This window comes from Pseudomonas sp. S2_F03, from assembly GCF_054668335.1.
Genome location: NZ_CP162759.1, coordinates 6,082,359 through 6,197,701, shown reverse-complemented (window position 1 = coordinate 6,197,701; position 115,343 = coordinate 6,082,359). Strand labels below are relative to the sequence as shown.

The window sequence follows — 115,343 nt, the reverse complement described above, 5'->3', positions numbered from 1 at the left end:
TAATGTCAGGCGGGTGGGGCTGATGTTGTGACCACCAGACCCCATAGGGTTTCAAAAAATTTTGCGCAAAAAAATAGATAATCCACGGCATAAACGCTTGAGTGAAAAATCAATTTATTTGTTTTTTCCGGTGTTCATGGCGCTCCAGCATGGGTTGGGTACTGAGTCCGTGAGCCAGGATACTCAAGGCTACCAAGGACAGCGTCATGTCGGTGCATACCGTCGCGGTTGATTGCCCTAACCCATGGTTCAAGGCGTAGAACAGGTAGTACAGGCTGCCGATTCCGCGTATGCCGAACCAGCCGATCAACAGCCTTTGTCGCCAGTCGAGTAGCGGCCCCCATGGTATGACGGCAACACACAGCGGCCGGATCAGGCAAAACAAAACCGCCCCGATCGGCAGTGCGCGCCAGTCCCAGTGTGCAATCAGTACGACACCGAGCAGGGTCACCAGAAACACTTCCATGGCCCGTTCCACCAGGCTGCCGAAGGCGAGCATGTCACCCATCATGATGCCCGCCGCAACCTGCGTGTCTTCGAGGTGCTCGGTATCGCCATGTACGGCATGCTGCGGCTCGACGTTCTGATGACCGACCACAGGCTGGACCAGATGTTCGGCGGGCACTTCATCATGACGGGTGGTGTTGACCTCTTCCTGACGAAGGCCATGGCCGGCGGCAAACACTGACAAAAACCCATAGGCATGGATCGACTCGGCCCCGACATACGCCAGGGCGATCAGGGCCAGGGCCAGGTAGTCATTGGGGGACAGCGTGCTGTCATCGTTGCGGATTCGCAGCAACAACGTCAGGCGTCCGATGCCGCGCCCCATCCAGTATCCGCTGAGCACGCCGGCCGGCACCGCCCACAACACGCTTCGCAATAACCAGTCCCCCAGCCAGCCGGGTTGACTGTCATGTTGCAACAAGAGCAGGCCAAGAATGACGAAGGGGAAGGCGATCCCGTCGTTGAGCCCGGCTTCGCCCGACAGACCGAAACGTACGGGGTCGTCATCCCGGGCATCGTTGACTTGCACGAGGCTGGCCAGTACCGGGTCGGTCGGTGCGAGAATCGAACCGATCAATACCGACGCGCCCCAGGACAATGCAAACCCGTAATGCAACAGCAGGCACACGCCGGCAATGGTCAACACCATGACCGGCGCCGCCAGCCCCACCGCAATCCGCCAGTTTTTATCCTTGAACGGCAAGCGTAATTTCAGTCCGCAGACAAACAACGAGAACAGCACCGCGACTTCCGTCAGGTGCTCCATCCAGTTGGCTGCGTCATCGGTGTTCAGCTTCAACAAACCCAAGGCGCCTGGTCCAATGACAGCGCCCAGCACCAGGCACACCGCCGACGTGGTCACTGGCATCCATCGCAGGTACGAGGAGGTCAGTGCCAACGTCAACAGCACGACACCCAACACCGCGACCCACAGGATGAAACTCATGGTTTGCTACTCGCCAGGCAGGTGTCGCGATGGTTCGTGCATGACTCTTCAGCGGCCCGTGATGTGGGCTTACAAGTATTGAGGGGGAAATTTGGCAGGGGTTCATTTTTTCTGGCGAAACCACACCCTGTAGCAGCTGGCGCAGCCTGCGTCCGGCTGCGCAGCAGTCGTGTTTGTGGCGTCTGCTTCGCAGCCGGACGCAGGCTGCGCCAGCTGCTACAAAGGGAATAGTCGTTGTTGCTAGGCCTTGTGGTTACGCAAACTGCGCTCCATCCGCGCAATGCCTTCTTCGAGCAACGCGCGCGGGCAGCCGAAGTTCAGGCGCACGAATTGCCGGGCGTCATCGCCAAAATCCAGGCCCGGGCTCAAGCCGACCTTGGCCTGTTCCAGGAAGAACTGCTGCGGGTTGTCCAACCCCAGCGCCGAGCAGTCGAGCCACGCCAGGTAGGTGCTTTGCGGCACATTCATGGTGATACCCGGCAGGCGGGTGCGAACGGCGTCGACCAGGTAATCGCGGTTGCTTTGCAGGTAAGCGCTCAGTTCCGTCAGCCATGGCCCGGCTTCGCTGTACGCGACGCGGGTGGCTTCCAGGCCCAGCGGGTTGACGCTGTCGACCATGCCGCAACGGGCGTGGTTGACCTGCTCACGCAGGGCGCGATCCTGAATGATCATGAACGAAGTTTTCAGGCCGGCAATGTTGTAGGCCTTGCTCGCCGACATCAGCGTGATCGTGCGCCGGGCGATGTCCGCGCTCAGGGTCGCCATCGGTACGTGCTTGCGCCCGTCAAAGCACAGCTCGGCGTGAATCTCGTCAGAGATGATCCACGCGCCCTGTTCCAGGCAGATGTCGGCAATTGCTTGCAGTTCGTCCCGTGGAAAGGCTTTGCCCAGCGGGTTGTGCGGATTGCTCAGCAGCAGCGCGCCGCCACCTTGCAGCGACTGGCTCAGGGTGTCGAGCGGTGTGGTGTAGGTGCCGTCGGCCTGCTCATTGAAATTCAGCTCGACCTTGTTCAGGCCCCAATGGCCCGGTGCGTGGCGCAGTGGCGGATAGTTGGGAACCTGCACCACGACGTTTTGTTGCGGCTGGACCAGCGCTTTGAGGGCCATGTTGAAGCCCGACTCGACGCCCGGCAGAAAGATCAGCTCTTGCGGCTCGATGCGCCAGGCGTATTTGTTCCAGAGGTCGGCGACGATGGCTTCGCGCAAGTTGTCCGGGGCCACGCTGTAGCCGACCATCGGGTGTTCCAGGCGTTTTTGCAGGGCCTGGATGATCATCGGCGGTGCGGCGAAATCCATGTCGGCCACCCACATCGGCAACACATCGGCCGGGTAGCGGCTCCATTTGGTGCTACCGGTGTTATGGCGGTCGAACACCTGATCAAAATCGAAAGTCATGCGCGGTCTCGTAACGGCGGATTAATCATGCCGGCCATGATAAGCGCCAAATCTTGTGGGAGCGAGCCTGCTCGCGAAAGCCCGCAGTAAAACCCTGTGGGAGCGGGCTTGCCCGCGATTGCTTCGGCACCGTCAACATTTATATCGGCTGACCCACCGCCATCGCGGGCAAGCCCGCTCCCACAAGGATCGTGCCGACGGGTACAGAGGCCGACAACTGGCCGACGGTCGGTTTTCACACCGATTGCCAATGCGCGGACTACAGTTTGAAGTGTCGGCAGTCCGTCTGCCGCCACCGTGATTGATTGAAAAGTCCGGCAAAGCACCGGATTTCCACCTGATCAGGAGTGCACGATGGACCTCAGCCGTCGTCAGTTCTTCAAGGTCGCCGGCATCGGCCTTGCAGGCTCTAGCCTGGGGGCGTTGGGCATGGCCCCGACGCCTGCCTTTGCCGAACAGGTGCGTCACTTCAAGCTCACCCACACTCATGAAACCCGCAACACCTGTCCGTATTGCTCGGTTGGTTGCGGGTTGATCATGTACAGCCTGGGCGATGACGCGAAGAACGTCGCACAAAATATCATCCACATCGAAGGTGACGCCGACCACCCGGTCAACCGCGGCACCCTTTGCCCCAAAGGCGCTGGCCTGCTGGATTTCATTCACAGCCCCGGTCGGCTGCAATACCCGCAGGTACGCAAGCCCGGCAGCAGCGAGTGGACGCGCATCTCCTGGGATGAAGCGCTGGATCGCGTCGCCGACCTGATGAAGACCGATCGTGATGCCAACTTCATCGAGAAGAATGCCCAGGGCCAAACAGTGAACCGCTGGCTGACCACCGGTTTCCTCGCGGCATCGGCGGCGTCCAACGAAGCGGGCTACATCACCCACAAGGTCATTCGCAGTCTCGGCATGCTGGGGTTTGATAACCAGGCGCGTGTCTGACACGGCCCGACGGTGGCAAGTCTTGCCCCGACGTACGGCCGTGGTGCCATGACCAATACCTGGACCGATATCGCCAACGCGAATCTGGTTCTGGTGATGGGCGGCAACGCAGCAGAAGCGCACCCGTGCGGTTTCAAATGGGTGACAGAAGCCAAGGCGCACAACAAGGCGCGGCTGATCGTGGTCGACCCGCGATTTACCCGCACGGCCTCGGTGGCCGACTATTACGCGCCGATTCGCACCGGCACCGACATCGCGTTCATGGGCGGTCTGATCAATTACCTGCTGACCGAAGACAAGATCCAGCACGAGTACGTGCGCAACTACACGGACGTGTCGTTCATCGTCAAAGCCGGGTATGGCTTCGAGGACGGGATTTTCAGCGGTTACGACGTGGCCAAGCGCAGCTACACCGATAAGTCCGGCTGGGGCTACGAGCTCGGTGAGGACGGCTTCGTCAAAGTCGACCCGACCCTGCAAGACCCGCGCTGCGTCTATCAACTGATGAAGCAGCACTACAGCCGCTACAACATCGATCTGGCGAGCCAGATTTGCGGAATGCCGGTCGATGCCATGCAGAAAATCTGGGAGGAGATCGCCACTTGCTCGGTACCGGGCAAGACCATGACGATTCTTTACGCCTTGGGCTGGACCCAGCATTCGATCGGCTCGCAGATCATCCGCAGCGCGGCGATGGTGCAATTGCTGTTGGGCAACGTCGGTATGCCGGGCGGCGGCGTGAATGCCTTGCGCGGGCACTCCAACATCCAGGGCCTGACCGACCTCGGCTTGCTGTCCAACTCACTGCCGGGTTACCTGACGCTGCCGGGCGATGCCGAACAGGATTACGCGGCGTACATCACCAAACGCACGCAAAAACCGCTGCGGCCTGGGCAACTGTCCTATTGGCAGAACTACAGCAAGTTCCACGTCAGCCTGATGAAAGCCTGGTACGGCGCCAATGCCACGGTGGAGAACAATTGGGCGTACGAGTACCTGCCGAAGCTGGACATCCCCAACTACGACATCCTTAAAGTGTTCGACTTGATGGGGCAGGGCAAGGTCAATGGCTACTTTTGCCAAGGCTTCAATCCGATTGCGGCGTTACCCGACAAGAACCGGGTGATGGCGGCGCTGGCCAAATTGAAATGGCTGGTGGTGATGGACCCACTGTCCACCGAAACCTCGGAGTTCTGGCGCAACGTCGGGCCGTACAACGATGTGAAAAGTGCCGACATCCAGACCGAAGTGATTCGCCTGCCCACCACCTGTTTCGCCGAGGAGGACGGCTCGCTGGTCAACAGCAGCCGCTGGCTGCAATGGCACTGGAAAGGCGCGGACGGTCCGGGCGAAGCGCAAACCGATATCCGGATCATGGCCGAGCTGTTCCTGCGTCTGCGCCAGCGCTATCAGGCGAAGGGCGGCGCATATCCCGATCCGATCCTCAAGCTGTCGTGGCAGTACAAGATTGCCGACGAACCCACACCGGAAGAACTGGCCAAGGAAATCAACGGTTACGCCGCCACCGATTTCACCGATGCCACGGGCGCGGCGATCAAGGGCAATGCGCAACTGGCCGCGTTCAGCCAGCTCAAGGACGACGGCAGCACGGCGTCTGGCTGCTGGATTTTCTGTGGCAGCTGGACCGAAACCGGCAACCAGATGGCCCGGCGCGATAACAGCGATCCGTTTGGCATGCATCAGCACCAAGGCTGGGCCTGGGCCTGGCCGGCGAACCGACGGATTCTTTACAACCGTGCTTCGGCCGATCCGCAAGGCAAGCCGTGGGATCCGAAAAAACGCCTGGTGTGGTGGAACGGCAAAGTGTGGGGCGGCACCGATGTGCCCGACTACAAGGCCGACGTGCCACCGGAAGCGGGGATGAGCCCGTTCATCATGAACCCCGAAGGCGTGGCCCGGTTCTTCGCCGTCGACAAAATGAACGAAGGCCCGTTCCCAGAGCACTACGAGCCGTTCGAGACGCCCATCGGCATCAACCCGCTGCACCCGCAAAACAAGAAAGCCACCAGTAACCCGGCGGCGCGGATCTTCGATTCGGTGTGGGATACCCTCGGTGTGGCCAAGGACTACCCCTACGCCGCCACCAGCTATCGCTTGACCGAGCATTTCCACTTCTGGAGCAAGCATTGCAAGCTCAACGCCATTGCCCAGCCGGAACAGTTCGTCGAAATCGGTGAAGTGCTGGCGAAGGAGAAGGGCATCGTCGCCGGTGACCGCGTGCGCGTCAGTTCCAAGCGCGGCCACATTGAAGCGGTGGCGGTGGTGACCAAGCGGATTCGTCCGTTGCAGGTCAACAATCAAGTGGTGCACCAGATCGGTATCCCGTTGCACTGGGGGTTTACCGGGCTTACGCGCCACGGTTACCTGACCAACACCCTGGTGCCGTTCCTCGGCGATGGCAACACACAGACCCCGGAATCCAAGTCATTCCTGGTCAACGTGGAGAAAGTCTAAATGGCCAGCCAAGACATCATTGCCCGTTCGGCCACCACGACAGTCCCGCCTTCGGTGCGCAATCAGGAGGAAGTGGCCAAACTGATCGACACCACCAAGTGCATCGGTTGCAAGGCCTGCCAGGTCGCCTGCTCGGAATGGAACGAGCTGCGCGACGATGTCGGGCACAACCTTGGCACTTACGACAATCCGCAGGACCTGAGCGCAGAAACCTGGACCCTGATGCGCTTCACCGAGCATGAAACCGATGCCGGCAACCTTGAGTGGCTGATCCGCAAGGACGGCTGCATGCATTGCGCCGAACCCGGCTGCCTGGCCGCGTGCCCAAGCCCCGGGGCGATCATCAAGCACGCCAATGGCATCGTCGACTTCGACCAGGACCATTGCATCGGCTGCGGCTATTGCATCACCGGCTGCCCGTTCAACATTCCGCGGATCTCGCAAAAGGACCACAAGGCGTACAAGTGCACGCTGTGTTCGGACCGGGTCGAATTCGGCCTGGAACCGGCCTGCGTGAAAACCTGCCCGACCGGGGCGATCGTGTTCGGCACCAAGGAAGACATGAAAGAACACGCCGCCGAGCGCATCGTCGATTTGAAAAGCCGTGGCTTCGAAAATGCCGGTCTGTACGACCCGGCCGGCGTTGGCGGCACCCACGTGATGTATGTGTTGCACCACGCCGACGCGCCGCAGCTGTACGCCGGGCTGGCGAAAGACCCGGCAATCAGTCCGTTGGTGGGATTGTGGAAAGGCGTGAGCAAACCGCTGGGCTTGCTCGCTATGGGCCTGGCGGTGCTGGCCGGGTTCTTCCATTACGTGCGCATCGGGCCGCAGGTGGTGGAAGAGGATGAGCATCCCCCAGGTAAAGACCTGGCGGTGCATGAGGTTGACCCATCGGTTCATACCTATGATCCGCGGCGGGAGGACAGGCCATGAGCAACAAAACGATCCTGCGTTATACCGCCGGCCAGCGCACCAATCACTGGCTGGTCGCGATCCTGTTTTTCATGGCCGCACTGTCCGGGCTGGCGTTGTTTCATCCGGCGCTGTTCTGGCTCAGTAACCTGTTTGGCGGTGGCCCGTGGACGCGCATCCTGCACCCGTTCATGGGCGTGGTGATGTTCGTGCTGTTCCTGGGCCTGGTGATCCGCTTCTGGCGGGCCAACTTTTTTATCCGTAACGACGGCTTGTGGCTCAGGCGGATCGACAAGGTGATTCAAAACGAGGAGGAGGGTGTGCCGCCCATCGGCAAATACAACCCCGGGCAGAAGCTGCTGTTCTGGACCTTGCTCGCCTGCATGTTGGCGCTGCTGTTGACCGGACTGGTGATCTGGCGCGCGTATTTCAGTGCGTACTTTGGCATCACCCTTATTCGTTGGGCGATGTTGCTGCATGCGTTGGCCGGATTTGTACTGGTGCTCAGCATCATCATCCACATCTACGCCGGCATCTGGATCAAGGGCTCGGTCAGCGCCATGGTGCATGGCTGGGTCAGCCGCCCCTGGGCGAAAAAACACCATGAACTCTGGTACCGCGAAGTGACCCGCGACGAACAACCGGACCGGCCCATCAGCAAAAAGGATAAGCCCTTGGCGACGATTCTTGAGCCTGGAGAGATTGAAGCGGCGGCGAGTTCACCGCCGTTTCTGTATAGGCCGCCGCACAACCTGTTCACCTTGCGCGCCTTACGCCTGGAGCGCCTGGCCGAAGGGCATCCACTGGCGGATTACCTGCGGCTGGTGGCCGGTGTGTGTCATGTGCAGCAGCGCTTGATGGACGATCCGCCGGTCACAACACCGCCTGATCCCGAACGAATCAAGGTCTGCCAGGCGCACGGCTTGCCACCGCTTGCCGCCGACAGTCTGGTACGCGAGGGCCATTGGTTGCCGTACCTCGAAGCGTTGCTGCAGCGCTACCAACCACCGCCACAACCCGCCGTCGAAAAAGCCCTGACGACATTGCGCAACACCCGCGACGGGCAACTCAAGGCCTGGGCGGTGGCCTTGGTCAGCGGCCAGTTCACGCTGCTGCCGGCCGCGCTGGTGCCGTTTCTGGAGCTGCGCTGCAAGCGGCCTGGAGTCACTGGTTGCTGAACACGCCGGGGCTGGATCTGAAACCCGGTGACGCCCTCAATCAATGCCCGGCCTGCGGGTCGCCAGCGATGGCGGGGGTGATCCGTCACCGAGGCAAACACAACGGTTTGCGCTATCTGGTGTGCTCGTTGTGCGCCTGTGAATGGCATGTGGTGCGGGTCAAATGCGTGTATTGCGAGCAAAGCAAAGGCCTGGATTACGTCAGCCTCGATGACGACCGCCACGCGGCCAATCAGGCACCGCTGCGTGCCGAAAACCTGCCCAGGTTGTCGCAGCTATTTGAAGTTGCTGTACCTGGAAAACGACGCCGAGGCGGAAGCGCTGTCGGCAGACCTGGCCAGCCTGATGCTCGACATGCGCCTGGAACAGGAAGGCTACTCGCGTCCGGCGCCCAATTTGCTGCTGGCCCCGGGGGGTGACTGAACGCTTCACTTGAGCTCAGCGGCTACACTCAGGCGCGACGGTCAATCGTTTTCGGGAGCGCCTCGATGTCTTCAACGTCCGCCAGCCAAACCTTGCGGCTGTCTTCCATCGACAGTTTGTTGCGTCATCCCGCCTGCCAGCCGCTGGCCGAGCGCTATGGCCGGGACGCGCTGCTGGCGAGCCTGCGGCAATTGCTCGATGACTTGCGCGAACCGGTCCTGACGGGCCAACTCGATGCCCTGGAAATCAGCCCGCAGGTCTTGGCGGGGCGGGCGGGCTGAGCGCTTGGCGCAACAACACCAAAGTCATGTGCGCCGGGTGTTCAACCTGACCGGCACCGTGCTGCACACCAACCTCGGGCGGGCATTGCTGCCTGAAGTCGCCATTGAAGCGGTGCAAATGGCCGCACGCTATCCGCTCAATCTCGAATTTGATCTGAACAGCGGCAAACGCGGTGACCGTGACGACCTGATCGAAGGGTTGATCCGCGAATTGACCGGCGCCGAAGCGGTGACGGTGGTCAACAACAACGCGGCGGCCGTGCTGCTGACGCTCAACAGCCTGGGGGCGCGCAAGGAAGGGATTATTTCCCGGGGCGAACTGATCGAAATCGGCGGTGCGTTCCGCATTCCCGACATCATGGCGCGGGCCGGGGTGCGCTTGCATGAAGTCGGCACCACCAACCGCACCCATGCCCGTGATTACGAAGCCGCCATCGGCCCGCGCAGTGGTCTGGTGATGCGCGTGCATGCGAGCAATTACGCCATCGAAGGATTCACCGCACGGGTGCCGACCGCCGAGCTCGCGCAATTGGCGCACAACCATGGGTTGCCGCTGCTCGAAGACCTCGGCAGCGGCAGCCTGCTGGACCTGACCCGCTGGGGCCTGCCCGCCGAACCGACGGTGCGCCAGGCTATGCTCGATGGCGCAGATATCGTGACCTTCAGTGGCGACAAATTGCTCGGTGGACCGCAGGCCGGGTTGATTGTCGGGCGCAAGGACCTGATCGCCAAGATCAAGAAAAACCCGCTCAAACGTGCGCTGCGCGTCGACAAACTGACCCTGGCCGCGCTCGAAGCGGTGTTGGGTTTGTACCGCGATCCCGAGCGGCTGGCCGAACGTCTGCCGAGCCTGCGGCTGCTGACACGACCCCAAGCCGACATCCTCGCGCAAGCACAACGGCTGCAACCTTCGCTGGCTCAGGTATTGGGTGACGGCTGGAGTGTCAGCGCGATGCCGGCACTGGGCATGATCGGCAGTGGCAGCCAACCGGTGGCGCGCTTGCCGAGCGCTGCGTTATGCCTGCGGCCCAACGTGTCCAAGCGTCTGCGCGGCCGGCAATTGCTGGGGCTGGAAGCTGCGTTGCGTCAGTTGTCTATCCCGGTGCTGGGCCGAATCGACGACGACGCGCTGTGGCTGGACCTGCGCCAACTGGATGACGAAGCGGCTTGGCTGGCGCAACTCGATCAATTGTCAGTCGAGGGGCGGGCAGGGTGATCGTCGGCACGGCAGGGCATATCGATCATGGCAAGACGTCTTTGCTCCAGGCGTTGACCGGGCAGGCCGGCGACCGTCGCCGGGAAGAACGCGAGCGCGGCATGACCATCGACCTCGGCTACCTCTACGCCGCGCTGGAACCGGGCGCCGGGTTGACCGGGTTTATCGACGTGCCCGGTCACGAGCGTTTCACCCACAACATGTTAGCCGGGGCGCAAGGCATTGATCTGGTGCTGCTGGTGGTCGCCGCGGATGACGGGGTGATGCCGCAAACTCGCGAACATCTGGCGATTGTGGAACTGCTGAACATTCCTCGGGCATTGGTAGCAATCACCAAGTGCGACCGGGTCGAACCGGCCAGGGTGTCCATCGTGCGCGGGCAGATCCAGGCGTTGCTGGCATCGGGCCCTTATGCAAACGCGCCGCAGATCGCCCTGTCGAGTGCCACCGGGGAAGGTGTCGAGGCACTGCGCCAGGTTTTGCTCGACGCTCAGCGTGAAGTGCGCCAACGCAGCACCAGCGGCGGTTTTCGCCTGGCGATTGATCGGGCTTTTAGTGTCGCCGGTGCCGGGATCGTGGTGACGGGCACCGCGTTGTCCGGGCACGTGGCGGTGGGCGACACCCTGGTGCTGAGCCCGCAGGGCAAGCCCGTACGCGTGCGCGGTCTGCATGCGCAAAACCAGGCAGCAGACACAGCGATGGCCGGTCAACGCGTCGCACTGAACTTGAGTGCCGAGCGATTGGCACTGGATCAGATCCACCGTGGTCATTGGTTGCTGGCCGAGTGGTTGTATGCGCCGACTCAACGCCTCGACATCGACCTGCGTTTGCTGGCCAGCGAAGCCAAAGCCTTCGAGCATTTTCAGCCGGTGCATGTTCACCTGGGCACTCAGGACGTAACCGGGCGGGTGGCGCTGCTGGAGGGTGCCAGCCTGGTGCCGGGCGGGCGGATATTTGCGCAGGTCTTGTTGAATGCCCCCGTGCACGCAGTCAAGGACGACCCTGTGATACTGCGGGACCAGAGTGCCCAACGCACCCTCGGCGGAGGCCGGGTGCTCGACCCGTTTGCCCCGTCCCGGCACCGTCGCAGCCCCGAACGGCTGGCGCAACTGCAAGCCCTCGACATCGGTGACAATCTGGAAGCGGTCTTGCCGGCGTTGTTGGCCCACAGCGACACGGGCCTCGATCCCCGGCAACTGGAACGTCAATTCAACCGTCCACGCGCGACGTGGCAATTGCCCGATGATGTGCGCCTGATCGAGACCCGCCAAGGTCCATTGCTGTTCAGTTCGGCGCGCTGGGAAGCGTTGAAAGCCCCCTGCTGGAACACCTCGCACGCTTCCATCAATTGGAACCGGACCAGATGGGCCCGGACCGGGATCGCCTGCGTCGGTTTGCCGCCTCCGTGCTGGAGCGCCCGACGTTCATCTGCCTGCTCGACGAATTGCTGGCCGGTGGCGCTATTGTCACCAGCGGTCCGTGGCTGCATTTACCGGCTCATCAAGTGCGCTTGAGCGACGACGACGAAGCCCTGTGGCAGCGCTTGCAGCCGCTGTTCGAGCAGGCCGGTTTCGATCCGCCGTGGGTGCGCCATCTGGGACATGACGAGGCGACCGTGCGCTTGCTGCTACGCAAAATGGCGCGCCTGGGACTGCTGCATCAGGTGGTGCGGGACCTGTTCTACACCGACGCGATGATCCGTCGGTTGGCGGCTATGCTGTTGCAGATGGCCGAGCTTGATCCGGTGATTCAGGTCGCGGCGTTTCGCGATGCAGTGGGCCTGGGGCGCAAGCGCAGCATTCAGATTCTGGAATACTTCGACCGTATTGGCCTGACCCGGCGCATGGGCGACAAACGCCAGATCCGTCCCGACAGTGCGTTAGCCCGAGAACCAGAGCTCCGACAACCAGAGCCCCGACAACCCGAGGACTGATTTCCAGGAAGGCAATCGCGCCCGGTGGCGCGGCCGGGCTTCAAACCCGGTTGGGGACGGCATCCGTTCCCGGGCAGGTTCGACTCCGGCTGCCTTCCGCCAATCTTTGTCTCACAGCGGCCCGAGATTCAGCGGGTACTGGATGACCACGTAAACCCGGTCGATGTCATCGCCCGCCTGGGCGGTATTGGCGCGATGAGACACGTGCGACAGTTGCAGCGACAAGCCCTTGGCCGCCCCGGACTGCACGATGTAGCGCACGTCGATGTCGCGCTCCCAATGACGTCCGCCATCGCCTTGTTGTGGGACATAAGTGCCGGTCTCCGCGTCGAACGGGTTATAGGCGCCGCCCTTGGGCGCGTGGGTGCCGTCGATCTGGCTGCCTTTGACGTACCGCGTCATGAAGGCCAGACCGGGAATGCCATAGGTGCTCAGGTCGAGGTCGTAGCGGGCTTGCCAGGATTGTTCGTGGGCGCCGTTGAAGTCGGCGTACTTGATCGAGTTGGCCAGGTAGATGGAATCGCCACCGACGAAGTCGAACGGGGTGTCACCGTTGACTTTCTGGTAGGCCAGCGTGAAGCCATGGGCATCGACGGTGTACTTGCCCGACAGGCTGAACGCGGTGTTGTCGATGGCGCCGGCCAGTGCCTCGCCCGTGTCCCGCGTGTGGTAGAGATTGGCGTCGACGGACACTCCCGGCTGTTTCAGATGCACATTGGCGTAGTACTGATGCCAGGTGTCGGTCAGTGTTGAAGCATAGAGCGCGCCGCCGACAGGGCTTTGGGTGAACAGGTCGGCACCGGCAAACGAAATGCCTCCGGCGTCGGTGTTAGCCCCGTAACCGGAAAAATTGCCCTTGCCCGAAGCGCTGTCCTGATTCTTGAATGCCGTGAAGTGGCCTGCCTGCAGGTTCATGCCATCAATTTCGCGACTATTGAGCAGAAACCCCGTGGCGTACTCTGGCTGCAGGCGTTTGTCGGCGGTGTCGAACACCGGGGCTTCGACCATCATTTCGCCGAACGCCAAGGTGGTCCTGGAGGCCCTGACTTTCAGCGCGCCGCCACCACTGGAGTAGTTGTCCTCACTGCGCCCATCGCTGCCCACCGGCAGCAATCCGGTGCCGGAATGACCTTTGCCACTGTCGAGCTTCAGCCCCAAAAAAGCGTGGCTATCGAGGCCGAACCCAACGGTACCGGGCGTGAAGCCAGACTCGAAAGCGCCAATGAAGCCTTGCGCCCACTCGGCCTTGTAGCTTTTGCCCGATGGTGAAGGCGACCGGTAGTCACTGTTGAGGTAGAAGTTGCGGCTGAGCACATTCAGCGTTGCCCCCTCCAGAAATCCTTGCGGGTTTTGATCCGACTCATCAGCCCGCGCCGTTGCGACGGTGCCAGCGCACATCAGAGATAAGCAGAAAGCGGCTTTTTTCGAAAAAAACGTCATGGTTCAATGGCCACCTGATAGCGACTCCGCGCGTACGGAGTCGCTATTTTTTGCTTAGTGGGCTTCCGAAGCGCCGAACATGCTCTTGGCGTAGATCAGGCCCAGACCGTAGGCGCCGCCGTTGGCAATCGAGGTTTTTACGGTTTCGTCGTAAGTTTCGCCGCGCGCCCAGTCACGCTGCAATTCAAGCAGGTATTGCAGCGAAGTCATCGGCCGGGCACCGATCTGGATCATGCGTTGCATGGCCATTTCGTGCGCTTCGGTGGTGACGTCACCACAGGCATCGGCGATTACGTACACCTCGAAACCCTGGTCGATGGCCGACAGTGCCGGGCCAACGATGCAAACGGACGTCCAGAGACCGGCGAGGACGATTTTCTGTTTGCCGATTTTGTTGACTTCAACCGCAATGCGCTCGTCTTCCCAGGTGTTCATGCTGGTACGGTCGATCACGTTGTGTTCCGGGAATACCGACTTGATTTCGTCGAAGATCGGGCCTGAAAAGCTCTTCTCGGCCACGGTGGTAAGGATGGTCGAGACCTTGAAACCACGGGCCGCCTTGGCCACCAGCGCGGCGTTGTTGCGCAGGGTCACGGCATCGATCGACTTGGTCGCAAAGGACATCTGCGATTGATGGTCGATCATGATCAGGGTGTGGTCGGTCGGGGTCAGCAGGGTTTTGCCGGGGACTGCTTTTGCAATGGCCATGATGATGTCCTTACGGGTGAGTGAGGAGGCCATGGTCGCGAAGATTCAGGCTCGGATATTGAGTCGATGTGCTGTGTGTGGATTTTTTTTCGAGGTATAGCGATACAGCACGCATTGTTGCCGTCGTACTGTCAAAACTCCGTCTATGCTGCCCTAACCGTTCCCCTACCTTTGCAGCTATCAGCAAGGAGGCATCCATGGTGCCCACACCTCTGTCCGAGAAATCGTTGACCCGCAGCATGCTCGATGTACTGATTCGTGCCGGGTTGATTGTTGTTCTGGTGCTGTTTTGCTTCGAGATATTCCAACCGTTTCGCGACTTGATGCTGTGGTCGGTGATCCTGGCAATCACGCTCTACCCGTTGCAACTGCGACTGATGGGGTCGCGGGGACGCAGCGAGGGGCGTGCTGCAACGATCATTGTGCTGATTGCCATCGCTATTCTGGTGGTACCGGTCTATCTGTTGGGCACTTCGATTGGTTCGTCGGTCGGAAACGTCATCGACCTGGTGAAGGAGGGAACCTTCCAGATCCCGCCGCCGCCCGAGTCGGTCGCGACGTGGCCACTGGTGGGTAAATCGCTCTCGTCGATATGGCTGCAGGCCTCCTATGACCTTCCCGACCTGATAGCGAAGTACCTGCCGCAGATAAAAGGCGTCAGCGTCGGCTTGTTGACCAAGATTGCCGGCGTCGGGGCGGGTTTGCTGATGTTCATTGTCGCCCTGATCATCGCCGGTATTTTCATGGCCCATGGAGAGGCCGGCACCCGCGCCGCGGTAGAGATTGCGTCTCGCGTCAGCGGTCCTGACAAGGGGCCGAAAATCGCCGAACTGTGCACCGCAACCATCCGTGCCGTTGCGCTCGGCGTGGTCGGCATCGCGTTCATTCAGATGCTGCTGGTGGGTATCGGCTTCGTGCTCAAAGGCATCCCGGGCGCAGGTATTCTTGCGATCTTTGTGTTGCTGCTCGGCATCATGCAGTTACCAGCCACGCTGATTACGCTGCCGGTGATTGTCTACGTGATGGCGACCGAGGGGCCCAACACGAGGACCATCATCTTCTCGGTCTTTGTGTTCGTTGCCGGTCTGGTGGACAACGTTCTCAAACCGCTGTTGCTGGGGCGAGGCGTGGATGTGCCAATGCCGGTCGTGTTGATCGGCGCGTTAGGCGGCATGGTCACCAGCGGCATCCTTGGACTGTTCATCGGGCCAGTGGTGCTTGCGGTCGGCTATCAACTATTCTGGCAGTGGGTTCAGGATCGGCCGGAGGACGGAGCAAATCCGTAACCATGAACACGCAGAGTCATGAGCTCCTCGAGCGGGTGTTGACCGCTCATGGGGGGCTCGATCGCTGGAACAGCTTCAGCAAAGTACGCACCACCCTCGTGACAGGTGGTGCGTTATGGGCAAAGAAAGGGCTGACGCAGGACAGCGCGCCACGCCGACGGGACGCTCGTTGCCGAGCGCTCAGCCCCCCGGGAATCCTTTCAAGACCACGAAGAAAATACCCCTTGGGATCCACTGCACCGCGCGTACTTCAATGGTTACGCGCTGTGGTCCTACCTGACGATGCCGTTCTTGTTCACCGTGGCGGCAATCGGCCTCAGCGACATCCGTTACGCGTAATGCCCGTCGCAATGCTCATGTGATCTATCAGCAACGGCGGCCGGAGGAGGCGTTTTGAAACCATTCCTGCCCGGACCGGGTGCGTCAACGTGGAACATGTTGCGCCAAGCGTGTCTGCAACGCCGGGAAGCCGTGCCGCCGACTTTGACGGAACTGGCGGTCGTCCCCGGCATCGCACAGGCGCGTTACTGGCTGGACCGGGATTTCGCTCCGCTCATTCGGGACGTGAATCAGGCCAACCATCGCGAGGCTGAGGCGCTCGCCAGGGCGGGAGTGCCGAATGACGTCCTGCCGGTGGCCAACATGCTGGCGGTTTCCGGCGGTGGTGACGCCGGCACGTTTGCGGCAGGGATCATCGCGGGATGGACGTTGAATGGGACGCGCCCACTGTTCAAAGTGGTCACGGGCATCAGCGCTGGCGCCCTGGTGGCTCCGTTCGCTTTTCTGGGGCCTCAATACGACGACATCATTCTGCGCATCTGCAGCGCCATCGGTCCCAAAGACGTTTTCCATTCGCGCAATGTGCTGACCCGGCTTGCCAGCGACGGCATTGCAGACAGCAAGCCACTGTCGCGGCTCGTCGCCCAGTACGTCACCGCTGACATACTGGCGGCGATTGCGGCGCAATACGCCAATGGACGACTCCTGATGATCGGTACCACCGACCTCGATGCAGGGCGGCCCGTGACCTGGAATATGGGGGCCATCGCCTCCAGTGGAGCACCGGGCGCACTGGACCTGTTTCGCCAGATCCTGATCGCGTCGATGAGCATTCCTGGCGCCGTTTCACCCGTCATGATCGACGTGGAAGTGAACGGTCAACAGTTTCAGGAAATGCACGTGGACGGCGGCGTCATCACGCAGGTATTCCTTTACCCACCCGGCACGGTCATGGCTCTGAACAGCGTGACCGGCGCACGTTTGCGCCATGACCGGAATTTCTATGTGATTCGTAACGGGAAAATGGAGCCCCAGTGGTCCGGGACCAAGCGTCGCACGTTGAGTATCGGCGGTCGTGCCATCAGCGCATTGATCCAGACGCAAGGGATCAGTGACCTGGAACGGATTTACCGAATCGCTCAGCAGGACGGGGCGGACTTCAATCTGGCGTACATCGGCGCCGATTTTCATCACCTGCGCAGTCATCACTTTGATGGCGAATACATGAAGCGTTTATTCGACTACGCCTTTGAACTCAGCGCGAAAGGTTACCCGTGGCATAAATCCCCCAATACCTGAAGAGAATCGCGATCCTTGATGTCCAGTCGGTCATCGCGGAGTTGCCTGTATGAAATTAATACTGTAGTTTTTCATGAAATTATAAAAACATAATTTCATGAGAGCTCGTATGTTCCAGCAGTCCACCCAGCATGTCGCCAGCTATTACGCCCACAGTTGCGCGGATCGCTTGGTCAATCGCCCTGCGCTCAGGGGTGAACAAGACACCGACATCCTGATCATCGGCGCCGGCTTCAGTGGGCTGCACACCGCGTTGCGCCTGGCCTTGGCCGGCAAACGGGTGACCCTGCTGGAAGCCAGTCGAGTGGCGTGGGCGGCCTCCGGGCGCAATGGTGGCCAGGCCATTCTCGGCTGGTCGTGTGACATGCCGCCGCTGGAAGCCGCGTTGGGTTACGAGCGCGCACGCCGGTTGTGGGACGGCATGCGCTGGGCGGCGCAGGAGCTGCGTGAATTACCCGCTCGTCATGGCTTCGATTGTGATTATCGCGCGGGGCATTTGTGGACGTCGGTCATGCCACGGCGTGTCGGGCTGTTGACCGAGTGGCAGCGCGAGGCCAGCCACAAATGGGGCCACCATGGCTTGCGGTTCATCAGCCGTGAACAGTTGCCGCAATGGATCGCCAGCGAGCGCTATCAGGCCGGCCTCTATGATCCCGAGGGCGGTCATCTGAACCCGCTGAAACTGGCCATCGGCCTGGCCACCGCCATCGAAAAGGCGGGCGGCCGCATCCATGAACAAAGCAAAGCATTGAGCTATCAAGAGGAGGGCGGTCGTTACCGGGTGAACACCGAACACGGGACCATTCGGGCAGACGTTCTGGTGCTGGCGTGCAATGCGTATCTGGACCGGCTCGACCCGAAACTGGCCCGTTGCGTATTACCGGTCGGGACTTATCAAGTGGCCACCGCGCCCTTGCCTCCCGAGCAGGCCACCGCGCTGCTGCCGAGCAATGTCTGCGTCACCGATAACCAGTTTGTCCTCGATTATTTCCGGCGCACGCCCGACAACCGCCTGCTGTTCGGCGGCGGCTGCACGTATCTGGGCGGTATGCCAAAGGACATTGCCGGGGCCACGCGTCCCTTCCTGGAACGGGTGTTCCCGCAGCTCAAAGGCGTAGCCCTGGAATTCGCCTGGGGCGGGCACATCGACTTGACCCTGAAACGAACGCCGGACATTGGCCAGTCAGGGAATCGCTACTGGATGCAAGGCTATTCCGGGCATGGCGTGCTGCCGACACTGGCCGCTGCCCGCGCCGTGTCCGACGCGATTCTTGGCCAGGACGATGAATTGTCCTTGTACCAGGGTTTGAACAACGGCAGTTTTCCCGGCGGCAAATACCTGGCTGCGCCGCTGGAAGCCATCGGCAAAGCCTGGTATCGACTGCGCGACAGTATTTGATGAGTCATCAACTGGAAATCCAGGCATGAACAAGCAAGAAGAAATCGCTGCGCTGGCGATCCTTATTCACGATCTGCGCAAGCACAAGAAATACACCTTGAAGGAACTGGCCGACAAAATCGGCCGTTCCGTGGGCTTCCTGTCGCAGGTCGAACGTGGCCTGTCACGGCCCACGGTGGCCGACCTGACGGCAATCAGTGAAACCCTGGGCGTGCCGACGACTTACTTCTACAGCCTGCCAAAACCCAAGGAGTTGCCATGGGTCACCCGGCCGGACGAACGCCGTACGTTGTACTTCGCCAACGGCATTACCGACATTCTGGTTTCGCCAAAGATCCGCGCATCGTTTTCGATGCTCGAAAGTCACCTTGAAGCCGGTGCCAGCAGTGGCGACCGGCATTTGACTGACAGCTCCGAGCAAGGGGGTTACGTGCTCGAAGGCGAGCTGACGCTGTGGTTGGGCGACGATGAGGACCCCGTCAAATTAGTGGCTGGCGACAGCTTTCAGTTCGACAGCCATACCCGTTGCCGCTACGGCAACCTCACCGAGCATCTCACGCGAGTGCTTTGGGTTTACACCTGATGAAAAGACAAGGACCCACAATGATGGATGCTACCTGCTCTGACCTGTTGGCCGAGGTGCGCGCCTTTCGCCAACGCTATCCTGAGGTGCGCTATGTCGACCTGATTTCCCTGGATATTCCAGGGCATTTCTACGGCAAGCGTTATCCGGTGGACATGCTGGAAAAGGTGGCGGCCGGCAGCGCGCTGAAACTGCCGCAGAACTGTGTGCTGTTGGGCGTGCAAGGCGGGTTGTTCAAGATCGGCGATTACTGCTTCAACGACGGCGATCCCGATGCGCTGCGTCGCCTGGTACCCGGCACACTCAAGCCTGTGACCTGGGAAGGCCAACCGCTGGGGCAAATGCTGATTACCTCGGACGGCACGCAAAACCCCATCGTGTTCGAACCGCGCCAGGTATTGGCCCAGGTTCTGGACCGCCTCGCCGGTAAAGGCATTCATCCAGTCGTGGCATTTGAGCTGGAGTTCTACCTGTTCGATAAAAAGCTGCGCGACGGGCTACCGCAGTTTCCCCGCGACGGGCTGACAGACGATGCCGACGATCAACCCAATATGCACATCGAGCGGCTGTCACGTTTTGCCCCGGTACTCGATGAAATGGTCGAGGCATCGCGTGCCCAGGGCATCGACAGCACGGTGATTACCGCCGAGCTCGGGCCGGGGCAGTTCGAGATCAATTTCGGTCACCTGGACGACGGCTTGCGCGCGGCGGACTGGGCCGCCCTGTTTTGCCGCAGCAGCCGCGGTGTTGCCCTCAAGCACGGCTATCGCGCCAGTTTCATGGCCAAACCTTACTTGCAGCACCCGGGTAGCGGCATGCACGTACATGTCAGCCTTTACGATGCGGCCGGCAATAACATCCTGGCGGCCAATGAACAGCGATCGTTGCGTCACGCCGTGGCCGGTTGCCTGGAACTGCTGCCGCATTGCATGCCGGTTTTCGCCCCGAACCAGAATGCCTATCGACGCTTGGGCGGCACGACCAACATCGCCACCCAAGCGAGCTGGGGTTTTGAAGATCGCGATGCGTGCCTGCGCATCCCTGAGTCGGACTCGAAGAACCTGCGCATCGAACATCGTCTGGCAGGCGCCGATGCCAATCCATATCTGGTATTGGCGGCGATTCTGGTGGGCCTGGAACACGGACTGGACGCGGGCAAAGAACCGATCTTGCCGTTGAACGAAGACCGCAACAGTGGCGTCGACTTTCCAAAGGAAATGCTCGAAGCCGTGCGCGCAATGCAGCATCAACCGCAATTGCGTGAAGGTCTGGGGGCTGAGTTCGTGAATGTTTATTGCGAGAACAAACGTCAGGACCATCTGGCGTTCATGCAGGAGATCAGCGCGCGGGAATATCGCTGGTATCTGTAAACGCAGGATGCGGGCAGTCGCTCAATCTCATGATTGGGCAGAAAGAGTAAGGCATAAAAAAACGCCGCCCCTCTCACGAAGGGCGGCGTTTTCTATGGCGTTGCAGCGTTAGGCTTGAACGACCGGAATGTTGGCGTTCGCAGCGACTTCACGGAACTCGGCGATCTGGTCGAAGGACAGGTAGCGGTAGACATCGGCCGCCATGCTGTCGATCTTGCCCGCGTATTCCATGTACTCCTTGACGGTCGGCAGGCGACCCAGGATGGAAGCAACAGACGCCAGCTCGGCCGAAGCCAGGTAGACGTTCGCGCCGTCACCCAGACGGTTCGGGAAGTTACGGGTCGACGTCGACACCACGGTGCTGTTCGGCTCAACGCGGGCCTGGTTACCCATGCACAGCGAGCAACCCGGCATTTCCATGCGTGCGCCGGCCTTGTCGTAGATGCCGTAGTAGCCTTCTTCGGTCAGCTGGTGAGCGTCCATTTTGGTCGGCGGTGACAGCCACAGACGGGTTGGCAATGCTCCATCGACCTGTTCCAGCAACTTGCCGGCAGCGCGGAAGTGACCGATGTTGGTCATGCACGAACCGATGAACACTTCGTCGATCTTCTGACCTTCAGCGGACGACAACAGACGGGCGTCGTCAGGGTCGTTCGGTGCGCACAGGATCGGTTGCGTGATCTGTGCCAGGTCGATCTCGAGGACTTCTGCGTATTCAGCGTCTTTGTCCGCTTGCAGCAGCTCTGGTTTGGCCAGCCAGGCTTCCATCGCTTGAGCACGACGCTCCAGGGTACGGGCGTCGCCGTAGCCTTCGCCGATCATCCAGCGCAGCAGGGTGATGTTGGAGGTCAGGTACTCGGCAATGGCCTTTTCCGGGAGTTTGATCGTGCAGCCGGCGGCGGAACGTTCAGCGGAAGCGTCGGACAGTTCGAACGCTTGCTCCACGGTCAGGTTGTCCAGGCCTTCGATTTCCAGGATGCGGCCGGAGAAGGCGTTGATCTTGCCTTTCTTCTCGACGGTCAGCAGACCGGCCTTAATGGCGTAGTAAGGGATCGAATGAACCAGGTCACGCAGGGTGATGCCCGGTTGCATCTTGCCTTTGAAACGCACCAGGACTGACTCGGGCATATCCAGCGGCATGACGCCGGTGGCGGCGGCGAACGCAATCAATCCAGAGCCCGCCGGGAACGAAATACCGATCGGGAAACGGGTGTGCGAATCGCCACCGGTACCGACGGTGTCCGGCAGCAGCATGCGGTTCAGCCAGCTGTGAATGATGCCGTCGCCCGGTTTGAGCGAAACGCCGCCGCGGTTACGCATGAAATCCGGCAGGGTGTGGTGAGTCGTCACATCCACAGGCTTTGGATAAGCCGCAGTGTGGCAGAAGGACTGCATCACCAGATCCGTCGAGAAGCCCAGGCACGCCAGGTCTTTCAGTTCGTCACGGGTCATTGGACCGGTGGTGTCCTGGGAACCTACGGTGGTCATCTTCGGTTCGCAGTAGGTGCCAGGACGCACACCGGCTACGCCGCAGGCCTTGCCGACCATTTTCTGCGCCAGGGTGTAACCCTTGGTGCTTTCAGCCGGGGCTTCCGGCAGTTTGAACAGGTCGAACGCTGGCAGACCCAGTTCGGCGCGAGCCTTGTCGGTCAGGCCACGGCCGATGATCAGCGGAATACGGCCGCCAGCACGAACTTCGTCCAACAGCACCGGGGTCTTCATTTCGAAGGTGGTCAGGACTTCGTCGGTGCCGTGCTTGCAGACTTTGCCCGCATGCGGGTACAGGTCGATCACGTCGCCCATGTGCATGTTCGACACGTCGAATTCGATTGGCAGGGCGCCGGCGTCTTCCATGGTGTTGTAGAAGATCGGAGCGATTTTGTTGCCGAAGCAGAAGCCACCGCCACGCTTGTTCGGCACGTAAGGTACGTCGTCGCCGAAGAACCACAGCACCGAGTTGGTCGCCGATTTACGCGAGGAACCGGTACCGACCACGTCACCGACGTAGGCGATCGGGAAGCCTTGGCCGCGCATTTCTTCGATCTGCTTCATCGGGCCGGTAACGCCTTGGGCGTCAGGGACGATGCCGTCGCGGGCCATTTTCAGCATGGCCAGGGCATGCAGCGGGACGTCCGGGCGGGACCAGGCATCCGGAGCAGGGGACAGGTCGTCGGTGTTGGTTTCGCCGGTGACCTTGAACACGCGCAGGCTGATCTTGTCGGCCAGGGTCGGGCGGTTCTTGAACCACTCGCCGTCAGCCCAGGACTGCAGCACGCCTTTAGCGTGAACGTTACCGTTCTTGGCGCGCTCAGCGACGTCGTGGAAGGCATCGAACATCAGCAGGGTGTGCTTGAGTTCTTCGGCGGCTACTGGTGCCAGTTCGGCGTCGTCCAGCAGGTTGACCAAAGTGACGATGTTGTAGCCGCCCTGCATGGTGCCGAGCAGTTCAACAGCGCGCTTCTTGTCGATCAGGGGGGATTTGGCTTCGCCTTTGGCGAGGGCGGACAGGAAGCCGGCCTTGACATAGGCCGCTTCGTCCACGCCAGGTGGAACGCGATGGGTGATCAGGTCAACGAGGAAAGCTTCTTCGCCAGCCGGAGGATTCTTCAGCAGCTCGATAAGGCCTGCAGTTTGCTCGGCGTTGAGCGCCAAGGGTGGAAGCCCTTGCTCGGCACGTGCTTGTAATTGTTGTACGTAGGTCTCAAGCACTGGGTTTCTCCTGTCATACCGCGTGTTGTTGAGTGAGCGAACAGCGTGCGCCCGCAAAAATAAAGGCAGGTGCAGTTTTTCGGTTGTCGAGGGTGACCACCCGAAACTATCCAATCAACTGCGCCTGCAAAGGTGTTCTGTCCCGGAATCGGGAAGGCACAGATCTGCATCTGCGCCAATCGGAGGTTTTCGGCAACGGTGGATATTGTCGACACTATCTCGTGATTGAGCCGGAATATAATGATTATCCGCAGGTCAATCAACTACATTGTCGACACATTTGAATTGCCGCCCAAGCCGACACCATAAGGGCAGCGGGCTCAATCGTTCACTTATGACTATTCGCACATCGATTCGACTGATGACAGCCAGCGCTCTGCGCCGCGGTTTCAGGTGGGAGGCTGAGACTTCACGCAGTCGCCTGCGAGGGATACATGCCTTTGGCATTCACGCGACTGCAAATCAGTCAAAAGGAACGAAAAACCGTAAGTCGATATTGATTGGGTTTGTCCCACGCCATTGGACTGCAGGACTTCGAAAAGGCGCTGTCATGAATAGCCAAGAGACTGTCGCAAAATGAAAAGCGCTCCCGGGCCGGGGGCTTTTTAATGGGCGCTGAAAAGTCGATTGAGCCGATTGGGTCGGTGACACGGCAAATGTAACGAGGCGGGCACTCTGCTAGCCGGTGCAACGCGATGATTTTTCCAGTCCTGTTTGTAGGAACTGCCAAGCCATGGAGGGCCGATATCTGGATTAGGGCCGTACAACTTACCGCCGCTTGAACCGATGGATGCGACTGCACCGCCTGCGTCACGAATGCCTGGTACGCCAGGCAGGAGAATAACAATATGAAATTCGTGAAAAGTCTGCTGGCTACGCCACTCATGATGGCGCTGACCATCGATGCACAAGCCTATGTATCCACTCAGGATGCCGCCCGACTGGGCACCAGCCTGACGTTGGTAGGCGCCGAAAAGGCTGGCAATGCCGACGGTTCCATTCCGGCCTACAACGGAGGCCTGACCACCGCCCCGGCCAGCTTCAAAACGGGTGACAGCATGCGCCCGAACCCCTTCGCCGATGAGACACCACTGCTGGTGATCGATGGCAAGAACGTTGATCAGTACAAAAGCATGCTGACGGCTACCACGGTCGCATTGGCCAAGCGCTATCCAAACTTTCGCATCGATGTGTATCCGACCCACCGCACGGCTTCGCTGCCAGAGGCCGTGCTGGAAAACAGCCGCAAGAACGCCACCGGCGCCAAATCCCTCAACGGTGGGATTGCCTTTGAAAACGTATTGCCCGGTGTGCCGTTCCCGATCCCGCAATCGGGCGCCGAGGCGATGTGGAATTTCCTGCTGCGCTACCAGGGCGTCAACATCCATTCCAAGTACGACTCCTGGAGCGTCGACTCGGCAGGTGTGGCAAGCCTGGCGGTCTCCGGCGAGGCATTCGTGTCCTTCCCGATTTACGAGAACATGTCGAAGCCGATCAACAACTCCGACATCTACTACCAGCTGAAACTGGCCTATACCGGACCCGCGCGACGAGCCGGTGAGTCGGTCATGCTCAAGAACGCCACCAACCCGTTGCAACGTCCTGGTCGTGCCTGGCAGTACCTGCCGGCCCAGCGCCGGGTCAAACAGATATCGATCCTGGCCTACGACACACCGAACCCTGGCACCGCCCGCGCGCTCGAGTTGTACGACTGGACGCTGGTGGGCAAGCAAGAAATGATCGTGCCCTACAACACCTACAAACTGACTTATGCCCGGGATGCCAAATCGCTGACCACCCCCAATTACATTTCCCCGGACTTCGTCCGCTGGGAAAAACACCGGGTCTACGTCGTGGAGGGCAACCTCAAGCCCGGTGCAAAGCACATCTACCAAAAACGCCGCTTCTACCTGGATGAAGACACCTGGGCCGCCGTGGCCTCCGATCAGTACAACACCAGTGGCCAGCTCTACCGTGGCTCCTTCGCTTTCCTCAGCCAGAGCTACGACGAGCAAGTCCCGGATGCCACCCCGTTCATGACTTACGACCTGTCGCTTGGCACCTACAACATCAATGGCGTGGTCGGCCCCCATGGCGGTATCCACTACATCGAACCGCTGTCGACGGCGCAGTGGGTGCCGGAGTCCATGGCGGGTGCTGGTATTCGCTAAGCCCCCAGTGATGCAGTACCCGATGTCTTGAGCTAGACGCTGGCGAGGGGTCAAGCTCCCTCGCCACAGGTCATCACCGCTTTTTCGTCGGCATATAAAACGCCAGTCCTTTGCCAAGTCGAAAAAACAGACGGATCTACTGATGTTTCTGGACAGCCGAAGCCGGCGGGACATCCCGTTTTGCCGGTGCGGGTACGCACGAGTTCAATAGCTATATAGCGTGAGCGAGATTCCAATCGCATCTTCGACGTGCTCTGACGAGTAGAATGCCAACGCTACTCAGCACTAATGGGATTTGTGGTGGTCAATAAACCCCGCACGAACGTCAGCGGTCGTACTGCTCGGTGCCGACCAGTTCCGCATCGGTATTTTGACCAAGGACAGTGAAAGCATGCTCATCGCCACATAATCAGCAACCGCCACTACGGGGTTCCGTGAATCGGGACTGGCCGTACGTTTACCCCTCAATCCAATTCGAAGATCTAACGCATGTACCTACGCAAAATTGCAGTTGGGCTGTCGGCCCTTGTTTTGCTTTCCACCGGGGCAGAAGCCCGCAGCCTGCTGGATCTCCTCAAGCCGCCCACCCAGCATCAGGACCCAGTATCCCGCTCGGGTTCGATCAGTCAGAACGCGGCACTGGACCTTTATTCAAACAAACAAAAACAGGCATCGTTCGATGGCTGTGCAGATCTGTTCCCGGCAGCCAAACCAATCAACCTGGCTTCCGTGCCTGCAACAATGAACCCCTTGGCCCTGTGTTCCGACAACTTTGCGGTGCTGTACTCGCAAACCAGCAAGACGCCGCTGGTGGTGGTGGAGCGTCTTAATGCAGCCCAGCTTCAGGATGCAAAAGGGGAGGAGCGCACTAACCAGTTCTATCCAGATCCTCGCATTCCCAAGAGTGGACGGGCAGAGTTGAGTGACTACCGTAGCCAACACCCGGCTGTGGACCGTGGCCATCAATCCCCGGCCGCCGATGCACCGAACCCCAATGCAATGGCTCAATCCTTTGCGCTGTCGAACATGGTGCCGCAAGACCCAACCAACAACCGGAAGATCTGGAGCAAGGTTGAGTCTGATGTCAGGAAGTTTGCCAAGCGAGCCGATGGCAATGTTTTTGTCTTTACCGGCCCGCTCTTTGACCCAGGCCATAGCACCATTGGCGACAACAAGGTCTGGGTACCGACGCGCCTGTTCAAGCTGGTTTACGACGCATCGTCCAAACGGGCCTGGGCCTACATACTCCCCAACGCCGAAACCCGTATTGAGAGGCCGATGGACTATGACGCTTTCGTAAAAAGTACGGGGCTAAAATTACTGGGCAATCTACCCGTCACAGGCTCCGTGGGCCGCACTTGAGGGTTCACATTTAACGGGCGGTGGGGGCGCTTGCTCCCTCGTCACGAGTCACTGCTTTTTTACGCGGGCATACAAACGCCAGTCTTTTGAACTGGAGTGGCGTTCAAAAATTTCGACACGCCTCGCTAGAACCGGGCTTTACTGGAATCAGTTGTGCAGATTGCCGTGTGTTGCTGGCTTCCGAGGTCAAAACTACAGCCGTCGAGGTTGAGGACGAGCCCTTGTCCATATTTCGGTTCCTCCCCATCAGGTTTTTCCCGCTGCTGCTCGCCGGCTGCACCACTACGCACATGCCCCACGACTTCAGCGAGACGATACCCGCCAGCGACTCGGCTTTTGGGCGCTCGATCCTGGCTCAGGCCGCCTCGCATCAGGGACTTTCGGGTTTTCGCTTGCTGCCCAACAGCAGTGAGGCGTTCCGGGCCCGCGCCGAGTTGATCCGCAACGCACAAAAGAGCGTCGATCTGCAGTATTACATCGTGCATAACGGTCTGAGCACCCGGGCCCTGGTGCGTGAAATACTGGCGGCCGCCGATCGTGGCGTGCGTATACGCATATTGCTCGATGACACGGCCAGCGACGGTCAGGAAGAAGTCATCGCTACCCTGGCCGTGCACCCGAACATCTATATCCGTGTCTTCAACCCTTTGCATCTGGGGCGCAGCACTTTTGTGACCCGAACCATGGGCCGTCTGCTTAATCTTTCGCAGCAGCACCGGCGCATGCACAACAAGCTGTGGCTAGCTGACAACAGCGCCGGCATCGTTGGCGGACGCAACCTGGGGGATGAATATTTCGACGCCAAGCCCGATCTCAACTTCACCGACATGGACCTGCTTTGCATCGGTCCGGTCGCCCAGCAGTTGGGGCACAGCTTCGATCAATACTGGAATAGCAGCCTGAGCCATCCCATCAGTGACTTCCAGCTCAACAAGCCAACGCCCGAAGACTTGCTCGAGAGCCGCCAACGCCTGGAACAATCGCTCGACAGCACACGGATCGAAAACAAGGCCCTGTACGAGCACCTCATGACCTACCGGACGCACCCGCAACTCGATCATTGGCGCAAGGAGCTGATCTGGGCCCATGGCAAAGCGATGTGGGACGCCCCGAGCAAGGTGCTGGCCGATGACGAACCGGCCCGCGCGCTAATGATGGCCACGCAACTTCGACCTGATCTGGATAGCATCGACAAGGAGCTGATCTTGATCTCGGCCTATTTCGTTCCCCAGGAGTCGGGCATGCGCTACCTCCTTGGTCGTGCCGAGGCCGGGGCTGATGTACGCCTGTTGACCAACTCACTGGAAGCCACTGATGTGCCAGCCGTGCACGGCGGCTATGCGCCTTACCGCAAAACCCTGCTCGAACACGGCGTGAAGCTCTATGAGTTGCGACGACAGGCGGATGACCCCGGTCGCGGTTCTTCGTTTGGCTTCAGTGGTGGCTCGGACTCCAGCTTGCACACCAAGGCCATGATCCTGGACAAACAGAAGGTGTTTGTCGGGTCCTTCAATTTCGACCCGCGTTCTGTGCTTTGGAACACAGAAGTCGGGGTGCTGGTCGACAGCCCTGAATTGGCCGGCTACGTACGCGAACTGGCGTTTGAAGGCATGTCGCCCGCCGTGAGTTACCAGGCTCGTCTGGAAAACGGCGAAGTCGTCTGGGTCACTGAGGACAACGGCCGCCTGCATACCTTGCATAAGGAGCCTGGCGGCGCGTGGCGCAGTTTCAAAGCGTGGCTCAGCGACAAGATCGGTATTGAGAAAATGCTCTAGTCCGAAGCCGGCCCCGATCAGGCAGTGCGCTGCTGCGCCAACAAACGATTGCCCTGACCTGAACGACGGTTTCACCGGCTATTCCGACAGCGGAACAACCAGAGTCAGCCAGGTATTCCAGCCCTCTGGACGATTCTTCGCGTCAAACTCGTAGTAACCCTTGAGGTTGGCGTACCAGAGATCTTTACCGACTTTGAAGAAGTGTCCGGCCTGAGGACCAATGGCACTGACCCGGGATTTGAAATCGCCCAGTGTCGCGCCGCTGCCGCTGTCCCCCGTGACTTGATGGTAAACGTAGCCGACAAGTCCCAGTTGGGTCTGATCGGTGATGAAGTGCGAGGCACTCAGGTCCAGGTGCGCGTCGATGCCGTTTTGATAGTTGGTGTCGGTGTTTTCCCAGTTGTAGGTCATGCCCGCCACGGCGGAAAACTCGTTCTTTTTGTCGAAGTAGGTGTAGCCACCACCGGCATCCAGCGCCGAGTGTCCCAGGCCAATATTGACCAGGCGATCGGGGTCATAAGCACCCACGGGAATGTTGCCCATGCTATAGGCCATGAAATTGTGAACGCCATGGTTCCATTTCATCGTGCCCAGCACATACACGTCGCTCCCCCCTTGAGGGTGTCTTGGGTTCCACCGGAAAAGCCGCGCCCGCGCGGCCCGACTTGCGTAACGTCGACACTGGCCTCGTCGCGGCCAACCGCGGCCACCACCGAAATCGCAGCCTGGGCCCCGAGTAACGGTTCGGCAAAGGTATACGTGGGGCTGGCGAACAGCAGATCTGCCTTGGCATCCAGACCGAAGGTGGTCCGCCCACCTCTTGGTATGGCATTGTTTTTGTCGTCACTGGCACTGACGTGATAGTAGATCAGCGGCAGACTCCAACCCGGTTTGGTGGGTGCCGCGGCCAGCGCGCCGAACTGGCCAGGTAACCAAAAGCTGATACCGCCGTCATCTGCCTGAGCAAGCATGGCCGGCAAAAACACCGCCAATCCCAGTACAGCTTTATTTCTTGCAATCATCGAAACCCTCAATTCTCGGCCTACCCAATAGTCGCGTGCGCGTTACAGCTTAGTAGCTGTTTCAAGAATGAGCAGGATTGTGGCCAGGGATGGCGCTGGAAAGTCGAGGAGGCGGGGGCAATGGCGAAAGCTCTGATGCCACCGCCCCGATTGTGCCTGTCGTGATTACTGGCTGGAGCGAATGGCCCCGCCGTCAATCAACAGATTCTGCCCGGTGAGGTATCCGGCATGGCTGCTGCAAACGAAGGCGCAAAGTGCACCGAATTCCTCGGGTGAGCCGAAGCGTTTCGCCGGAATTTCGCTGCGGCATTCGTCAAGGAATACCTCACTGTCTTGTCCCGACTCTTGGGCGACAGCGACCAGGTTGCCACGCAGCCGATCGGTGTCGAATGAGCCCGGTTGCAGGTTGTTGATCGTCACATTGCGGCTGGCGATGTTGTCCTGTCGGGCAAGCCCGGCGACAAATCCCGTCAGCCCGCTGCGTGCGCCATTGGACAAACCCAGGCTTTCGATAGGTGACTTCACGGCACTCGACGTAATGTTGATGATTCGGCCAAATCCGCGAGCGGCCATACCGTCTACCGTGGCCTTGATCAACTCGATTGGGGTGAGCATGTTGGTATCCAGCGCCTTGACCCAGGCGTCGCGATTCCATTCGCGGAAATCCCCGGGAGGAGGGCCACCCGCGTTGTTGATCAAAATATCGAAATGTTCGTGGGCCCCGAGGGCGGCCGCCCGACCCTCAGGCGTTGAAATGTCTCCGGCTACGGCGATGACCGTCACTTGAGGATTGATCGCTCTGAGCTGACGGGCTGTTTCATTCAGCGTGTCTTCGCCTCGTGCGGTGATCACCACGTTCACACCTTCGCTGACGAGTGCCTGCGCGCAGGCTTTACCCAGGCCTTTGCTGGCGGCGCATACCAGCGCCCAGCGTCCTGCTATTCCAAGATTCATGCGTGTTGTCCTGCAAGAAGGTAGCTCAAAGAAAGGGGGGCCTATTCATGCATGATCCACGGTTGCAGACAGGTTTGGCGATTGGGCATCGATGCCCATGAAGCGTCGCACTCTCTCTCCTTCGGCATCGCGTCGTATGGTTTCAGGTGCGGCATCCAGTTGGATATTGCCGTTCTCCATGAACACGACCCGGTCAGAGATCGACATCGCAAAGTCCATTTCGTGGGTCACGATCAACATGGTCATGCCTTCTTTGGCCAGGTCGCGGATCACGTTCAACACGTCGTTGACCAGTTCCGGGTCGAGGGCCGAGGTCGGCTCGTCGAACAGCATGATCTGCGGCTCCATCGCCAGGGCCCGGGCGATCGCCACGCGCTGTTGCTGGCCGCCGGAGAGCTGGTGCGGGTACTTGTGGGCGTGGGCCAGCAGGCCGACTTTGTCCAGCAGCGCATAAGCGCGATGTTCACTCAGCTCGCCCGGTTGGCCGTGGTAACGCGGCGCCAGTGTGACGTTATCGAGAATGGTGCGGTGCGGGAACAGGTTGAAGTTCTGGAACACCATGCCGATTTGCCGCACGCCTTTGCGCAGACGAGAACTGTTGGGTTTGTCCGACGCTTCGATGAATGTTTCGCCGAACAACTGAATGTCGCCCGTATCGATGGTTTCCAGGCCGTTGACCGTGCGGATCAGTGACGTTTTGCCGGAACCGGATGGGCCGATGATCGAGACCACCTGGCCGTATTCGACATTCAGGTCGATGCCCAGCAGCACTTTGTGCGTGCCGTAGCTCTTCTGGATGTTCTTGAGTTGCAGGATTGGGGTGGCGTTGTTGCCGGCGGCTTTGCGCGCAATGTCCGGTAGCGCTTCGGCGCTGGCCTTGAACTTGGCGATGGTGGCCGCGTCGAGCGTGTGCGGCTTGCGGAAGTTCAGGTCCAGGTAGCGCTCCAGGCGCTGCAGGAAAAAGCCGAACACGGTGACGATCAGCACGTAGTAGACGCCTACCGCCGCCAGGGTTTCCATGACCAGGAAGTTAGTGGCATAGAGGCGTTGGCCGACCGTGAGAATTTCGGTCAGGGAGATGACCGAGACCAGCGACGTCAGCTTGACCACCGTGATGTATTCATTGATCAAGGTGGGCAGCGAAATACGAAATGCCTGGGGGATCACGATCAAGCGCTGCATACCGAACAGGCCGACACCCAGTGCGCGCCCGGCTTCCCTCTGGCCCTTGGCCACGGAAATCAGACCACCACGATGGATTTCCGCCATGTACGCCGCTTCGGTGACCACCAGGGCCAACAGTCCGGAGTAGAAGGGGTTGGACAGAATCGGGCCGCTGCCGGGAAATAATTGCGGCAAGTTGTAGACGAAGACCACCAGCACCAGCAACGGGATGCTGCGGAAGAACCAGATATAGACCGCTGCGGGAATACGCAGGAAGGGCGATTGGGAGAGCTTGGCCGTGGCCAGGAGAAAGCCCAGCAGCATGCCAATGAACCAGGCCAGGGCACTGAGCTGGACGACCGTGATACAGGCATTCCAGAAGTCTGGCAGGGAGAACAGCGAGAAGAAATACGACCAATCAAATTGCATAGGGCACCTCGATCTGCCGCCTCCATGCAGGGGCGGCAGATGACCAGACTACAGGGACGCGTTCTTAGTGGGCAGTCGGTTCTTCCAAGGCATATTTCTTAAGAATAGCGGCATATTCACCGCTCTTTTTGGTCTCCTCAAAGGCCTTTTGCACGGCCTGGAACGTTTCGTCATTACCTTTCTTGACGAAGATACCCAGGGTTTGCTGATAGATCGGGTGGTCGGTGGTGATCACCACGCGGCCATTGGTCTTTTCCGCGATCAATTTTGCGGCGCCGGCGATTTCAACCTGGGCCTGAATATTCTTGGACAACAGGGCCTGGGTCACTTCGGGGCCGAAGGGTACTCGCTGACGGTGATAGCGCCTTTGTTGTTCGGCACGCAGTACTCATCGGACAGCTTCCTGAATTCCTTGACCCAAGTAGTGCCTTGTTCCAGACCCAGTTTCAAGCCGCACAGGTCTTCAGGTTTCTTTGCATTGATCTCGCTGCCCTGGGGCACCATGACCGAGGCCCCGGTGTTGGCATAGGCGATGGTCTGGGCCTGAGTCTGGCGCTCCGGTGTGATGTACATGCCGGAAATGACCGCGTCGTACTTGGCGGAGTTCAAGCCCAGGATCAGGCTCGGGAACTTGGTGTCGACGAACTCCACCTTGGCGTTCATGTGTTTGGCCAGGGCTGTAGCCAGTTCGGGGTCGGAACCCACCACGTTTTTGTCCTTGTCGTAGGACTCGAAAGGAGGGTAGGTGATTTCCATGCCGACCTTGAACGTGTCAGTCGCGGCCATGCTCACCGAGGCACCGAACATACCGGCTGCCAATATGGCCATGCTCAACAGGGCTTTGTTATTTTTTTTCATTATTTACTGCTCCGGCGTAGGTAAGGGGTTAGCTGAAAACTTCAATCAGGACGGTTGAACCTGATTTTTCAAATGTCCAAAACTGGCGGGCTTGCGTGCCTTACCTGGCAGTTGAACTTCCCCATTGGCCACCCTCTGGCGCAGATATTGATACGTCTGCAGCGCCTGGCCATACATGTGTTCGCCGATCGTGATTTCTTCGTAGTCGTTACCGGCCTGGGCGAACCCGGGCAGCGGTTTGATCTGGGTGTGGTAGTCGCAGGCATAGAACAGGGGAAAGGAATAGCGCTCCTCCCTCACGCTGCGCACCCGGTGCGCGGTTGCGACGAAGGCGCCTGCTGTCATCACCTCCAACATGTCGCCGATGTTGACCACAAAGGCATCGGCCATCGGTGGTGCATCGATCCATTGGCCAAGATTGTTCATCACCTCAAGGCCTGGTTTGTCGGCCAGGAGAATGGTGAAGCACTCGTAATCAGTATGAGCGCCAAGACCCGGTGCATCATGGGCCGCACCGTCGAAGGGGTAGTGGATCAGGCGCAGCTTGGACGGCGGACGGGTGACCAGGCTGTCGAAATAGTTTTCTTCCAGGCCCAGGGTCAGGGCGAAGCCACCGAACAGGCGCCGGCCCAAGGCGAAGATCGCTTCGTAGTAGGCCTGCACCGACGCCTTGAAACCGGGCAACTGCGGCCAGTCGTTAGGTCCAAGCAATGGGGTGTTGGCCAGCACCAGCGGGTCATCGGCGGGGACTTCGAAGCCGACGTCGAAGGCTTCCTTGTGGTCCGGCTTGCCTTTGGAATAGACCTCTTCGCCTTCGGGCACAAAACCTTTGTGGGTTTGCGAGGTGCCGATGTAGTGCCGCATCTTGGTGTCGATGGGCTGGGCGAAAAAGTCCTTGGCAGCCTTGCGCAGATTGGCGATCAGTTGCGGGTCGATACCGTGGTCGGTGATATAGAGGAACCCGACCTCGCTGGCAGCGCGCCCCAATTGTTCGGCCACGGCCAGGCGGTGTTCCAGTTCAACACTGAACAGACCGGCGATGCTGACCACCGGGATGCTGTTGAAGTTGGCTTTGAGTGTGTCAGTACTGGCGCTGTTATTTTTATTGTCAGGCATGACGCATGGGCTCCCTAAGGATGGTTTGAGTGGTGGAAACGCTCGAAGTGTTCGCGCTCGGTCTGGCCCATCCACACGTTCAATGACCACAGGTCGGCGACCGGGACATTGGTGAAGGGCAAATGATGCAGGTAGCCATCGGCGCCGAATTCCGGGGTCAGGGTGCTGACCTGATAACCACGGGCCTGTTGCGAGCGCCAGATGCTTTCCCAGTGCTGCTGATGGAAGGCCAGTTCTTTTGCATATTCGGGAGCCGCCGGGTGCGGAACCTGCGGGCCTTGGTCGTAACCGACCCGGGCCTGGATATGGTGAACGCGCTCGATGAAAGGGCTCAGGTCATCGGCCGGGTCATTCAACAGACGCTCGCAGGTCACGACCCAATGGCTGATGTCACTGGTGAACAACAGATCAGGCAGTTGCCGGATCAACTCCAGGGTCACCCAAGGGTTGAACAGCGAACGCGAGCGATGAGTTTCGAAACTGCAGACCTGGCCATGCTTGCGCGCCAGATCCAGCGCCTGTCCAAAGAACTCCACTTGTTGTGGCAAGGACCAGCGATCGTTGCCCGCCAGTACGTTGACGAAGCGTGGGCCGAGTTCGCCAGCCCAGGCGAGTTTCTGTTCGAGGTCATTGAGGTGTACGGCGGGCGTTGCCGACTGATCCGGCAGCACGTCGTAGGCGGTGAAGACGGTGCTGATATAGCCCAGGCGATTGGCCTTTAGAAAGGCGCCAAACTCAGCCCGCTCACGGGCGTCCAGTGGCAGTCGCGCTTCTATGCCATCAAAGCCTGCTTGCAGCAGCTCTTCAAGCGCCTGAGCCTTGCTGGCGGTGTAACCCCACAGCGTGCGAAAAATTTCCAGCTTCATCGGTGATCCTCAAAAATCCAGGGCCTACTGCAAAAGCACGTCGACGCACCAAGCTGTTGAACAATGCCAAGGCTGGTTCGCTGTGGAGCCGATGTTAGGCACAGGCTGAGCGGCGAAAGAATCTGAAAGTTCAAATCAATACTTCAGAGAATTGATAACAAATAGCCAGCTATCTATATCAATTTCCACGGGGGATTTCTGGGCAAGCAGGTGTCTACGCTAACGATTAGCGAGGGATGCCATTGTTACGGCATCATTTTGAAGAGTCCCAAGCGACGATGGGCAGGCGAGGAAAAATCCGTGATAAATCAGGCAGATCGAATATTTTCAAACTTGGCGGCGGCGGCGGGTGGTGCCGTGCTGCCCACCCTGAAAAAAGCATCTCGGGCATAGGGCACCTGGTTCAGGACTACGCTAACGCTGTGCGGGTCGTCGATCAAACGACCCACTTGCGTCCGTCCATGGAGCGCCCAATGCCGCCCATCACCACGCGCCTGGTGGCGCTGTTAGCGCTTTGCCTGACACTTGAAGTCCCAGCCCAGACCAGCGGCTGTCCATCCGGCGAGAAACCCGTGTGCCTGGACAGCTGCGTTTGCTTGCCAGACCTGGGACTGATGGCTGATGGCATTTACCAGATGGCGGCACCTGCCCTGGCGTTGTGGCTGACCCAAGCCCGCGCTGAAGCAGATATCGCCGGCACCCAACCGATTCCACCGCACATCCGGGAGCAACTGCTGCGCTGGTACGACCCCAGTGTCCTTGATACCGCGCGCTACAAAGTCAGCGATAACAGCCAAATGAACGCAGCCACTGCCATGCTGCAAAACCCCGATGTCGGTGCCGTGACGCTGATCGACATCATCCTGTTCCGCGACGCTCAAACCGCAGAACAGGACCTCGCGCTCTGGGCGCACGAACTAAAGCACGTGCAGCAGTATCAGGAATGGGGAGTAGAAGGGTTTGCCCAGCGGTATACACATGACTTCAATGCGGTGGAAGCGCCGGCTTATGCCATACAGGCTGAGGTCAGGCGGGCATTGCGGGAAGGGCTGATTGAAGGGCATCACCAGCGTTTGCGCTGATACGCGAACAGCGGGTACGGGGCGAACCATGACCCCGGTCGCATAAATTTGAAATGTACGGCGTTGCTCGCCAGAATCGCGCCCCAAGCCGGCCAACGTTGTCGGACGTTCGCGGTGAAAAGGGGCTGTAGTTGAACGAACAGACATTGTCCAAGCGCCTGGAGCGCGTCGCGGCGCAGGTGCCAGTCGGTGCGCGCCTGGCCGATATCGGCTCGGATCACGGCTACCTGCCGGTGGCATTGATGCGCCGTGGCGCCATCGTAGCGGCGGTCGCCGGCGAGGTGGCATTGACGCCGTTTCGTGCGGCCGAACGCACTGTGCGCGAAAACGGCCTGGATCAGCGGATCACCGTGCGCCTGGCCAATGGCCTGGCGGCGATCGAGCCGGGTGACGGGATCACGGCGATCAGCCTCTGCGGCATGGGTGGCGAGACCATCCGCGACATCCTCGACAGCGGCAAATCACATCTGAGCGGCCAGGAACGCCTGATCCTGCAACCCAACGGCGGCGAGCAGCCACTGCGCCAATGGCTGATGGAAAATGGCTACCGTATCCTCCACGAGGAAGTGCTGCGGGAAAACCGCTTCGACTACGAAATTATCGTCGCGGAGCGGGCAGGGCCGGTGAAGTACACCGCCGAGGAACTGTACTTCGGTCCGTTACAGATGCAGGCACGCAGCCCGGCGTTCCTGCTCAAGTGGCAGCGCATGCTGCGCCTGAAGCAGCGCACGCTGACCCACTTCACCCGGGCGCGGCAGGCTGTGCCCGAGGAGAAGGTGCAGGAAATCGCCCGGCAGACTCGCTGGATCACCGAACTGTTGGCCTGAGCTGGATACATTCCACGACGTGAGCACTCATACGGCGTAGCAAACAGCTATACCAATGAGCGCAAGAAAACAGATCAACTGAATGCAAAAGAAGGTAAACCGAACGGCCACGAACCGGTCGGTTTGCACATGGGAGACGTGAACCAGAGACTGGCACACCCGAGCCACCAGCACGAGTATGGACAAGTCGTTCACTGCGGGGCCGCTGACACCCAAGGCTGAAACCACGAACACGATGGCGCCAAAGACCGGCAGGTTTTCCACGCAGTTGGCGTGTGCTCTTGTCCCGCGCCGATACCAGTCCTCGCCTTCGAGTTGATCGCTGCGAAAAGAGGCAATCGCAACCTTCGAGAACAGGATGGCGACCCAGCGATACACCCCGACGGTTGCCATCAATAGCAGCAACGTCCAGGTCGCAAATCCAAGCAACATCCACTGGGGGATCGTCATGGCGGCCATCCTCGATCAATTGTTTTCAGCACGTCATTGCCCAGCTGCGCGGCCAGTGGTCGGTCGCGCGCTGTCGATCAATGGCTCATGATGGGGGCCAGTGCGGCCTGGATCCTGGACAGTTGCGCTGGCGTTGTCATGCGCGTCAGCAGCCGGCCAAAGTGGGGATGCTGCACGCCCGAGATGATGTATTGCCAGCGGTAGGCGCCCAGCATGCAGGCGTTGATTTGCGCTGTTTCATCGACGCTGAACGGGCGTGAAACGTTTCGAATGAAGTAGTCGGCATCGGCAACCGATTGCGCCTGCAGGATGCCGTCGACAGCCGCCACCAGCGCAATCAGATCGTTAACGGCCTGATCGCGCTCGGCTGGCGAGAGTTTCGCGTGCTCTGCCTTCCACTCCAGTTCATCCAGTACGACGTGCCGGCTCTCATCCATCCAGTGAAACTTGAAGACATCCTTGAATAACGGGCACAACTCCTCGCGCGGGGCGATGCTTTGCGAGTAGTGCGTTTGCACAAACAGCTCGATATGACAGGTCAACGCCAGCACCGACCAGGTACTGGCCGCCAGTACTGCGCGGGCCACATCGTTTGGGTCGGCAACCTGACGATAGCCCGCAGGCAATTGCGCACTCATCATCGTTTCCATGCGCCGGAACAGTTCCTGGTGCTTGATCTCGTCGTTGGAAAAACGCACCAGCGCTTCAAGTGCCAGTTGATCGTCAAAGACATGGGCGCGACCTTGATCGAGCATTTTGGCGCTGATAAACCGTTCGACCAGACCAAAGATATACGCGTAGGTTCGGCCATGAACCTGACTGAGCCGGCGCGCTTCATCCTCGGTGAGAAAGGTCAGCCGGTCGATCCGTGAGAGTCCGTCGGGCAAGAATTTGCGCGAGAAGTCGAAGCTCCGGTCCTGCAGCAAATCACGATCGATCTGCCATTCCGCTTTCTTCGATGATCTGACAAGTTGAGCATAACGGGCGGCGTTGCTCGATTCCGCGTTGAGTAGGGTCGCGACGGTGTTCATTTCGATCTCCTGCTTATGGGCAGCTACGGTTGACGTCGGAACCAATGACCATGGGTGAAGCCTCTGGGGCCAGTCTCGATCGCCGGGTCCGCGTTGGTGCTAATCTAGGCCTCGCCGTTCCGGCGATGAATGACCAGTGCGCCGGATTACTTGCTCCGGACTCCGGAGAGGAGGGCTGGCGAGTGCTGGATGCGCTTTCTGATGTCTTGCGTGTGATTCGGCTGTCTGGAGGGGTGTTCCTCGAGGCGGAGTTCACTGCGCCCTGGTGCATCGGCGGAAAAATCTCGGCCGACGATTGCAAACCGTTCCTGGCGGCACCTCGACATATCATTGCGTCGCACTTTGTCGCCGCGGGGCACATGCAATTGCGGATCGACGGGGAGCCCGCCATCGATGTGCAAGCAGGCGAGCTCATTCTGCTTCCTCGTAACGACACTCATACGTTTGGCAGCGATCTGAGCATTGCGCCGATGTCTGCGGGTGAGGTCATTCAACCGCCAGAAGTCGGCGGCATTGCACGAATCAAGCACGGCGGGGGCGGAGAGGTCACGCAACTATTGTGTGGCTTCCTCGGGTCTGAAACGCCCTTCAGTCCGTTGCTTTCATCGCTGCCATCCTTATTGAAACTAGACGTACGCGCGACGGCTTCGGGCGCCTGGATTGAGAGCTCATTTCGTTTCGCTGTCAGCGAGATCGCAGCGGGGCGCGTCGGCTCGACAGCGGTTATCGCCAAGCTCTCCGAATTGTTATTCGTCGAAGCCGTCAGCCAGCATGTCGCCAGCCTCCCGGCCGAGCGGCGCGGGTGGCTGGCGGGGTTACGAGACCCCCACATCGGGCGGGCACTCGCGTTGCTCCATGCTCGTCCAACCGAGGGCTGGACGGCAGAAGCACTGGCGCTTGAAGTGGGCATGTCGCGCTCGGCATTCGCCGAGCGATTTACGGCATTGGTCGGACAACCGCCCATGCAGTACCTGACGCTCTGGCGTATGCACGTGGCGGCGCAACAGTTGCGCGAAGGCCGCGGGAATGTGGCGCAAATCGGCTTTGCCGTGGGCTACGAATCCGAAGCCGCGTTCAGTCGCGCGTTCAAACGCCAGTTCGGCACATCACCTGGCACCTGGCGCAGACAATCGGGTGCATCGACCGGTTGAATCCACAGCCCCGTCGACGAGCCGCTTCAATAGGGACTGCTATAGTCAGCCAGACCGGCTCAAATCGGCAGTCGCTGGTAAAAACAAACTACTCAGGAGTTTCGTCATGCGAATCGTAGTGGCCTCTGTATGCACACTTCTGTTATCCCTGGCGTTACCTGCGTTGTCCTTTGCCGGTTCAAATTGCGGTGATTCGGGCAGTGCAAGCGACGCGAGAAACTGCGTAAAAAACAACAACGATCAAAAAGGGAAAGGTAATTGCAACAACAATGGCAATTGCGATAAAGCCAAGGACAAGGCCAAAAACAAAGCTGATGATGATCACTCGGTCAGTTGCATGGAAATCAATAACCTTGTGCTGCGCCGCGAGTGTCTTGATAGACGTAGAAATTGATCCACGTTGAAGGAACCTTCCATGTTCAGATTTCGCTCATTGATTGCAACTGTTGCCTGTTGTGCGCTGGTCTCCGGCTCCGCTACGGCATGGGCCGATCCTGGTAACGGGAAAGGCCAGGGAAACGCAAAGGGAAATCCTCAAAACACCCAAGACCATGGCAACCAAAAAGGTCATGGAAACAAAGGCAACAATTCCGGGGGCAGCGATTGGGACAATGGTCCAAGCATTAATCGCAGCAGCATTCTCGGGATTGTTGGCGGTTATCCGGACTACTGGAGCCCTGGGCCCGCGTTGCCACCGGGCATTCAAAAAAACCTGGCGAGAGGCAAACCACTTCCTCCGGGCATCGCCAAAAAACTCGATGGCCGGCTGATCGGTAGACTGCCGCACTATGAGGGGTACGAATGGCAGCAAGTGGGCACGGACTTGATACTGGTCGCGCTGGCAACGGGGCTGATTTATGAAGTCTTGAATGGTGCTTTTGATTAAAGCTTGAGCAGTAAGCGCTGTTGGCATGACCTTGCCAGTATTCGTTTTAGCGCGCCTTCTGGCGCGCACGCCTGTTTGGCCAGTACACCGTGCATCCCGTCTGTCGCAAGACTTGAACTGCCAAGGGGATAACGCGTCATAAAGTGCGCGATATCAACCTTATGGAAGCAATCATGCTTTTAAAAAACAAGAGTCTTGTTGCTGTAATGTCATGCGCCATGATGCTTGCAGCCGCCCCGTTACTCCCTGCTGACCTGTCCATGATGAACTCCGCCTATGCGAAAGACGGTGGTGGTGGTGGTGGTGGTGGTGGTGGTGGTGGTAATGGCGGTGGTCACGGCGGTGGAAATGGTAGTGGAAACGGTGGTGGCCATGGCGGCGGTGTTGGGAGCGGTCACAGCGGTTCAGATCACGCCGGCAACTCCAACAGTAATGGCCACGGCAATGGACTGAGCAGCGATCATGCCGGCAGGTCTGTTCGCGACCATGGCATAAGCGGGAACCACTATGGCAATGATCGCAATGGTGATCGCGCTCATGGTTCAACCACTTCAGGTATCGCCCACTCCAAAGATACTCGCGGTGTTGCTAAAGCCACCGCTGTTTCGAGAGCCACCCCTGGGGATCACAACGCCAAAGGATTGAGTAACGCTGCGACGTCGGGATCGAAACATTCGTTTTGAGTCAGTGGCTGGTGAGCGCTCAAGATACTGTTGACTGAGCGATCGACAGGTTCAGCTCACACCTGACTTTGCACGAGCGTCCTGCAGAGAAAACACGCGACACCTTTCGACTTTCTCAAAGGTGTCGTGATTTGAACCAGAGGGCCGGTCCAGACGACCCTCTATCGGCTGTGGATTTCACCGATTGAATCCACACCCCAAAGCCGCCATACAGAAGCCGAAACTGATCTGTTTTTTACGGCGGCCTTCACAATCCACATCACACGTTCGATTGCAGCGAGCCAATAGCGGCAGCCGCGGTGGAATTTCTGCGCGCCCAATCCCAGGGCCGGAAAGTCCCCGTGCTTACAGGGCAAAGTGTTTATGTTTTGGCACGCTTCGAGGGCGTTGATGCGTTTGACGGTATCCCCCAGGGGGGATAGGATGCCGCCATAATTCATTGAGGCCAGAGGCTCAAGTCATGAGTGAGCACGGACACAACCATTCCCACACCCACCAAAGTCATGAAGCGATTGTCAAACGCCTCAAGCGCGCGGATGGCCATCTACGCGGCATCATCACCATGATCGAAGAGGGCCGTGATTGCGTGGACATCGCTCAGCAACTGCATGCGGTAGAAAAAGCGGTGTGCCAAGCCAAGCGCACGCTCATCCAGGATCATATTGATCACTGTCTGGAAGACACCGTCTCGGCGTTGAACAATGGCGAGCGCGCACCACTGGACGCGTTCAAACAAATCACCAAGTACCTCTAGGCCAGACATGCCCAACTTCGCTGAACTGCTGCAACAGGGTGGGACTCACGCCTGGCTGTACTTCCCGAGCGCAATTTTACTTGGGGCCTTGCATGGCCTGGAACCGGGTCATTCAAAAACCATGATGGCGGCCTTCATCGTGGCCATTCGTGGCTCGGTCAAACAGGCGGTTTTGTTGGGTTTGGCCGCGACGCTGTCGCACACGGCAGTGGTGTGGCTGGTCGCCATCGGGGGCATGTATTTGGGTAAAGGCCTGGATGCTCAAACCACGGAGCCTTACTTCCAGCTGGCGTCCTCGGTATTGATCATCGTGATTGCGCTGTGGATGCTGTGGCGCACCTGGCGCGGTGAACAAATGTTCAAGTTCGAGCAAGGTGACAATCATCACCACGGCGAACATGGCCATGGCCATCATGATGAGACCCACCGCATCGACACTGGCCATGGCCGAATCGAACTGTCGATCTTTGAAGAAGGCATGCCACCGCATTGGCGCCTGAAGGCATTGAGCGGTCATGCCTGGAGTGCCTCAGATGTTCGCCTGATGACGACCCGTCCGGACGGCAGCACTCAATCGTTCTCTTTCGTGGAGCGCGAGGGTTTCCTGGAGTCGGCCGCCGATATCCCGGAGCCGCATGAGTTCAGTGCTCGCTTGAGTCTTGGGCATGCGGGCCACTCCCCATGATTACGATCTCGAGTATCAGGAACATAGTCACGGGCACGGGCATTCGGAACTGGAAGGTCTGGAGTTGTCGATTGATGGCTATCAGGACGCACACGAACGAGCGCACGCCAATGATATCCGCAAACGCTTCACCCACCGCGAGGTCACCACGGGGCAGATCGTCATGTTCGGTCTGACTGGCGGTCTGATTCCATGTCCTGCGGCGATTACCGTCTTGCTGCTCTGTCTTCAGGTTAAAGAGGTCGCGCTAGGGGGCATGCTGGTTCTGTGCTTCAGCATCGGCCTGGCGATCACTTTGGTGACGGTGGGCGCTGCTGCGGCCATTGGCGCTAAGCAAGCGTCCAATCGCTGGCCATGGCTGGGCGCCGTTGCTCGTCGCGCGCCATACCTGTCCAGCGTGTTGATCATCGGTGTTGGTCTATACGTGGGCTTTCATGGCTGGATCGGCCTGAATGCGTAAATAGGCCATCTCAGGCGATGCTGCCTGCATGGCTCATTAGGCGAGGATGATCTGGCGGGCTCGAAGCCCGCCAGACAGGGTCAAGCCGTTCAAACTCTCTAGCGCAGCAAATGCACTGCCAAACCGGCAAGCGCGCAGGCCATCAACACCTGAATGACACCGCGTTTGAAGCGGAACAAGGCCACCGCCGCCGCAATGGCGATCAGTGCAGACGGCCAGTCCAGGTTGCCGCTGAAGCCCTTCGGCCAAAGCACGTGATAGCCGAAGAAACACGCCAGATTGAGGATCACTCCAACCACCGCCGCCGTAATGGCGGTGAGCGGTGCCGTGAACTTGAGTTCGTTGTGAGTCGACTCTACCAGCGGGCCGCCCGCGAGGATGAACAAGAACGAAGGCAGGAAGGTGAACCATGTCACCAGGGACGCCGCGACAGCGCCAGCCAGAAACACCTGATCAGCTCCGAAGACTTGCGAGACATAGGCGCCGACAAACCCCACGAAAGCCACCACCATGATCAGTGGTCCAGGCGTGGTTTCCCCCAGCGCCAGGCCGTCGATCATCTGAGTCGGGGTTAGCCAGCCATAGTGACCGACCGCGCCTTGGTAGACATAAGGCAGCACCGCGTAGGCGCCACCAAAGGTCAGCAAGGCGGCTTTGGTAAAGAACCAGCTCATCTGGGTCAAGGTGCCTCCCCAACCAAAGAGAGCGGTCAAAATCCCCATCGGCAACGCCCATAACGCCGCGCCGATGAGTGCGAGGGAGGCGAGTCTCAACCCGCTGAATCGGGCATGCTCAGGGGGCGGCGTGTCGTCATCGATCAAGGCCGGGCCAAAGGACTTTTTGGTGGCGCTGTGGCCCCCGACCCTGAATTTCTCGGGTGCCAGGCGTCCGCCGACATAACCGACCAATGCCGCGCCCAGTACGATCAACGGGAATGGAACATTGAAGGCGAAGATCGCCGTAAATGAGGCCGCAGCAATCACCCACAGCCAATTGTTCTTCAGCGCCCGAGTGCCGATCCTGTGTGCCGCCTGCACGACAATCGCTGTCACCGCAGGCTTGATTCCATAGAAGAGTCCGGCGACCACGGGTACTTCACCGAAGGCGATGTACATCCACGACAGGGCGATCAGAATGAACAGCGAGGGCAGCACAAACAGTGCACCCGCAATGACGCCGCCCCATGTTCGATGCATCAACCAGCCGATATAAGTCGCTAGCTGCTGAGCTTCCGGCCCCGGGAGCAACATGCAGTAGTTGAGGGCATGCAGAAATCTGCGCTCGGATATCCAGCGCCGTCGTTCTACCAGCTCCTGGTGCATGATCGAAATTTGTCCCGCAGGCCCGCCGAAGCTTATGAACCCCAGCTTCAGCCAGAACCAGAACGCCTCACGCAGACTGATCGCTTGCGGCCTGGACAGCTCCTCGTCAACGGCCAACGCGCGAGCCTTGCTCATAAATGTGTTCCTCTTGTTTTTTGAAAGACTCGCAACGGATCTCGCGCCATTCCGGGCGACCTCGCACATCAGTGTAGAAACGTTGTTCTGGACAACCTGTAGCAAATAACTCGCTGTCCGTCCCATAGTTGGCATTAAAGCGAATAAAACTATTGAAAAAAACTTCTATTAGCTTTAAACGAGAAGCTCACCGGCACATTGCCAGTAATCAGCATGTGAGTTTCGCCAGTTTTTGGCTCAGGGAGCACTGATGAGTTTTCGTCCATTGACCGACTCCCCGCGGCAATCGACCGATTGCGACGCTGTCGCACCTCAACTGAATGAGCAACCGGATACTGTCGGCATGACCTGTGCTGACAATGAAGACACGATCGCCCAATTATTGGACTCAGCTCGTCACTGGGCCCACACCACCTCGTGGGGGGTTTACCGCGCCGGTGAACAAATGCATTTGGTCGGGCAGGGCGACCCTCGGGTGCAATGGCCATCAAGCATTGCAAACGAAGCGTTTGAAGCCTTTTGCCTGACCATGGGCTTGCACCGCTGGCCGACCGGTAAAGGCGAAAGTGTGCTGGGCTGGCTACTCGCGCCAGTCGATGATGCCGCGCAGCCGGCGCTCGCCGAGTTTGCCCGGCGCCTGGGGATTCAGGTACAGACCAATACCCTTGCCCGTGCGCAGATTACTCAGCGCGTACTGTATGAAATTACCTACCTGGCCAGTTCGACCCGCGACCGGTCGGTGTTTCTGGTGGGGGTTCACCGGCTGCTGGCCAGCCTGATCGACGCCGAGAACTTCTATCTCGCGCTGTATGACCCGCACAGCGGCAAGATTGACTATCCGTATTACGTCGACATCATCGACGTTGATGCCCTGGAGTCCGAAAACTACGAATACCTGGACCCTTCGCACTTGTCGCTGACCGGCCAGGTGTTGACCTCCGGCCAGCCGTTGCTGATCGACGCCGCCGGCATTCTCGCGGCTCAGGCCGAGGGCCGATTCTACTGCGTGGGTGATCGTCCAGAGTTCTGGATGGGCGCACCGTTGAAAAATGCTTCGGATGACGTGTTTGGCATGCTTGCCATGCAGGTCTACGACGTTTCTCGTACCTACAGCGCTGAAGACCGGGCGCTGTTCCTGGTGGTAGCCCGCCACGTGGCCATGGCGCTGGACCGGATCCTCCACCGAGAGGACCTGGAAGCGACGGTGATGCGCCGCACCCTGGAGCTGTCGGCACTCAACGATGCCTTGAGGCAGGAAGTGGCGGACCGCGAGCGTGCCGAACATCTGCAGAGCGCGCTGTTCCAGATTGCTGAACTGTCGAGCCAGCCCGGCGACATGGCTGAGCTGTTTCAAACGTTGCATGGCATCGTCGGTGATCTGCTGTTCGCGCAAAACTTCTACATCGCGCTGTTCGACGACGCGACCACTGAAGTGACCTTTCCCTATTATGTCGATGAGCGACAGACGACCCGCCCGGCGGCCCGGCGTGGGCGCCGGGGGCTTGACCGAGTACGTGATCCGTCAGCGTCGACCTTGCCTGATTGATGCCGGCGAGGCCGAACGATTGGCTGCGTGCGGTGAAATAGAACTCGCCGATGAGTATGTCCGGTCCTATTCCTGGCTAGGCATCCCCTTGTTTGATGGCGATGCAGTGCGCGGCGTGCTGGCGGTGCAAAGCTATACCTCGCAGGTCTGGTACACCCTGCGCGACCAGGAACTGCTGACGTTCGTGTCGCGCCACATTGACACCGCGTTGTCACGACGCACAGCCGCCGAAGCGATCCATGCCGCCAACCTCAAGCTCGAAGCCCGGGTACAGAACCGCACCCGCGAGCTCGATCACGCCAACGCCAAATTGCAACACGAAAACTCCCACGATGCGCTGACCGGCCTGCCGAATCGCACCTACCTGCAACAGCGCCTCGGTCTGGCCTGGTCGCAGTTCGGCAGCGAAGGCGGGCACCTGGCGGTGATGTTCATCGACCTCGACCGTTTCAAGATGGTCAACGACAGCCTCGGCCACCATTTCGGCGACCTGCTGTTGATGCAGGCCGCCCAGCGGTTACGCGGTTGCCTGCGCGAAACCGACATGCTGGCTCGCCTGGGGGGCGATGAGTTTTCGGTGCTGGCTCCCGCAGCGCCGCTGGAGGTGGTGATCGAAATCGCCGAACGGATCCTGGTGGCGTTTGACCTGCCGTTTTTCATCAATGGCCATGAAGTTTTTTCGTCGTGCAGTATTGGCATTGTCAGTGCCGACGGCCAATTCCATCACGAGCCGGCCGACCTGCTGCGCGACGCCGATGCGGCGATGTACCGGGTCAAAAGCGCCGGGCGCGACAGCTACGCAGTGTTCAACCAGGAAGTGCGCCGTGAAGTCTCGGACCAGGTTGAGCGGGAAGGGGCCTTGCGCAATGCGCTCAAACGTACAGACGAGCTGCTGCCGTATTTCCAGCCGATTGTCAGCGTCGAAACCGGCGAACTGTTGGCCCTTGAAGCGCTGATCCGCTGGCATCAGCCGGGCGGCCGGGTGATCGCACCGGGCGAGTTTTTGCCGGATGTCGAGGGGTTGCGCCTGATCGGTCGACTGGACCTGTACATGCTCACCAGCATTGCAGTAATCCTCGCACAGCCCGAGCACGCCAATTGGCCTGCGGTGCACGTCAATTGCTCCAGCTACAGCATGACGCGCCCGGAATTTGCCAGTGAAGTGCTTGCCCTGTTGGCCCGGTGCGGGGTCGCGCCGTCGCGGATCTGCCTGGAGTTGACCGAAGGTGCGCTGGTGGCTGAGCCGGCCATTGCCCGACTGACCATGCAGCAACTGGCCGACAACGGCATGTCGGTGGTGCTCGATGACTTCGGTGCAGGGTTTTCATCCCTGAGCTATGTGCATCAATACCGTTTCAGCGGCCTGAAGATCGACAAGTCGTTCATCCTCGAACTGACCACCAGTGCTCGCAGTCGCGCCATCGTGCGGGCGATTGTGCGAATGGCCGAATCGCTGGACCTGAGTGTGGTGGCCGAAGGTGTCGAGGACAAAGCGACCCTGGACTTGCTGCGCGAAATCGGCGCTGAGCAGGCCCAGGGTTACTACTTTGCCAAGCCGATGGGGTTGGAGGCGTTGTTGGCGAGTTCGCTGCTTGATCAACGCTGAGCGCCTCGCTTACGCCGACGTTTGATCCTCCTTTCTCCCAGCCCCGCCAGTATCTTTGGACTGTCGGGCACTGCGCCGCAGTTCTTGCGGCGTGCGCCCTACGACGCGCACGAAACTGCGCAGCATGTGATCGGCATCGCCGAAGCCGAAGCACCTGGCGATCTCCTCGAAGGTTTGGTGTCCGTCCTCGACCAGTGGCCGCGCTGACTCGATACGCAGGCGCTCGATCGCTTTCGCCGGAGTCACTCCGATAGCCGCTGCGAATACGCGACCAAACTGGCGCACGCTCATATGGGCGACGTCGGCCAGTCGTTCAACGGATAGATCGTCACGCAGATGATCGCGCGCGTAGCTCAGCACCGTGCGGATGCGATCCGAGCCCGGGTCGAAATCCAGCAGCGAAGAGAACTGGTATTGACCCCCCGGTCGCCGGTAGTAAACCACCAGCATGCGCGCGACGGAATGCGACACCTCTTTGCCCAGGTCTTGTTCGATCATGGCCAGGGCCATGTCGATGCCCGCCGACATGCCGGCGGACGTCCAGACATTCCCGTCTTCGGTCCAGATTCGATCGCCGTCCACGCGCAGCAACGGATAGCGTGCTTGCAATTGCGGCGCATAGTTCCAATGCGTGGTCGCGACGCGACCGTCGAGCAGGCCGCTCTCGGCGAGCAGGAAGGCGCCGGTACAGACACTGGCCGTGCGGCGAGAGCGCGGGGACATGTCCCGTATCGCAGCCGCCATCGGCATCATCCGGTCATCGATTGGGGCAGTTGGCGCGCCGACGATGATGAGCGTGTCGAGGCGCTCGACAACCTGCATGGTTTCAGTCGCCACTTGCAGTCCGCTCGACGCGTGGATCAACCCGCCCTCCAGTGACGCGACCGTGAATCGATAGCTCGAAGGGCGCGCGCGATTGGCGTTGGTGAAGGCTTCGAGCGGGCCGCTCAGATCCAGCAATACGAAGCCTGGGTAGACCAGGAAACACATGTGACGCTGCATGAACGGAACGCCCAAAGTCTGAATGGGGGAAGCCATAGTACGCGCGTGCTGTCTGGAAGGTCACGAAGGAGTAGCGAGCCCATCCACCTCATGCAAGGTGGCTGCGCGTGTCGGCCGAAATCCAGGGATAAATGTCCATTTCGTGCCGTCTTCTCGCCGTACCGTAAATGCACCCCACCCTTGAGGACGTGCAAATGACCTTCAACAGAACTCCCCCCGGAAAAATGATCGCCTGCGCCACCTTGCTCGCGGCGTTCCTGATTGCACCGGGCATTGGCGCCGCCGCCGAGGACCCGTATGCCGACCCGGTCAAACCCGCGCTCCCAGCCTCCACCTTTGAGTGGGATTCCAGCCGAACCGCGCTAGTCGTGATCGACCCGCAGATCGATTTCATGAGCCCAGAGGGCGCGGGCTGGTCAGTCTTCGGTCAGAGCGTTACCGAGCAAAATCTGGTTCCGCATCTGAGCAAGCTGTTCACGGCGTTCAAAAAGGCCGGAGCGACGGTCGCCATCTCGCCGCACTACTACTATCCCCACGATCATAAATGGGAGTTTGAGGCGCCAGCGGAGACCGTTCAGCACAAGCTGGGGCTCTTCGATCGCAAGGGCGCCTTGACGCTTGATGGCTTCCGTAACTCGGGCGCCGACTTCATGCAGGAGTTCAAACCCTTCATTGAAGACGGTAAGACCATCGTCGCCTCACCGCACAAGTTGTATGGCCCTCAAAGCAACGATCTGATGCTGCAACTGCGTAAGAAACGGATCGACAAAATCGTCCTCGTGGGCATGGCCTCCAACCTGTGCGTCGAATCGCACCTTCGCGAGTTCCTGGAGCGTGGCTTCGAAGTGGTTGTCGTCCGCGACGCCGTCGCCGGTCCGAAGCTGCCTGACGGCGATGGATACGGTAGCGCGCTGGTCAACTTCCGCTACATCGCCAATGACGTGATGACGACCGACGAAGTGGTGAAAAAACTCGAAGGGCAGTGATCCAGGGTATGTGCCATCTCCTGACCAGAGACGGGGGCCTTGTGGCTCCCGTCTCTGCTGACTGACGCGGAGTACCAAATGAGCAATAACAAAAACAATGGGCCTGCTAGCCCGGACCGGCGAGATTTTATCGTTCTTGGCTTGAGTGCCGCCGCACTGGCGGCGTTTTCTTCGGCGCCTTGCCTTGCAATTTCGTCCGTCAACTCTCCTGACATCAACAGTGGAAGCATGATCATGAGCAAAGTGACTACCCAAGATGGCGTTGACATTTTCTACAAGGATTGGGGGCCGAAGAACGCCCAGCCCATCGTGTTTCACCATGGGTGGCCGCTCAGCAGTGATGATTGGGACAGTCAGGCGCTGTTCTTCGTTGGCTTGGGTTATCGCGTCATCGCACATGATCGGCGCGGCCACGGCAGGTCCTCTCAAGTGAGCGGTGGCCACGATATGGACCACTACGCTGCAGACGTCGCGGCGTTGGTTCAGAACCTGGATCTACGCAACGCTGTGCATATCGGTCACTCGACCGGAGGCGGGGAGGCGACGCGCTATGTCGCCAGGTATGGCCAGGTGCAGAAACGCGTGGCCAAACTGATTTTGATTGGTGCGGTACCGCCTGTCATGGTCAAACCCCGACCAACCCAGGCGGTCTTCCCATCGGGGTGTTCGATGACATGCGCAAGCAACTGGCAGCCAACAGGTCTCAGTTCTATCTGGATGTCGCCAGTGGCCCGTTCTACGGTTTCAACCGCCCGGGTGCCGCTGTTTCGCCGGGCATGATCCAGAACTGGTGGCGCCAAGGCATGGCCGGCGCGGCAAATGCCCATTACGAGTGCATCAAGGCCTTCTCTGAAACCGACTTCACGGATGACCTGCGGGCGATCACCGTGCCAACCTTGGTCATGCACGGTGACGACGACCAGATCGTTCCCATTGCTGACTCGGCGCTGCTGTCGAGCAAACTGCTGAAAAATGGGTCGCTGAAGGTGTATGAGAAGTTTCCCCACGGGATGTGCTCGACGCACGCCGATGTGGTCAATCAAGAGCTGCTGAAGTTCATTCGCGGCTGATCAGGGCAAGCCATGGTCCTGCTGCTCGCAGGGCCATGGCTGACCGCATTGTTCGCCCGATGTCCAACCAAACAACGGGATTTAACGTTTTATCAAGGAAATCTTGGTTCCTTCAATACTGACGCCAGCCATCAAGCCTTGCTGGTCGATGATGAACGCGTACGCGTCATCTTTGAGCGTCGAGCTGGAAAGGTTTTTCGCAACCCCTTCATCAACCACCACTACCGTGGGTCCTACACCGATTTCCCAACCTTTGGTTTCAGCGACATATTTCACCGCTTTGTCGGTCATCAGAAACAGCACGTAGCCATACGACTGGGCGCCAGCCTGTAGCCCCCATGACCCACTGACAGAGTTGTAATAGTTATCTACTTTCGTGCCCTTCATTAACACGCCTTCGCCATAGCTGCCGCCGAAGACAAGGCCTGCCTTGATGATTTTCGGGAAGACCAAAATCGCCTTGGCCTTGTGCGAGAGGGTTTCGGCAGCGGGAGTTGATTTGTAGAGAAGTTGCAACGCTTGCCGAGAGTCGGCATTCAGGTCCTCGGCGGTGGCCGCACCGGCAGTGTTCAGGAGACTCGCCGATGCCAATGAGGCTGCCGCGAGGAAGAGCGATAGGAAGAACCGCATTGATTGAGTCATTTGCGTACTCCGATAAGGGAGCATTGGACGCGAGCAGCAATCAGCGCCTGCCTCAGACAGGAACCGAAACCACTGGAGTATCCGGCGCACCCTGAAATGTGTGGATTGCAAGCATCGCTCTTGAGTTCAGGGGACAAGGCCACTGATCGGTTGCGATGCCATCACTTGTTGTGACCACTGTGTCAGTGCAGGGTTCGCTGTCAGATTTGCTACTGGCCGATATTGACCTAGGCAACCTCCGATACTCTGCGCATGCTTGGCCGACACCTTGGGAAATTCCCTACAAGAAAGAGGGCTGTTTCCTACGGCGAGTGCTCTCTTTTTTAACCAGTATTCAGCGCTGATCAAGACTGGAAGAGTGACCGAACAAACATGAAATACCCGAGGGTGCTGGTACTGGATGACTACGCATTTACGCGCAACATCCATGTGATGATGCTCCGGCGCCTGGGCGTAACAGATATCCTTCAAGCGACGGATGTCAGGCAGGCATTGCTCGAGTTAGAGGCCTCAGGTGGAGTTGACATCGTATTGTGTGACTTGGCTGGCAGAGACCTTAATCATCTGGAGTTTCTCCAGCAGGCGGCGAGAACAGGAATGGTCCGGGCCGTAGCGCTCTGCGGCACCTTGCAGCCAACCGTGAGCCGGGCACTTGAGAGAACGGCGCTTTTAGTCGGCCTTGAGCTGCTGGGGATAATGAGCCAACCCATGCAGATGCGCCCCTTGCATCGGATAATCCAGCAATACCGGCAACGCTGGGGGGTATCGAAGGTAGAGCCCGAAATAGCGAAACTAATACCTAGCGCCTACGATATTCGCAGGGGATTGGCGCAAGGTGAGTTTCAGGTCTGGTATCAACCCAAACTCACTTTGCGCGAAGACACCTTTACTGGCGTCGAGGCACTGGTCCGTTGGGATCACCCGACTCGGGGGTTGTTGTTGCCTCGCGACTTTCTGGCTGAAGTGTTGGCGCACAACCTGATTGGTGAAATGTTCGAGCACGTGCTGGAGCAGGGCCTGACTTTTCTAAGCGACATGCGCAAGCAAAACATGAATATCGAGATCGCTTTCAATCTGCATGCCTCGCAGATGGCCTCGGATGATTTGGCTGATGACATACAATGCGCGCTAAAGCGACATGAACTCTCAGGCTCGTCATTGATTTTCGAGGTGGCGGAAAGCGGTCTGCTTGATCTCGATCCCAAGGCGCGGGACAACTTGTTGCGCTTGCGTATGCTCGGATGTGGCCTGGCCATCGATGATTTTGGTTTGGGGGCTTCTTCACTGCAACTGCTCTGTCACCTGCCTTTCAGCCAGATAAAACTTGATAAGAAGTTTGTAAATGCACTCCATCATCCTTTCAGTAAAACCATGGTAACCAGCACTCTGGCGCTGGCTCAATCGCTGAATATGAGCCTGGTCATTGAAGGCATCGGCAGCAAATGGGTACGAGACTCATTAGTGCAAATGGGGTGTGAAGAAGGGCAGGGTTTTTTTCTGGGACGGCCGATGTGCGCCAAGGTTCTTCGGACCTGGCTGCGCCAAAGACCCCAGTAACAGATTTGTAACAGAAACTAATGATAGCCTTGCACCTGCCGATCAGAAGGATGTAATGAAACTGTCTGTTGGCTTGGAGGAGGGGTTAACATCATCAATTGCGCCGTGGTTATAGTGGGAGCCAACAAGGACTAACATGTTAAAAGTAATCGTTGTAGATGATCATCCTTTTATACGTTCGTCAGTCAAAATGCTTCTGGCGCATGAAGGTTTTGAAGTCGTCGCGGAAACTGATAATGGCGCCGATGCCGTTCAACTGGTCATTGCTCATGAGCCCGACCTGGTTGTGCTGGACATCACCATTCCGAAGCTTGACGGCCTGGAAGTTATTCGACGTATTCGAGCGTTGGAGGTCCGCACAAAGATTCTGGTATTGACTTCTTTGGCTGCAAAATTTTATTCCATGCGGTGCATGAGTGCCGGTGCGGCGGGCTACATCTCCAAAACCGATGGTCTTGATGAGCTGATCAGGGGTGTCAAAGTCATCATGTCCGGCTATAGCTATTTTCCGGATATACAAGCCCTTTCTGTTCGCCGCAGCGATGGAAGCGCAACCGATGAGGAGTTGATTAGTACGCTCTCGAACAGAGAGCTGGCGATTCTCAAACAACTGGCGAATGGGCTCAGCAATAAAGAAATTGGTGACATCATGCTCTTGAGTAACAAGACCGTCAGCACTTACAAGGCACGGTTGATCGAGAAGCTTAATGTCACGTCCGTTGTTTATCTGGCAGATTTTGCCAAACGCAACGATCTGCTTTAAATGGTGAAGTCTCTTTCATTCTGTCTGTCGCTGGTCGTGTTTGTAATCACGGCCAATTTCACCTCTCCAGTAGAAGCACAACCCAGCACGCTAAGCGTGTTGGGTCGTTCCAGTGTCAACGGTGCTTATCACGTAACACTCGACGGGAGAGATTGGCGTTGGTTGCGCTCAAAGGCCGTATTGGTATTGGGGGCCTCGGCTCCCGATTACGCGGCGTTCGATATGACGATCAATAATGATCAGATGGAAGGGATGACGGTTGACTATGCGCAGTTGATTGCCGAGCTCCTGGGGGTCAAGGTTGAGATTCGCCGGTATGACAGTCGCGGCGAAGTGCTGGACGCGGTCAGAAAAGGAGAAGTGGATTTTGTCGGAACGGCCAATGAGTTCGAGACGCAGTCTCCGAACATTGTGCTCAGCCATTCCTATTCCAACGACAAGCCCACATTGGTCACCCGCAAGGGCGACAGCAGTGATTTGCCGGCAGACCTGAACGGCAAGACCATTGCCATGCTTTACCACTACCTGTCGCCTGATTCCGTCCGCGCTTTTTACCCTAAAGCCACCTTGCAGCTTTATCCCTCCATGCTGGGTGCCATCGGTGCTGTAGCGTTTGGCCAGGCGGATGTTTATCTCGGTGATTCTGTTAGCGCCAATTACCTGATCAATAATAATTTTTTAAATAATGTCGAGTTAGCGGACTTCTCCCGCATGGAAGTTCGCGACTTCAGCTTTGCCATTAATAGCGCAAACCAACCCCTGATTCGTGTCGTCAATGCAGCCGTAGACGCGATTCCAGCGAGTGCGCACATGGAAATCATGAACCGTTGGGGGGCGGGCGGGGAGAGCATGCCAGGCAAGCGGCGTCTGAATTTCAGTAGCAGTGAGCAGCGATGGCTGGATGAGCACCCCAGTGTTCGGGTCAATGTCGTGGGGGTTATCCGCCTTTGTCATTTTTTAACAAGAATGGCGACTACGCAGGTATTGCCCATGATGTGTTGAGCAAAGTATCGCTGCGCACAGGGTTGAAATTTGATATTCGGGTAATGCCGTCGGTTGCTGCGATGGTGGAAAATGTTGGCAAAAATGATTCCGAAATTATAGCCGCGCTCACTCCGAGTTCGGAGCGCGAGCGTGCCTTGCATTTCACACGACCTTACTTGTCTTCGCCCTATGTGCTGATTGCCAAAGCGAACACCGACATTTCATTTGCGCCCGAAAAACTCGCTGGCAAACGCTTGGCGCTGGCTCGCAGTACGGGCATGCACGAATGGCTGGCGGCCAACTTTCCCAAGATCCTGCTCGTCGATGCTGACAACTCTGAACATGCTATGAGTCTGGTCCTGCATGGTGAAGCGGATGCAATGGTTGGTCCGCTGATCATCAGCAATTACACGGTAAATCATCATTTTGACGGGCAGTTACGAGTCGTCAGCACCATCGGTAACGACTTTGCGCGCATGGCCTTCGCGACAAGCCGCGGGGCATTGGAGCTCCATTCCATTCTCGACAAGGCGTTGCTGAGCATTCCACCCGAGGAAATGGATGAAGTAACGAATCGCTGGCGTAACGATGTGTTGATCGAAGACAGCTATTGGACGCGTAACAGAACGCTCTTCATCCAGGCTATTGGTGGCGTGTTGGTGTTGTTGGCGCTGGCGCTGATATGGATCGCCTATATGAAGGTGGCGTTGCGCAGGCGCGATGAGGCTGAGCGGGCACTCAACGAGCAACTGGAATTTATGCGGGTCTTGATTGATGGAGCACCCCATCCGATCTACATCCGGGACCGCAATGGGGTTTTGTTGATTTGTAATTCCAGTTACCTCAATGCCTTTAGGGTCGAGCGCGAGGATGTGGTTGGAAAGACCAAAGTGAAGTTGCTCTGCCCTGAGGACGCAAGGGGTTACGAGGAGGAGTTTCAGCGGATCATCAGCAGGGGCTCGCCGATGGTTCGAGACCGTGAAATAACGATGCTGGATGGCCGTAAACTGGAGATTTATCACTGGATGCTGCCTTATCGCGACAGTAATGGCGAAGTAGGTGGGGTGATTGCCGGATGGATTGACATCAGTGAACGCCAGGCACTTGTCGGGCAATTGCGTGAGGCGAAGGAGATCGCCGATGAGGCCAAGGAACATGCCGATGATGCCAATCGGGCCAAAAGTCTGTTTTTGGCGACGATGAGCCATGAAATCCGCACGCCTATGAATGCAATCATCGGCATGCTTGAGCTGGCGATGAAAAAGGCCGATCAAGGCGTAACGGACCGGTTTGCGATTGAAGTTGCGTCTGGCGCTGCTCGTGGCCTGCTGGATTTGATCGGCGATATTCTGGACATCGCCCGAATCGAGTCCGGGCGTTTGTCGCTGTCGCCAGAGAGGGCCAATTTGCGTGAGCTTCTGGAGTCGGTACTGCGGGTGTTCGAAGGTGTCGCCCGGCAAAAGCGTCTGAGCCTGCTACTGGATCTGGACTTCCAGATGCAGAGTGATGTGCTCATTGACCCTTTACGCTTCAAACAGATTGTTTCCAACCTGCTGAGTAACGCGATCAAGTTCACCCAGGACGGCCAGGTGCGATTGAGCATGCAGGCACGCCCCGCCAAAAATCCGCAGTTCATGGCCGTCGCCCTCGTCATTGAAGACACCGGTATCGGCATTTCGGAGGAGGATCAGCAGAGCTTGTTCAGCCCGTTTACCCAGGCAAGCAATAACACTCAATCCGGGCGCAGTGGTTCCGGGTTGGGGTTGGTGATCAGTCGGACGCTGTGCGAAATGATGGGTGGGCGTTTGCTCATGAGCAGCGTTTTCGGCAAGGGTACAAAGGTTGAAGTACTCATGAGTCTGCCAACGCTGGAACCACTGGCTGAACTGCCCGGGATGATGCCGCATGAAACTGCCGCGCAACATCAGGTGCTGAATGTGTTGGTGGTTGACGACTATCCTGCCAATCGACTTCTGGTGTCTCAGCAACTGAGCCACCTGGGACACCGGGTGAGTGATGCCGTAGACGGCAGGCTGGGTCTGCAAGCCTGGCGCAGTCAATGGTTCGATGTGGTGATCACCGACTGCAACATGCCGGTGATGAATGGCTATCAGTTGACTCAAGCCATTCGCGAAGAGGAACACACCAAAGGCCTCGCACCGTGTTTGATTCTGGGTTTTACCGCAAACGCCCAACAGGAAGAGCGGACCCGTTGCATCAAGGCGGGTATGGACGACTGCCTGTTCAAGCCTATCGGGCTGGAGGAATTGAAGTCGTGCCTGGATGCCGTAGTGCCTGTTGCACGCAGTGAGGTGGAGACCTCGATCCAGCGCAGCAACGAGATTGACCTGACCAGTGTCGAGCAACTGACCAGGGGAGACAAAGCGTCGATCAATAGCCTGATTGATGATCTGTCCACCGCGAACGAAGAAGACATGGCGCGGCTGATCAAGTTGTTTACCCAACACGACCTGAATGCATTGTCTGACCTGGCTCACCGAGTGAAGGGGGGCGCGCGAATCATCAGGGCGCAACGACTGATCGAGTGCTGTGAACGTCTTGAAGACGTTTGCAATGGCCGCGACACCTCTCAATTGGCTCAAGCGGTGGATGAGCTGCAACAAGAGATGGAGCAATTGGCCGAGAAGCTGAGCCTCTACGTGGCTTGAACGCAGAGGCCGAAAGGCCGGTTGTTTTGACCGGGCCGGAAATCAATCACGGCATAAACTGGGTTTATGCCGGATTCGCCAGGAAACACCAAAACACTACAAAGCCGTTAACCTCCTTGTATCGCCCCTAGTGCCCCCTCGTTTTAACCAATAGAAGACTTCCTGCGATGCTCGCTCAGCGAAGCATGAATGGCTAAGTGTGCCTGATAGAAGAAACAGCCGCACTTGCACGTCAACTTAATTAAAACTATCGCGACCTAAGATTAACTCTATCAAGCGCCTCTCATTGATGTTCAGTTACACCATCCTATTGTTGGAGATGTAAGGCGAAAGCCAACTACCTGTAGGAAATTTCCTAACAAAAGCAGGTGGTTCAGTAGTGCGCCGAAATATGTTGGTGAGGTAATAACGCTCGGAAGTTTCCTACATTAAACACCAATGAACTTATCTACAGTCGCCCCATGGCCTCGGGTAGTTCATCTGTGGGCCCAAGCCCCCTCAGCAGGAAATGTAGCGTAATGAACAAAATATTCAGGTTGGTTTGGAATGCGGCACTCAATACTTGGGGTGTTGCTTCGGAACTTGCAACTGCCAAGACCAAATCCAATCGTTTAGGCGCCCCCCGTGACGCAACCACTGCCGCTGCGTCGAGCGTGGAACTGTTTATAGGGAGCGTTGCGGCCAGCGGCCACAAGAAGATCAATTCGGTAACTAAGCTTGCCGCTGCAGCATTGTTGTTTGGCGCCGGCTCCCTAAACGTTGCTTACGCAGGCAATACCTGTTTGATCAATGGCACATGGGTGACGGCGCCCACGGCCTCTGGGGACAATGCTCTCGCATGCGGCGAGAAAGCCAGTGCATCAGAGGTGGATGACCTGGCGCTGGGTAGTGGTGCGAACGCTAATGGCGCTATAGCTCCCGATGGGCACATAGGCGGCGCGATAGCCATCGGCAAGAACTCGAAGGCCCAAATGTACAACGCCATCGCGCTCGGGACCGGGGCGACCGCCTACGGGACGGAAACTATGGCAATTGGTCAAGGCGCAACTTCGGGAGTGAGCGGTAACACCAGTATCGTGAAATCTTTGGCCTTGGGTTTCTCGGCTATTGCGTCTGAAGGTTATACGGTTGCCATTGGTTCAGGCACCAAAGCCACCGGCTACAGTGCTGTCAGTATCGGTAATGCTCCGATTGCTTCAGGTGCGAATGCGGTCGCGATAGGTACTTGGACCACTGCATCGGGCTTCAACAGCACGGGTATCGGTTATCTGGCGGTGGCGAATAATTCGAGGGCCACTGCGATAGGTGAATCAGCAAAAGCTTCCGGGGCCAGCGCCATCGCACTGGGTACTGGTGCTCGTGCCGAGGGCACAGCCAGCATCGGTATCGGCGATCTGAACGTAGTCACCGGCAATAAATCAGGTGCCATCGGGTCCGGAAGCTCTGTCGGTTTTAGCGGCGTATCTGGCAACAGCAGCTACAGCCTCGGCAACGGAAACGTTATCGCGAATAACAACACATTCGTGGTCGGTAACAACATCACCACCACGCAAGACAACAGCGTAGTGCTCGGCAACAACAGCACCGACAGGGCCGTCGTAGCCACGCCCACCGGCATCATCAACGGCACGACCTACAACTACGCGGGCGGGTCACCCACCGGCGTGGTGAGTGTGGGGTCGGTCAACGGCGAGCGCCAGATCATTAACCTGGCGGCTGGCCAGGTCAATTCCACCAGCACCGACGCCATCAATGGCAGCCAGCTGCACGCGACCAATCAGGCCATCGCCGCTGTCGACGCTGATGCGGTCAAGTATGACGACGGCACCCACAACGCTATTACTCTGGGTGGCACTACCTACGACAACAGCACTCACACCGGCGGCACCCGTATCACTAACGTGGCGGATGGCAAGGCGCCAAGTGATGCGGTGAACTTCTCCCAATTGACCCAAACCAATAACAGCATCACCACTCTGGGTAATTCGCTGACCAACCTCTACGAGACCGGCACCAAGTACTTCCATGCCAACTCCACCGGCACCGACTCGGTAGCGTCAGGTCAGGATGCAGTGGCGATCGGCATGGGCGCGGTAGCGAGCCACGACGGCAGCGTTGCATTGGGCGCAGGCTCGGTAGCAGACGGCAGCACCTTGGGGCACAAGGCTTATCTGGTCGCAGGGACTGCAACAGGCGAAGTAAACATCGGCGACCGCCGCATCACTGGCCTCTCCGCCGGTGCAGACGATGCCGATGCGGTTAACGTCGAACAATTGAAAGCCGTCGCTGCGGGCGCCGCTGCCTCTGTGGCCGACGTGGTCAAATATGACGACAGTACCCATAACACCATTACCCTGGGTGGCAATACCTACGACAGCAGCACACACACGGGTGGCACCACGATCACCAACGTGGCGAACGGTGTAGATGACAGCGATGCGGTGAACATGTCGCAGCTCAATCAAACCAATAACCAGGTGAGCAACAACACCACCAACATCACAAGCCTCAAAAATGACGCACTGCTGTGGGATACCAGCCTGGGGGCTTTCAGTGCCAGCCATGGCGGTGTCACCGTTAACAAGATCACCAACGTGGGTGCGGGAGATCTGAGCGCCAACTCCACGGATGCGGTCAACGGTTCGCAGTTGTATGCCTTGGGCCGACAGGTTACCGGCATCGATAATCGGGTAACGACTATCGAAAACAGCTTCAACACCATCAACAACGGTGGGGGCATCAAGTATTTCCGTGCCAACTCCTCGGGTGCTGATTCGGTGGCCAGTGGGGCAGAGGCGATTGCCATGGGGCCGAATGCCGTAGCGTCTGGCGCAGGCTCCGTGGCTTCGGGGAACGGTGCGAATGCGGCGGGCAATGGGGCTGTTGCGGTGGGCGAAGGGGCCAAGGCTTCTGCCAATGGCAGCGTAGCGTTGGGTAACGGGTCCAGCGATGGCGGTCGTGGTACTGAAACCTATACCGGCAAGTACTCCGGTGCCAATAACACCACCGCAGGTACGGCCTCCATCGGCAACGCAGCAACGGGCGAAACCCGCACACTCAGCAACCTCGCGGACGGTAAGGAAGCCACCGATGCGGTTAACCTGCGTCAGCTTGATGGCGCTGTGGCCGAGTCCAAGAAGTACACCGATGACTCGATCAGCTCGATCAACAACTCCGTTGCGAATCAGGACAAACGGGTAACCGACGTCGACAACCGTGTGACCCAGGCAGTGACGAATGTCACTAACCTGCAAAAAGGCACCGACGGCATGTTCCAGGTCAACAACACGAGCAACCTGGCAAAACCGTCAGCGACAGGCGACGACTCGATGGCCGGTGGTGCGGGTGCCAAGGCATCAGGCAAGAACAGTTCGGCCGTCGGCACCAACGCTATTGCCGCGGGTAACAACTCGACGGCAATCGGCAATGGTTCCACCGCCAAGGCGGACAACTCGGTAGCGCTGGGTGCCAACTCGGTGGCTGATCGCGCCAACAGCGTTTCGGTAGGTGCTGCGGGCAACGAGCGACAGATCACCCATGTGGCCGCCGGCACGGCGCTCGACGGACGCGGTCAACCTTAGCCAGTTGAACAAGGGATTGGCTGACGCCACCAACAACGCCAATGCCTACACCAATTCGGTCTACAACTCGCTGAACAAAAATATCAAAGAGCTGGATAGCGACTTGAGTGCCGGTATCGCCGGTGCCATGGCCATGGCCGCACTGCCTCAGCCGTATACCGCTGGAGCAAGTATGACCTCCGGTTCCTTGGGCACCTATCGCGGGGAATCGGCGATGGCGTTGGGCGTGTCGCGGATCTCCGATAACGGCCGGTGGGTCACCAAGATGCAAGCCACCACCAACACCCAGCGCGACTTCGGCGCATCGGTGGGTGTGGGTTATCAGTGGTAACCCTTTCACGTTGATCCAGAGCCCGGCGCAGGCCGGGCTCCTCTTCCTATTTATCGTGTCGAGAATCTTATGCAAAAGCCCAATACATCACTGGTGAGCCTGTTTCTGAGCGCGTGCCTGGCCGCGACGCTGGCAGGTTGCGGTACCAATCGAAGCCATGTTGATGATCATGGCAAGTCCAGTGCCCCAGTGTTCCCGGCGCTCAAGGATGCCAGCCGTACCGAAGGCAGTTATGTGAGCGTGGAGAACTTGCGCAAGGTCGTGCCCGGCCTGACCAAGCCGCAGCTTTATGAACTGATTGGTTTGCCGCACTTCTCCGAAGCGATGTTCAACGTTCGCGAGTGGGACTACCTCTTCAAATTCCCACGGCCCGGAACACGCGAGCCAATGGTTTGCCAGTACAAGGTGATGTTCGACGACAATAACGTTGCGCAGTCGTATCTGTTCTTGCCGCCATCCTGTGCCCAGGTGCTGAACATCAATGCCGAGGAGGGCGCTGCTGCTCCTGTCTCCCAATAGCGTTGAATTTAGCGCCACTGCCTGCTGAAACAGTGCTGCAAAAAAGAAGGCCCCTATGGGGCCTTCGTCGTTTCTGGCGTTTGCACGGGGTTCATGGGAGAGATGCAGGGGATAGACGCGACAGCAAATCTGCGCTGCTCATGGGGCTGGCATAAAAATATCCTTGCCCCTTGAACAACCCAGATCAAGCAGCGTGTCTCGTTGCTCCAGGGTTTCGATCCCCTCGATGACAACTGACATGCCCAATGAGTCGCCCAGTGCGAGCGTGCTGCTGATAACTGCCTGGCAGCGTGGCTCGTGCAAGGTGCGCACGAACTCGCCATCCAGTTTGATTTCGTTGAACGGCAACTGGCACAAACGCTTCAAGGAGGAAAATCCGGCGCCAAAGTCATCAATGGACAGTTGGCAACCCATCATGCGAAGCCGAACCAGTGTTTCAAGGCTGGCCGCTGTAGCGTCCAAAAGCCCGCCCTCGGTCAACTCAAACGTCAGGCCATCGCCTGGCAGGTCGAAGTGATCCAGTATCGATTTGATCCGCTGCGTCAGTTGACCGCCCACCAGTTGAGACGTTTGCAGGTTGAAAGCGAAATTCAGGGCGATGTCTTTTTCGCGCAATTGTTTCTGCAGCGCCAAGGCCTGGTTCAACTGGTCGAACAGCAATTCGTCCATCATCTCGCACCGCTCAAGCGTCGGCAGGAAGACCGCGGGCGATAAAATGCCCTTGATGGGGTGTAGCCACCGGGCGAGTACTTCGACGCCATACATCTCGCCGGTACGCAGATTGATTTTTGGCTGGTAATACGCCTTGATCTGATGGTCACGCAAGGCCTGGGTGACTTCCTGGCAATCAGGCAGGACCAGGTCCGGGGCTCGACTGGAGGGCTTGTATGAGCTGGCCGAGTACTTCTCCAATAACGGTGCCAACACTTCCGGTTGCAGGGGTTTGCCGACATCGCCCAGTAACTGCATACCCAACAAAGAGATAATTTTCTGTACCGAATACCGCAGATCCAAAGACATCGAACTGCTGATGATGATCGCGCCGACCAAATTGGAGTGGCTGGCCTGCTGCAAGAATTCCAGGCCATCCATGCCATTCATTCGCAGATCGCACAGCGTGATATCCACGGCGCCCACCTGTTGTAACAGTGCCAGCGCCTGTGATCCGTCTTCAGCCTGGAAGATCTCGGTGCACCCCAAATGTTGGAGTACCTTGACTGCAAACGCTCGCTGAAAGGGATGGTCCTCAAGAACCAGTGCGCGGAGCGAAGGTTTATTCATCGCAAATGATCTTCATTATAGAAATATGGCCTGATAGTGCCGCACTAGAGGCCAACACTTTGTAGGCATGAAGCCACTGATGTGTAGGAAAAATCCGAGTGATCGCTTGGTGTAACGGCACCACGGGTATGCCCAATTCGTCATCAATCTTGCCTAAAGCGCTCAAGCCGCAACGCTTGGAATGGGCCAGTCTGGACGGTCTGTCCAAGGAGTTGATTATGATCCGACTGTCCCTGATCGAAGCCCGCACGCTGGCCGAATCGATCCTGCTGCACAACGGTTTCAACGCTGCACACGCCCAAGCGGTAGCCGCCACGGTGATTGCTGGCGAGCGCGATGGCTGTGCCTCCCATGGTTTGTACCGAATTCTGGGCTGCGTCAATTCGCTGCGCGCCGGCAAAGTGCGGGCCGATGCCGAGCCGCAGGTGATCGATCAGGCCCCTTCGATCGTGCGTGTCGATGCGGCGGGTGGGTTCTCGCAGCTGGCTTTCCAGGCCGGTATGCCGCTGCTGGAGGAGAAAACCCGGGCAAACGGAATTGCGGCGCTGGCCATTAACCGCTGCGTGCATTTCTCTGCACTATGGGTGGAGATCGAACAACTGACCGCCGCCGGCCTGGTGGCGCTGGCCTGCAATCCGAGCCATGCCTGGGTCGCGCCTGCGGGGGAAGCCAGCCCGTGTTCGGCACCAATCCCATCGCGTTCGGTTGGCCGCGTGCGGGTAAAGATCCATTCGTGTTCGACTTCGCCACCAGTGCGATTGCCCGTGGCGATATCGAACTGCATCGGCGTGCCGGCAAGCCGATCCCCGAAGGGTGGGGAGTGGACGCCGACGGGCAACCGAGTACCGATGCCAATGTGGTGCTCGATGCCGGCGCGATGTTGACGTTCGGCGGGCACAAGGGCTCGGCGCTGGCCGCGATGGTGGAGCTGATTGCCGGGCCGTTGATTGGTGACTTGACCAGTGCCGAATCGCTGGCCTATGACGCTGGCAGCAAGTCGTCGCCGTACCATGGCGAGCTGATCATCGCACTTGATCCGCGACGTTTTCTCGGCGAGGCCACCGAGCAGCACCTGGCGCGTGCCGAAACGTTGTTCGAAAGCATACAAGGGCAAGGTGCCCGCTTGCCGTCGCAACGGCGATATGAAGCGCGGGCGCGCAGTCTGGTGGAAGGGGTGCAAATCCCGCAGGCCTTGTACAACGACTTGAAGGCATTGCTGGATTAAAAGAAGACGGGCGCCCATGGCGCCCGTTCGGTTTACAACTGTTCGCAGTGGTTATGGCCATCGACCAGGCGATTGATCCCCAGCGGGTTGGCGTTTTGAAGCGCTTCGGGCAACAACGCATCCGGGCAATTCTGGTAGCAAACCGGACGCAGAAAGCGCTCGATGGCCAAGGTGCCGACCGATGTGCCACGGGCGTCGGAAGTGGCCGGATAAGGCCCGCCATGCACCATCGCATCGCACACTTCAACACCGGTCGGGTAGCCATTGAACAGCACGCGGCCGACCTTTTGTTCCAGCAGTGGCAGCAGTTCACCATGGGTTCGCAGGTCGCCAGCCTCGGCAATCAATGTGGCCGTAAGCTGACCGTGCAGGCTGTGCAGCGCTTGGTGCAGTTCTGCCTTGTCGGCCACTTCGACGATGAGGGTGGTCGGGCCGAACACTTCTTCCTGCAACAACGGATCACCATCAAGCAGCAGATTGACGTCAGCCTTGAACAGCTGCGGTTGAGCTTGATTGCCTTGTTGGACCTTGCCGGCCAGATGACTGATACCCGGATGGCGCAGCAGGGCTTGCACACCCGTGCCGTAGCTGGCGAGTGTCCCGCTGTTGAGCATGGTTTGAGCCGGCTGCTCGTTCATCAAGTGACTCAGCCGCGCGGTGAACGCACTGAACGTCGAGGAACGAATGCCAATGACCAGCCCCGGATTGGTACAGAACTGACCACAACCTTGGACTACCGATGCCACCAGCTCGCTGGCGATTTTCTCGCCACGCACTTGTAGCGCTTCGGGCAACACCACTACTGGGTTGATGCTGCTCATTTCGGCAAACACCGGGATCGGCTGCTTCCGGGCGGCGGCCATATCGCAGAGGGCGCGACCGCCCTTGAGTGAACCGGTGAACCCCACGGCTTGAATGGCCGGATGCTTGACCAGTGCTTCGCCGACGCCGGCACCGTAGATCATGTTGAACACGCCGTTGGGCATGTCGGTTTGCTCGGCGGCGCGCAGGATCGCATCGGCCACCCGCTCGGCGGTCGCCATGTGCCCGCTGTGAGCCTTGAACACCACCGGGCAACCCGCTGCGAGGGCCGCTGCGGTATCGCCGCCGGCGGTGGAAAAGGCCAGCGGGAAATTGCTCGCACCGAACACCGCCACCGGGCCGACGCCGATCCGGTACTGACGCAGATCGACCCGTGGCAGCGGCTGACGCTCGGGCAAGGCCCGGTCGATGCGCGCGCCATAGAAATCGCCACGGCGCAGAACCTGGGCGAACAGACGCATCTGGCCGCTGGTGCGCCCACGCTCGCCTTGTATGCGCCCGGCAGGCAACGCCGTTTCACGGGTTACCAGCGCAACGAAGTCATCATCCAAGGCATCCAGTTGCGCGGCGATGGCCTCAAGAAACTCGGCGCGCCGACTCGCCGACAGAACCCGAAATGCCGGGTAAGCGGCAGCGGCCGCTTGGGCTGCGGCATCGACTTCCTCGCCCGTGGCCTGCATGAACGAATAGGGCAGCGCTTCACCGGTGCTGGCGTCATGGCTTCGCAAGGTGACAGTACCGGCGGCGCTGCGCGCACCGCCGATGTAGTTGTGGCCGATGATCTCGGGCATGGAAAACTCCTGTAGGGGAAGGGGGATCAGGCCAGCGAATCGCCTCGGCGAGTGGTGGCCGGTTCGGTGCTGTCCAGGCCAGCAATCCGCGCCGCGGATTCACTGTCCACCTGATGCAGCGACTTGCCACGGGTTTCACGCGTCAGCCCGACGGCAACTATCGAAATCAGCGCGGCGCCGACCAGGTAGAAAGCGATGGGTGTCGAACTGTTGTACTTGTTGAGCAGGGTGAGGGCGATCAGCGGGGCCAGCGAACCGGCGAAGATCGGCGCCACCTGATAGCACAGGGACAGCGCGGTGTAGCGCACGTGGGTCGGGAACATCTCGGCCATCAGCGCCGAGTAGGGCGCATAAGTCATCGATTCAATGGCCAGGCCCAGGGTAATGGCCGCCATGATCAGCCAGTTGTTGCCGGTATCCATCATCGGGAAACCGATAAAACCCCAGAACGCCGTGAGCACCGCGCCAGTCAGGTACACCGGTTTACGCCCGACCAGGTCAGACAGATACCCCATCAGCGGGATCAGGAAGAAGTGCAGCAAGTGCGCGCCGAACATCAGCAACAGGATCTGTGACGTGTCCTTGTGCACCACCAGTTTCAGGTAGGTGATCGAGAAGGTCACGACGGTGTAATAGAGGATGTTCTCGGCAAACCGCGCACCGATACCAACCAACACGGCGCGCCAGTGGTGACGCAACACTTCGACCACACCCAGTTGCTGATGCTTGTTTTGCGCCTGCCGGGCCTGGGCTTCCTTGAAGATCGGTGCGTCATCGACGCTGGTACGAATCCAGTAGCCGATCAGCACCACCACCGCCGAGAACCAGAATGCAACGCGCCAGCCCCACGCGAGGAATTGTTCTTGCGACAGGGTCGACGACAACAGCAACAGGGCGAGGGTGGCCACCAGGTTGCCGGCCGGGACACCGGCCTGCGGCCAACTGGCCCAGAAGCCTCGACGATTGTCCGGACAATGTTCGGACACCAACAGAATCGCACCGCCCCATTCACCGCCAAAAGCGAACCCCTGAATCAACCGCAACAGCACCAGCAACACCGGCGCTGCATAGCCGATCTGATCGAAACCGGGCAGGCAACCCATCAGGAACGTGGTGATGCCGACCACCACCAGACTCAGTTGCAGCAGACGCTTGCGGCCGAATTTGTCACCGTAGTGACCGAACACCAGGCCACCCAACGGACGGGCGAGAAACCCGACGGCGTACAAGGCGAAGGCGGCGAGGATGCCGTCGACCGGGTTGCCGGTCTGGCGAAAGAACAACTGGCCGAAGACCAGTGCCGAGGCGGTGCCGTAGAGAAAGAATTCATACCATTCGGCGACGGTGCCGGCCATGGCGGCGGCCACGACGCGCTTGAGTCCCGAGGGTGTGGTTGCGCTGGACGAGCTTGGGGGATTGGACATGCTGACGTTTCCTGTGGGGGCGCAAAACAGGCAGGCCGGTTCGGGCCCCTAAGGGCCCGCCCGGCAATCACTCAGAGACCGACGTCCGGCAGCTCCGGACGGTTGGCCAGGGCCTTGGCCATGATCTGCTCGACGAACACGCGGTCAGCTTCCGGCAGGGCCAGGCGTGGTGGACGGGTCAGCGCGCTGCCGCGACCGGCGATGGCTTCGCACAGCTTGATGCACTGCACCAGGTCGGCACGGGCGTCGAGGTGCAGGATCGGCATCAACCATTCGTAGATCGGCATGGCTTCGGCGAAGCGACCGGCCTTGGCCAGGCGGAAGATGGTTTCGCCTTCTTTGGGGAACACGTTGGACATCCCCGAGACCCAGCCTTCGGCGCCCACCGCAATGCTTTCCAGCACCACGTCGTCGAGACCGGCGAATAGCACAAAACGATCACCGACTTCATTGCGCACGTCGATGAAACGGCGCGTGTCGCCGGAAGAATCCTTGAAGCACACCACGTTGTCGCAGTCGGCCAGGGATATCAGGATGTCCGGGGTGACGTCGTTTTTGTAGATCGGCGGGTTGTTGTAGACCATCAGCGGTACGTCGGCGTTTTTTGCCACGTAACGGTAATGCTCGGCGGTTTCGAACGGCTTGGAGCCGTAGACCAGTGCCGGCATCAGCATGACGCCGTCGACGCCCACACGGCGTACTGCGTTTGCGACTTTGGCGGCGGCCACACTGGTGAACTCAGCTACTCCGCAGATCACCGGAACGCGACCGCGAGCGGCGTCGACCGCGACTTCGGTCACGGCGATTTTTTCTTCGGCGGTCAGCGAGGTGTTTTCCCCCACGGAACCGCACACCACCAGGCCCGACACGCCGTCACGGATCACGTTGGAAATCACCTGATGGGTTTTTTCCAGGTTGATGGAAAAGTCGTCGTTGAATTGAGTGGTCACCGCGGGGAAGACGCCACTCCAGTTAATGCGTTTGCTCATTGTTGCCTCCGATGGGTTCGTTCGTATTTCGTATACGATATTGCAAGTGGATAAATTCGGCTAGCGCTTTTTTCGGGTTTCAAGGGGTTTTTGCTAGCCGTTGGTCAGTGTTTCGACGGCAGGGATCAGGCGCCAGGCCAGGTGTCAGACAGTCGGTAGCCTTGTGGCCATGGATCGCTCGGATCGAGCAGCAACTGATGAGTCCCGGTGATCCAGGCTCGTCCGGAAATACACGGGTAGATCGCCGGTCGACCGGCCACCTCCGTCAGCGAATCGATGCGGCAGTGGAACTCGGAACCGATGATCGAGCGGCCAATAAAACGATCGCCCACCTGCATCAAACCCTTGGCTTGCAACACCGCCATGCGCGCCGAGCAGCCGGTGCCGGTGGGTGAGCGGTCGATTTTGCCGGGTTGAATCACCACCGCATTGGCGCCGGTGGCGATGCCGGTTTCATGGACGATCGGCGCGGCGATCTGGCAGAAGGAAATGTGCGACCACTCGGGGTTCAGCGGATGCACGAAGCCCAGTTGTTCGTTGGCCGCCCAGGTGATTTTCAGCCCGGCCTCGACCAGGTCTGCCGCCTCGTCGGGACGGATGGAAAAGCCCAGGCGCTTGGCATCGGCGATCACAAAACTGTCGCCACCGTACGCGGTATCGACTTGCAATGAGCCTAGGCCTTCGACTTCGATCCACGCATCAAGACGGTCAGCGAAGGAGGGTACGTTCTTGATTTCCACCCGCTCGACCTTGCCATCGCGGCAATCGGCGACGGCCTCGATCAGCCCGCCCGGGGCTTCGAGTACCAGCCGGGTTTGCGGTTCGGTCATTGGCAGAATGCCGGTGTCGAGCAACACCGTGGCGACGCACAGCGAGTTGGAGCCGGACATCGGTGGGGTGTCTGCCGGTTCCATGATGATCCAGGCCATTTGCGCCCGTGGGTCCTTGGCCGGCACCAGCAGATTGACGTGGCGGAATACTCCCCCGCGTGGTTCGTTGAGCACGAAATTGCGCAGGGTTTCATCCCGGGCGATCCAGCGAGATTGTTCCCACACGGTGGCGCCTGGTGGCGGGGCAACGCCCCCAACGATGACATCACCGACTTCGCCTTCGGCGTGGCAGCTGACGACATGTATGACTTTCGATGAGCGCATGACTTGATCCTTTTGTTGCCTGTTAGGGCCTCATCGCGGGCAAGCCCGCTCCCACAGGTTTGCGGGTGTACACAAAATCGGTGGCAGACACCGATCACTGTGGGAGCGGGCTTGCCCGCGATGGGGCCGTCGGTTATTTCACTGACTTAAGGAAGGCCGCCGTTTCCGCATGCACCGGGTTGCCGATAACTTGCTCGGGCGTGCCGATCTCGTGCACCAGGCCATTGCGGAAAAACGCCACGCGGTCCGACACGTCGCGAGCGAAGCGAATCTCGTGGGTCACCAACACCATGGTCATGCCGTCTTCGGCGAGCATGCGCATGGTGTCCAGCACTTCGCCCACCAGTTGCGGATCGAGGGCCGAGGTGGCTTCGTCGAACAACATGTAATCCGGTGACATGGCCAGGGCGCGGGCGATGGCCATGCGCTGCTGCTGACCGCCGGACAATTTGCCGGGAAAGGCCTTGAGCTTGTCACCCAACCCCACGTGGGTCAGTTGCCGCACCGCCAGCTCCTCGGCTTCAGCCTTGCTTTTGCCGAGGACTTTGCGCGGCGCCAGCATCACGTTCTCCATCACGGTCAGGTGCGGAAAGGCGTTCCATTGCTGGAACACGATGCCGATCTTCTGCCGCAGGCGATTGAGGTCGGTGGCGCTGTGGTGAACCTCGACACCGTCCACGCGGATATTGCCTTTCTGAATCGGCTCCAGGCCGTTGATGCACATCAGCAGGGTCGACTTGCCCGAGCCCGAGCCACCGATGATCGACACCACTTCACCCTTGCTCACGGTCAGGTTCACGCCCTTGACCACCTCCAGGTTGCCGAAGGATTTGTGTACGTTGTCGATCTCAATCATTTTCTTGCCACCTTCTCTTCCAGACGAGCGCCAAGGCGGGCAACCACCAGGCTCATGACGTAATAGATGAGGCCCGCGATGCACAGCACCAGCAACGGTTCCTGGATGCGGGTCACGATGGTTTGCGAGGCGCGCAGCAACTCGACGATGCCGATCCACATCACCAGCGCGGTGTCTTTCATCACACCGAGCACGAGGTTCAGCCAACCGGGAAACGCTACGCGCGTGGCGATCGGCAGGACGATCCAGCGCAGGTCCTGGAAGAAGCTCAGGCCCAGCGAGCGACTGGCGCGGCGCACGGTAAACGGCACCGCGAGCACACCACCGCGCACGATCTCGGTGAAGTACGCGGCGGCGTAGACCCCGAGCACGATGCAGCCAACGCTGAAAGCGCTGATGTCCAGACCGACGATGCTCTTTAGCGAGTTGAACAGCACAAACTGAATCAACAGCGGCACGCTGCGAAACACGTCCAGCACCCAGGCCAGCGGCAGGCTGGCGCGTGGCAGCAGCGCCCGCAACAAGCCGAACACCAACCCGGCGACAGAGCCGAGGATGATCGACCAGAACGTCAGTTGCAGAGTGACCCAGGCGCCATTGAGCAGAAACTGCAGGTCATTCCAGGAAAAACTGGTGGTAAACATGGTCAGGTCCTCAGTAACGGAACAGCCGCCAGGCCATCAGCCGGGCCGTCGCGACGATCGCCTTGGCAATCAGGTAATACAGCACCGCGGCAATGGCGAAGTATTCGAAGGTGCGGAACGTCTTGACGTTGAAGTCCTGGGTCACCCCGGTGAGGTCATTGTTCAGGCCGACAATCACCCCCAGCGAGGTCATCAACACCGCCCATACCATTTGATTGCTCAACGGGTAGAACACGATCCGCAGCAACTGCGGGACGATGATCATCCGGTAGGTCTGGAAGGCACTCATGCCCAGCGATCGCGCGGCCCGCACTTGTGTGCCGGGCACAGCCTTGAGGCCGCCGCGGAAGTTTTCCGCGAGGTAGCCGGCGTTGTTGAAGGTGATCCCCGCCAGCAGGGCGAACCAGGAGCTGACATGCAACTCCAGTGAGCCAAGGCCGAAGTAGAGGACGTAAACCTGAAACAGCGACGGGGTGTTGCGGGCGATCGACACCCAGCCGTTGCCGAAGCCGCGCAGCACCGGGTTTTTGGCTTCGCGCATCACCGTCAGGGCCAGGGCGATGAGCACTCCGAAGATCATCGACAAGGCGGCGGTTTCGAAAGTGACCACCGCCCCGGCGAGCATGTCCGGCAGGGCGCGCAGGGCCGAGCGCCATTGGAAGGTGTAATCAAACATGCGCAGTGTTCTCCAGGTGAACAGCCGGTTGCAGCCAGGCGGGCAGGCGTCCGCTGGCCGTAGCGCTGCAGGCTGCATCGACGCATTCGGCAAGGTTGGCGAAGTGCACCTTTCGACCGACCAGGCCGGGTGCGTAATGGGCGTATTTGCCCGAATTGGTCATCAAGGTTTTGGCGTCCAGCGGGATCACCGGTTCACCGAGCATGCACCAGCAGGTATCTGTGACGAGGGTTGCGCCGAAGGCTTCGATCACGCTGATGTGCCCAGCCTCGCGCGCCTGTTCCAGCACCGCGCGGCCGCAGGTGATGGCAAGGACCACGTCGGGATGCTTGACCCGGTTGAGACACAGTCGCGCCAGGTGAGCGAACTCGCTGAGGGAGAAATGCGGATTGCCCAGCGAGACCACATCCACCCGGTTCTCACGCGCACTGTTGAGCTTGCGCCAACTGTGCAGCAGGTCCTTCAGGCGAATGGTTTCCACCGGCAGGGTTTGATCCGGCTCCAGAACCTGTGCCGGGTCGAGGGCTTCCGGGGTGACACCGGCGATATGGAACAACGGTGCGGCAGAGGTGGTGGCAAACGCCGCGCCGAAGGCTTTCAGGTCATCCAGGCTTGGCGTGCGCCGTTCCAACCCGTACACCAACGGAATCCGGCTGCCCGCCAGCGCGCCGATGTGATAACCGAGCAGCGGATAGAACGCGTCATCCAGTTCACCCAATGCGGGTAACTCAATGTGCAAACGGGCTTTGCGTTGAGCGTCCAGATGGCAGCCAATCAAGGGCGCGCGGCCGGTCAGGGCGATGCAGATATCCAGGTAATCCGGGTACTTCAGCGTCCGTGCACCGAGCACACTGTTGGCGTAAACCACGGCGTTGGATTCGGCCCAGACGATCTGTTCACCGGCCTTCGGCGCGCTGTCCAGCAGGTAGGGCGCACAGGTAAAGCTCAGCTGCGCCCCCATTGCCATGTAGGCATCACCCAAAGCGCTGGCCGGTACGCCAAGCGCGGGATCGATGCCCAATTCTCGCCAACGACGCTGGTCGACGGAGATTGAATTGAGGGTCGTCGGCACCCGCACTTTTGCACCCCACTGCACCAACTGTTCGGCAAACCGCAGACTGGCCGGGCCGGTATAGATGCAGCCGTCGATGTGCGCCTGAGTGACATCCACCAGGCATCGGGCACCTTGCAGTTCGGCCATGCGCAGGACGATTTGCATGGCAATTTGTGCCGCCTTGCCATGCTCGCCATCGAGCAGCGCCCGGTCGAGTACAGTGAGCTCGATCGAGGCGCTTGTTTCGACGGTTTGCGATGAATTTTCGAATGCCTGCCAGGCATCGCCGGGCAGGTGTTCGAACAGTGTCACCGATGAATTCTCGACCCGGGCAAACGCCTTGCCGCGCAAGGCGGCGAAGGCCTCCTGACCGATGCACAGCACCGGCAGGGAACGCTCGAAAATGGTCTGCGCCACCAGCACGCCCAGGGTCAGAATCTCATCGGGTTCGGCCAGCACCAGTGCGGCCGGTGCGTGACCATTACTGATCAACTCCATCAGGACACTGCTGCCAGTGCACGAGCCGCGACCGCTGGGAATGGCCAGCACACGACCGGCCAAATGCTCGCCGCTGAGCGGGTGATGACGGTCGATGACCTCACCGCTGAACGGGTCAACGCCGCCCCAGAAACTCAGCCCGACATCGGCGAACAGCAGGGCGCCTTGTGCGGCGCCCGCGACCAGACTGCGACCGGAAAGGGAAGTGGCCCCAGGCATGCCGGACATCTTAGTAGTAGACCTTGGGCACGGTCAGGTCGGAAGGCTTGATCTCGGTGCCGACCCATTTGGTGAACAGTTCCTCGTAGCGGCCGCTACGGACTTGCTGGTTGACGAACAGGTTCAGGTAGTTGAGCAGGCCATACTCGTTACGCTTGGCACCCAGGGAGACATAGTCAATGGTGTACGGTGCGTTACCGGCGACCTTCAGGTTCTTGTATTTGCCCGACTTGATGGTGGCGGCGGCCACGGTATTGGTGACGACGGTTGCGTCGATGTGGCCCTGAGCGACGGCCAGCAACGTGTCGTTCTGCGACTGATACGCGCGGAAAGTGCCGCTGCCCCAGTTCTTCACGTCTTTTTCCAGGGCGATGGCTTCATAGGTGCCGCTGGTGTTACCCAGGGGTTTGCCTTTGATATCGGCGAAGCTGTTGATGCCGGTGTTGTCGCGGGTCAGCACCACCATCTGGAAGGCAAAGTACGGCACGGTGAGGCCGACAGTCTTGGCCCGTTCCAGGGTGTCGGAGGTTGACGCAACGATCACGTCGGCGCGCCCGGAGATCAGCGCCGGAATGCGGTCAGGAAAGGGGGTTTCAACCACTTCGGCTTCGACCCCGAGGACTTTCGCCAGGTCGCGGCAGTAGTCCACGTCGAACCCGGCCGGGTTGTTACCTTCATCGCGGAACCCCATCGGCGGGAAGTCCAGGGTCACGGCGCAACGCAGCTTGCCCGAACCGATAATATCGTCGAGCTTGTCAGCCTGGGCGGTGGCGATGAAGGAAGTGCTGAGGACAGCGCTGAGGGCTACGGCAAATGCGGGGTTTTTCATAGAGGCCTCGTTGTGGTTGTAGTGTCGTCAGATATCGTATTGGGGATTTCGTATACGATATTAACAATAGCAATGGACGTGCCTGTTTTCCTCCCGAGACCAGAATTAATTTCCAGCCCTTGAATCAGACGGGTTGCGCGACGATGAGTCGGTAGAGGCGAGAGGGTGCGGATCAGGAAGGTGTTACAGAAGGGAGCACAGTCGCCCCATGACGCGCCTTAAAGGAACACCTTAACGGCGGCTGTCGCGGTATTGGCTCGGCGCCAGGCTGGTCAAGGCGCGGAACTGTCGGCTGAAGGCACTGTGGTCGGTGTAACCACAGCGCAGGGCGATCTCGGTGATGGGCAGGTCGGTGTGCAACAACAGCCGCGAACCTTCTTCCAGCCGGGCCTTGTGAATCATCTGCCGTGGCGTGAGCTGGAACACGCGTTTGCAGTGGCGCTCCAGTTGCGCCACGGAATACCCGGCAATCGCCGTCAATTCGGCGAGGCTGATAGGGCGGGCGAAATGCTTGCGGATATGCGCGTCCACCGCAGCGAGTTTCGGGAACGCCGGATGGCTGGACTGGGGAAGTTGCAGGTCGCGGGAGATGCCCGCCAAGCCAACGATGCGGCCCTGTTCATCGTGCAGGGCCAGTTTGTGGGTCAGGCACCACATTGGCTGATTGCCGAAATACAGATGCAGTTCGAGTTGATCGGCCAGTTCGCGGCCGGTGGACAGCACGCGCCGATCCTGTTCGGTGTACAGCGGGCCGTAACGCTCGGGAAAGACCCTGTCGGCGGTGAGCCCAAGCAACTCGTCAGGGTGTTTGAAGCCGCAACGTCGGGCCAGGGTCTGGTTGACGAACGCGTAGCGGGCCTCGCTGTCCTTGATGAAAAACACCACGTCGGACAGGGTGTCGAGCAGCGGCGCAATCGGCTGCAAGCTGCTCAACAGGGTTGGCAGGTCACAGGGTTTGAACGTCGTGAGCGAGGCATACATGGCGCTGGGCGTCTGGTGGCAATGCCGAGGATCATAAAGACTCGGGCCGGCTATCGAAAGCCCTGGCCCGGTATTCAAACGGGCGGGTTGTCGTCCAGGCACAACAAGGTCTCGATCCGTGCCGGGCTGAACGGCGGGCGTGGCACCGAGGGTTGCCAGCCGAACAAGTGCTGCAAGGCGCCGCCACACACTCGACCCTGACAAGCGCCCATGCCGCAGCGGCTGGCCAGTTTGGCTTCGCGCCAGTCCGCGTGCCCGGCGAGCGCCGCGTAGGGTACGTCTTCGCAGCGGCATAGCAGGGTGTCGGGTTGTGCCAGCGACTTGAGTTGCGGGCCGAGCGCGAATGCCTGGTTCAGCGCATTGGCGAATCCCTGCCACCGCGCGCGCCGAGAGAACAATGCTTGAGCCGCCTGACGGTCGTCGACCGCTGCGTATCCCGCAATCGCACCTTCGACCAACGCCAGTTCACTGCCACCGAACCCCGTGCATTCTCCCGCCGCATAGTGGTCAACGCGGCGGGTGGCTTTGCCAGGTATCGACCGCGAGGGCGTGGCCATCGAGATCACAGCCCAGGGCCTGGCCAATTTGAGTGTTGGGGATCAGGCCGAAGCCACAGGCCAGGCGATCACATTCCAGTTCGACGATTTTCCCTTGCTGTTGCAGGCGCACGCCTTCCAGCCGCTCGGTACCCAACGCCGCCAACACGTGGGTGCCGGTGCGGTAATGGCGATCGAACAACGTGAACGACTGCAGCAGTTTGTTGGGCCAGCGCGGCAGTTGTGCGGCGAACCCGGCGACTGCCGCCGTTGAAGCCTGCTCGGCGATGCGCAGCACCCGGGCACCCTTGTGTTTTGCGGTCGCGGCGCTGGCCAACAACAACGGCCCGCTACCGGCGATCACCACGCGTTCACCCTGTACCGGCAGGCCGCCCTTGATCAATGCCTGAAGGCCGCCCGCACCGGTTACGCCGGGCAGTGTCCAGCCGGGGAAGGGCAGCAGCAACTCACGGGCGCCGGTGCACAAAATCAGTTTGTCGTAGGCAATCAGCCAGCCACGATCAGCATCTTCGACCAATAATTGCTTCGGCCCGGCGCAGGCGATCACCCGGGCCCCGGAATGGACGCGGATGTTGTCGTAGCGCTGCAGTTGATCACGCAGATCACGGGCCAGCGTCGGCAAATTGGCCTGAGGCCCGTCGCGCCAGATTTGTCCGCCCGGCGCGGGGTTGTCGTCGAGCATGACGATACGTGCACCGCCAGGCGCGGCGGCGAGGGCGGCGGCCATACCGGCAGGGCCGGCACCGATAATCAGCACGTCGGCGTATTCGCTCATGTGCGCGTCTCCACTTGCATGCCGTCACGGCACAGTGTCTGGCAGGCCAGACGGCGTCTTCCGTCGATGGTCACCCGGCACTCCTGGCAAATACCCATGCCACACAAGGGCGCGCGGCGTTGGCCACTGACCGAGGTCCGACTGCAACCGTCGCTTCCCAAGGCCAGCGCGGCCGCGACACTGGTGCCTTCGGCAACGCGCAGGGAACGGCCATCGAGCATCAATTCAGGCATAAACGGGCTCTCCCAGAAAACGCTGCGGCAGATACGGATGCGCAGCGAGCGGCGGTGTTTCGTTGAACAGTTGCGCGACCAGCAAATCGGCCGTGCCGGGGGCCGTGGTGACGCCCAGTCCTTCGTGGCCGACGGCCAGCCACAAGCCCTTGCGCTTTGGGTGCTGACCCACCAGCGGTAAGCCGTCGGGGCTGACGGCGCGAAAGCCGGTCCAGGCGCGGATGCCATTGAGCTGCGCCAACCCCGGCATGTATTCGATCGCACGCTTGAGCATTTTGGCGAGCATCCAGCCTTCGACCTGCGGGTCAGTGGTGCCGAATTGCCGCGAGGCACCGATGAACAATTGCCCGGTCGGACGCGGTTGAATGTTGCACGCCGTCGAGGGGCCCGAGGCGTTATGGGCACTGGTGACATAGCCGAGCTCCACCAAGGTGTGCGTGACCTTGGCGGGGTAGCGGTCGGTGATCAGCAAGTGGCCTTTCTTCGGTTCGATTGGCAATTCCGGGCATAACTCGTTGGCCTGAACGCCGTTGGCCAGAATCACGGCTTCGGCACTCAGCCAGCGACCGTCATCCAGGCGTACACGGTTGCCATCGACTTCACTGACTCGCGCCCGCAGCTGCTGGATGTTCGTCGTGTCGAGCATCCAGTAGGCCGTCGCCGGGGCATAGAGAATACCGTCGCCCTGGATCAACAAACCGCCTTCCAGGCCCTCGCGCAACTCGGGTTCGCGCTCGCGCAACGCACGGCGGCTAATCAGTTCACAGGCAACTCCTTGAGCTTGAAGGTTCAGGTATTTGCTGTGGGCGACCGTCATTTCTTCGGCGTTGGCCGCCAGCCAGAGGGTGCCGTTGCTGCGGTAGGCGCAGCCGTCGGGCAGATCCGGCCCGTGTTCGCGCCAGCGTTGCAGCGAATATTGACTGAGGGCCAGTTCAGCCGGGTTGTCGTCCAGGACCAGCAGGTGCCCCATGCCTGCCGCTGTCGCACCGGGGATGCCGGCGTCCACCACCAGCACGCGCAAGCCACGGCGGGCCAGCGCCTGGGCGCAGGCGGCGCCGATGATGCCGGCGCCAATCACGATTACATCGGCGATCAGGCCTTCACTCACGGGCGAATGCCCCAAGCGAATGGATCGTCCTGTTCGATGATCAGGCTGGCTTCGGCGCTGATGTAGGCACGACCGCGAATCGTCGGCACGATGCGCTCGCCCTGAAGTTCGTATGAACCCTCGAACTCGCTGCCGATGACGCTGGCCTGGCGCCAGATCTGTCCCGGCTGCAATTTGTCGTCAGCCGCCAGGCACGCCAGTTTGGCACTGGTGCCGGTGCCGCAGGGTGAGCGGTCGTAGGCTTTGCCGGGGCAGAGGACGAAGTTGCGACTGTCGGCGTGTTCGTCATCGGCGAACAGTTCGACGTGATCGATCAGCCCGCCGTCTTCACCGCGAATGCCCTGGACTTCCAGCGCTTGCTGCACGGCAAAGGTATACGCGGTCAATGCATCGAGGTTGTCACCGGCCACACGCAGGCCATGCTCGGCGATCAGGAAAAACCAGTTGCCACCCCAAGCCACATCGCCGACCACCGTTCCAACACCTGGCACTTCGAGCGCCAGCGCCTTGCGGTAACGGTAAGCGGGCACGTTGCGTACGCTCACTGAATGGTCTTCGTGCAGCGTTGCCTGCACTGTGCCCACTGGCGTTTCGATGCTGTGTACGCCCGGGCCGATCTTGCCCATATGGGCCAACGAAGCCACCAGGCCAATGGTGCCGTGGCCGCACATACCCAGATAACCGCTGTTGTTGAAGAAGATCACGCCGGCACACGCGGTCGGATCGACGGGCTGGCAGAGCAGGGCGCCGACGAGTACGTCGCTGCCCCGTGGTTCGAGCACACACGCGGCGCGCCACCGATCATGCTGCTCAGCCAGCCGCTGCCGACGTTCGGCCATGCTGCCGGAACCCAGGTCGGGAAACCTGCCGTCACCAGGCGGGTAGGTTCGCCGCCGGTGTGGGAGTCGATCACGCTGATTCGTTTCATAACAGGGCCACGTCCGTTCAGATGAGTGAACGAAAGAGTGGCCCGTGCGGGGGGCGCCGGCTTGATGGTTTTATCCAGCGCCGATGACGATATCGGCACAGTGCGGCGAGCGGTTAGTGATGGTGCGGCAGGTGCTCGAACAGCGTCTTGCAGACCCCGGCAATGTGCTCGTCGAGCAGCTTCACCGCCAGGTCCACGTCGCCGGCGCGACAGGCCGCCAAAATCTCCCGGTGTTCATGATCGGCGCGATCCTTGCCGGCCGAGAGGCTCATCTGCATGCGCAGGTAACGCTCCAGTTTGTCGTTGACCGAACGAATCAGGCCGACCAGAAACGGGCGTTGCGCCGGTTCGTAAAGGCAGGAATGCAGTTCCCAATTGAGCTCGGCCCAGCGTCCCACGTCATCTTCGCCGATGAATTCCTGGCAGATACGTTCGGCACGGGCGAAGGTTTCTTCGGTCATGTTAGGGATGGCCAGGCGCAGCACTTTGTCTTCGAGCAGCATGCGCACTTCGAACATCTGCGCCAGTTCTGCGTCGGACACCCGCGTCACCATCGCCCCGCGATTACGCTGGAACATCACCAGGCCTTCAGCCTCCAGGCGTTTGAGCGCTTCGCGCACCGGGATCTTGCTGACGTTGAACTGCCGCGCGATGTCGTCCTGGCGAATTGGCTCGTCCTCGTCAAAATGCCCCGCGACGATAGCGTCCCGCAGATGGCGAGTGATGATTTCCGACGTCGAAGGCGCATTGCCAAGGTCTGGAGCATTGAATTTGGTTTGGGTCACGGCGGCGGTCGTTCGGAATGAGTTGTAGATATGGTATACGAATTTTGCCGGGTGTTGCTCAACCGCACTGTCGATGGCAAATGGCTTACGCAATGGGTCTTGGTCATGGAAATCGAGCAGGTGGACGACCGGCAACAAGGGGGAGGAGGGATAACTACAATCCCTGGACAGGCAGAGCCCTCAGCCAACCGGCTCGGCCGTACAGCTTACTTCCCCGGCACCAGGCTTCTGGAAATAGACCCCGTTTTCGTTTTGCCGAAAGCTGTAGTTCCCCTGGTAATTCTTGCCGGCGTATCGGGTTTCAAAATCACTTTGCACCTGGTTCAGGGTGACCGATGCGTTCGCCCATTTCAGGTAAACCACGCCTGGCTGCGTATTGAAAAATGTCGCAGTCATCAAGTCGCTAAGCCCGGTACAACGGAACGCCTGGGGGCCTTCGGTCAGTCTGTCTGGATCCTTGGTTCTCACAATGGCCGAGCCTTGGCGGAGCTGATACGCACGTTCGGCATAACTGCGGATCGCGCATGCCTTGGACTCCGGTCCGGAGCCACACTGGTTGCGGGCCTCGATCCAGAATTGCTGGTCGATCATGACTTTGTTTGCGGGTGGCACCGAATGTTCATCTGTGAGCGCCAGGCGATAGAGACGCATCAGTTCAATATCCATTTGCGCCAGTTGCGGATCGCGGCAGATGAGTTTCTCGACGGATGCTTTTGTGTCGGCGCAGTCGAAGCTGGTCTTGAAGGTGCGCGCAGGTGACGCAGCATTCGCGCAGGAGATCGTGACCGCGCATACGCCGGCAACATGCAAGCAGGTGAAAAGGGCCGTGAGCGTTTTCATGTTGACGTCACCCGGATCATTTTCTGTACGGGGCTTTTCTGTACGGGACTATAACCTCAAGCGAGAGAAGTTCCATCCAGCTACATCTTAACTGAGCGATGAAAGTGGGGGCTTCGCTGATTTTAATGATGTCTGGCTATTAGCGTTACAACAAAACAGTCATTGGGCTTTTACAGTTAATTATTGTTTTACTTCGACGCTTTATAACTATTGGGTATTGGCTTTTGGCGGCAGCCCTTTAAGTTCAGGTGCTTATAGAACTAAAAATATCAATAAGCCATTAGCTAAAGATGGAAATGCTTGAATTTGCGTAATAAAAAAAACGATCTATAGCTATCCATACCTTTCGGATCGTGGGCTGTCAGTTCCCATAAGAATTATGAACTGCGTCCAGGTCATCAACGGTTTCCGGGCAGTGGATGGGTTCGGATGTAGTTGTGTTGGTTGTGAGGCGACGTTGTATCTGCCTCTGAAGGGATTTGGCCATCAACCTCCTGCATCCAGCCCGGAAAGGATCCGTCATGCCTGCCCAACTCAGCTATCCAGGCGTCTATATCGAAGAACTTCCCAGCGGCGTGCGGACCATTACCGGCGTCGCGACCTCGGTGGCTGCCTTTGCCGGTTCGGCGCCACGCGGGCCGATCAACAAAGCCCAGCACCTGTTCAGTTTCGCCGATTACGAGCGGCGCTTCGGCGGCTTGGCAGTGGATTCCGAGATGGGTTATGCGGTCCGGCAGTTCTTCCAGAACGGCGGTACCGAGGCCTACGTGGTGCGTATCGTCAAGGACGCCAGTACAGCCAGCAAAACCTTGCAGAACACAAACCCGATCGATGTACTGAAGGTCGAAGCGCTGGACGAAGGCGCTGCGGGTAACGGTATCGAAGTACGGGTGGATCACCTCACCATCAACCCTGGTAGCTCATTCAACATCACGTTCATCCGCGCCTCGGATGGACGCGCCGAACGCTTTGAAAATCTGTCGATGAACTCGATGGACGCCCGCTACGTGCTGGATCAGGTCAATGCGGTTTCTCAGTTGGTCAGCGTGAGTCGGGTGGTCGGTCAGGCAGCACTGGACGGGTTGGCAGCCGGCACTTCGCGCGGTGCCAGTCTGGCCGATGTGACGACCCTGCTGGACGCTAATCACAACGAGTTTCGGGTCAGCGTGAACAATCTACCGCCGGTCAAGGTGCTGATCGCGCTGCCGGCGGATATCGCCGGTGGTACGCCGACCCAGCGTCTGGATTCACTGTGTGGCGCAATCCAGGCCAAAGTCCGGGCCCAAGCGAACAGCCAACTGGCCTACCAGAACTTCACCTGTGGGCGGCCGGCCGCTACGCAAACGATCCTGATGACGTCCGGTGTCGGCGGTGAGTTCTCCAGTGTGCGGGTGCTGCCCGGGCAGAAAAGCAATGCCAGTGCTGCGCTCAAACTTGGCAGTGAAGCAGGTGGAGTGGAGGTCGATGCGGTCGGGGCAATCCGTCCGGTGCCGGTGCCTGATCCTGCGACCCTGACCAGCGATACCTTCGCTGCCAACGACCTGGATGCTCTGCCAGATGCGACCCACACGGGCCTTCGCATCAGCCTCGATGGCAATTCCGATGTGATCGATATCGGTGACGCGGGGGCGGTTGGCGCCAATCTGGCCGCCAAACTGACGGACGTCGCCGCGCGGATTCAGGCCGCGGTGCGTGCGCGTAAACCAGGAGATCCCGCCTACCGCAACTTTACCTGTGCAGTGGCCGGCAGCACCCTGGTCCTGGCCACCGGCACCCAAGGCGCGGCCTCAAGTATCGCGGTCTCGGATTCGCCGCTGAACAGCATCGCCAGCCAACTGCATTTGCTGGCGGGCTCGCTGACCACCCAGCCGGTGAACGTCACCCTGCAAGGCGGCAGTGAAACAGCCTATGCCGCCGCGGATATCTATTCCGCCTTCATTGCGGACCGTGACACACGCAAAGGGTTGTATGCCCTGGAAGAAGTGGACCTGTTCAACATCCTCTGTCTGCCGGGTATCACCGACACCGGCGTGCTGATGGATGCAGCGGCTTACTGTGAGGAACGCCGGGCATTCTTCGTGATCGACTCGCCACCAACCGCTGTCGATCCGCAGCAGATGGTGGCGACGGTTTCCGGCACCGCGTTGCCAAAATCCGATCACGCCGCCGTCTACTACCCCTGGGTCTACATCGCCGACCCCCTGAAAAACGGCAAGTTGCGCCTGAGCGCACCCTGCGGAACCGTGGCCGGGCTTTACGCCCGCACCGATGGTGACCGTGGTGTATGGAAGGCACCGGCCGGCACTGAAGCCAGCCTGATCGGGGTACAGGCGCTGAACTATCAATTGAACGACCGCGAGAATGGCAGTCTCAACCCGCTGGGGGTCAACTGCCTGCGCAGTTTTCCGGTTTACGGCGCGGTGTCCTGGGGTGCCCGGACCCTGCGCGGGGCTGACCAGATGACCTCCGAATACAAATACGTGCCGGTGCGCCGACTGGCCCTGTTCCTGGAAGAAAGCCTGTATCGCGGCACTCAATGGGTGGTGTTCGAGCCCAATGATGAGCCGCTCTGGGCGCAGATCCGGCTCAACCTCGGCGCCTTCATGAACAGCCTGTTCCGCCAGGGCGCCTTCCAGGGCAAAACGCCGCGCGAGGCCTATCTGGTCAAGTGCGATCGTGAAACCACCACCCAGGACGACATCAATCGCGGCGTGGTGAATATCCTGGTGGCTTTCGCTCCGCTGAAACCGGCGGAGTTCGTGGTGATCAGGATCCAGCAGCTGGCTGGGCAAATTCAGGTGTGATCCAGGCAGCGGCCACCCGGGTGGGTGGCCGCTGAATCGCTGCATCAGGGAGATATGCCATGGCTCAGTTCACGGTCAACGCCCAGCGTTTCGATCCTTACAAAAACTTCAAATTCCGCGTCAAGTGGGACGGTCGCTATGTCGCCGGCATCAGCAAGGTATCGGCACTCAAGCGCACCACTGAAGTGGTCAAACACCGCGAGGGCGGTGACCCCAGCAGCAGCCGCAAATCGCCGGGGCGCACCGAGTTCGAGGCGATCACCCTGGAACGTGGGGTGACCCACGATGCCGATTTCGAGCGTTGGGCGAACAAGGTCTGGAACTTCGCTTCCGGCTTGGGCGCGGAGGTGTCGCTCAAGGATTTTCGCAAGGACATCATCATCGAGCTATACAACGAGGCCGGCCAATTAGCCCTGGCGTACAAGGTGTTCCGCTGCTGGGTCAGCGAGTTTCAGTCGCTGCCGGACCTGGACGCCAATGCCAACGCCGTCGCCATCGCCCGTCTGAAGTTGGAAAACGAAGGCTGGGAGCGCGATTACGAGGTGGTCGAACCGAGCGAACCAAGCTTCAACGAGCCGAACTGACGAGGCATCGTGCCTGTTGGCATTTCCATGATGGAGATCCTGACCGTGTCCAAGCTTGATTCCGCTGACTGGCTGGCGATCTGGGACCACAGCCAGACGCTGCCCCCCGCACTGCAATCCTGCGCGCTGTTGGCGCCCTTGCTGGCCGACGGCCTGACGGGTGCCGAGCGGTTGCCAGTGGGGCGCCGCGATGCCCATCTGCTGGACCTGTATGGCGCGCTGCTCGGGCCGCAATTGACCGCCATGGCCTGTTGCGAACATTGCGCCGAACGCCTGGAGCTGAACCTGAGTACGGCCGACCTGCGTCTGGATGATCCGCCCGCCGACACGCCGGAGTTGCAATTGCAGTGGCAAGATTACCGCCTGTGTTTTCGCTTGCCGGACAGCCTCGATCTGGCGGCCGTGGCCCAATTGTCGGACATCGAGCAGGCGCGGCAGCTATTGGTCCGGCGCTGCGTGCTGGAGGCTGCGCAGGGCGCGCAGCCAATATCGCTCGAGAACTTGCCGCAGGGGGCGATGCAAGCCTTGAGCGAGGCCATGAGCCAGGCCGATCCACAAGCGCTGATTGAGTTAGACATGTGCTGTCCGGCGTGCAAGGAACGTTGGAGCGAGGTCTTCGATATCGGCAGCTACCTGCTGGAAAGCCTCGACCATTGGGCGCAACGGACGCTCGATCAGGTCCATTTGCTGGCCGCGGCCTACGGCTGGAGCGAGACGCAGATTCTCGCCTTGAGCCCGCAGCGTCGCGCCCGCTATCTGCATCGCGTGCAGTCATGAGCGACTGGCTGCTGGCCTTGGCCCGGCGCGCCTTACAGCCGCCAACAATTCGCCCGCGAATCGGCTCGCGCTTTGAAAACGACGCTATCGCGCCGCGCGATTTTGAGCCGGCACCGCAGTCGCAACTGACACCCACCCAAGAACCGTCCACCGCGACTGCCGCGATCCCGGTAACGGTGCAGCCGAGGGCCGAGCCGTCATCGCCGATGGCGCGGCCTGTTACGCAGGTGTTGCGTCAGGTGACCTCGCTGCTGCAACCAACACCGCCGGTAGCGACCATTCCGCCACCCATGCCAGGCCCTGCGCAGACGTTGGTTTCGTCAATGCTTGAATCACCGAAGGAGGCCGGGCTACCCCGAATTCCGCTACCGTTACCGCCGGTTGTCGAGACTGCGCAAGGACAGCCACCCCTGCGCCTGGAGTCCCGGCTGATCGAACGCTCCCACAGTGAACAGCGTATCGAGCGCCACGAGCTGACTCGGGAGCTGATCGAACGCCGTGTCGAACGCTTGCACGAGCAAGCGCCCAACGCCACCTCGGCTTCGCAGCCTCTGCATGTCCGGCAGGAACCGCACCCGACGCAGCCCGATGGGCCCGCTGCCGCACCGCGGGTCGAGATCAATATCGGTCGCATCGAAATTCTCCCGTCCGAGGCAGCGCCTGCGTCGCGTCGCGAAGAGCCACCCCGGCGCTTGCCGGCCAAGTCCCTGGATGACTACCTGAGCGAGCGTAACTCGGGTGCAGGACCGCGGTCATGAGTTCGCCACTTGGGCTGGCCGCCGCGCTCGCGACGCTCCAACAGTTGCTGGAAAGCGGCCTGGCGGAATTGAAAGTCAGCGATGTGCTGGGCGGTGCGCCGAGCGTCACCTGTATCGGCCCGGACCGCATGGATCCCGCCGGTGGCGACCAATTGAACCTCTATCTCTACAACCAGACGCGCAACCCCGGCTGGGCCAACCTTGGCCTGCCGAGCCGCGACAGTGTGGGTGAGCGCATTGGCAATCCGCCTCTGGCGCTGGACTTGCACATACTCATCACAGCCTATGGCGCTGCCGACTTCCACGCCGAAATCCTCCTCGGCGCTGCCATGCAGATCCTTCATGACACCCCGGGAATGGGCCGCGATGCCATCCGCGCGGCGCTCAAGCCGGCGCCGAACAAACCCAATGTGCCCAAAGCGCTGGAACGCGCCGGGCTGGCCGATCAGCTGGAGCAACTGCGGATCACGCCTCTCAATCTCAGCACCGACGAACTCTCGCGCATCTGGTCGGCGATCCAGGTGCCGGCGCGGCCCAGCGCGGCGTACCTGATCAGCGTACTGCTGCAATCGACGGCCAGGAGCCAACGCACGCCGCTGCCGGTATTGGCACGCAACCTCTATGTGGTGCCGTTGCGGATGCCACGGGTGGACCGGGTCGAGTCGGTGGCCGGCGCGTCAATGCCGATTCTGCCGGATGGCAGCGTGCGGGTCAGCGGCGCCAACTTCAAGGCCCAGACCGTACAACTGTGGGTCAACGGACTGGACCTGAGCGCTGGTCTGAGCACCGTCGATAACGAGACCCTGGAGTTCGGTTTCCTGTTGCCGGATCTGCCTCATCCGCCGGCGCTGCCTTCATCCTTGCGGGCGGGGGTCTGCACGTTGCAGGTGGCCCATGGGCAATGGTTGGGTACGCCGCCGGCAGCCCATGGGGCGGTGCAGTCGAACCTTGGCGTGTTCATCCTCAACCCGCAGGCGGGTTTTGTCGTGCTACCCGGTGCCACCAGCACGGTGGTCGACGGCGTCACCTACCGCTTCGGCAGCATCGAGGTGACATGCGCTCCGCCAGTGGGCCCCGGGCAGCGGGTGCGCGTGCTACTCAACGAAAAGAACCCGCCGAGCGATCGGCCGGCACGGGCCTATAGTTTCAGCGCGACTGACGGCAATGGCATTCTCCCGCCGGCCGAGCAGAGCTCGACAGTCACCGTCGAATACCAGGGCGTCGCCCAAGGCGCCTACCTGGCAAGGGTGCAGGTGGATGCCGGAACCAGCGCGCTGGTCATGGGCGCTGACGGGCAATTCAGCACGCCGCAGGTGCTGCCATGAGCCAGCGCCATGATTTTGCCGAAAACCGCCGCGTGCTGACCCAGGCGTTGAATGCCTTTGCCGCTTACCTGACGGCGCGACTGGCTGGCGAGCCTGCGCCCTTGGGCGGTTATCTGCGAACCCCGCCAGCCCTGGCGCGGCTGAGCGAGCGGTTGGGGCTGAGCCGTTTCGAGCAGGATCTGTTGCTGCTGGCCGCCGCCGCTGACCTCGACCCACGCTTTCGTGACCTGCTGGCACAAGCCCAAGGCGACGCGAACCAACCCTGGTTGAGTTTCGAGCTGGCCCTGAATCTGCTCCCGGACCCTGAGTGGAGTTCGATCACCCCTATCGGCCCTCTGCGGCGCTGGCAATTGCTCGAACCGAGCGGCAGCGGCGGGGTGCTGCAAGCGCGGCTGGTGGTGGATGAAATCATCCTGCACCGGATCGCCGGCCTGAGCTTCCCAGACCCGCGCCTGGAGCCCTGGTTTCGCCGCGAAAACCTGCCAGACGCCGCGTCGGTCGCTGTCGATGGGCATCAGGCCAGGGCCAGCATCCTCGAGATCGCCGCGCAGTGGCAGGCGGCGCCCAACCTGGCCCTGGCGCCCATTGCGCGACTGGTGGACGGTGACGGCGATGGCTACGCCCACGCCTTGGCGACAGAGCTGGGGCTCAAGCTCTACCGGATGACCGAGTTCGACCTGCCTGCAGGGCAAGCCGAGCGCGGGCAATTGGCGCACTTATGGGAACGTGAAGCGCTGTTGCACGGCGTGCTGCTCTGGTTGCAACCGCAAAGTCTGAACCCGGAGCAGGCACAACGCCTGGGCGACTTCCTCGATCACCTGCAGAGCTTGCTGCTGCTCAGTGGTGACAGCGCGCCAGCCTTGCGTCGCCGTCAATGTCGGGTCAGCGTTCAGGGCAGCGATGCATCGGCACGGCTCAAGGTCTGGCAGCAACAATTGGGTGAGTCAGTCGCAGGCCTCAACGGCCGTCTCGGCCTGCTGGCGGAACAGTTCCAGCTCAGCAGCAGCACCATTCTGCGTCTGGCCGAGGGTTTCAAAGCCAGCCCCCAAGGTGGTGCCGAACACCTCTGGCAGGTGTGTCGCGAAGAAGCTCGACGCGGCCTGGAACACTTGGCCGAACGGGTGGACGCTCGCGCCGGCTGGGACGACCTGGTGCTGCCGGACGCGGCCCTGACCAGTCTGCATACGTTGGCGGCGCAAGTCCGCCAGCGCACGCGGGTCTACCGCGACTGGGGTTTTGCCGAACGCAGCGACCGAGGCCTGGGCATCAGCGCCTTGTTCGCCGGCGGCAGCGGCACCGGCAAGACCCTGGCCGCCGAAGTGCTGGCCAACGAACTGCAGCTGGACCTGTACCGCATCGATCTGGCGGCGCTGGTCAGCAAGTACATCGGCGAGACCGAGAAGAACCTGTCACGGGTATTCGCCGCGGCTGAAAGCAGTGGCGCGATCCTGCTGTTCGACGAGGCCGACGCCTTGTTCGGTAAACGCAGTGAAGTGCGCGACAGCCATGACCGCTACGCGAACCTGGAGGTCAGCTACCTGCTGCAACGGATCGAGACTTACCGTGGCCTGGCGATTCTCACCACCAACTTGAAGCAGGCCATCGACCCGGCGTTCCAGCGCCGCATCCGTTTCATCGTGCAATTTCCTTTCCCCGATGTGGACGCCCGCAGCGCTATCTGGCAGCGGGCATTTCCGTCCGATGCACCGTGCAGCGCATTGGATATTGGCAAGTTGGCGCGGCTATCGCTGTCAGGCGGGCATATCCGCAACCTGGCCTTGAACGCGGCCTTCCTCGCGGCGGACAAGGACATGGCCATCGGCATGCAGCATCTGCGCGCGGCGGCCGAAGCGGAATTCGCCAAACTGGAAAAACCGCTGCCGGCGGCGGAAGTGGGGGACTGGGAATGACCCGTACCCTGGCACCCGCCGCCCCGACCATCAACCTTACGATAGGGACCCTGGCGTTGCCCGGTTATTCGTTGCGCAATGGCCAGCGACTGGCCGGCGCCCTGGAACGCGAGTTGGGACGTTTGCTGATCCAGGGACCGCTGCCAGGGCAGGGCTTTGCGCTTGAGCAGGTGCAAATCCCCCGGTTCGCCACGCCCGCCGGAGAACGCCCGGAGCGCACCGGGCGGCGCTTGGCACGGTTGATTGCCGAACAACTGCAGGGGCCGGGACAATGACCGAACACGCCCTTGCCCCCAGTGCCGAACGCGACGCCTCGCCGCCGAAAACCGCCGTGCGCGGTCTACTATTGCAGCGCAAGTGCGCCTGTGGCGCGGGTGCCGGCAGCAGCGGCGAATGCGAAAGCTGCGCCGCCGGCCGCCAGCAGAACCTGCAACGCAAGAGCAACGGTGCCTCGGGCGGGCAGGGTGTACCGGACTCGGTCAATGAGACCCTGGCACGTCCCGGCAGACCGCTGGATGCGGACACCCGCGATTTCATGGAAAGCCGCTTCGGCAGCGACTTCGCTGCCGTACGCGTACACGACGACAGCGCCGCCGGGGCCAGCGCCCGGGATGTGGATGCGCATGCCTTCACGGTCGGTCAGGACATCGTGTTCGGTGACGGTCAATACCAGCCTCACAGCGACAGCGGTCGACACCTGTTGGCCCACGAACTGGCCCACACCGTGCAACAACAAAGCCTGCAACGCTCCGGCATCAGCAACCTCGCCGATCAGGGGCCGCACTACCAGCGACTGGAACGCGAGGCCGACTTCGCCGCCGACAGCGTGATGCGCGGCCAGCCTCTGGCCAGCGGCGTGCTCAGTCAGGGCGGGCCGCGACTGTCGCGCAAGGATGGCAAGGGCAAGTCGCAAGACTATGAGGTGGAGAGCCGTTACAAAGACCTGGAAATGTCCACCGGGCACAAGGTCACGCCGGAGAAAAAAACCACTGCCAAAGTGAAGGGCAAGGACAAGGAGCTGGCTTCGTACGACGTCGATTTCCTTGAGTTGCATGAGGTCAAGGGCCCGGTGCTCAAGGAATGGCAAAGCAAGGCCAAGGCCAAGGCCCTGCGTGCAATCATCACCTTGCAGGGGGCCAAGGCCCAGGAAGCGGGCCTGTGGCAAATGCGTGTCAGCTCCGACGAGTTGCGTTCGCGCTGGGTCAATCTGCGCGGCTGGAAGATGGGCGATGCGTTGAACGCCGCGTGGCAAAAGGCCGGTGGCGATGCCGAATTTCCCAAGGTCGGCGGTGCCACGTGCGAGATGGATCACATCATCGAATTGCAGGTGGGTGGCGATAACACTCAGGAAAATATCCAGGTGCTCGATCGCCTTGATAACGGCATGAGCGGCAGCCTGATCAAGCAACAGGTCTTTGGCCTGGCACAAGCCATCGCGCAAAAGATCGAGGAGGGCGGCGAGGCGCCGCCGGCGCAGATCCGCATGGTATTCGCCGATTCCAAAATGAAGGGCACCGGCAAGTGCGGACCCTGTTGCAAAACCGGCAAGAAACTCGGCAAGCCTGGCAAGGACGGGCGCGCCGACAAGTCCACTGAAACCCTGATCGACTACCCGGTGGTGGCCGGCGGTAGCACGCGGGTGCTGCGGGTCAGTGAAAAGAGCAAGACGCCGCCGATCTTTGAGTCCGGTATCCCGGAAAACGTCGCAGGGGCCGAAATCCTTCCCGGGTTGTTGTTGATGACCTTGCGCCGGGTCGGCAAGGGCAAGGACACCATCAACGCGATGATCGACAACCGCGACCGGACCCGCCTGCCGATCACCTTGCCGGCCAAGGGCACCGGGGTGGTGCTGGATGTCGCCGAGGACGGTGGCCTGACCCTCTCGGCGGCGGCGAAGAAGAACGCCGGTATCGCGTTCACTTATGACTACCTGAGCCCCGGCGTCTTCACCAAACTGGACCTGGTGCCCGGCGGGGTCGCGGGCGAGGGCTACATCACCCCCACCAAAGTGCCTTTGTTGCAAAAAATCGAAGTGGCCTTCTCGCCGGAGTATTTCCGGCTCAAGGCGCCGCTGGACAAGGACAAACTGAAGCCACCGTTCGCCGGGGTGAAAATCACCGAGGCATCGCTGGCCATCGATCTGGCGCCGAAACTGAAACCGGTCGGGACTGTCGCGTTCGAGTTCGGCACCGCGAAGAAAATCGCCGCGAGCAAAGTCGAGGTCAGTGCCGACGAGAATGGCCTGGTGTTGACCGGGGTGCTCTTTGTGTACTTGCCCGGCGTCGATGAAGCCAAGGGCGAGATCAAGTATCAGGCCGGCGAGTGGAGTGGCGGGGCGCACATCGAGTCGGGGCAGATGGCCGGCAAGATTCCCTATGTAAAAAGCGGCGCTGTCGATGTGTTTCTCAAGGCCGGCAAGATCGACGCCACCGGCAAGGTCAATCTGGAACTGCCAGGCGGCAACGAGGCTGCGCTGGAGATCAGTTACGCCGCCAACAAGTGGGTGTTCCAGGGACGCGGAAAGATCAAGGTCAAGAGCCCCTACCTCAAACCGATCCAGGCCAGCCTCTGGTACGACGGCGAACTGTTTATCGCCAAGGGCCAGGCCGGATTCGCCTTCTCGGGGCTCGACGGCATCATCGATGCCACCTACGAGAACAAGGGCGGCAAGGAGAAGGTCTACGGCAAGGGCGATATCAAGATCGACAAGGGGCGCGCCAAAGGCAATATCGTTGTCGAGTTGCTGCCCAATGAAAAGATCATCGGCAAGGGCACGCTCTCCTACGAAATCAAGAAGGACATGGTGGCCACCGCCGGGATCACCGTGGACGAGCAGCAAAAGATCACCTTTGACGGCGAGCTGAGTTTTCCCGACATCACCCTGTTCAAGCGCTTCCCGGAGAAACAGGAAGACCAGCCGATTTTCTCGGCCTCGGGAAGCATCCCGATTCCTGGCGCCTCCATCGGCCCGATCGGGCTCAAGGTCAAACTCTGGGGCAGCCTGGGGTATTACTACTATGTCGGCCCCGGGGTACTCACCGGGATCAAGGCCACGGTGAAGTTCAGCCCGTTCGAAGCCGACCCGGACTTCAGTTTCAACCTCAAGGCCAAGGCCAGCATCCCGGCAGGCGGGGGGATCAGCGGCAAAGTCGGCGCCGATGTGGTGATCGATCTGTACATCGCCGAGGTCGGTGGCGGCCTCAATGTCGAGGCCAGGGCAGGGCTTGAAGGCAAGGCCGAACTGGCCGGCGAGATCGCTTACAGCAAGGACAAATTCAGCGTCGATGCCAGCGCCTATATCGGCGGCAGCGTAGTGCTGGCCGCCGCGTTGAATGCCCGGGTCTACGCCGAAGCCGGGGTCTGGCGGTTCAAGGTACGGACCGAAAAACCTGGAAACTGCTCGGTGGCACCTTCGACACCGGCCTGAGCCTCGGCGTACGCCTGCCGCTGCACTACGACAGCATTGATGGCTTTCGCATGCCCAAGCTCTCCGATATCAAACCGGAACCTGCGCAGCTCAATCTCGACCCCTCGAAGATGCTGTCCAACCTGTTCGGCAATGCCACGAAAGAGGAGCACGAGGTATGACCGGCTTTTCCAATTCGCCGAAAGTACTCAAGGGCGGCCTGATCCTGATCGACCCGGCCAGCGGTGCCGTGCTGCGAGTCATTGCGCTGCAGTACAACCCCGATCTGCTGACCCGCAGCCTGCAACCGCAGAGCACCGGCGGCAGTGCAGCGATCAGCGAGCCACTGCGCCTCAAAGGACCGCCGGTGGAAACGATCAAGCTCGACGCCGAGATCGACGCCACCGACCAATTGGAGTTTCCGATCAGCACCCTGGCGCGATCGAGGTCGGCATCCACCCGCAACTCGCCGCACTGGAAACCATCGTCTACCCGGACAGCAACGCCTTGATCCGCAACAACCAGATGGCGAGTGCCGGCACCCTTGAAATCGTTCCGGTACAGGCGCCACTGCCCTTGTTTGTGTGGAGCAAGGAGCGCGTGGTGCCCGTGCGCATCACCGATTTTTCGATCGTCGAGGAGGCGTTCGACGTCAACCTCAACCCGATCCGCGCACGCATCACCCTCGGCATGCGCGTGCTCAACATCAATGATTTGGGCTTCGGCGACAAGGGCGGGCACCTCTACATGGTTTACCACCAGAGCCGCGAACGCCTGGCGCGCAAGGCCAGCAGCGCGACCCTGGCCAGCCTGGGTTTGAGCGCGCTTTTTAAAACAACGGAACGCTGATGAACGAAAGGACAGCCACGATGAGCGACCGCTTCCCACCTAACAGCCGTTACTACCCGACCGACACCGCCGAGTTGGTCCAGGTCGACGGTCGACGCGTGGTTTACCTGCGGCGGCGCTTCGTACCGGACCCGGCTAACTTTGTCACCTTGCAGATCTACACCGTGATCGAGGGCGACCGGATCGATCGCATGGCCGCTGCGGTGCTCGGTGACCCGGAACAGTTCTGGCGCCTGCCGGATGCCAATGGTTGCCTCCACCCACTGGAGCTGGAAGAGCTGGGCCGGCAAATCCGCCTGACCTTGCCCGAAGGCATGCAGGGGCCGAGCGATGCTTAAAGGCATGCATGTCTCGCTGCTGGTCGGCCCGGCGATACCGTTACCGGTGCCCAAGCCGCTGATCGATGCCTTGCAGAGCATCCAGGTGACGTCGGCGGCGGGCGCCCGCAGTGGCTTCCAGATCAGCTTCGCACTGCACAACAATTCACCGCTGCACACCCTGTTGTTGCTCACCGGCGGGCGGGTGCCCTGGCTGCGGGTGCTGATCGTGATCACCCTCAACAGCCTGCCGATGGTGTTGATGGACGGCCTGATTACCCGCCAGGAGGTCAGTGGCTCCAACGAGCCGGGGCAGAGCACCCTGACCATCACCGGTGAGGACCTGTCGGTGGCCATGGATCAGCAGGAATTCAACGGCATTCCCTATCCGGCCATGCCGGCCGAGGCGCGGGTGGCGCTGATTGTCGCCAAGTACGCGATCTTTGGCATGGTGCCGCTGGTGATCCCGCAAATCTTCAGCGATGTGCCGATCCCGGTGGAAAAAATCCCCACCCATGACGGCACCGACCTGGCCTACGTGCAGAAGTTGGCCAAGGACGCCGGCTATGTGTTCTACGTCGAACCCGGCCCGTTGCCGGGGATGAATACCGCCTACTGGGGCCCGGAGATCAAGCTCGGGATACCGCAACCGGCGCTGAACCTGGGGATGGATGCCCACAGCAACGTCGAGGCGCTGTCGTTCAGCGTGGACAACACCAAGGCCAGCCTGCCGATCGTGTTTATCCAGAACCCGCTGACCAAGTTCCCGATTCCGTTGCCGATCCCCGACATCAGTCTGCTCAACCCGCCGCTCGGTGCGTTGCCGCCCATTCCCAAGTCGATCCACCTGCTGAAGGACACCGCCAAGCTCTCGCCAATGGCGGCCTTGTCCAAGGGCTTGGCGGAGGCGGCGGGCTCGGCGGATGTGGTGACCGCCACCGGCTCGGTCGATGTACTGCGTTACGGCTCCGTGTTGAAGGCGCGCCAACTGGTCGGCGTGCGCGGTGCGGGCAGCGCTTTCGACGGTTTGTATTACGTGAAAACCGTGACCAGCAACTTCAAGCCCGGCGAGTTCAAGCAGAGCTTCACGCTGACCCGCAACGGTTTGATCTCGACGCTGCCGAGGGTACCGGTATGAGCGCTGAGCAAGGCAAGTTCTACGGCAAGTTCCGCGGTGTGGTGTTGAACAATATCGACCCGATGCAGATGGCCCGCATCCAGGTCCAGGTGCCTGATGTGCTGGGGCTCGGCATCTCCAGCTGGGCCATGCCCTGCGTGCCGTTCGCCGGGAAGCAGAGCGGGATGTTTGTGGTGCCGCAGATCGGCGCCGGGGTCTGGGTCGAATTCGAGCAGGGCAACCAGGATTACCCCATCTGGGTCGGCGGTTTCTGGGGCAGTGCGGCAGAGGTGCCCGCCTTGGCGTTGGCGGGGTTGCCGGTATCGCCAAGCATTGTGCTGCAAACCGGCAACCAGAACGGCCTGACGATCTCTGACCTGCCGGGGCCCACGGGCGGCATTCTGCTCAAGACCCTGACGGGGGCGATGATTTCGATCAACGAAATCGGCATCACCATCAGCAACGGCCAAGGCGCGACGATCATGCTCAACGGGCCGGCGGTGAATATCAATCAAGGCGCATTGACGGTGATTTGAAATGAACATTTCACGCAATCGGCAGCTGAAATCGGCCATGACAGGGGAGGACCGCTGATGCCCGGATTTCTCCTGCATCTGGGCGCCACTGTGATGTGCAGCCACGGCGGCCAGGCGACACCGACCGCGCCGTTTCCCCGGGTGACACTCTCGGGCCAGCCCGTGACGACCCTGGCCGCGCCCTATGTGATTGCCGGCTGCGCCATGCCGCCACCGCCCTCCGGCAATGGCCCCTGCGTGACCGGCCAATGGCTGGTCGGCGCGACCCGGGTGTTCGCCGGCGGGCTGCCGGTGCTACTGCAATCGAGCACCTCGATCTGCGTCCCCACCGGCACGCCGATGATGGTCACAGTCACTCAGCTACGGGTCTCAGGAGTCTGATATGGCTTTGGACTTTCCCTTCAGCATCGACTCGCGCGGGCGCAGCGCCGAAGTGTTCGCCGATCTGCAGGTGCGGGACATGATCGAACAGGTGCTGTTCACCGTGCCGGGCGAGCGGGTGAACCGTCCGGATTTCGGCTGCGGCCTGTTGCAATTGGTGTTCGCGCCCAACAGCGATGCCCTCGCTGCCGCTGTGCAGATGACGGTGCAAGGTTCGCTGCAACAGTGGTTGGGGGAACTGATCGAGGTCGAGGCGGTGACCGTCGAGAACCTCGACGCGCGCCTCGACGTGACGGTGCAGTACGTCATGCGCCGGGATCGCCAGCGGCAACTGGCGACCTTCAGCCGAGGGATTGCGCCATGAAACGCCAGTTTTTGTCTGACAACCGCCATCGTCTGCAATTGCTGCGTGACCTCGACCCGTCGAGCCTGAACGGCATCGACTACCTGGAAGTGGTGTCCCTGAATCAGCGCAAGCTCAGTGTGGTGTTTGTCAATCCGTTGGCTGGCATCACCGCCGCCCATTGCCGGATCGAGGGCGGGGTGCGCATCACGGGTGTACAAATCGAGAGCCTGAATATCAACGGCAATCAGCTCGACATTACGGTGGACCGGGCCGGTGATTTTTCCTGGTACCGTTTCGTGTTGATCAACCCCAAGGCGCCCGAAGACTCACCGCCGGGCTTCGACCCTTGCCTGTCGAGTATCCGCTTCAGTTTCAAGGCGCAGTGCCCGTCCGAATTCGATTGTGCCGACGACCAACCCTGCCCACCGCAGGTACCGGCCGAGCCACTGCTGGATTACCTGGCCAAGGACTATGGGAGCTTTCGCCGGTTGATGCTGGACCGCATGGGGCAACTGATTCCTGGCTTTCGCGAGCGCAACCCGGCGGATTTTTCCGTAGCCCTGGTGGAAATGCTGGCACATGTCGGCGATCAGCTCAGCTATTACCAGGATGCAGTCGCCACCGAAGCGTATCTGGGCACTGCCCGTCGCCGCGTCTCCCTGCGTCGGCATGCGCGGCTGCTGGATTACCCGATCCACGACGGCTGCAACAGTCGGGTCTTCGTCAGTCTGAGCGTCTCGCCCCAAGCTGACGGTCGAGTGTTGGCCGCCGGTACGCCGCTGTTGACCCGTACTGCCGAGCCCGGGACTGTCTTGAAAGAATCCGCGCTGCAAACCTTGCCTGACGGCAGCACCCAAGTCTTCGAAACGATGCACGCGTTGCCGTTGCAGTCCGCACATAACCGCATTGATATCCATCATTGGGGCGAGCCGGATTTCTGTCTGGGCAAAGGCGCGCAAGAGGCCGCGCTGATCGACGTCCCGCCGCTGAGCTTGCAGGCCGGCATGCTGCTGATCTTCGAAGAAGTCCTGAGCCCCGGCACCGGCCGTGCACCGGATGCCGACCGCACCCACCGGCATGCAGTGCGCTTGACCGAGGTCAAGCCGGGGCACGACCTGCTGACCGGCACGTCGTTGCAGCTGATCAGTTGGCACGCCGAGGACGCGCTACCGTTCCCGTTGTGCATCAGCGCGCGTATCCAACAGTCCGGTGTCAGCAAGACGGTCAGGGTCGCTCAGGTCTGCGGCAATGTGGTATTGGCCGACCACGGGCTGACCCGTGCCGATGAGTCGCTGCTACCGGACGTTGTACCGACTGCCGGCCAATACCGGCCGCGCCTGCGCGAGCCCGGCATCGCCTATGCCCAGGCCTATGAACATGACCCGGCGCGCTCCGCCAGCAGCACCTTGTATCAGGATCCCCGGCAAGCCCGTCCGTCCGGCATGCAACTGCGCGAAGACGACCCCGATCAGTTTGGCGACCAACCCAAGCCCGGTGCCAGCCCTTGGTTGCCACGCCGCGATCTGCTCGGCAGTGACCGCTTCGCACAGGAATTCGTGGTGGAGACCGAAGCCGATGGCAGCGCCCACCTGCGCTTTGGCGACAACCGCTTCGGCATGCAACCGCAACCCCTCAGCCGGCTGTTGGCCAGCTATCGCCAAGGCGGTGGCAGCATCGGGAATGTCGGCGCCGAGAGCATCACCCAGATGGTCTGTGAAGACCCTCTGATCAAGGACTTCATCCAAACGCTGCGCAATCCGTTGTCGGCAAGCGGCGGCGCAGAGCCGCAAAGCGCTGACGCGATCAAGCTGTTTGCACCCCAGGCTTTCCGCACCCAGGAACGGGCGGTCACCGAGGCCGATTACGCGCGGGCCGCCGAGCGTCATCCGCAAGTACAACGGGCCGCTGCGAGGCTTCGCTGGACCGGCAGCTGGTACACGATGTTCGTCAGCCTCGACCGCAAGGGCGGCCAGCCACTGGATAAGCCGTTTCGTGAAGAAATGCTGCGCCACCTGGAACGCTACCGGTTGGCCGGTTATGACCTGGAACTGCGTGATCCGATCTATGCCCCGCTGGATATTCAGCTGAACGTCTGCGTATTGCCGGGCCACTTTGCCGCGACGGTCAAGCTTGGCCTGCTCAAGCGCCTGAGCAGTGGCGCAGACGGGCTGGGACAACTCGGCTTCTTTCATCCCGATCACTTCAGTTTTGGCCAGGGCCTGGCGCTTTCCACCCTGATGGAGGCGGCGCATTCGGTAACCGGCGTGGCCTCGCTTCAGGTCGAGGTGTTCCAGCGCTGGGGCAAAACCCCTAATCAGGAAATAGCGCAGGGCTTGATCGGTGCCGCGTTACTGGAAGTGTTGCGCCTGGATAACGATCCCAATTTCCCCGAAAACGGCCGACTGCTGCTGAACATGCAAGGTGGCTTATGAGTAATGGCGAACACTGCGGCTGCTGCGCCGGGATCAAGGTGCTGACGCCGGTCGACGAATTGAACCCGCCAGGGCAGACGACGTTGCACTATCGGGTCGGCACCCATGGGCGTTTTCGCGAGAGTCAGCTGGCGCGCCTTTCCAGCCAGACGGCGCTGCTCGGGCTGAGCACTCGCGATGCCGATGATCCGGCGCTGGCATTGCTCGATGCCTGGGCTGGTGTCCTCGATGTGCTGAGTTTCTATCAAGAGCGCATTGTCAACGAGGGCTTCCTGCGTACCGCCACGGAGCGGCGTTCGATATTGGAGCTGGGGCGTTCCATCGGCTACGAGCTGCGCCCTGGCGTGGCCGCCTCGACGTTTCTGGCATTTTCTCTGGAGACCGCGCCGGGCGCGCCGTTAACCGCGCGGATCGACGCCGGCAACAAGAGCCAGAGCATTCCAGAGCAGGATGAACAGGCCCAGGTTTTCGAAACGCTGGAGCCGTTGTACGCGCGCGCTGCCTGGAATGCCTTGGCCCTGCAGAGCCAGGAAGAGGTGCCGCCGTACTGGGGCGCTCGCACTCTGTATCTGAAAGGGCAGAACACGCACTTGCAAGCCGGCGACGCACTGTTGATCGTCGGCGATGAACGCCTGAAAAATCCCGGCAGCGAAAACTGGGACCTGCGCCGCGTCGTTCGCCTGCAAGTGATTTCGCCGGTGGAGCCGAGCGCCGACCCACTGGCCGGCTACACGGTGGTCACGCTCGACCGGCCGCTGGGTGAGGTGATGCCCCACGTCCAGCCGGCCAAGGCCAATCCACGCTGTTTTGCCCTGCGGACCAAGGCTGCGCTGTTCGGCCAGGCGGCGCCGGACTGGCGGGCGATGCCGCGCAGCCTGCGGGCAAGCTACCTGGGCCTGGACGATGATAATCAGGCGAAGATCAGCCTGCACGGCCAGTGGCCGGGCTTCACCCTGGCCGATGTTTCCGATCCGCCGACCCGCCAGGCCACCGGCAGCGGCCTGTATGGCGAGTATTTCGAAGGCATCGACTTCAAGACGCGCAAGCTCAGCCGTACCGACGCCACCGTTGATTTCGACTGGGGCAACGCCAGCCCCGACCCGCAGCTGACCGCCGATACCTTCTCGGTGCGCTGGAGCGGCTGGCTGCAAATACCCGAAAGCGGCAATTACAGCTTCTTCGTCAAAGCCGACGACGGCGTACGGCTGTGGATTGGCGGCCAGTTACTGGTCAATCAATGGCAAGACCAAGGCGCGACCGAATACGGCGAGAGCCTGTTCGAGCTCCAGGCCGGACAAAAACTCGACCTGCGCCTGGAGTACTACGAGAACGGTGGCGCTGCCTTGATTCAATTGCGCTGGCAGGGCCCGGGCATCGCCAAACAAATCATTCCCCAAAGTCGTCTATACCCACGAGACGTACACAGCGTGCATCTGGATGCCAGCTATCCGCGACTGGTCACGGGCAGTTGGCTGGTGCTGACGCTGCCCGATTATCAGGAGCTGTATCAAATCCTCGACAGCCGCGAGGATGCCCGCGCCGCCTTCACCCTGAGCAGCAAGACCACGCGCCTGAGCCTGCGTGGCGAACAACTGCGCGAGCTGTTCAACGAGCGTCTGCGCGAGACCACGGCCTATGGCGAATCCATCGAGCTGCCGTGGGCGACCCGGCCCAGGTCCGGGCTGCTCAGCGGTCATGTGCTGACGCTGGATGATCTGCAACCGGAGCTGGAGGCGGGGCGCTGGCTGTCGATCAGCGGCCACACCTTGCCGGACGTGACGCAAAATGCGCCGGCGCGTCAGCGACTGTTGGCCAATGACCCGTTGGTGGCGGTGGAAATCGCCAGGGACGGCCGGCTCGCCAGCCTGTCCTTCACCGATGGCGCGCGCCATGAAGTAGTGCTTGGCTTCGCCAGCGAAGTGGCGCGCCTGCAACGCAATGACAGCAGCGGGCCGCGTTCGCGCCTGGAACTTGAGAGCGATTTGCAACATGCCTATCTGCCGTTGAGTGTGCGGATCAACGCCAATGTGGCGCCGGCCAGTCACGGCGACAGCAAGCAGATGCAGATACAGCCGGAAATCCTTGGCAGTGGCGACGCCAGCCAGGCCTTCCAGCGCTTCCTGCTGCTGCAGAAACCGTTGACCTACATTTCCTCACCCACCCCTTCGGGCATCCAGAGCACGCTGCAGGTACGCGTCGAAGGTGTGCGCTGGTCCGAGGCGCCACACTTGGGTGAGCTCGGCGCGCAAGACCGTGCCTATCTGCTGCGCCGGGGCGATGATGGCCGGGTCACCGTGCAGTTCGGTGACGGCGTGCACGGCAGTCGCCTGCCCACGGGACAGATGAATGTGCAGGCGTACTATCGCGTCGGCATTGGTGCGGCCGGCAACCTCAACAGTGGGCGGATCAGCCTGCTGCTGTCCCGTCCGTTGGGGGTCAAGGATGTGATCAACCCGGTACCCGCGGCGGGTGGGGTCGATCCGGAAGACCGCGACAGTGCCCGGCAGAACGCACCGCTGAGCGTACGGACCCTGGATCGCATCGTCTCGCTACGGGATTTCGAAGACTTCGCCGCGGCCTTCGCCGGCGTCGGCAAGGCCCAGGCGGTGTGGTTATGGGATGGCGAGCAGCGGTTGGTCCACCTCACTGTCAGCGGGGTAGAGGGTGTCAGCATCGATCCCGGATCGGCGCTCTATCGCAACCTGGCCGCGGCCATCGACGCGGTGCGCCCGGCCCATCAGCCGCTCAAGCTTGCGCCCGGGGTGGTGCTGCGTTTTGGTGTGGAAGCCAAGGTTCGGGTTAACCAGGACTATCAAAGCGCAACAGTCCTCAGTGCAGTGCGCAGCGCCTTGGAGCAGGCCTTCGGGTTTGCCGCGCGTTACTACGGGCAACCCGTCAGTGGCAGCGAAGTACTGGCGGTGATGCAGCGGGTGCCGGGAGTGGAGCGGGTGGATCTGGATAGCTTGCGGCTCTACGACGGCCTGTCCAGCAGCAGCATGGCAGGTCCGGATGGCCGACTGCGCGCCCGCGGTGCCCGGTGGCAGAGTCAGCAAATATTGGCGGCACAACTGCTGTTGCTGGACCCGTCCGCCGTTACCTTGACGGAGCTTAGCCTATGAGCATTGACGCCGAATTCCTGATGGCGCGGCTGCCGGCCTTCTACCGCGAGCGCGATGCCGAAATGGGTGGGCCGCTGCGGGCATTGCTGGAAGTTATCGCCGAGCAGGGCGCGGTGCTGGAAGAGGACATCACCCGGCTCTACGACAACTGGTTTATCGAAACCTGTGACGACTGGTTGGTCCCCTATATCGGCGATCTGCTGGGCGTGCGCGGTCTGTATCCGGTCAGCGGCACCCAGGCGTTCGGCCTGCGCGCGTATGTGGCCAATAGCCTGCGCCTGCGACGGCGCAAGGGCACGCTGCCGGTGCTGGAACAGCTGGCATTCGATACCACCGGCTGGCGTGCGCGGGCGGTGGAGTTTTTCGAGCTGCTGGGCACGACCCAATACCTCGAACACTGCCGCCCACAAAATGTGCGCACGCCGAACCTGCGTGATGCCACACAATTGGAGCGGGTCGACGGCCCCTTCGACCGCGCCGCCCATACCGTCGAGGTGCGTTCGCTCCCGGCCGGGCGCTACAACATTGCCAATGTTGGTCTCTATCTCTGGCGGTTGCAGGCCTACGCACTCCAACGCGCCACCGCCCGAGCCATGACCAGCCTGGCGGGCTTCTACAGTTTCGATGCCCTGGGTCGCGACGTCGCCGAGCCGCTGTTGCGGGGGGAGGGCATGTTGTTCAACCGGCCGCGCACCGAGCAGGAAATCACTCACCTGGCGCAACCGGAAAACGTGCCGGAACCACTTTCGCGGCGACTGCTGCACGACGAACTGACGGCGCTGCGTCAGACCCTGACCGATGGTGAGACACCTGACCCTGTGTACTTTCCCCTCGATCGAGAGGAGGAGGGTGGCCCGGTTCTGCGGATCTGGCTGGACGATGTGGAAGTACTGCCGGAGCATCTGCTGGTGTGCAATCTCTCGCCCTTGCCCGGCGTAGTGCCGCAAGAATGGCGGCGTCCACCGGCCAGCGTCACGGTGAAATCGAGCAAGGCCGGTCAGCCGGATAAAACCTTTCCTGGCGTTGCCAACCTGTTTCTGGTGGGTTTCGACCCGGTCCTGGGACGTATCGCCTTGCCCGCCGGCAAGACCGCGAACCGGGTGGAAGTCGCCTACAGCTATGGCTTCCCCGGCGATGTCGGCGCGGGGCCCTACGATCGGCGCCCGTTGCGTCGTGACGATGAGCCGTTGCAGGGCCTGCTCGATCCGGCGGATTTTCAGGTACTGCTGCGGGTCCCGGGCGACCACGCGACGCTGACCGACGCGCTGGCGGCAGTCATTGCCGGGACCCGTACGCTGATCTATCTGCTGGACGACGGGACCCAGGAGCTGACCCCTGATCTCAACCTGCCAGATACCCACCTGGCCATTGAAGCCGCCAACCAGCGGCGGCCGGTACTGATCGGCGACCTGCGGTTACGCGGCAACCTCGACACCCGGCTCAGCCTGTCCGGGCTACTGCTGGACGGTCAACTGCGTTTGGACGGCGCGCTGGGCGAAGTGAATCTGCGTCATTGCAGCCTGACGCCGAGCAAGGGTGGCATCCGTCACACCGGCACCGGCAGCCAACTCTGGCTGCGGCTGACCCATTGCCTGTGCGGGCCGTTGCGGACGAGCAAGGCCATTGCCGGAGTCGAGGGCCACAACAGCGTGTTCGATAACGGCGATGACGTGGCCTTCGATTTACCGGACACGCGCCTGCAACTCGACCGCTGCAGCGTCTTCGGCGCCAGCGCCGCCGGGGAGCTGGAAGCCAGCAACAGTCTGTTCAGCGCCAAATTGAATATCGCCCGACGCCAGGAAGGCTGCGTGCGTTTCTGCTATGTGCCATCGGGCTCGCAGACGCCACGTCGCTACCGCTGCCTGCCGGACCTGGTGACCCAGGGGTTGCCGACCGCCCAGGCAAAGAGCGAACGGGTGCGGGTGACGCCAGCCTTTACCTCGGTGAGTTTCAGCCATCCGGCATATGCCCAGCTGCGCCTTTCAAGTGCTCAAGAGCTGCGCACCGGCGCCGAGGACGGCGCCGAAATGGGCGTCTGGAATGTGCTGCAACAACCACAACGCGAGGCCAACCTGCATCAGGCCTTGGACGAATACCTGCGCTTCGGCCTGGAGGCCGGGGTGATCTTTGTGAACTGAACGAACGCGCAAAACGGGCAAGGACTACCACTATGAAAGCCGATCTCACCCGCTCGACCGACAAGCCGGACCAGCACTATCGCGCCGTACGCATGCAACAGGGGCGGGTGCAGCTGGATGCGGACTGGAACGAGCAGCAAGACATTCTCAATCGCCGGATCGAGAGTGAAACCGTCGATACCATTGGCCATAGTGGCGGGCCCTTGGCCAACCCCGGGTTTCTGCTGACCGGCAATGGCAAGAACATCGGCATCGGCATCGGCCATTACTACGTCGAAGGCTTGCTCTGCGAAAACGCCAGCCAGGTCCCGGCCACCAGCCAGCCGCACTTGCCGGGCAACGTCTCACCGGTGCTGCCGGCCAATGCCAGTCTGTTGCCATTACCCCCGGCGAATGCGCCGCAGTTGGTCGAGATCAAGGTCTACGACAACAACGGAGCACCCATCGACCCTCCGGACGGGATCTACCTTGGCTATCTCGAAGCCTGGCTGCGGCACATCACGGCGCTGGAAGACCCGCTTATCCGCGAAGTCGCCCTCGGTGGGCCGGACAGCGCGACCCGCGACCAACTGCTGTGGCAGGTCAAGTTGCTGCGTGCCGGTGATATCGGCGCCGACCTGAACTGCCTGAGCGTGCTGGCGGCCTGGACCACCCTGACCACTGCAGCCGATGGCAAGCTCGCGGCCCGCGCCGAACCCAGCACTCCGCCAAAAGATCCCTGCCTGCTAGCGCCGGAAGCAGGCTACCGGCGCCTGGAAAACCTGTTGTATCGCGTCGAGATCCACGACGATGGCAGCGTTTCAGCCGACCAGCGCTACAAATGGTCGCGTGACAACGGCAGCATTGAAACCCGCGTTGTACGTTGGCTGGGCGAGCCGACGGCGGACGAGTTCGAGGTCGCCAGCCTTGGCCGTGATGCCTACCTTGCGATCACCGCCGGCTGCTGGCTGGAATTCTTCGACGATACTTACGAACTGCTTGGCCGGCCGGGGACTCTGGTCCAGGTGCTCAAGACCGAAGGCAATATTGTCACCCTCGATCTGGCCAGCGCCACCGGGTCTCTGGACAAGGCGCTGTACCTGAGCAACCCGCGTGTGCGGCGCTGGGACGGTTGGGCGAAGCTGGTCCCGGCGACAGCCAATTTGAACAGTGGCTGGGTGGAGCTGGAGGAGGGCGTCGAGATCAAATTCATCCCCGGCAAGTACCGTGTCGGGGATTTCTGGACCATTCCCGCTCGCACCGCTACCGCTGACATCGAGTGGCCGTTGGTGGCCAATAAACCTGCCTTCCAGTCACCGCAAGGGGTATTGCGCGCCTTCACCCGGTTGGCTTTGCTCAACTGCCAGGCCGGGGTCTGGAGCACGCTGTCCGATTGCCGTCAGCTATTTCCGGCGCTGACCGAACTGACCAACCTCTATTACGTTGGTGGCGACGGCCAGGAGGTTATGCCAAACCCTTTGGCGCCACAAAACCTGCCGTTGCCCAGCCCGCTGGAAGTCGCGGTGTTCAATGGCAAGTTCCCGGTTGCCGGGGCCGAGGTCAGCTTCAGCGTCAGTGACGGCACGCTGCCCAACGGCACCGCCAGCCAGATCATCGCCACCGGCGCGGACGGTATCGCCAGCGTGATCTGGAGCCTGGCGCCCGGCGTGCTGAACCAGACCTGCACGGCGCAACTGCTCGAAGCCGGCCAGGTAGCGGCCGGCAAGTACAACGTCCTGCATTTTTCCGCCAGTCTGTCCGTGGCCACACAAGTCGCCTATGACCCGGCGAAGTGCGCCGACATGGCCGCCCAGGGCATTCATACCGTGCAGGATGCGCTCGACGCGCTCTGTCAAAAAAACCACGGCGGTGGCTGCTGCACCAGTGTCGGTGTCGGCGGCGAGTTCGAGAACCTCGACATCGCGCTCAAAGTGTTACTCGAACAGGGTCAACGCGACATCTGCTTGTGCCTGCTACCTGGCGAGCATCACCTGGCCGACAGCATCGACCAGGTCGCGCCGAACGGCACCCATCTGTTCATCCACGGTAGCGGCCCCGCGAGCCGGCTGGTGCTGCGTAATCAAGAGTTCAACTGTTTCGATTTTGCCTCCCTGACGTTTCTGGATTTCGACATCGTCATGCTGGGCGAGAATCAGTGCCTGCGTTTTCAAGGCAATCAGCAATTGCGCTTGCAACGGATGCGCCTGTCGGGGCTGACGGTGCCCGGGATCAGCCTGGTGCAAATCGACGACGCCCAGCGCATTGACCTGAGCGCTTGCCTGATCAACGCCTACTCGTCGAGCGGGACACAGCACGCCCGGGAACTGTTTGATGCCATACCCTTGCTCGCCCCCCTGGAGGCGGCGATGAAGTCAGGCAAGGGCGAACTTTTTGCGCCTATCCCAAGCAAGGTGGTCGATGCCTTTGCAGCGTTCAGCGCCGCTCAGCGCAAGGCTTTCGGGCAACAAGTGGATCGCCGCCAGGTAGTCCTCAACACCGATGAAATATTGGCATTGTCAACGCTGCGCAGCGATATCGAACAGGGTGCCAGCCAGCGTCGACTGCTGCTCTCGCTGGATCGTTTGCGCACGGAACTGATGCTCAACCACACCGGCTTCGCCCTGGCCCTTGGCGATGCCGAGGCGGATACCTTGCTGGCGGACAACCAGATCAACGGCCGCGTGTCCTTGTACGGCGAGGCCAAGAGCGACGAAGCGCTGGACCTCGATTTTCTGAAAAATCTGGGTGTTGCGTTTAGTCGCGGCCGAGTCCGACTCAAGCCCGGCTATGGCGAATTACGCCTGCGCAATAACCGGCTACAAACGTTGCGCCTGGGCGATGCGATGCTCGACCGCTTGCGGCAACTCGCCGGCTCAGCCGTCGGAGGCGAGGTTGAAGGTTGCTATCGCAGTCTGCTGGCGGATTCCAATACATTGGTGGGCACGGAAAACCTGTTGCTGGCGTTGAAACTGTCCCTGAGCCAGAACCAGCTGAGTGTCTTCGGTCACATCGCCGCGTGTATTGCTTCCCAAGGCAAGTACATCGGCAACTTCAGCCTCGAATCCGTCCTGTTCGTGCTGGGTCACAACGCTAACCAACAGTTTGCCAATGCCGGGCTGATTTTCAGCGAAATGTAGCGGGGCGCAGATTCAGAAGGGGATTTGCGTCGATTGAATTAGGCACACTGCAACGACAGATCCGTGAACGTCGAAGAATTGCTTCCGGGTGCCGGGAAGTGGATGGATGCGAGAGAAGCTCCACCCGATACATGATTTAACTTATGGGCGATGACCGGTGTTCATAAGCAACTGTGACTCTTGGTTTTGAGACCCTTGGGTCAGAAACTGGGTTAGAGTGCTCAGCAATGCCTGTTCATAGGGCCTTCCACCCGATTCGGGTAGCCGCGCCAAGCGGTTCCAGCGCACGAGCCGGGCAAAAAAACCGTATATCAATCGATATTTGAAGAATGAATCGTCCGCTGTTTGTTTCTCTAGATGGGCCCAAGGGAGCCGGAAAAACCACACTTTTGGAGGCCGTTACGAAAGTACTGAGGGCGGACAACAAAAAGGTGATCCGACTTTGCGAGAAAAAAGCGATCCCTATCGGCGTGAAACAATGACCCTCGTTAACAAGCTCGTCAGAAATCCCACCCGAGATTTGGAGTTGGAGGTTTGTGAGCGCTTTGCAGATAGCCGTACCTGGATTTCCCAGCACGTTCTGGCTAAACAGCCACAAGACAGCATCATCTTGATCGATCGCTGGTACCCGTCTGATGCCGCGTTTCGCCGGCTAGTCCCGTTTGCAGAAATTCTACAGTTGAACATTGATCGAAACGTGCAAGTGCCAGATCTGCATGTCGGGGTTGTCACCAACCCTGAAATTTCATGGGCAAGGGCAGCGGCACGACGTCGTGGACTGAGTAGTACGGTGATCCATAAGCTGGAAGAACATGTCGCTTGTACCCAGGCGTTCGAGCAAGCGATTGCAGATAACGGCTGGGTTTTATGCCGCAATGAAGGAACGATCGAAGACGCAACGATGCAGGTGGTGTTTGAGATTTATAGAGTCCTTCAATGTCCCATAGGCGAAGTTCGCTGCGCCGGTCTTGTCGCCGCAGCGGTAGCCGGCTGATGCTTTGAACTGGGTGCCTGCCATCGAACGCTGAGCCGAAGCTTCCCGAGGCGGGTCATACATGATCAGACGGTTCGAGCGTCGATTGCTGGAGATGAATACCAAGAGGAAAGCGGACGCTAGGGATACGGACATAATCTAAGATTGAACTTATGGGCGATGTTTGATGTTCATGAGTCGCTCGCGGGCCTACCACTGCTGGCTCAATGTTCCCGAAATGAGTGCGGGTGTTCATCGATTTATGTTCATAGACCTCGTTTCTCTGCACGTCTCTGCCTCTCCGCCCCGACCTCTGGCGACTCAACACGCCTGCACAAATCTGAAGGCCGGTAAAAACGTTTTTCCGTTATGTCTTGGCTTGGAACGTCTTGCCTCGTGAGAACACATCCAGCGAGGTGGTAGGCATGCCTGATCTCGAGAAAAAGCGTTTTAAGGAAGCTACAGCGCGTTCGTCGCATTCCGAGATGGCGGTGCGCTATCATCAATGACAATTGTATAAGTACGTATCGCGTAGACTGCAGGTTTTAAGTATTGAACCATTTTGGGCGGTTCCCCCGGACAGCCTTTCAGCGGCATAGGAGACAGGGATGTTCCGTCGTTTAGCTCAGGTGTTTTCTTCGAAGTGCGAGTACGTCAGCTCGCTCGTGAATCATGCGATGGGACTGTACAAGCGCTACAGAAAAGCTGCCGACAAAGCCGTGGCCGCTGCACGTGAATACTTGGCGGTGCCCAGCGGTAAAAATGTCTTCGAGCCGCTCACGCCTGTACTTTTGGAGGTGGATCGGTCACAGCGTTACGAGAGTGAGCTGCTGAGCGCACTGAGTAACGACCAGATTCGCAATATCGCGATTACTGGGGAGTATGGCGCCGGCAAGAGCAGCGTTATCCGTACGTTTGTCGATCGTCACCCTGAACTCACCTATGCATTTGTATCGCTGGCCGCCTTCGGCAAAGATCTGAACAAGGGCGGGGCAGGGAAGGTGACTTCGTCTGATGCTCCAGTCACGCCCCCTGATTCCAGTTCAAGCACCCCAGATCCAAAAGGTGCAGAGAAAAAACCGATTTGGATATTTTGACGCGCATCGAGGAAACCATCGTTCAGCAACTGCTGTACGCGGTGCCGTCAGATGAACTACCGAAAAGCCGATTGAAGCGAATCATCCAGGCGTCTTCGTCCAGCATCTGGGTGCATACAATTTTCTACGTTCTGATGATCTTAAGCGTACTGAGACTTTACGTTCCAACAGTCGAGAAGCTACCGAAAATCGACCCGGCTTGGTTGGTCGAATGGCTTCTATGGATCCCGGGGTGGTCAGCTGTTTTGGTGCTGGGGGTTGGTGGCATCTACATGTTGTTCTCGGCGTTGAAGCTGCTGTCCCTGTTCAGCATTGACGGCTTCACACTCAAGGGCGGAAAACTGGAAACGACTCACCACGGCTCCGTGTTGCACAAAAATGTTGATGAAATCGTCTACTGCTTTGAACGCAGCAAAATCGACATCGTGGTGATCGAGGATCTCGACAGATTTGGAATTCATGACGTTTTCACGCGGTTGCGGGAAATCAATTTCATCATCAAGCAATCCCCGCAAATCAAACGCCCGGTCTACTTCATCTATGCACTTCGGGATGAGCTGTTCGCCGTCGGTGAGAAAACAAAATTTTTCGACCTGATCATTCCGATAATCCCCGTGGTCAACTCCGAAAACTCTCGCGAGCAAATGTTCAAGATGCTTCGTAAGCGACAGTTCAATGGGGCAGCGCTGGACGTTGGGCTTAATGACTCGTTGGTCGAAACCGTTTGTTACCTCATTGATGATATGCGGTTGATCAAGAATATCGTCAACGAATTCGACATATTTTCCAGCATTCTCGGTGGTGGCTCCGGCCTGAAGTTAGATCCGAACAAGCTGTTTTCAATCATCGCGATTCGTAATCTGCATCCTGCAGAATACGCTGACCTGATAAAACGACGTGGGGCCATTTACGAGACCATTCATGGTTTCAGTGAGTGGCGGTTCCAGCAGTCCAGACAAGCTGAAGATGCCTACCAGGCGTTGCGGGAGATGCGGGAGAAGCGGGTACAGGAAATCGCTGGAAGTGTCGCAGAGCTGCGGGCGTACGTTTGGTTTGAGCTTCAGAAAGCTTCAAATTTGCCAAGCGCAAACTTTGTCCTAGTGCTACAGGGCAACATGTTTACGATGCTCGATTTTGTGACCGATCAGGTTTTTGACGGGATTTTCAATCAATCGACTCGTTTGCAGATGATCCATACCGACGTGCAAAGGCGGGTGTTGCAGACGTCAGAGGTTATAGGCGCTAAGGAATTTCTGGCGTCGACGTCATACCAGAAAAAGGTATGACCTGCTCCAGCGAGCGCTTGTTGATATTGATGATGAAATGGCCGAACACCAAATCGAGGCAAGCCGAATTAATCACCAAACCTTCCGGGCCGCTGCCAAAAAAACCTACGGCGATGTCATCACCCAAAAACTGAACGGCTTGGACGTTGTCATTTACCTGATGCGTCACGAATACTTCGATACCGATTACACGGACTACTTCGGCTACTTCTACGCAGGATCCCTCACATCCGAAGACAAAAACCTGATCCTTGAGCTGAGACGTGGTGTCTCCGTGGACATCGCGACTGTGATCAGTGCCCCGAAAAAGGCCGCCGAAAAGCTGGATACTGATGATTTGAGCGATGGCCGGGGCATCATTGTCACACTGATCGAGTACCTTTCTAGCTGTCCATACAACGATTCCGGCATGGGCCATGAGCGCAGTAAGCTCGCGACTATTCTTGGGAGTGGGCTTGATGGGCACCTGGACAGAATGGCGCAAGCGACCGAAATTTTGATATCGACCGCGGCATCGCAAAAGTTCATCCAGGCTGTTTATGTTCTGGAGCCTGGATTGTTCCAGGCGTTGTTGAACGCTGAGCGATTCGAGCCAGCAGTGCTGAGGCAAGCACTGATCAGCGCAGTTATGGATGGATTGGAGGTTGCCCAGCTCACTCAAGTAAACTCTATGTCGGGCAAGGGTATCTATGATGCCATTGCGAGTCTCGAAGACGTGTCGCGCTTGATGCCTGGACTCGAAGCAGGAGGTAAAGGCTGGCCTTGGCTGAAACAGCTACCGATGCGCTTCTCAGCGCTAAATGACAGCATTCTCCTGGACGACCTCAAGAAGCTAATCGAATGGGGTTGTGTTGAGGTAAACCTGAACATGCTCACGCTGATTTGCCAAAAGCCGAACCCGTTCATGCAAGCAAATCTGATCACAGTGTAAGCAACATTTCCTATCGTCGACTGCAGGCCCTTGATATTGATGGCCTGAATGAACTCCTGCTTGAGGCCGCGGAGGAGTTTGCAAACACGCTTTTAGCCCAGGTTGGCACGCTGGACGAGTCCGCGACCTCCTTTACAGAACTGCTATGGGCCATCCTTGAAGAGTTGGACGATTCAGATGCCGTGGATCAATTGTTTGATCGAACGACATGCACCTTCGAGCGGCTTGAAGACACGACCCCATCGTTGTGGGCGAAAGTGCTACTGTCTGATCGAGTGAAATTGAAAGCCGTTACGGTGTGGACGTTCTTCAAAGACATACTCGTACCTGCTTTGGGGCATAAAGGTTGCGAAACCTTGGATATGGAGGCCTTCGCAGGCTTCATCCAGCGTCATGTAAAGGAGATAAAAGAGGAACTCTGGGACTTCAACCCCTCTCTGCATCAAGAGCTACAGAGATACCTAATCGCGCCAACAGGGTTATCTAACGAAACACTTGAATTGCTCTTTACGAACGTCGTCTTGAGCGATCCCGGGATTCTTAAGGAACTGCGAGCCAGGGAGCGTTGGGAGATGCTCGCAAACGCGCCGTTTCTGGCGTACAGCCCTGAAATCCGCGAGAGCATCAGGACATTCAGTGCCGATCTGGAAGCCCCGTATCTCGCAGCACATTGGGTACAGGCGCGCGACCAGATTGATCTGTCTCAAATATCGATCGAAATGGCGTTGCCACTCAGCCAAAGCGGTGCGCTTGAGCTGAATGAAAAAATCCAGATGTGGACGGCGTTACCGATTGAGTCCTTCGACACCAACAACGAGGCCGTCAAAGAGGTGGCTGAAACCTGCCGCGTCGCTAATCGACACTCGACAAGCTTTCCGCCGGCGTTCATCCCCGCGCTCAAGAAGTTCGCAGGTGGGGAGGGGGCTTACTTCAGCTCAGCGCTCTGAAGTACTGATCCAATGCTTGCCATCGTTCAGTTGGGCAGAGGCAGCCTCCGTCCTTGGCATGCTTAGCGAGGGCGGCTTCACAAAGCTTTCACCCCATGTCAAAAAAAATTGAAGTGCCATACAGCGATCTCAACATGAGGGTGATCAATGCTCTTCATACGAGAGGTTTCGTGCAGACCGTGACGCAGAAGGGAGATCTCATCGGCGCCACCGCTAAGCCGAAAGGAATGGTGTGATCAATAAAAACGACGGCTGCCATCATGGCGCGGCGTTCGGGATCAGGTCTGCAATAGACGCCTTGAAAAGTTATAACTGATGAAGCGCTCTCACCATAGGCTGCTAAGGCGTTGGGCGCATGCCGAGAAGATCTCGTAGGCAGGCACAGGGAAGGCGAGGTATACGCTGCCTAAAAGAGTGAGCATTGCTGACAGCGCAACTGCTCCCGATGAGCTCCCCAACACCTTCGGGAGAGTCACCGTTTCGTGATGCCGAATCTTAGCCAAGCCGGCTTGACGGCCGCTTTGGAGCCAAATGGCGTAACCGTCCAGTAAAGCCAGGATCGATTCGAAGTAGCAGGCCAAGATGGCGTCATCAATATTGAGGTCACGGCTTTTGGCATAGCTATAGAAAGCCAGGATCGCACGCAGATGTGCCACAGCAGTGTTGTAAGCGCGGTACCTTAGCTTGAGTTGAACGTAGATGAACGGGACAAGCATGGGCAACGGAGCCGCATCTCCGGTCTGCACGAGCAACGGTACACGCTGACCAGATGAGTAACGGCACTGAATAAGCTTCATCGGCAGCCACCTCATTCAAGGACTCGCCATGAACACTGAGTACATGGCCCGTTCAGAAAGTGGATGCCAGAAGCGGATTTGTCGAATCAGTCCCTTACGAGGTTCATGAACATTATTAACATTGCACCTTATTTAACATAATATACATTACACGTAACAACGTATTTCAGAATTAGCCTCGTTGCCCACAGATTTTGCAGCGCCAATTCACCTCCAGCCATTCATCCGTGCGTGAGCCTTCTATCAACATCGAATGCTCGGCAAACTGTTCGCTGAGCTTTTGCCGATCACCCATTTCCATATCCGCAAAATCAAACCCTGGCGACACCGCTTCGCTGATCAGACCAAATCCCGCCAATCCGTCCGTAAGCCGCGAAGCTTTCCAAACGCCGCCCGGTACAGTCAATTGCAAACATTCTCCCGCGATGACATCGCTGCCCATCGTGACGGTTGTCAGAGTGCCGTCCGGAAAAATGAGCGTGTACTCAATGGCATCGCCCAGATGGTAGTAATGAACAATGTCGGACTGATTCAGGTGGAAATGGCCAACCGGGGAATCTCTCGTTAACAGGTAATAAATGGACGTCATCCGGTAACGCTGGCCATCGGTTGTTGTGACGAGACTCTGATCATCGGATTGATAGGTTCTGCGGTAGTAGCCTCCCCCTTCTACATGAGGCTCCAGATCGAGCGCCGCGATGACTTCATTGATGCTGGGTGATTTTCGAGTCATGCTGGTAACTCTCCTCACTACATTTCGATAGATAACAACATAATCGCGTACGTTAGCTACATAACTCGACTAAATGGCTCTTTAGCTGAGCTAACAGAAAAATCTCTGTCATCCCGGTTTCAGTCGTGGCGCTTATCCAGGCTCGAAAATGCGCAAACCCACTAGACTATCGCCATAGCTCACCTGATGGGCAACCTGAGAACGGAGTAACGGATGCTTTATTTTCAGCAAATGTTGGGCACTGCCGTGTTCGCCATTACCGGGTTGCTGGCTATCCAAAGAGTCGGTGTCGATCTGTTCGGAGCCGTGGTTTTGGGGATCATCACCGCTATTGGTGGTGGCACCCTTCGAGACCTGTTGCTCGATCAACCGATTTTCTGGTTTGCAGACTTCAACTACATCTGGGTCGCATTGGTTACCTCACTGGTGGCTTTTTTCTCATCAATAGATTGCATAAACGCTATCAGCTGCTGCTGTATCTCGATGGTTTTGCGGCCGCGCTGTTCGCAATAGTTGCCACTGAAAAAGTGCTGTCTTTGCAGCTCGCGGCACCTTTGGCAGTAATGATGGGCTTGCTGACCAGCATTGGCGGCGGCATCGCCCGTGATGTGCTGGCTGGCAGGGCTTCGTTGTTAATGTCACGCGAGATATACGCCACGCCAATCCTGCTGGGGTGCATCCTGTACGTCTTGCTGCGCGATACATTCCCCACGATTCAAATCGCCGGCTGGATCGCCTTGATATTCACCTCAGGGTTCAGGTTTCTCGTCATTTACTACGGGCTCCAGATGCCTGCTTTTTTCTCTACCAAACAGGGATAAGCCGGGCCGATAGCGGTGTAGACACCTCGGTTGCAGCCCCCTGCCCCACGCGTCTGCCCCACCCATCGCTAACCGGGACAACGCCAAACGACCCGCTACACTTGCCTGTCGACGCCGCGCCTCCCGAGCGGCCTCCTGATCTGGAGGTATCCCATGAGTGACAGCACTGAACTCACGACATTCACCGGCTGGGCCGCAACGACAGCAGGCGCTCCACTGGAACGCTATAGCTATGATCCCGGCCCACTGGGAAGCGATGAGGTAGAAGTCGCCGTGGAGTATTGCGGCGTCTGCCATTCCGACCAGTCGATGATCGATAACGAATGGGGTATCAGCCACTACCCGTTTATCCCCGGTCACGAGGTGGTCGGCCGTATTGTTCGCATGGGCCCACAGGTACGCGGCCTCGAAATGGGACAACGGGTGGGCATTGGCTGGTTCAAGGGCAGTTGCATGCATTGTTCTTCGTGCATCGAAGGCTCTCACCAGCTCTGCAACACGGCCAAACCGACCATCATCGGCAGCAACGGAGGCTTCGCCGACCGCCTGCGGTCACACTGGGCTGGGCTCTGCCGATTCCGGACGCGCTCGACCTGGCCAAGGCCGGTCCATTGTTCTGCGCCGGCTCGACGGTGTTCAACCCGCTGGTGGAGTTTGGCGTCAAGCCCACTGACCGGGTCGGTGTGGTCGGGATCGGGGGCCTTGGTCACCTGGCCTTGCGCTTTCTTAATGCCTGGGGCTGCGAGGTCACGGCTTTTACCTCATCGCTGAGCAAGCAGGATGGAAGCCAAGCGCCTTGTGCGCACAACGTCATTGCCTCTACCGACAGCAATGCCCTGAGATCCATTGCCGGGACCCTGGATTTTCTCCTGGTCAGTGCCAGCGCCGACCTCGATTGGGCGGCCATGCTCGCCACCTTGCGGGGTAAAGGTCGCCTGCATTTTGTGGGCATAGTGCCCAGCGCCATTCCAGTGCATGTGTTCGACCTGATTCCCAGGCAAAAGAGCCTGTCAGGCTCGCCGGTCGGTTCGCCCAGCAACACCGCGACCATGCTGGAGTTCTGCGCGCGTCATCAGATCCTGCCGCAGGTCGAGGTGTTTGCGATGAGCCAGGTCAACGAGGCCATCGACCATCTGCGCAGTGGCCAGGCGCGTTACCGCGTCGTGCTGGATGCCAGTAAATGACAATCACTATCGGTCGCATAAAACGACCTAGAACACCGCAACGATTAAGAAGATCCTTTCAATAGCTCGCCTGCAGGCTCTGTCATTGGCCATGTGCCAAGGCAAGCCTGCATTCGCGGACAATTGAATTGCCGGAGTTGTTATGGTTTTTTTGAACTGATTCCTTTTACGGTGCGTGTGCGTGCCGTCGCGGATGCATTGCGACGCATCGACAAGCCCATCCAACCGCGCGCCAAACAATACTTGCCGGTGCACGCAGCGCTT

The 115,343-nt window shown here is 59.7% G+C and carries 78 protein-coding genes, 1 tRNA gene and 15 pseudogenes; 58 read left to right on the top strand and 36 right to left on the bottom strand.

All coding sequences use genetic code 11. From position 1 onward, the window contains the following. Positions 1-109: 109 nt before the first annotated feature. Positions 110-1,453: a cation:proton antiporter gene (locus AB4N76_RS29120; protein ID WP_460163903.1), complete on the bottom strand. Its 1,344-nt coding sequence runs from the start codon at positions 1,451-1,453 to the stop codon at positions 110-112. Between the two features lie 240 nt (positions 1,454-1,693). After that, on the bottom strand, positions 1,694-2,848 hold the full coding sequence (locus AB4N76_RS29115; RefSeq protein ID WP_046033172.1) for a MalY/PatB family protein: 1,155 nt from the start codon (positions 2,846-2,848) through the stop codon (positions 1,694-1,696). Between the two features lie 354 nt (positions 2,849-3,202). On the opposite strand from AB4N76_RS29115, the gene fdnG reads away from it, so the two are divergent. From fdnG to AB4N76_RS29080, 7 genes and pseudogenes are all read left to right on the top strand, one after another. Next, complete coding sequence (fdnG, locus tag AB4N76_RS29110) at positions 3,203-6,268, top strand: formate dehydrogenase-N subunit alpha (protein ID WP_139348125.1); 3,066 nt, start codon at positions 3,203-3,205, stop codon at positions 6,266-6,268. After that, positions 6,269-7,204, top strand: a complete 936-nt coding sequence (gene fdxH / locus AB4N76_RS29105; RefSeq protein WP_460163902.1) for a formate dehydrogenase subunit beta — start codon at positions 6,269-6,271, stop codon at positions 7,202-7,204. It abuts the gene before it with no gap. Beyond that, a pseudogene (locus AB4N76_RS29100) lies at positions 7,201-7,848 on the top strand (formate dehydrogenase subunit gamma); the annotation flags it as partial. The gene fdxH and the pseudogene AB4N76_RS29100, both read left to right, overlap by 4 nt. Before the next feature lie 9 nt (positions 7,849-7,857). Beyond that, a pseudogene (gene fdhE / locus AB4N76_RS29095) lies at positions 7,858-8,784 on the top strand (formate dehydrogenase accessory protein FdhE). A gap of 65 nt (positions 8,785-8,849) precedes the next feature. Further along, a pseudogene (selA, locus tag AB4N76_RS29090) lies at positions 8,850-10,281 on the top strand (L-seryl-tRNA(Sec) selenium transferase). After that, positions 10,278-12,214, top strand: a pseudogene (gene selB / locus AB4N76_RS29085) (selenocysteine-specific translation elongation factor). The pseudogenes selA and selB overlap by 4 nt, the downstream one beginning before the upstream one ends. Positions 12,215-12,220: 6 nt before the next feature. Then, a tRNA-Sec gene (locus AB4N76_RS29080) sits at positions 12,221-12,316 on the top strand. 9 nt (positions 12,317-12,325) lie between these two features. Here AB4N76_RS29080 and AB4N76_RS29075 read toward each other — a convergent pair. Both AB4N76_RS29075 and AB4N76_RS29070 read right to left on the bottom strand, forming a co-directional pair. Then, entirely contained in the window at positions 12,326-13,654 is a 1,329-nt protein-coding gene (locus AB4N76_RS29075; RefSeq protein ID WP_077432152.1) for an OprD family porin, read from the bottom strand. A gap of 54 nt (positions 13,655-13,708) precedes the next feature. After that, the gene (locus AB4N76_RS29070) at positions 13,709-14,362 is read right to left on the bottom strand and encodes a hydrolase (RefSeq protein WP_046033181.1); all 654 of its coding nucleotides are present in this window, start codon (positions 14,360-14,362) and stop codon (positions 13,709-13,711) included. Between the two features lie 197 nt (positions 14,363-14,559). On the opposite strand from AB4N76_RS29070, the gene AB4N76_RS29065 reads away from it, so the two are divergent. The 5 genes from AB4N76_RS29065 (at position 14,560) to AB4N76_RS29045 (ending at position 20,578) form a co-directional block, all read left to right on the top strand. Then, positions 14,560-15,648 carry an AI-2E family transporter gene (locus AB4N76_RS29065; RefSeq protein WP_046033182.1) on the top strand — a complete coding sequence of 363 codons (1,089 nt, stop codon included), beginning with the start codon at positions 14,560-14,562 and terminating at the stop codon, positions 15,646-15,648. 393 nt (positions 15,649-16,041) lie between these two features. Then, positions 16,042-17,226: a patatin-like phospholipase family protein gene (locus tag AB4N76_RS29060; protein ID WP_460163901.1), complete on the top strand. Its 1,185-nt coding sequence runs from the start codon at positions 16,042-16,044 to the stop codon at positions 17,224-17,226. Positions 17,227-17,335: 109 nt separating this feature from the next. Continuing rightward, on the top strand, positions 17,336-18,625 hold the full coding sequence (locus AB4N76_RS29055; RefSeq protein WP_460163900.1) for an NAD(P)/FAD-dependent oxidoreductase: 1,290 nt from the start codon (positions 17,336-17,338) through the stop codon (positions 18,623-18,625). 25 nt (positions 18,626-18,650) lie between these two features. Then, positions 18,651-19,208 carry a helix-turn-helix domain-containing protein gene (locus AB4N76_RS29050; RefSeq protein ID WP_046033185.1) on the top strand — a complete coding sequence of 186 codons (558 nt, stop codon included), beginning with the start codon at positions 18,651-18,653 and terminating at the stop codon, positions 19,206-19,208. Positions 19,209-19,231: 23 nt separating this feature from the next. Beyond that, positions 19,232-20,578, top strand: coding sequence for a glutamine synthetase family protein (locus tag AB4N76_RS29045; RefSeq protein WP_046033186.1), 1,347 nt, complete (start codon positions 19,232-19,234; stop codon positions 20,576-20,578). A 108-nt stretch (positions 20,579-20,686) separates the two neighbouring features. On the opposite strand, the gene acnB is transcribed toward AB4N76_RS29045, so the two are convergent. After that, on the bottom strand, positions 20,687-23,287 hold the full coding sequence (gene acnB, locus AB4N76_RS29040; protein WP_460163899.1) for a bifunctional aconitate hydratase 2/2-methylisocitrate dehydratase: 2,601 nt from the start codon (positions 23,285-23,287) through the stop codon (positions 20,687-20,689). An 848-nt stretch (positions 23,288-24,135) separates the two neighbouring features. On the opposite strand from acnB, the gene AB4N76_RS29035 reads away from it, so the two are divergent. The 3 genes from AB4N76_RS29035 to AB4N76_RS29025 all read left to right on the top strand — a co-directional run bounded on the left by AB4N76_RS29035 (position 24,136) and on the right by AB4N76_RS29025 (position 28,595). Beyond that, positions 24,136-25,458 carry a DUF1329 domain-containing protein gene (locus AB4N76_RS29035; RefSeq protein ID WP_077430134.1) on the top strand — a complete coding sequence of 441 codons (1,323 nt, stop codon included), beginning with the start codon at positions 24,136-24,138 and terminating at the stop codon, positions 25,456-25,458. A 489-nt stretch (positions 25,459-25,947) separates the two neighbouring features. After that, the gene (locus AB4N76_RS29030; RefSeq protein ID WP_077430135.1) at positions 25,948-26,820 is read left to right on the top strand and encodes a DNA/RNA non-specific endonuclease; all 873 of its coding nucleotides are present in this window, start codon (positions 25,948-25,950) and stop codon (positions 26,818-26,820) included. A gap of 227 nt (positions 26,821-27,047) precedes the next feature. After that, complete coding sequence (locus tag AB4N76_RS29025) at positions 27,048-28,595, top strand: phospholipase D family protein (protein ID WP_046027836.1); 1,548 nt, start codon at positions 27,048-27,050, stop codon at positions 28,593-28,595. Between the two features lie 78 nt (positions 28,596-28,673). Here AB4N76_RS29025 and AB4N76_RS29020 read toward each other — a convergent pair whose 3' ends face one another. The 7 genes and pseudogenes from AB4N76_RS29020 to AB4N76_RS28990 all read right to left on the bottom strand — a co-directional run bounded on the left by AB4N76_RS29020 (position 28,674) and on the right by AB4N76_RS28990 (position 35,004). Next, complete coding sequence (locus tag AB4N76_RS29020; protein WP_460163898.1) at positions 28,674-29,180, bottom strand: SphA family protein; 507 nt, start codon at positions 29,178-29,180, stop codon at positions 28,674-28,676. Then, positions 29,177-29,617 carry a transporter family protein gene (locus tag AB4N76_RS29015; protein WP_460163897.1) on the bottom strand — a complete coding sequence of 147 codons (441 nt, stop codon included), beginning with the start codon at positions 29,615-29,617 and terminating at the stop codon, positions 29,177-29,179. Before AB4N76_RS29015 ends, AB4N76_RS29020 begins: the two co-directional genes overlap by 4 nt. Positions 29,618-29,782: 165 nt before the next feature. Beyond that, positions 29,783-30,571, bottom strand: a complete 789-nt coding sequence (locus AB4N76_RS29010; RefSeq protein ID WP_077430136.1) for an SDR family oxidoreductase — start codon at positions 30,569-30,571, stop codon at positions 29,783-29,785. A gap of 45 nt (positions 30,572-30,616) precedes the next feature. Then, complete coding sequence (locus AB4N76_RS29005) at positions 30,617-32,164, bottom strand: amino acid ABC transporter permease/ATP-binding protein (RefSeq protein ID WP_046027163.1); 1,548 nt, start codon at positions 32,162-32,164, stop codon at positions 30,617-30,619. 64 nt (positions 32,165-32,228) lie between these two features. Continuing rightward, positions 32,229-33,022 (bottom strand): annotated as a pseudogene (locus tag AB4N76_RS29000) (ABC transporter substrate-binding protein). Between the two features lie 45 nt (positions 33,023-33,067). Beyond that, positions 33,068-34,138: an isopenicillin N synthase family dioxygenase gene (locus AB4N76_RS28995; RefSeq protein ID WP_077430138.1), complete on the bottom strand. Its 1,071-nt coding sequence runs from the start codon at positions 34,136-34,138 to the stop codon at positions 33,068-33,070. Positions 34,139-34,152: 14 nt separating this feature from the next. Continuing rightward, a complete protein-coding gene (locus AB4N76_RS28990) occupies positions 34,153-35,004 on the bottom strand; it encodes a sugar phosphate isomerase/epimerase family protein (protein ID WP_460163896.1) in 852 nt (283 codons plus the stop codon). 473 nt (positions 35,005-35,477) lie between these two features. Between AB4N76_RS28990 and AB4N76_RS28985 the strand changes: the two genes are divergently transcribed. Both AB4N76_RS28985 and AB4N76_RS28980 read left to right on the top strand, forming a co-directional pair. Then, positions 35,478-36,086, top strand: coding sequence for an eCIS core domain-containing protein (locus tag AB4N76_RS28985; RefSeq protein WP_460163895.1), 609 nt, complete (start codon positions 35,478-35,480; stop codon positions 36,084-36,086). Between the two features lie 131 nt (positions 36,087-36,217). Beyond that, a complete protein-coding gene (locus AB4N76_RS28980; RefSeq protein WP_046027168.1) occupies positions 36,218-36,913 on the top strand; it encodes a tRNA (adenine(22)-N(1))-methyltransferase in 696 nt (231 codons plus the stop codon). 27 nt (positions 36,914-36,940) lie between these two features. Here the strand turns inward: AB4N76_RS28980 and AB4N76_RS28975 are convergent, their stop codons facing one another. Both AB4N76_RS28975 and AB4N76_RS28970 read right to left on the bottom strand, forming a co-directional pair. After that, positions 36,941-37,363 (bottom strand): MAPEG family protein, encoded by a 423-nt coding sequence (locus AB4N76_RS28975; protein WP_460163894.1) that lies wholly within the window; start codon positions 37,361-37,363, stop codon positions 36,941-36,943. A 77-nt stretch (positions 37,364-37,440) separates the two neighbouring features. Then, entirely contained in the window at positions 37,441-38,394 is a 954-nt protein-coding gene (locus AB4N76_RS28970; protein ID WP_460163893.1) for a diiron oxygenase, read from the bottom strand. Between the two features lie 182 nt (positions 38,395-38,576). On the opposite strand from AB4N76_RS28970, the gene AB4N76_RS28965 reads away from it, so the two are divergent. From AB4N76_RS28965 to AB4N76_RS28940, 6 genes and pseudogenes are all read left to right on the top strand, one after another. Further along, complete coding sequence (locus tag AB4N76_RS28965; protein WP_077430141.1) at positions 38,577-39,545, top strand: AraC family transcriptional regulator; 969 nt, start codon at positions 38,577-38,579, stop codon at positions 39,543-39,545. A 106-nt stretch (positions 39,546-39,651) separates the two neighbouring features. Then, positions 39,652-39,939, top strand: coding sequence for a hypothetical protein (locus AB4N76_RS28960; protein WP_139348050.1), 288 nt, complete (start codon positions 39,652-39,654; stop codon positions 39,937-39,939). 21 nt (positions 39,940-39,960) lie between these two features. After that, positions 39,961-40,431, top strand: coding sequence for an anti-virulence regulator CigR family protein (locus tag AB4N76_RS28955; RefSeq protein WP_460163892.1), 471 nt, complete (start codon positions 39,961-39,963; stop codon positions 40,429-40,431). Positions 40,432-40,604: 173 nt separating this feature from the next. Beyond that, positions 40,605-41,114, top strand: a complete 510-nt coding sequence (locus tag AB4N76_RS28950) for a hypothetical protein (protein WP_460164653.1) — start codon at positions 40,605-40,607, stop codon at positions 41,112-41,114. 460 nt (positions 41,115-41,574) lie between these two features. Continuing rightward, a complete protein-coding gene (locus AB4N76_RS28945) occupies positions 41,575-41,868 on the top strand; it encodes a metal-sensing transcriptional repressor (RefSeq protein WP_046027176.1) in 294 nt (97 codons plus the stop codon). 7 nt (positions 41,869-41,875) lie between these two features. Further along, positions 41,876-43,013, top strand: a pseudogene (locus AB4N76_RS28940) (nickel/cobalt efflux protein RcnA). 98 nt (positions 43,014-43,111) lie between these two features. Here AB4N76_RS28940 and chrA read toward each other — a convergent pair. After that, a complete protein-coding gene (gene chrA, locus AB4N76_RS28935; protein WP_077430144.1) occupies positions 43,112-44,470 on the bottom strand; it encodes a chromate efflux transporter in 1,359 nt (452 codons plus the stop codon). 250 nt (positions 44,471-44,720) lie between these two features. On the opposite strand from chrA, the pseudogene AB4N76_RS28930 reads away from it, so the two are divergent. Then, a pseudogene (locus AB4N76_RS28930) lies at positions 44,721-47,622 on the top strand (sensor domain-containing phosphodiesterase). Between the two features lie 9 nt (positions 47,623-47,631). On the opposite strand, the gene AB4N76_RS28925 reads toward AB4N76_RS28930, so the two are convergent. After that, complete coding sequence (locus tag AB4N76_RS28925; RefSeq protein ID WP_256577114.1) at positions 47,632-48,660, bottom strand: GlxA family transcriptional regulator; 1,029 nt, start codon at positions 48,658-48,660, stop codon at positions 47,632-47,634. Between the two features lie 158 nt (positions 48,661-48,818). Between AB4N76_RS28925 and AB4N76_RS28920 the strand changes: the two genes are divergently transcribed. Further along, positions 48,819-49,610 (top strand): cysteine hydrolase family protein, encoded by a 792-nt coding sequence (locus AB4N76_RS28920; RefSeq protein ID WP_077430146.1) that lies wholly within the window; start codon positions 48,819-48,821, stop codon positions 49,608-49,610. A 234-nt stretch (positions 49,611-49,844) separates the two neighbouring features. After that, positions 49,845-50,680, top strand: a pseudogene (locus AB4N76_RS28915) (alpha/beta fold hydrolase). Positions 50,681-50,761: 81 nt separating this feature from the next. Here AB4N76_RS28915 and AB4N76_RS28910 read toward each other — a convergent pair. Further along, positions 50,762-51,322, bottom strand: a complete 561-nt coding sequence (locus AB4N76_RS28910) for a lipid-binding SYLF domain-containing protein (RefSeq protein ID WP_460163891.1) — start codon at positions 51,320-51,322, stop codon at positions 50,762-50,764. Between the two features lie 387 nt (positions 51,323-51,709). Between AB4N76_RS28910 and AB4N76_RS28905 the strand changes: the two genes are divergently transcribed. The 7 genes from AB4N76_RS28905 (at position 51,710) to AB4N76_RS28875 (ending at position 61,726) form a co-directional block, all read left to right on the top strand. After that, the gene (locus AB4N76_RS28905; protein ID WP_258665695.1) at positions 51,710-52,879 is read left to right on the top strand and encodes an EAL domain-containing response regulator; all 1,170 of its coding nucleotides are present in this window, start codon (positions 51,710-51,712) and stop codon (positions 52,877-52,879) included. Positions 52,880-53,015: 136 nt separating this feature from the next. Continuing rightward, positions 53,016-53,642, top strand: coding sequence for a response regulator transcription factor (locus AB4N76_RS28900; RefSeq protein ID WP_046027186.1), 627 nt, complete (start codon positions 53,016-53,018; stop codon positions 53,640-53,642). Beyond that, a complete protein-coding gene (locus AB4N76_RS28895; RefSeq protein WP_460163890.1) occupies positions 53,643-54,644 on the top strand; it encodes a transporter substrate-binding domain-containing protein in 1,002 nt (333 codons plus the stop codon). It begins immediately after the preceding gene. Positions 54,645-54,802: 158 nt separating this feature from the next. Then, positions 54,803-57,295: an ATP-binding protein gene (locus AB4N76_RS28890; RefSeq protein ID WP_460163889.1), complete on the top strand. Its 2,493-nt coding sequence runs from the start codon at positions 54,803-54,805 to the stop codon at positions 57,293-57,295. Between the two features lie 518 nt (positions 57,296-57,813). After that, positions 57,814-60,876, top strand: coding sequence for an ESPR-type extended signal peptide-containing protein (locus AB4N76_RS28885; protein WP_460163888.1), 3,063 nt, complete (start codon positions 57,814-57,816; stop codon positions 60,874-60,876). Beyond that, entirely contained in the window at positions 60,833-61,207 is a 375-nt protein-coding gene (locus AB4N76_RS28880) for a YadA-like family protein (protein ID WP_460163887.1), read from the top strand. Before AB4N76_RS28885 ends, AB4N76_RS28880 begins: the two co-directional genes overlap by 44 nt. 69 nt (positions 61,208-61,276) lie before the next feature. After that, on the top strand, positions 61,277-61,726 hold the full coding sequence (locus AB4N76_RS28875) for an outer membrane protein assembly factor BamE (RefSeq protein WP_077430150.1): 450 nt from the start codon (positions 61,277-61,279) through the stop codon (positions 61,724-61,726). Positions 61,727-61,864: 138 nt separating this feature from the next. On the opposite strand, the gene AB4N76_RS28870 is transcribed toward AB4N76_RS28875, so the two are convergent. Beyond that, positions 61,865-63,007, bottom strand: coding sequence for an EAL domain-containing response regulator (locus tag AB4N76_RS28870; protein WP_460163886.1), 1,143 nt, complete (start codon positions 63,005-63,007; stop codon positions 61,865-61,867). Between the two features lie 218 nt (positions 63,008-63,225). Here AB4N76_RS28870 and AB4N76_RS28865 point away from each other — a divergent pair. Next, positions 63,226-64,232, top strand: a pseudogene (locus AB4N76_RS28865) (Ldh family oxidoreductase). A gap of 32 nt (positions 64,233-64,264) precedes the next feature. On the opposite strand, the gene AB4N76_RS28860 reads toward AB4N76_RS28865, so the two are convergent. The 16 genes and pseudogenes from AB4N76_RS28860 to AB4N76_RS28785 all read right to left on the bottom strand — a co-directional run bounded on the left by AB4N76_RS28860 (position 64,265) and on the right by AB4N76_RS28785 (position 80,395). After that, the gene (locus AB4N76_RS28860) at positions 64,265-65,845 is read right to left on the bottom strand and encodes an aldehyde dehydrogenase (NADP(+)) (RefSeq protein WP_460163885.1); all 1,581 of its coding nucleotides are present in this window, start codon (positions 65,843-65,845) and stop codon (positions 64,265-64,267) included. A 26-nt stretch (positions 65,846-65,871) separates the two neighbouring features. Further along, the gene (abaF, locus tag AB4N76_RS28855) at positions 65,872-67,269 is read right to left on the bottom strand and encodes a fosfomycin efflux MFS transporter AbaF (protein WP_046027191.1); all 1,398 of its coding nucleotides are present in this window, start codon (positions 67,267-67,269) and stop codon (positions 65,872-65,874) included. A 71-nt stretch (positions 67,270-67,340) separates the two neighbouring features. Beyond that, the gene (locus AB4N76_RS28850; RefSeq protein ID WP_046027192.1) at positions 67,341-68,258 is read right to left on the bottom strand and encodes a dihydrodipicolinate synthase family protein; all 918 of its coding nucleotides are present in this window, start codon (positions 68,256-68,258) and stop codon (positions 67,341-67,343) included. Between the two features lie 125 nt (positions 68,259-68,383). Then, entirely contained in the window at positions 68,384-69,412 is a 1,029-nt protein-coding gene (locus AB4N76_RS28845; protein ID WP_460163884.1) for a trans-3-hydroxy-L-proline dehydratase, read from the bottom strand. A gap of 133 nt (positions 69,413-69,545) precedes the next feature. After that, complete coding sequence (locus AB4N76_RS28840) at positions 69,546-70,268, bottom strand: amino acid ABC transporter ATP-binding protein (protein ID WP_046027194.1); 723 nt, start codon at positions 70,266-70,268, stop codon at positions 69,546-69,548. After that, positions 70,261-70,912, bottom strand: a pseudogene (locus AB4N76_RS28835) (amino acid ABC transporter permease). Before AB4N76_RS28835 ends, AB4N76_RS28840 begins: the two are co-directional and overlap by 8 nt. A 10-nt stretch (positions 70,913-70,922) precedes the next feature. Next, the gene (locus AB4N76_RS28830) at positions 70,923-71,588 is read right to left on the bottom strand and encodes an amino acid ABC transporter permease (RefSeq protein ID WP_046027196.1); all 666 of its coding nucleotides are present in this window, start codon (positions 71,586-71,588) and stop codon (positions 70,923-70,925) included. Then, positions 71,581-73,359, bottom strand: coding sequence for a cis-3-hydroxy-L-proline dehydratase (gene lhpI, locus AB4N76_RS28825; protein ID WP_460163883.1), 1,779 nt, complete (start codon positions 73,357-73,359; stop codon positions 71,581-71,583). The genes AB4N76_RS28830 and lhpI overlap by 8 nt, the downstream gene beginning before the upstream one ends. Before the next feature lie 10 nt (positions 73,360-73,369). After that, complete coding sequence (locus tag AB4N76_RS28820; RefSeq protein WP_046027197.1) at positions 73,370-74,188, bottom strand: ABC transporter substrate-binding protein; 819 nt, start codon at positions 74,186-74,188, stop codon at positions 73,370-73,372. 231 nt (positions 74,189-74,419) lie between these two features. Next, positions 74,420-75,169 carry an AraC family transcriptional regulator gene (locus AB4N76_RS28815; RefSeq protein WP_046027198.1) on the bottom strand — a complete coding sequence of 250 codons (750 nt, stop codon included), beginning with the start codon at positions 75,167-75,169 and terminating at the stop codon, positions 74,420-74,422. A gap of 74 nt (positions 75,170-75,243) precedes the next feature. Then, positions 75,244-76,501: pseudogene (locus AB4N76_RS28810) on the bottom strand (FAD-dependent oxidoreductase). Beyond that, complete coding sequence (locus tag AB4N76_RS28805; RefSeq protein ID WP_109787173.1) at positions 76,498-76,734, bottom strand: (2Fe-2S)-binding protein; 237 nt, start codon at positions 76,732-76,734, stop codon at positions 76,498-76,500. The pseudogene AB4N76_RS28810 and the gene AB4N76_RS28805 overlap by 4 nt, the downstream one beginning before the upstream one ends. After that, a complete protein-coding gene (locus AB4N76_RS28800; protein ID WP_460163882.1) occupies positions 76,727-77,842 on the bottom strand; it encodes an NAD(P)/FAD-dependent oxidoreductase in 1,116 nt (371 codons plus the stop codon). Before AB4N76_RS28800 ends, AB4N76_RS28805 begins: the two co-directional genes overlap by 8 nt. Next, positions 77,839-78,770: pseudogene (locus AB4N76_RS28795) on the bottom strand (4-hydroxyproline epimerase). The gene AB4N76_RS28800 and the pseudogene AB4N76_RS28795 overlap by 4 nt, the downstream one beginning before the upstream one ends. 113 nt (positions 78,771-78,883) lie before the next feature. Then, positions 78,884-79,555 carry a GntR family transcriptional regulator gene (locus AB4N76_RS28790; protein WP_046027847.1) on the bottom strand — a complete coding sequence of 224 codons (672 nt, stop codon included), beginning with the start codon at positions 79,553-79,555 and terminating at the stop codon, positions 78,884-78,886. Between the two features lie 180 nt (positions 79,556-79,735). Beyond that, complete coding sequence (locus tag AB4N76_RS28785) at positions 79,736-80,395, bottom strand: lysozyme inhibitor LprI family protein (RefSeq protein WP_460163881.1); 660 nt, start codon at positions 80,393-80,395, stop codon at positions 79,736-79,738. 521 nt (positions 80,396-80,916) lie between these two features. Here AB4N76_RS28785 and AB4N76_RS28780 point away from each other — a divergent pair. The 21 genes and pseudogenes from AB4N76_RS28780 (at position 80,917) to AB4N76_RS28680 (ending at position 111,780) form a co-directional block, all read left to right on the top strand. Continuing rightward, positions 80,917-83,199: a phage tail sheath family protein gene (locus tag AB4N76_RS28780; protein ID WP_460163880.1), complete on the top strand. Its 2,283-nt coding sequence runs from the start codon at positions 80,917-80,919 to the stop codon at positions 83,197-83,199. Positions 83,200-83,258: 59 nt separating this feature from the next. Next, on the top strand, positions 83,259-83,783 hold the full coding sequence (locus AB4N76_RS28775) for a phage tail protein (RefSeq protein WP_077430158.1): 525 nt from the start codon (positions 83,259-83,261) through the stop codon (positions 83,781-83,783). A gap of 9 nt (positions 83,784-83,792) precedes the next feature. After that, positions 83,793-84,560 carry a T4 family baseplate hub assembly chaperone gene (locus AB4N76_RS28770; RefSeq protein WP_460163879.1) on the top strand — a complete coding sequence of 256 codons (768 nt, stop codon included), beginning with the start codon at positions 83,793-83,795 and terminating at the stop codon, positions 84,558-84,560. Further along, positions 84,557-85,318, top strand: coding sequence for a hypothetical protein (locus tag AB4N76_RS28765; protein WP_077430160.1), 762 nt, complete (start codon positions 84,557-84,559; stop codon positions 85,316-85,318). Before AB4N76_RS28770 ends, AB4N76_RS28765 begins: the two co-directional genes overlap by 4 nt. Further along, positions 85,315-86,643 (top strand): DUF4255 domain-containing protein, encoded by a 1,329-nt coding sequence (locus AB4N76_RS28760; RefSeq protein ID WP_460163878.1) that lies wholly within the window; start codon positions 85,315-85,317, stop codon positions 86,641-86,643. The genes AB4N76_RS28765 and AB4N76_RS28760 overlap by 4 nt, the downstream gene beginning before the upstream one ends. Next, positions 86,640-88,553 carry an ATP-binding protein gene (locus AB4N76_RS28755; RefSeq protein ID WP_460163877.1) on the top strand — a complete coding sequence of 638 codons (1,914 nt, stop codon included), beginning with the start codon at positions 86,640-86,642 and terminating at the stop codon, positions 88,551-88,553. The genes AB4N76_RS28760 and AB4N76_RS28755 overlap by 4 nt, the downstream gene beginning before the upstream one ends. Further along, complete coding sequence (locus tag AB4N76_RS28750; RefSeq protein WP_046027210.1) at positions 88,550-88,828, top strand: hypothetical protein; 279 nt, start codon at positions 88,550-88,552, stop codon at positions 88,826-88,828. The genes AB4N76_RS28755 and AB4N76_RS28750 overlap by 4 nt, the downstream gene beginning before the upstream one ends. Next, entirely contained in the window at positions 88,825-91,980 is a 3,156-nt protein-coding gene (locus tag AB4N76_RS28745) for an eCIS core domain-containing protein (RefSeq protein ID WP_460163876.1), read from the top strand. Before AB4N76_RS28750 ends, AB4N76_RS28745 begins: the two co-directional genes overlap by 4 nt. Positions 91,981-92,137: 157 nt before the next feature. Next, the gene (locus AB4N76_RS28740) at positions 92,138-92,470 is read left to right on the top strand and encodes a hypothetical protein (RefSeq protein ID WP_460163875.1); all 333 of its coding nucleotides are present in this window, start codon (positions 92,138-92,140) and stop codon (positions 92,468-92,470) included. After that, positions 92,467-92,808 (top strand): hypothetical protein, encoded by a 342-nt coding sequence (locus AB4N76_RS28735; protein WP_460163874.1) that lies wholly within the window; start codon positions 92,467-92,469, stop codon positions 92,806-92,808. The genes AB4N76_RS28740 and AB4N76_RS28735 overlap by 4 nt, the downstream gene beginning before the upstream one ends. A 20-nt stretch (positions 92,809-92,828) precedes the next feature. Further along, positions 92,829-93,146 (top strand): hypothetical protein, encoded by a 318-nt coding sequence (locus tag AB4N76_RS28730; protein ID WP_046027213.1) that lies wholly within the window; start codon positions 92,829-92,831, stop codon positions 93,144-93,146. Further along, a complete protein-coding gene (locus AB4N76_RS28725) occupies positions 93,139-94,263 on the top strand; it encodes a hypothetical protein (RefSeq protein ID WP_046027214.1) in 1,125 nt (374 codons plus the stop codon). Before AB4N76_RS28730 ends, AB4N76_RS28725 begins: the two co-directional genes overlap by 8 nt. Further along, positions 94,260-94,778 (top strand): phage baseplate assembly protein V, encoded by a 519-nt coding sequence (locus tag AB4N76_RS28720; RefSeq protein WP_046027215.1) that lies wholly within the window; start codon positions 94,260-94,262, stop codon positions 94,776-94,778. The genes AB4N76_RS28725 and AB4N76_RS28720 overlap by 4 nt, the downstream gene beginning before the upstream one ends. 57 nt (positions 94,779-94,835) lie before the next feature. Continuing rightward, on the top strand, positions 94,836-95,159 hold the full coding sequence (locus tag AB4N76_RS28715) for a hypothetical protein (protein WP_046027216.1): 324 nt from the start codon (positions 94,836-94,838) through the stop codon (positions 95,157-95,159). Between the two features lies 1 nt (position 95,160). Then, the gene (locus AB4N76_RS28710) at positions 95,161-95,523 is read left to right on the top strand and encodes a GPW/gp25 family protein (RefSeq protein WP_046027217.1); all 363 of its coding nucleotides are present in this window, start codon (positions 95,161-95,163) and stop codon (positions 95,521-95,523) included. Beyond that, complete coding sequence (locus AB4N76_RS28705; protein ID WP_460163873.1) at positions 95,520-97,937, top strand: baseplate J/gp47 family protein; 2,418 nt, start codon at positions 95,520-95,522, stop codon at positions 97,935-97,937. The genes AB4N76_RS28710 and AB4N76_RS28705 overlap by 4 nt, the downstream gene beginning before the upstream one ends. After that, a complete protein-coding gene (locus AB4N76_RS28700; protein ID WP_460163872.1) occupies positions 97,934-101,056 on the top strand; it encodes a putative baseplate assembly protein in 3,123 nt (1,040 codons plus the stop codon). The genes AB4N76_RS28705 and AB4N76_RS28700 overlap by 4 nt, the downstream gene beginning before the upstream one ends. Beyond that, on the top strand, positions 101,053-103,194 hold the full coding sequence (locus AB4N76_RS28695; RefSeq protein WP_077430166.1) for a hypothetical protein: 2,142 nt from the start codon (positions 101,053-101,055) through the stop codon (positions 103,192-103,194). The genes AB4N76_RS28700 and AB4N76_RS28695 overlap by 4 nt, the downstream gene beginning before the upstream one ends. Before the next feature lie 32 nt (positions 103,195-103,226). Further along, positions 103,227-106,310: a DUF6519 domain-containing protein gene (locus AB4N76_RS28690; RefSeq protein ID WP_460163871.1), complete on the top strand. Its 3,084-nt coding sequence runs from the start codon at positions 103,227-103,229 to the stop codon at positions 106,308-106,310. A gap of 329 nt (positions 106,311-106,639) precedes the next feature. Beyond that, positions 106,640-107,304, top strand: a pseudogene (locus AB4N76_RS28685) (dTMP kinase). 587 nt (positions 107,305-107,891) lie between these two features. After that, positions 107,892-111,780, top strand: a pseudogene (locus tag AB4N76_RS28680) (YobI family P-loop NTPase). Between the two features lie 90 nt (positions 111,781-111,870). Here AB4N76_RS28680 and AB4N76_RS28675 read toward each other — a convergent pair. Both AB4N76_RS28675 and AB4N76_RS28670 read right to left on the bottom strand, forming a co-directional pair. Continuing rightward, a complete protein-coding gene (locus AB4N76_RS28675; protein WP_460163870.1) occupies positions 111,871-112,341 on the bottom strand; it encodes a hypothetical protein in 471 nt (156 codons plus the stop codon). Positions 112,342-112,513: 172 nt separating this feature from the next. Next, on the bottom strand, positions 112,514-113,074 hold the full coding sequence (locus tag AB4N76_RS28670; RefSeq protein WP_460163869.1) for a cupin domain-containing protein: 561 nt from the start codon (positions 113,072-113,074) through the stop codon (positions 112,514-112,516). 213 nt (positions 113,075-113,287) lie between these two features. Between AB4N76_RS28670 and AB4N76_RS28665 the strand changes: the two genes are divergently transcribed. The 3 genes and pseudogenes from AB4N76_RS28665 to ahr all read left to right on the top strand — a co-directional run bounded on the left by AB4N76_RS28665 (position 113,288) and on the right by ahr (position 115,079). Continuing rightward, a complete protein-coding gene (locus AB4N76_RS28665) occupies positions 113,288-113,587 on the top strand; it encodes a trimeric intracellular cation channel family protein (protein WP_460163868.1) in 300 nt (99 codons plus the stop codon). Then, positions 113,524-113,895 (top strand): trimeric intracellular cation channel family protein, encoded by a 372-nt coding sequence (locus AB4N76_RS28660; RefSeq protein WP_460163867.1) that lies wholly within the window; start codon positions 113,524-113,526, stop codon positions 113,893-113,895. The genes AB4N76_RS28665 and AB4N76_RS28660 overlap by 64 nt, the downstream gene beginning before the upstream one ends. Positions 113,896-114,048: 153 nt before the next feature. Then, a pseudogene (gene ahr / locus AB4N76_RS28655) lies at positions 114,049-115,079 on the top strand (NADPH-dependent aldehyde reductase Ahr). Positions 115,080-115,343 lie beyond the last annotated feature (264 nt).

What these genes read in the sequence shown, in the direction of transcription:
- AB4N76_RS29120 (WP_460163903.1), bottom strand. Translation starts at nt 1,453, where the DNA reads ATGAGTTTCATCCTGTGGGTCGCGGTGTTGGGTGTCGTGCTGTTGACG.
- AB4N76_RS29115 (WP_046033172.1), bottom strand. Translation starts at nt 2,848, where the DNA reads ATGACTTTCGATTTTGATCAGGTGTTCGACCGCCATAACACCGGTAGC.
- fdxH (WP_460163902.1), top strand. Translation starts at nt 6,269, where the DNA reads ATGGCCAGCCAAGACATCATTGCCCGTTCGGCCACCACGACAGTCCCG.
- AB4N76_RS29075 (WP_077432152.1), bottom strand. Translation starts at nt 13,654, where the DNA reads ATGACGTTTTTTTCGAAAAAAGCCGCTTTCTGCTTATCTCTGATGTGC.
- AB4N76_RS29070 (WP_046033181.1), bottom strand. Translation starts at nt 14,362, where the DNA reads ATGGCCATTGCAAAAGCAGTCCCCGGCAAAACCCTGCTGACCCCGACC.
- AB4N76_RS29065 (WP_046033182.1), top strand. Translation starts at nt 14,560, where the DNA reads ATGGTGCCCACACCTCTGTCCGAGAAATCGTTGACCCGCAGCATGCTC.
- AB4N76_RS29055 (WP_460163900.1), top strand. Translation starts at nt 17,336, where the DNA reads ATGTTCCAGCAGTCCACCCAGCATGTCGCCAGCTATTACGCCCACAGT.
- AB4N76_RS29050 (WP_046033185.1), top strand. Translation starts at nt 18,651, where the DNA reads ATGAACAAGCAAGAAGAAATCGCTGCGCTGGCGATCCTTATTCACGAT.
- AB4N76_RS29045 (WP_046033186.1), top strand. Translation starts at nt 19,232, where the DNA reads ATGGATGCTACCTGCTCTGACCTGTTGGCCGAGGTGCGCGCCTTTCGC.
- AB4N76_RS29035 (WP_077430134.1), top strand. Translation starts at nt 24,136, where the DNA reads ATGAAATTCGTGAAAAGTCTGCTGGCTACGCCACTCATGATGGCGCTG.
- AB4N76_RS29030 (WP_077430135.1), top strand. Translation starts at nt 25,948, where the DNA reads ATGTACCTACGCAAAATTGCAGTTGGGCTGTCGGCCCTTGTTTTGCTT.
- AB4N76_RS29020 (WP_460163898.1), bottom strand. Translation starts at nt 29,180, where the DNA reads ATGAAATGGAACCATGGCGTTCACAATTTCATGGCCTATAGCATGGGC.
- AB4N76_RS29015 (WP_460163897.1), bottom strand. Translation starts at nt 29,617, where the DNA reads ATGATTGCAAGAAATAAAGCTGTACTGGGATTGGCGGTGTTTTTGCCG.
- AB4N76_RS29010 (WP_077430136.1), bottom strand. Translation starts at nt 30,571, where the DNA reads ATGAATCTTGGAATAGCAGGACGCTGGGCGCTGGTATGCGCCGCCAGC.
- AB4N76_RS29005 (WP_046027163.1), bottom strand. Translation starts at nt 32,164, where the DNA reads ATGCAATTTGATTGGTCGTATTTCTTCTCGCTGTTCTCCCTGCCAGAC.
- AB4N76_RS28995 (WP_077430138.1), bottom strand. Translation starts at nt 34,138, where the DNA reads ATGCCTGACAATAAAAATAACAGCGCCAGTACTGACACACTCAAAGCC.
- AB4N76_RS28990 (WP_460163896.1), bottom strand. Translation starts at nt 35,004, where the DNA reads ATGAAGCTGGAAATTTTTCGCACGCTGTGGGGTTACACCGCCAGCAAG.
- AB4N76_RS28985 (WP_460163895.1), top strand. Translation starts at nt 35,478, where the DNA reads ATGCCGCCCATCACCACGCGCCTGGTGGCGCTGTTAGCGCTTTGCCTG.
- AB4N76_RS28975 (WP_460163894.1), bottom strand. Translation starts at nt 37,363, where the DNA reads ATGACGATCCCCCAGTGGATGTTGCTTGGATTTGCGACCTGGACGTTG.
- AB4N76_RS28970 (WP_460163893.1), bottom strand. Translation starts at nt 38,394, where the DNA reads ATGAACACCGTCGCGACCCTACTCAACGCGGAATCGAGCAACGCCGCC.
- AB4N76_RS28960 (WP_139348050.1), top strand. Translation starts at nt 39,652, where the DNA reads ATGCGAATCGTAGTGGCCTCTGTATGCACACTTCTGTTATCCCTGGCG.
- AB4N76_RS28955 (WP_460163892.1), top strand. Translation starts at nt 39,961, where the DNA reads ATGTTCAGATTTCGCTCATTGATTGCAACTGTTGCCTGTTGTGCGCTG.
- AB4N76_RS28950 (WP_460164653.1), top strand. Translation starts at nt 40,605, where the DNA reads ATGCTTTTAAAAAACAAGAGTCTTGTTGCTGTAATGTCATGCGCCATG.
- AB4N76_RS28945 (WP_046027176.1), top strand. Translation starts at nt 41,575, where the DNA reads ATGAGTGAGCACGGACACAACCATTCCCACACCCACCAAAGTCATGAA.
- chrA (WP_077430144.1), bottom strand. Translation starts at nt 44,470, where the DNA reads ATGAGCAAGGCTCGCGCGTTGGCCGTTGACGAGGAGCTGTCCAGGCCG.
- AB4N76_RS28925 (WP_256577114.1), bottom strand. Translation starts at nt 48,660, where the DNA reads ATGGCTTCCCCCATTCAGACTTTGGGCGTTCCGTTCATGCAGCGTCAC.
- AB4N76_RS28920 (WP_077430146.1), top strand. Translation starts at nt 48,819, where the DNA reads ATGACCTTCAACAGAACTCCCCCCGGAAAAATGATCGCCTGCGCCACC.
- AB4N76_RS28910 (WP_460163891.1), bottom strand. Translation starts at nt 51,322, where the DNA reads ATGACTCAATCAATGCGGTTCTTCCTATCGCTCTTCCTCGCGGCAGCC.
- AB4N76_RS28900 (WP_046027186.1), top strand. Translation starts at nt 53,016, where the DNA reads ATGTTAAAAGTAATCGTTGTAGATGATCATCCTTTTATACGTTCGTCA.
- AB4N76_RS28895 (WP_460163890.1), top strand. Translation starts at nt 53,643, where the DNA reads ATGGTGAAGTCTCTTTCATTCTGTCTGTCGCTGGTCGTGTTTGTAATC.
- AB4N76_RS28885 (WP_460163888.1), top strand. Translation starts at nt 57,814, where the DNA reads ATGAACAAAATATTCAGGTTGGTTTGGAATGCGGCACTCAATACTTGG.
- AB4N76_RS28880 (WP_460163887.1), top strand. Translation starts at nt 60,833, where the DNA reads ATGTGGCCGCCGGCACGGCGCTCGACGGACGCGGTCAACCTTAGCCAG.
- AB4N76_RS28875 (WP_077430150.1), top strand. Translation starts at nt 61,277, where the DNA reads ATGCAAAAGCCCAATACATCACTGGTGAGCCTGTTTCTGAGCGCGTGC.
- AB4N76_RS28870 (WP_460163886.1), bottom strand. Translation starts at nt 63,007, where the DNA reads ATGAATAAACCTTCGCTCCGCGCACTGGTTCTTGAGGACCATCCCTTT.
- AB4N76_RS28860 (WP_460163885.1), bottom strand. Translation starts at nt 65,845, where the DNA reads ATGCCCGAGATCATCGGCCACAACTACATCGGCGGTGCGCGCAGCGCC.
- abaF (WP_046027191.1), bottom strand. Translation starts at nt 67,269, where the DNA reads ATGTCCAATCCCCCAAGCTCGTCCAGCGCAACCACACCCTCGGGACTC.
- AB4N76_RS28850 (WP_046027192.1), bottom strand. Translation starts at nt 68,258, where the DNA reads ATGAGCAAACGCATTAACTGGAGTGGCGTCTTCCCCGCGGTGACCACT.
- AB4N76_RS28845 (WP_460163884.1), bottom strand. Translation starts at nt 69,412, where the DNA reads ATGCGCTCATCGAAAGTCATACATGTCGTCAGCTGCCACGCCGAAGGC.
- AB4N76_RS28840 (WP_046027194.1), bottom strand. Translation starts at nt 70,268, where the DNA reads ATGATTGAGATCGACAACGTACACAAATCCTTCGGCAACCTGGAGGTG.
- AB4N76_RS28830 (WP_046027196.1), bottom strand. Translation starts at nt 71,588, where the DNA reads ATGTTTGATTACACCTTCCAATGGCGCTCGGCCCTGCGCGCCCTGCCG.
- lhpI (WP_460163883.1), bottom strand. Translation starts at nt 73,359, where the DNA reads ATGCCTGGGGCCACTTCCCTTTCCGGTCGCAGTCTGGTCGCGGGCGCC.
- AB4N76_RS28820 (WP_046027197.1), bottom strand. Translation starts at nt 74,188, where the DNA reads ATGAAAAACCCCGCATTTGCCGTAGCCCTCAGCGCTGTCCTCAGCACT.
- AB4N76_RS28815 (WP_046027198.1), bottom strand. Translation starts at nt 75,169, where the DNA reads ATGTATGCCTCGCTCACGACGTTCAAACCCTGTGACCTGCCAACCCTG.
- AB4N76_RS28805 (WP_109787173.1), bottom strand. Translation starts at nt 76,734, where the DNA reads ATGCCTGAATTGATGCTCGATGGCCGTTCCCTGCGCGTTGCCGAAGGC.
- AB4N76_RS28785 (WP_460163881.1), bottom strand. Translation starts at nt 80,395, where the DNA reads ATGAAAACGCTCACGGCCCTTTTCACCTGCTTGCATGTTGCCGGCGTA.
- AB4N76_RS28780 (WP_460163880.1), top strand. Translation starts at nt 80,917, where the DNA reads ATGCCTGCCCAACTCAGCTATCCAGGCGTCTATATCGAAGAACTTCCC.
- AB4N76_RS28775 (WP_077430158.1), top strand. Translation starts at nt 83,259, where the DNA reads ATGGCTCAGTTCACGGTCAACGCCCAGCGTTTCGATCCTTACAAAAAC.
- AB4N76_RS28765 (WP_077430160.1), top strand. Translation starts at nt 84,557, where the DNA reads ATGAGCGACTGGCTGCTGGCCTTGGCCCGGCGCGCCTTACAGCCGCCA.
- AB4N76_RS28760 (WP_460163878.1), top strand. Translation starts at nt 85,315, where the DNA reads ATGAGTTCGCCACTTGGGCTGGCCGCCGCGCTCGCGACGCTCCAACAG.
- AB4N76_RS28755 (WP_460163877.1), top strand. Translation starts at nt 86,640, where the DNA reads ATGAGCCAGCGCCATGATTTTGCCGAAAACCGCCGCGTGCTGACCCAG.
- AB4N76_RS28750 (WP_046027210.1), top strand. Translation starts at nt 88,550, where the DNA reads ATGACCCGTACCCTGGCACCCGCCGCCCCGACCATCAACCTTACGATA.
- AB4N76_RS28745 (WP_460163876.1), top strand. Translation starts at nt 88,825, where the DNA reads ATGACCGAACACGCCCTTGCCCCCAGTGCCGAACGCGACGCCTCGCCG.
- AB4N76_RS28740 (WP_460163875.1), top strand. Translation starts at nt 92,138, where the DNA reads ATGACCGGCTTTTCCAATTCGCCGAAAGTACTCAAGGGCGGCCTGATC.
- AB4N76_RS28730 (WP_046027213.1), top strand. Translation starts at nt 92,829, where the DNA reads ATGAGCGACCGCTTCCCACCTAACAGCCGTTACTACCCGACCGACACC.
- AB4N76_RS28725 (WP_046027214.1), top strand. Translation starts at nt 93,139, where the DNA reads ATGCTTAAAGGCATGCATGTCTCGCTGCTGGTCGGCCCGGCGATACCG.
- AB4N76_RS28720 (WP_046027215.1), top strand. Translation starts at nt 94,260, where the DNA reads ATGAGCGCTGAGCAAGGCAAGTTCTACGGCAAGTTCCGCGGTGTGGTG.
- AB4N76_RS28715 (WP_046027216.1), top strand. Translation starts at nt 94,836, where the DNA reads ATGCCCGGATTTCTCCTGCATCTGGGCGCCACTGTGATGTGCAGCCAC.
- AB4N76_RS28710 (WP_046027217.1), top strand. Translation starts at nt 95,161, where the DNA reads ATGGCTTTGGACTTTCCCTTCAGCATCGACTCGCGCGGGCGCAGCGCC.
- AB4N76_RS28705 (WP_460163873.1), top strand. Translation starts at nt 95,520, where the DNA reads ATGAAACGCCAGTTTTTGTCTGACAACCGCCATCGTCTGCAATTGCTG.
- AB4N76_RS28700 (WP_460163872.1), top strand. Translation starts at nt 97,934, where the DNA reads ATGAGTAATGGCGAACACTGCGGCTGCTGCGCCGGGATCAAGGTGCTG.
- AB4N76_RS28695 (WP_077430166.1), top strand. Translation starts at nt 101,053, where the DNA reads ATGAGCATTGACGCCGAATTCCTGATGGCGCGGCTGCCGGCCTTCTAC.
- AB4N76_RS28690 (WP_460163871.1), top strand. Translation starts at nt 103,227, where the DNA reads ATGAAAGCCGATCTCACCCGCTCGACCGACAAGCCGGACCAGCACTAT.
- AB4N76_RS28675 (WP_460163870.1), bottom strand. Translation starts at nt 112,341, where the DNA reads ATGAAGCTTATTCAGTGCCGTTACTCATCTGGTCAGCGTGTACCGTTG.
- AB4N76_RS28670 (WP_460163869.1), bottom strand. Translation starts at nt 113,074, where the DNA reads ATGACTCGAAAATCACCCAGCATCAATGAAGTCATCGCGGCGCTCGAT.
- AB4N76_RS28665 (WP_460163868.1), top strand. Translation starts at nt 113,288, where the DNA reads ATGCTTTATTTTCAGCAAATGTTGGGCACTGCCGTGTTCGCCATTACC.